This is a genomic window from Pelagibacterium mangrovi, assembly GCF_036662815.1.
GTDB classification, from domain to species: Bacteria; Pseudomonadota; Alphaproteobacteria; order Rhizobiales; family Devosiaceae; genus Pelagibacterium; species Pelagibacterium mangrovi.
This window is the reverse complement of sequence record NZ_JBAFXA010000002.1, coordinates 56,343-168,253: the sequence shown is the minus strand read 5'-3', so window position 1 is coordinate 168,253 and position 111,911 is coordinate 56,343. Positions and strand designations below refer to the sequence as shown.

The following is a 111,911-nucleotide window of genomic DNA, read 5'->3' as shown; positions in this document are numbered from 1 at the left end:
GCGCAGGGCCGCTCGACCTTCATGGTCGAAATGGTCGAAACCGCCGCCATCCTCAACCGCGCCACGAAATCTTCCCTCGTCATCCTCGACGAAATCGGCCGGGGCACCGCCACCTTCGACGGGCTCTCGATCGCCTGGGCGTGCGTGGAAACCCTGCACGAAACCACCTTCTGCCGCGCGATCTTCGCCACCCATTATCACGAGCTGACGGCTCTTTCGGCGGCGCTCCCGCGCATTTCCAACCACACGATGAGCGTGCGCGAATACAAGGGTGACGTGGTGTTCCTGCACGAGGTCGTTCCCGGCGCCGCCGACCGGTCCTACGGCATCCAGGTCGCCAAGCTCGCGGGGTTGCCGGTCCCGGTCATCGCCCGTGCCCGCCAGGTGCTCGATCAACTCGAGGCGAGGGGACAGTCCAACCCCGCCTCGGCCCTTGCGGACCTGCCGCTCTTTGCCCATATGCCATCCCCTGTCGAACGCGACGCGCCTCAACCTCGTGCTAACCCGGTGCTCGATATGATCGAGACCGTGCGCCCCGACGATCTTTCCCCGCGCGACGCGCTCGAATGGATTTATGAACTCAAGAAGGCTGCCCATGCCGACGGCGACCGTTGAACCGATTTCGCGCAGGAAGGCCGGCGTCCCCGACGCCGATGCGCTGATCGCTGCGGCGCGCCTGCAGATGGGCGATGCCGCCCCCGACAGCCAGGAGGCCCGGGCCGCGCTCCTTTCGGCCCTGCGCCTGGCGCTCAAGACCGCCCGCGCCGCTGCCGAGGCCGAATTGATCGCCACCCACAAGGGTACCCGCTGCGCGGCGACACTCGCTGCCGTCGAGGACGAGGTGATCAAGGCCGCCCACCTCTGGGCCACCCGCCACGTCTATCCGCGCGAAAACCCCTCGGGCGCCGAATCCCTCGCCATCGCGGCGGTGGGCGGCTATGGACGCGGCACGCTGGCGCCGGGCTCCGATATCGATCTGCTGTTCATCCTTCCCTATAAGCAAACCCCCTGGGGCGAGAGCGTCACCGAATACGTGCTCTATATGCTCTGGGATCTGGGCCAGAAGGTCGGCCACGCCGTCCGTTCGGTGGACGATTCGATCCGCATGGCCCGCTCGGACATGACAGTGAGGACCGCGACGCTGGAAAGCCGCTTCCTCGTCGGCGACGAGAAGCTTTTCGCCCGGATGCGTGAAAAATTCGAAACCGAGATCGTCGCCAACACCGGCCCCGAATTCATCGCCGCCAAAATGGCCGAGCGCGACGCCCGCCACGATGCCCAGGGCAACACCCGCTACGTGGTCGAGCCCAACGTCAAGGATGGCAAGGGCGGGCTGCGCGATCTCAACACCCTTTACTGGATCGGCAAATATTTCTACCGCGTCCGAACCCCGGCCGAATTGATCGACAAGGGCGTGTTCTCCAAAACCGAATACCGCGCCTTCCAGCGCGCCGAGGACTTTTTATGGGCCGTGCGCTGCAATCTCCATTTCCTCGTCGGCCGCGCCGATGATCGGCTGACCTTCGAGGTGCAGCAGGAAATGGCCGAGCGGCTGGGCTATTCGGGCCGCGCTGGCATGCTGGGGGTCGAGCGCTTCATGAAGCGCTATTTTCTCGTCGCCAAGGATGTGGGCGATCTCACCCGCATCTTCTGCACCTCATTGGAATTCGCCCACGCCAAGAAGGTCGACACCTTCGGGCGCGTGCTCTCGACGTTCCGCAAACCGCGCCGCGCCATAAGGGGCGAGCCCGATTTCGTCCTCGAACACGGTAGGATCACCGTTTCGGCCGAGGACGTCTTTCAAAAAGATCCCGTCAACATCATCAAGATCTTCTGGCTGGCGGGTCGCGAGGGGGTGATGTTCCACCCCGATGCGCTCAAGCTTCTGACGCGCTCCATGCGGCTGATCGACGGCAAATTGCGCTCCAATGAACGCGCCAACGCCTATTTTCTCGATATCCTGACCAATCCGAACTCGGTAGAGCGCGTCCTGCGCTGGATGAACGAGGCGGGGGTGTTGGGCAAGTTCGTGCCCGAATTCGGCAAGATCGTCGCCTTGATGCAGTTCAACATGTACCACCATTATACGGTGGACGAGCATCTGATCCGCGCTGTGGGGGTCATGGCCGACATCGCCAATGGCGGCATGGAGAGCGAATTGCCGCTCACCCACGAACTGCTGCCCCATCTCCAGGATGTGCGCCTGCTCTATGTGGCGCTGTTCCTCCACGATATCGCCAAGGGTCGACCCCAGGACCATTCGGAGGCCGGGGAAACCATAGCGCGCAAATTCTGCCCGCGCCTGGGGCTCTCGGCGGCTGAAACCGATACGGTGGCCTGGCTTGTGCGCCACCATCTGCTGATGAGCGAGATTTCCCAGGCCCGCGATATCCAGGACCCCGACACGGCCCGTCAGTTCGCCGCCGTGGTCCAGAGCCCGCAGCGGCTGGCGCTGTTGATGATCTTGACGGTCTGCGACATCTGCGCCGTCGGTCCCGGCGTCTGGACGGGCTGGAAGGGTTCGCTCCTGCGCGCACTCTATTACGCCACCGAGCCGCTGCTCTCGGGCGGCCACTCCCAGGTTTCCCAGCGCGACCGGGTTCACGAGGCGCAGGACGCGCTGCGCGCCGGCCTTCCCGATTGGCCGCCGGCCCGGCTCGACGCCTATGTCGAACGCCATTTCACCAATTACTGGCTGCGCGCCGAGCCCGATCTCCAGCTTGCCCACGCCCGGATGATCGATGCCGCCGAAGCCCGAGGCGCCGCCTTTGCCGGCTCCACCTCGATCAAGAGCTTCGAGGGAATCACCGAGGTCACCTTTTATACTCCAGACCACCCCCGGCTCCTGTCGCTGATCGCGGGGGCCTGCACCATGGCCGACGCCTCGATCATCGGCGCGCAGATATTCAACACCCGCGACGGCCACGCGCTCGACACCTTCCGCCTGCGCCGCGCCTTCACCTCCGACGAGGACGAAAGGATCAGGGCCTCGCGCATCACCGACACGGTCAAGGCGCTTCTGGAGGGCCGCAAATACCTCCCCGCCGATCTCGGGGTGGATTCGCGCTACAACCGCCGCCTGCGGCCCTTCTCGGTCCCCACCGAGATTTACATCTCCAACGCACTCTCGACCAAGTTCACGGTGATCGAGATTTCCGGGCTCGACCGCACCGGCCTGCTGTTCCACCTGACGCGGGCGCTCTCGGATCTGAACCTCACCATCGGGTCGGCCCATATCGGCACCTATGGCGAAAAGGCGGTCGACGTTTTCTACGTCACCGATCTGATGGGCGGAAAGATCACCTCCAAGGTCCGGCAAAAACGCATCCACGACGCCCTCTCCGCCGTCTTCGCCCCCGCCCGCCGCGAAAAGGCCTCGGCGTGAGCGGTCATCGCATCCGGATGTGTCCGCCGCAACTTCAGCGCACCCCTCATCCGCATTGGTTGGAGCAGGCGCAGCATGCTCCGTGTTTGAGTTTTAGCTGCCCTTCTCCCCTTGAGGGAGAAGGTGGGCTTTCGCCGCAGGCGAAAGGTCGGATGAGGGGTGCGCCGAGCCTGCCGCATACACCCTCGCCAGCGCTCGAGAACCGCCACCCATGAGCCTCTTCCGCAACACCCTCTCGGTCGGCGGGCTCACGCTCATCTCCCGCGTCTTCGGCTTCATCCGCGATGCGCTGATTGCCGCCGTGCTCGGCATCGGTCCCGCCGCCGACGCCTTTCAGGCCGCCTTCCGCTTCCCCAATCTCTTCAGGCGGCTGTTTGCCGAAGGTGCCTTCAACACCGCCTTCGTTCCCATGTTTTCCGGCGCGCTGGAAACCCAGGGCCCCGACGAAGCCAAAAAGCTCGCCGGCCGCATCATGAGCTGGCTGGTAGCGGCCATCGTCATCGTCACCATCCTGGCCGAAATCTTCATGGACCCCATCATGGCCGTTTTCGTGCCGGGTTTCGTGGACGATCCGGAAAAATTCGCGCTCACTGTCTTTCTCTCGCGCATCATGTTCCCCTATCTCGCCTGCATGAGCCTGATGGCGGCCTATGGCGCGATCCTCAATTCGCTGGGCAAATTCTTCGCCGCCGCCTTCGCCCCGGTGCTGCTCAACATCGTCAACATCGCCGTTCTCGTCCCGCTGGCGGTCCTTGCCATCGAAAATCCCGCCGATATCGCTTTCTGGCTGGGCATCGCCGCCATGGCGGGCGGTGTCGCGCAACTGGCGCTGGTCTGGTGGGCCATCCAGCGCGCCGGCTTCGCGCCTTCAATTTCCTGGCCGCGCTACAACAGGGACGTGAAAAAATTCTGGCTTCTGGCCCTCCCGGCCATCGCGGCCGGCGGCATCATCCAGATCAACGTCTTTGTGGGCACCGTCATCGCGTCGCAAGCCGATCAGGCCATCGCCATCATCGCCAATGCCGACAGGCTCTACCAGCTCCCGCTCGGCATCATCGGCATCGCCATCGGCACGGTGCTCTTGCCCGAGCTCTCCCGGCATCTGTCCTCGGGGCGTGAAACTGAGGCACGGGCCAGCCAGAGCCAGGCGCTGCTCCTTTCGATGACCCTCACCCTCCCCGCCGCCGCTGCGCTGATCGCCATCGGCGTGCCCATCGTGCGCGTCCTGTTCGAGCGTGGCGCGTTCGATGCCGCCGCCACCATCGCGGTTTCCGAAGCCCTGGCGGGATTTGCCGTGGGCCTGCCCGCCTTCGTCCTGGTCCGCGTGCTCCAGCCGGGGTTTTTCTCCCGCCAGGACACACGGACGCCGACTATCCTCGCGGGGCTTTCCATGGTGGTCAATGTGGCGGTCTCGCTGGCGCTGTTCCCCACCCTGCAGCATATCGGTATCGCGCTCGCCACTTCGGTTTCCGCCTGGGTCAATGTCATCCTGCTCGCCATTCTCCTTGCCCGGCGCGGCCATTTCCGCCTGAGCGCGAGCGAAACCAGTCGGCTCACCGGCATCTTCGCCGCCGCTATCGTCATGGGTGTCATCCTCTGGCTGGCGTCGGTCTGGGCCCAGCCGGTCTTTGCCCCGGGCGCCTTCTTCCTTTTCCAGTTTTTGGCGCTCGCCGCCTTTGTCGGCCTGGGCGCCGCGCTCTATTTCGCCACCCTCCATTTCACCGGCATCCAGCGGCTGGACGTGATCCTGGTCCGCTTGCGGCGGCGCCGTTGAGCGGCTAAAGGCTTCTACTCCCTCCTTTTAGCCTTCCGGGACGATGAACATGCCTGCCAACAATCGCGTCTTTTCCGGCATTCAGCCTTCGGGCGATCTGCACCTGGGCAATTATCTCGGCGCCATCCGCCGTTTCGTGCCCCTCCAGCAGACCCATGAATGCCTCTATTGCGTCGTCGATATGCACGCGATCACCGTCTGGCAGGAACCCAATGAGCTGCGCCGCGCCACGCGCGAAGTCGCCGCCGCCTTCATCGCCGCGGGCATCGACCCACGCGCCCATATCGTCTTCAACCAGTCCCAGGTGGTCCAGCATGCCGAGTTGGCCTGGATCTTCAACTGCATCGCGCGCATCGGCTGGATGAACCGCATGACCCAGTTCAAGGACAAGACGGCGGGGAAAAACTCCGAGAACGTCTCGCTGGGCCTGCTCGCCTATCCGTCCCTGATGGCCGCCGATATCCTGCTCTACAAGGCCGGATCGGTTCCGGTCGGCGACGACCAGAAACAGCATCTCGAACTCACCCGCGACATCGCGCAAAAGTTCAACAATGATTACGCCGCCTCGATAGCGGAGAACGGTTTCGATCCCGAATTCTTCCCCATCACCGAGCCGCTGATCGCCGGCCCCGCCACCCGCATCATGAGCCTGCGCGACGGCACCAAGAAGATGAGCAAGTCCGATCCTTCCGACCAGTCGCGCATCTCGCTGCTCGACGATGCGGACGCCATCGCCAAAAAGATCAAAAAGGCCACCACCGATCCCGAGCCGCTCCCCTCCGATGTCGAAGGGCTCAAGGGCCGCGCAGAGGCCGACAATCTCGTGGGCATCTACGCCGCGCTCTCGGACGAGACCAAAGCTGAAGTTATCGCCGAATTCGCCGGCGCTGGCTGGGGCCGGTTCAAGCCGGCGCTCGCCGATCTCGCGGTTTCGGTCCTCGCGCCCATCTCGACCGAGATGCGGCGCCTGCTCGACGACCCCCAGACCATCGACGCCTATCTGCGCGATGGCGCAGAGCGGGCCGGCGTTCTGGCCGAAACGACAATGAAAGAGGTCCGCGCCATCGTGGGCTTCATCAGCTAAGGGACCTGCCACTTGCGCATCAAATGCGCAAATGGCAGCATGCACCGCTTTGAAAAAGCCCATGGACGCTGCGATTGACTGATATCGAAGACACTCGGGACGAGGAATACAAACGCAAATTCCTCGTCGTCGTCGACGAGAGCCCCGAATGCGCCAAGGCGGTGACTTTCGCCGCCCTGCGCGTCCGCCGCACCGGGGGCGTGGTGGTTTTGCTTTCGGTGATCGAATCGGACAATTTCCAGCACTGGCTCGGCGTCGAGGAAGTGATGCGCGCCGAAGCCTATGAGGCGACCCAAGCCCTCCAGGCCCGCCACGCCGCCTCGATCGCCGCCTATGGGTCGATCAAGGTGGAAAGGGTGATCCGCGAGGGCAAGAAGACCGACGCTGTCGAAGCCCAGATCGCCGAAGACCCCGATGTCGCCATTCTGGTGCTCGCCGCCGCCGACTCCTCGGAAGGCCCCGGCCCCCTCGTCGCCTCCATCGCGGCGCGCGGTGCCAACGCCTTTCGCGTGCCCGTCACCGTGGTCCCGGGAACGATTTCGGACGCCGATCTGGCCGCGCTGTGTTGAGATTTCGCGCAATGGTGAACCCAAACCCCGTTTAGCCGCGTGACTTGCTTGCATATTCTCCTTGCAAAACCCGTTTATGCGCCTATTTTAGAACCAACTTGGAATGGTTCTAAAAAGCCCTGAGAGGCACATCATGTTCATTCAGACCGAAGCGACCCCCAATCCGGCGACGCTTAAATTTCTCCCCGGCCGCGAGGTCCTGCCCGGTGAACCGCGCGATTTCCGCGACGCCGAAGCCGCCCGCATTTCTCCTCTGGCCGCGGCTCTTTTCTCGCTCGATGGCGTTTCCGGTGTGTTCCTGGGGTCCGATTTCGTTTCGGTCACCAAGGACGAAGCCATTGATTGGGCTCACATAAAGCCCGCGATTCTGGGCGCCGTCATGGAGCATTTCATGGCCGGAAAGCCCGTCCTCGCCGAAGGCGCCGCAACCTCGGCCAACGATGACAGCGACGAATTTTTCGACGACGAAGACACCGAGACTGTCGAAGTGATCAAGGAACTCCTCGCCACCCGCGTCCGCCCGGCCGTCGCCATGGATGGCGGCGACATTACCTTCAAGGGCTACAAGGAAGGCACTGTATTCCTCCACATGCAGGGCGCCTGCTCGGGCTGCCCCTCGTCCACAGCGACGCTCAAATCGGGCATCGAAAACCTCCTGCGCCACTTCGTTCCCGGCGTCGAGCAGGTGCAGCAAATCTAGAACTATTCAGTTAGGCCTCACGCCTTCTTGCGCCAGTGTCCCGGGAAACCGCGACACTGGCATTCGCATATTTGGAGGCGTAGGATCGCCTGCCGCACATTTGCCGCGACCCGGCGAGATAACGCGGCGATCGGCCGGATTTCGGCCGCAGGAGTTCGAACATGGGTACGTTTTCCCTCGCGCACTGGCTGGTCGTTCTGGTCGTGGTGCTCGTCGTCTTCGGCCCAGGCCGCCTTTCGGGCATGATGGGCGATCTGGGCAAGGGCATCAAAAGTTTCCGTCAGGGCATGGCCGAGGACGTAAAATCCGATCCGGGCACCCTCGACGACAAGCCGTCGGACAAAGCCTGATCGGCTTGCGGCGATCGGGCTTTGGGCCTAAAGCCTCGTCCCATGACAATGCCCACGACCCTTGCCATCGATACTGCCCGCGGGCGCCTGCAACTGGCGCTGATCTTCGCGGATGGCGCTGCCGATAGCGAAATCCGCGACATCGCCAAGGGCCATGCCGAAATCATCTTCCCGGCCATCGACGAGCTGATGACGCGTCATGGCCTCGCCTATGGCGACATCGAACGCATCGGGGTTTCCACGGGTCCGGGGTCGTTCACCGGGTTGCGGATCGGGCTTTCCGCCGCGCGGGGGTTGGGCGTGGCGCTCGATATTCCTGTTCTGGGCATCCCCTCGCTTCTCGCCCTCTCGCTTTCGCGGCCCGGCCCGAGCGAGCTCATCGTCGACGCCCGGCGCGACGAGGCCTATCGCCAGACATTTTCGGCCCCCGGCCATCCCGAGGGCGCTCCGGAACTCGTCGACCTCACCCAGAGCCTCCAAGTGGCGGCGCGCACCAATGCCGACGATCCGATGATCGACATCGTGCTAATGGCCCGCTTCGCCGCCATGGCCGATCCTAAAAAATTTCCCCCCGATCCCACCTATATCCGGGCCGCCGACGCCAAGCCGCAGACGAAAGCCCAGGTGGCGCGCCGATGAATCTCTGGCTCGCCCCGTCCGGCCTCCATATCGCCCGTGGCGAGGTCCGAGACGCGCCCGCGCTGGCCAGATTACACGCCGCCGGCTTTTATCGCGGCTGGCCGACCACTGATTTCGAGGCCTATCTCGCCGATCCCAAAATAACGCCTGCCTATGTGGCCAGCGACGCCCGGCGAGCCATTTCCGGGTTCGCCATGCTGCGTCTGGCCGAAGATGAAAGCGAACTCCTCACCATCGCCGTCGACCCCAAAAGCCGTGGCCGGGGGCTGGGCCGCGCCCTGCTTGGAGCGGCCTTTTCCGATCTAACCATGAGTCCGGTCAAAACCATGTTTCTCGAGGTCGATGAAACCAACGCGGCGGCCATCGCGCTCTATCGCGGTTTCGGCTTTACCGAGATCGGCAAGCGCAAGGCCTATTACCCCAAGCCCGACGGCTCGGCGGCCACCGCCCTTGTCATGCGCGCTCCGATCGGCTAACCCCGAGCCAATAGCAAAACAGATGCGCGAAGGTGCGCCATGGGGATCCAGCCCGACAGCGAAGCGACGCTTGAAGAACAATGCGTGGCGCGCAACATGCGCATGACCGAGCAGCGCCGGGTGATCGCCCGCGTGCTGGAAGCGGCCTCCGACCATCCCGACGTCGAGGAACTCTATCGCCGCGCCGCCGCGATCGATCCGCGCATTTCGCTCTCAACCGTCTATCGCACCGTCAATCTTTTCGAGGAAGCCGGGCTGGTCACCAAGCACGATTTCAAGGATGGGCGCGCGCGTTTCGAGCAGATCCCCGACGAGCATCACGACCATCTTATCGATATCCGCTCGGGCAAGGTCATCGAGTTCCGCAACGAGGAGATCGAGGCCATCCAGGAGGTGATCGCCAAAAAGCTCGGCTACAAGCTGGTCGATCACCGGCTCGAGCTTTATGCCGTGCCGCTGGAGGACAAATCGTCCTGAGCCCTTTATGGTCCTTCGCCTGCTGTTTCTCGCGCTCGTCGTCCTGCCTTTCACGCTCGTCGGGCTGCCGTTCCAGCTTGTGATCCTCTGGGCAAGGCTGCCCGGCTGGCGTCTATTGCCGCAAACCTTCTTCAAGCTCTTGGCCATCGGGCTTGGTCTGCGCGTAAAGGTCGAGGGGGAACCTGTTCGCGACGGGCCGGTTCTGCTGGTGTCCAACCATATCGGCTGGCTCGATATCGTGGCGGTGGCGTCGAAATTTCCGGTCAGCTTCGTCGCCAAATCCGAAATCGCCCGCTGGCCGCTGGTCGGCTTCATGGCCGGGCTGCAAAGAACCATCTTCGTTGACCGCAGGCGCCGCACCGATGCGGGGCGCACGGCCCGCGAAATGAGCGGACGGATCGCCGAGGGCATCCCAGTGCTGCTGTTTGCCGAGGGCACGTCCGATATCGGCACCCATGTCCTGCCCTTTCGGTCGGCGCTTTTGGGCGCCGCGAGCGCGGCCATGGTGGAGGAAAACGATAAGGGGGTGATGATCCAGCCGCTCGCCATCGCCTATACGGCGATTTCGGGCCTGCCCCTGTCACGCAACGAGCGCTGGCAAATCGCCTGGATCGGCGACATGGAGGTGGGCGACAATCTCGGCGCCATCCTCTCCTCCGGCCCCAAGAACGTTACAATCGCGTTGGGCACCCCGCTTGCCGCCAATGGCGACCGCAAGGGGATCGCAAAGGCGGCGGAAAACGAGGTGCGCCGCATGCTCAACGCGCTCAACCGTCGTCAGCCTTTGCCAAAGGCACAAGAATTGGGTAAACCCCGCCCATGAGCGAAAACCAGTCCCTCCCAAATGCCAGGAAGGTCTTCATCAAGACCTATGGCTGCCAGATGAACGTTTACGACAGCGATCGGATGACCGACGCCCTGGCGCCGCACGGCTATACGCCGACCCAGGATATGGGCGAGGCCGATCTGGTGCTTTTGAACACCTGCCATATCCGCGAAAAGGCGGCAGAAAAGGTCTATTCGGAACTGGGCCGCATCCGCGATTTCCGCGACGAGCGCGCTCCCGGCGCCAAAAAGATGCTGATCGGGGTGGCCGGCTGCGTGGCGCAGGCCGAGGGCGAAGAGATCATGGCGCGCTCGCCTGCCGTCGATCTGGTCTTCGGCCCGCAATCCTATCACCGCCTGCCCGAACTTCTGGCCAGGGCGCAGACCGAGCGGGTTGTCGATACCGATTTCCCCGAGGAAGACAAATTCGCCCATCTGCCGGCTCCCAAACGCGAAGTGACTATTTCGCGTGGGCTCACGGCGTTCCTGACCGTGCAGGAAGGATGCGACAAATTCTGTTCCTTCTGCGTCGTTCCCTATACGCGCGGCGCCGAGGTCTCGCGCCCCGTGGCACAGGTCCTGAGCGAGGCGCGGGCGCTGGCCGATGCCGGCGTCAGGGAAATCACCCTGCTGGGCCAGAACGTCAACGCCTATCACGGGTTGGACGGCAATGGCCGCGCCGTGAGCCTTGGCGCGCTCTGCCATATGCTGGCCGAGATCGAGGGGATCGAGCGTATCCGCTACACTACCAGCCACCCCCGCGACATGGATGACGAGCTGATCGCCGCCCATCGCGATCTCGATAAGCTCATGCCCTATCTGCACCTGCCGGTGCAGTCGGGGTCCGATACCATACTGAAAGCCATGAACCGCCGGCATACGGCGCAGGAATATCTCGAGATCATCGATCGCATCCGTGCCGCGCGGCCCGATATGGCCCTCTCGGGCGATTTCATCGTTGGTTTTCCCGGCGAGACCGACGCCGATTTCGCGGCAACTGTCGAGATCGTGAAAAAAGTCGGCTACGCCTCGGCATTTTCGTTCAAATATTCCACTCGCCCCGGCACGCCGGGGGCGGAAATGGGCAATCAGATCGAAGAGCACGTCAAGGCCGAGCGTCTGGAAATCCTCCAGGCCGAGATCACCAGCCAGTCCCGGGCCTTCAATGCCGGCTGCGTGGGGCTGACCATGCCGGTGCTGATCGAAAAGCCGGGCCGCAATCCCGGTCAGGTCGCGGGCCGCTCACCCTATCTCCAGGCCGTCCATATCGCCGCCGATCAGAGCCTGATCGGCAAGATCCTGCCGGTCGAAATCATCGGACAGGCAAAAAATTCGCTCGAAGGCAGAATTGTCACAGCGAACGCTATGGCGGTCTGATACGTTGACTCGGGTAAGAATCGCAGTGCTGCCCTGGAGCCATCGCGTTTGACACGGAATTTGCGGTCGCAACCCGACCAATCCGCCGCCGCCCATCTCGAACTGGCGTTCGAGGACAATCGGCTTGTTTCCCAACTCTACGGCGAATTTGACCAGAATCTGGCGCTGATCGAACAGCGCCTGGGGGTCGAAGCCAATTCGCGCGGCAATCACGTGATGCTGCGCGGTGGCGCCAACGCGATCGATCAGGCGCGCCGCGCGCTGGAATCGCTTTATGACATGCTCGAAGAGGGCAAGCATGTGGGGGTCGGCGACGTCGACGGCGTCATTCGCATGGTCCAGTCCGAGGACAACCAGCTCTCGCTGCCCACGCTGGAGAAAAAGGGCAAGGTGCGCATGGCCCAGATCGCCACGCGCAAGGCGACCATCGTGGCCCGCAACCCGGCTCAGGACGGCTATATCCGCGCCATGGACCGGTTCGAGATGGTGTTCGGGGTCGGCCCGGCCGGCACCGGCAAGACCTATCTGGCCGTCGCCCACGCCGCGACGCTTCTCGAACGGGGCGAGATTTCCCGCATTATTCTTTCCCGGCCTGCTGTCGAGGCCGGCGAACGGCTGGGCTTTCTGCCCGGCGACCTCAAGGAAAAGGTCGATCCCTATCTGCGCCCGCTCTATGACGCGCTTTACGATATGATGCAGGCCGAAGTGGTCGAACGCTGCCTTGCCGCCGGCACCATCGAGGTGGCCCCGCTCGCCTTCATGCGCGGGCGCACGCTCTCGAACGCCGCGGTGATCCTCGATGAGGCCCAAAACACCACCTCCATGCAGATGAAGATGTTTCTGACTCGTCTGGGCGAAAATTCGAAAATGATCGTCACGGGCGATCCCACCCAGGTCGACCTGCCGCGTGGGGAAAAATCGGGGCTGGTCGAGGCACTGCACCTGCTGTCGGACGTCGAGGGCATCCACATCACGCGTTTTTCCGACAAGGACGTGGTGCGCCACGAGCTGGTCGCCCGCATCGTTCGCGCCTATGAGGGCGCGACGGGCAAGGATCCTTCGGCCGCTGGAAAGCTCGACGTTTGAGCCCCCAGCTTACCGTCGATATCGCCGTCGAGAACGGGGATTGGCCCGAGGGGCTGGAGCCCTTGGCCCAGCGTGTTCTCACCGCCGCGCTGGCCAATTCCGGCTATCAAGTGGATGGGCCCTGCGAAATCTCGGTGCTTTTGACCGATGATGCGGCCCAGCAGGCGCTCAACAGCCAGTGGCGCGGCAAGGACAAGCCCACCAACGTTCTCTCGTTTCCCGCGCTCGATCCGGACGATCCGCTGGAGGGTCTTCTGGGTGACATATCCCTGGCCTATGAAACGATTTTGCGGGAAGCTCAAGAGCTTGAAAAGCCCTTCGAGCATCATTTCGCCCACCTGCTGGTCCATGGAATGCTTCACGTTTTGGGCTATGATCATCTTTCCGAAGACGAGGCTCTTGCCATGGAGGCAAGAGAAACCGATATTATGGGGCTGTTGGGATATCCCGACCCCTATGATGGTCAAATCCTCATCGAGGATTGACCCGGAGCTAAAGCTCCATTTGCGCAACGAGATACGGAGTGCCGACGGTTGGCCTTGAACGGATTTGGCCACCGCACCCCAGATGACTGACATCGATCAATCTAGCGCCGCGGCGCGCCGGCCGCATCGCCCTCGTGGCGACAACACTTCACCTTCGAGCGAAAAGAAATCTTCCTTCTGGGAGAAGATCCTTGCCTTCATGCCGATTCGCTCGGCATCGCTGCGCAGCGATCTCAAGGAGGCGCTCGAAGCGCCCCAGCAGGAAGACGAGGTGTTCTCGGCGTCCGAAAGGACGATCCTGCAGAACGTTCTCAATCTGGGCGACATGCGCGTCGAGGACGTCATGGTGCCCCGCTCCGATATCGAGGCCGTGGAGGTCGACGTCAATGTCGGCTCGGTCATCGAACGCTTCCGCCAGGGCGGTCATTCGCGCATGCCCGTCTATGAGGACAGCCTCGACAATGTCGTGGGCATGATTCACATCAAGGACGTGCTCGAAAAAGTCACCGAGGAGGCCAGACCCGCCGCCAATGGCGCTGCCAACGGCAATGGGTCCTCAAGCCCGGTGCGGTTCGTCACCCCTGCCCTCAAGCAAAAGATCGGCAGGGTCGATCTGGTACGCAAGGTGCTGTTCGTGCCCCCCTCCATGCCGGTCATCGATCTTCTGACCTCCATGCAGGCCACCCATATCCACATGGCCGTGGTGATCGATGAATACGGCGGAACCGATGGTCTGGCCACTATCGAAGACCTGCTCGAAGCCGTCGTCGGCGATATCGAGGACGAGCACGACGAGGAAGAGGATCAGATGATCCGGGCGCTCAATGACGACGTCTTCGTCGTCGATGCCCGCACCGAACTCGACGATCTGGTCGAGGTGGTCGGCACCGATTTCGACCCGGGCCATTACGGCGACGAGGTGGATACTGTCGGGGGATTGATCTTTGCGCTGGCCGGGCGGGTTCCCGCTCGCGGCGAGATCGTTTCGAAGCTCAAGGGTTTCGATTTCGAGATCACCCGGTCGGACGGACGTCGGGTCAGGCAGGTCCGCGTCAGCCGCAAGCGCCGCAAGCAGCCCCTGCTCATCACCGGCCCTGGCCCCGACATCCTGCCCGGGACGCCCGAGCCCACCAACAATCATCAGGCGGCCGAATAGGCCGCCTTTTTCTTTGGTTTCGAAATTTCGCTGCGGGGGAAGGCCCTAGCGCGGCGCGCGCTTGGCAAGAATCCGCTGCAGCGTGCGCCGGTGCATGTTGAGCCGCCGAGCGGTTTCCGACACGTTCCGGTCGCACAATTCATAGACCCGCTGGATATGCTCCCAGCGCACCCGGTCGGCCGACATGGGGTTGTCGGGGGGCTCGGGCTTGGTCTCCTCATTGGCGAGCAGCGCCTTGACGATATCGTCGGCATCGGCGGGCTTGGCGAGATAGTCGACGGCGCCCAATTTGACGGCGGTTACGGCGGTGGCGATGTTGCCATATCCGGTCAGAACCACCGCCCGCGCGTCGACGCGGCTTTCATGGAGGGCCTTGACCACTTCAAGCCCATTGCCGTCCTCGAGCCGCAGATCGACCACGGCGAACGCCGGGGGATGGGCCTTGACCGCCGCGAGCCCGCCCGCCACCGTATCGGCGATGGTGACGGCAAATCCGCGTTTTTCCATGGCGCGTTCGAGACGCGTCAGGAACGGCTTGTCATCGTCGACAAGTAGCAGCGTGCGCTCGGTTTCGGGAAGGTCTGAAATGTCGGTCATGGCCTTTGATCCTCTCGCCCTTCGGTTATGACCAATTGTGTCGGTTTCGTCAAAGCAAACGGTATCAATTGCTTAAGACCCGATCGCTCAATTGTTCTGGATGTTTCGCGCCAGCGTATCGCGGGGCCAGCTGATCTCCACACAGGCATGCCCATTGGCCCTGGCGTTGAAAAAACGCAGCGTTGCCCCGGTTCGCTCGAGCAACGTCTTGGCGATGAATACGCCAAGCCCCAATCCGCCCCCGCCATCGGGATGGCGCGGGTCGTCGCGGTCGCGCGTCCGTGTGGTGAGATAGGGTTCCCCCAGCCGGCTTAAAAGGTCGGGCGGAAAGCCCGGCCCGTCATCCATGATGGCGATCATCATCCGCCGCCCGTCCCATATGGCCCGGATGGTGACTTCCACCTTGGAAAACTGCACGGCGTTTTCGATCAGATTGCCCAGGCCGTAGAGCAGCGCCACATTGCGGGCGATCACCGGCTCGTCCTCATGGGCGAGCGATTGGGCCAGCGTTATCGTCTTGCCTTCCATGGCGGCCGGCGCCTCATGCACCTTGGCGAGCTCGGCAACGATATCGGAAAGGGTGGCGGTATCGAAAATGTCCGAGCCCGAAGGCCGCAGATTGCGCAATTTGCCCAGGATCGCCCGGCACCGCGCCACCTGGTCGATGATCAGGTCGAGGTCCTCGGCCAGTTCACCCTCCCCGTGGTCGCGGCGGATTTCCTTGGCCGCCAGCGCGATGGTGGCGAGCGGCGTCCCCAACTCATGGGCCGTCGCCGCGGCCAGCCCGTCGAGCGCCGAGAGCTGTTGTTGGCGCGACAGCGCCAGTTCGGTGAGGGTGAGGGCATCGACGAGCTGGCGCGCTTCATGCGCCACCTTGCTTGTATAGCCGGCAACGAACGCCACAGCGCACAGGATCGCCACCCAGACGCCGGTGAGATAGATGCGCGGCGGCTGGAAGGTGCTTCCCGGCTCCCAAGGGAGCGGCAGGTGAAACAGCGCCAAAAGGCTGGCGATCCCCCCGACCAGCAATCCCAGCCAGATGGTTTCGCGCGACGCCAGCGTCGAGGCGGAAACCGATACGGGGGCTAAAAGCAGAATGGCGAAGGGATTGCCCAGCCCGCCGGTGAGATAGAGCAGGCCCCCCAATTGCAGGCTGTCATAGGCCAGTTGCAGGAAGGCGAGCCGGGTCGAGGGCCGGTGGCCCGGCCCATAGCCGATGAGCAGGCCGGCATTGAGCAGCACCGAGAGCCCGATCAGCACCAGGCACGCCCCCAGCGGCAGCTCATAGCCCATGCCGTAGCGCACGAAGACCACCGAGATGAGCTGGCCCGAAATGGCCAGCCAGCGCAGCAGAACGAGCGTTTCGAGCCGCATGGGATTGGCGCTGCGCACCGCCGGCGCGGTGGTCTCTAGGGTGTCGGTCATGGTTGTTTTGCCGTCGTTTGCGGGGGTCTATGGGAACTCTATAGCAGATTTCAAGACTTAAAAATTTTTGCACGCGGCCTTGATGCGCCGGGCTGGAACCCCAGATTCCAATACGTTCGAGACTGGAGAGACCGCAACATGAACACCGCAATTATCAAACCTGCTTGGTCGCCCCTGACCATCGCCTTGATGGTCTTGGGCTTCATCATCTTCTGGCCTCTTGGCATGGCCGTCCTCGCCTACATCCTCTGGGGCGAATATTTCGGCGGCAGCCGTGAAAAGGCCGAAAGCTGGGTCGCAAACCAGAAGCAAAGCTTCAAATCGCGCGGCTGTGGCCATGGCCATGGTCATCGCGGCTATCGCTCGGCAACCGGCAACGCCGCGTTCGACGAGTATCGCGACGAACAGCTCAAGCGCCTCGAGGAAGAACGCCGCAAGCTCGATGAAGATCGTGCGGCCTTCGAGGAATATCTCGCCAACCTTCACAAGGCCCGCGACCGGGAAGAGTTCGACCGCTTCATGCGCGATCGCAATGCGCCCCGCAACGACGAGGGCGGCGAAGGCGGCGAACGCCAGGGCTACTGAGCCTCCTGCCGTCGGCTTTGGCCGGCGGCAAGCCAAAAGTTCCCTTCGGCTGCGGGATTGTTCCCCTCCCTTGATCCCGTAGTCGTGCCTTGGGTTTCCTCCGCCCAAGGCACACTTTTTTGAGCCCGATCGGGAAAGTAGCGGCCGGCGGCCTTCCGCCGTGCCGCTTCTTTTTTTCCCGCGTCCCGCCATAATGGCCGTGTTGCCGAATCGCCCATGAAAGATCAGTCATCGATGGTGCTCAAGGGTCTTCTGGGCCGCTCCATTCCCCCAACTACCCAGATCATGATCGATGCCGATCCGGTGACGGTCACGGTCAGGGTCAATGCACGCGCCAAGGCCTATCGGCTGTCGGTGGGCCGGCGGGGCGAACCGGTGCTCACCGTGCCGCGCGCCGGCCGCTGGGGCGAGGCGCAGGCCTTCCTCGAGCGCAACAGCGGCTGGCTGGCCAATCGGCTTGCAAAGCTCGCAACGCCCCACGCCATTGTCCCGGGCGGCACCATTCCATTGCGCGGCGTCCCCCACATCCTGGTCAGCCTTCCGTCCTCGCGCGGGCTGGTGCGGGTAGTGGAAGGGACCGATGGGCCCGAACTTCACGTTCCGGGCGGCCAGGACCATATGCGCCGGCGTCTTCTCGATTGGCTCAAGGCCGAGGCGCGCCGCGATCTGCAATCGTCCTGCGCCCGGCACGCCGCGACGCTGGGCGTTGGAGTGGCAGGCATAACCATGCGGGATCAATCGACGCGCTGGGGATCGTGCTCCTCGGCGCGCACCCTCAATTTCAACTGGCGGCTGGTCCTCGCGCCCGATTTCGTCCTCGATTATGTGGCGGCCCATGAAGTGGCCCATATCATTGAGATGAACCACAGCCCGGCCTTCTGGCGCACGGTGGTCCGCACCCTGCCCGATTACGGACGGGGCCAGGCCTGGCTCAAGGCCCATGGGGCCGGCTTGATGGCGATATGAAAAAAGCCCGGAGCGATGCTCCGGGCTTTTCTTTTCCATCCTAGCCGAAAAGGCCGTTGAGCAGCGTGCCTATGCCGTCGTCGGGCTGGACCGGCACTGGTTGGGGCGCCGGCTGCACCTGTTGCTGCTGCTGCACTTCGAAGGGGATTTGTCCCGGCTGCTGCTGGACGGGCTGGCCGGCGGGCCCCTGGATCTGGTCGATGGTCACCGGCTGCCCCGTCGCGGGCACGCCCGGCTGCATGGGCACGGCTACGCGATCCTGCAGCCGCACATAGGTGCCCGGCAAATCGGCGACCTGCAGGCCTTCATGGGCCTTGGTCATGATATCGCGCCAGATCTGGGCCGGCACCTGGCCGCCGAACACGCGGGTGGGCGCATCGTCGTCATTGCCCAGCCACACCCCGCCCACAAGGCTTGAGGTATAGCCTACGAACAGCGCGTCGCGGTTGCGCTGCGAGGTGCCCGTCTTGCCGGCCATCGGCCAGTTGCCGAGCTGCGCGCCGCGCCCCGTGCCGGCCTGAACGCCGGTCTGGAGCATGTCGTTCATCATGCCCACCTGCTCGTCGGTCAGGATGCGTCCCGGCCCCGAGGGCGATTCCTCGTAGAGGATTTCGCCATCCATGGTGGTGATGCGCGTGATGACGTTGGGAATGACCCCATAGCCGCCGTTGGCGAAGGGCACATAGCCATTGGTGAGCTCGAGCAGCGAGACTTCCTGGGTCCCCAGCGCAATGGCCGGCACCGCCTGGAAATTAGACGAAAAGCCCATCCGATAAGCGGTTTCGACAACGTTTTCCGGCCCGATATCGATCGCCAGGCGCGCCGCGACTGTATTGATCGAATAGGCCAGGGCATCGCGCAGGAGGACCGGGCCGACATAATTGCCGCTCGAATTCTCGGGCCGCCAGCCATTGTAATCCAAGGGCTCGTCGACCATCAGCGTATCGGGCGTATAGCCCTGCTGGAGGGCCGCCAGATAGACGAAGGGCTTGAAGGCCGACCCCGGCTGGCGGCGCGCGGTCACCGCGCGGTTATAGGTCGACTGGCTGTAATCGACGCCGCCCACCAGGGCCCGCACCCGGCCCTCCGTATCCATGGCGACGAACGCGGCCTGCGAGAAACTCAGATCCGACCCGCGCTCGGCCACCGCTTCCTTGATCACGAATTCGGCGTGCTTTTGCAGCTCCCAATCGAGCGTGGTCGAAACGATCACGTCCTCGTTCACTTCGCCCAGATAATCGTTCATGAGCGATTCGACCCAGTCGGCCACGTAATATTCGGTGCCCGCGACGCGCTGCGTCGTGATCTGGGCGTCCATGTTGGCGGCTGCCGCGCTCGCCTGCTCCTGGGTGATGAAGCCGGAACGCACCATATTGGCCAGCGCCAGTTGCTGGCGCTGCCTGGCCCGGTCGGGATGGGTCTTGGGATTGTAATAGCTGGGCGCGGGCAGGATGCCGGCCAGCATCGCGGCCTGACCGAGCGAGAGATTGCGCGCCGAAATGCCGAAATAGGTCTGGGCCGCCGCCTCGATCCCCGTGGCGCCCGAACCGAAATGGACGCGGTTGAGATAGAGCTCGAGGATCTGGTCCTTGGAATAATTCTGTTCCAGCCACACGGCCAGCAGCGCTTCCTGCACCTTGCGGCCCAGGGTCTGGTCGGGCGTGAGGAACAGGTTCTTGGCCACCTGCTGGGTGATGGTCGAGGCGCCGCGTGTCAACTCGCCGGCCCGCACCGATTCCACGGCCACCGAGGCAAGCCCGATCGGGTCGACGCCGAAATGGTTGTAGAATCGGCGGTCTTCGCTGGCGATCACCGCCTGGCCCACATAGGCGGGCAGTTCGCTGATCGTCACCGCCTCGCCCCCGGTCTGCCCGCGATTGGTGAGCAATTGGCCATTGGAGGCGAGTACGCGGATGTTGGGCGGGCGCTGGGGAACTTCCCAGGTCGCCGACGAGCCCAGATCCCGTCCGTAATAGACGACGATCCCGGCCACAGCGACACCGCCGAGCAGCAGCATGGTGAAGCAGAAATAGGCAAGCCCGACGATGAACTTCATGCCACCCGAGCGCTTCTTTTTCACCTTTTTCGATTTCGGCCGGCGCGGTTCGGACCCCCGTGGCGGCTTTGCCGCGCCCGAGGCGGACGCGCGCTGCGTCCTGGCCTTGCGTTGCGAACCCGTATCGACGCGATCGTCGGGTGAAAGGCGAAGATCCATCAGGCAGTCACTTTCGGCCATCGGAGAAAAGCTGTGAGACGGACGGAATACGCTCCGATCCGTCTCGGCCCAAACGCTATCGCGGCCAAATGTGGCCGGTTTATGTGGGTTTTCCCACTCTTGCCGGCGGTTGTGGCCGCGCTACAACACCTATTTTGCCCGTTGCGGGCAATGCGATCAATCGTCAGCGCAAGGGCTGCACCCCCTCAGATATCGAGGTTGGAGACCGCCAATGCGTTTTCCTGAATAAATTCGCGGCGCGGTTCGACCAGATCACCCATCAACTGGGTGAAGATCGAATCCGCGTCGTCGGATTCCTTGATCTGAACCTGCAAGAGCGTGCGCGCATTGGGGTCCATGGTGGTTTCCCAAAGCTGCTCGGCGTTCATTTCACCCAGCCCCTTGTAGCGTTGCATGGAAACGCCCTTGCCGCCCGCTGCCATCACCATGGCAAACAGCGAGCGCGGACCGTAAACCTCATGGTTCTGGTCCTTGCGCGTCAGGGTCGGCACGCCGCCATAGATCTCGTCGAGCTTGCCGGCAAGGTTGCGCAGCTTGCGCGCATCGGCCGAACCGAGCAGGGCCGCGTCCAGCGTATGGGTTTCGGCAACGCCGCGCACCACGCGCGAGAAGACGTAGCCGCCTTCCCCATCCAGACGCCCGTCCCAGGTGCGTTCGGTTTCGTCGGACATTCGGTTGAGCCGATTGGCGACCCGGTCGGCCAGCGCCTGGGCCGCGTCGGAGTTTTCCATGGCCTGCGGATCGAGCGCGCCGACCACCGCCGCCTGCTCGATCATCTGCCGGTTGTACCGAGAATTCTGGTTGTCGATCAAATGGTTGAGATCGCGCGCCTGCTCGAGGATGCCCAGAAGGTCCGCTCCCGCATGGGCCGATCCGGCCCGGGTCGTGAGCACGGCTTCGTCCACGCCGCCGGCGAGCAAATAATCCTCGCGGGCCCGCTCGTCCTTGAGATATTGCTCGGAACGTCCGCGCGTCACCTTATAGAGCGGTGGCTGGGCGATATAGATATGCCCGCGCTCGATCAGCTCGGGCGTCTGGCGATAAAAGAAGGTCAGCAGCAGGGTGCGGATATGGGCGCCGTCGACGTCGGCGTCCGTCATGATGATGATCTTGTGGTAGCGCAGCTTGTCGGGGTTGAACTCCTCGCGCCCGATGCCGGTGCCCAGCGCCGTGATCAGCGTCCCCACCTGATCGGACGAAATCATCCGGTCGAAGCGGGCGCGCTCGACGTTGAGGATCTTGCCGCGCAGCGGCAGCACCGCCTGGGTGGCGCGATCGCGCCCCTGCTTGGCCGAACCACCGGCCGAGTCACCCTCGACGATGAAGATTTCCGCCTTGGCCGGGTCGCGTTCCTGGCAGTCGGCGAGCTTGCCGGGGAGCGACGAGATTTCCAGCGCCGATTTGCGCCGGGTCAGTTCGCGCGCCTTGCGGGCCGCTTCGCGCGCCGCGGCGGCTTCGGCCACCTTGGTGACGATCTGCTTGGCTTCGCTCGGATGCTCCTCGAACCACTGGCTGAGCTTGTCGTTGACGACGCTCTCGACCGCCGGACGGACTTCGGACGAGACCAGCTTGTCCTTGGTCTGGGAGGAGAATTTGGGGTCCGGAACCTTGACCGAGAGCACGCAGGTCAGCCCCTCGCGGGTGTCGTCGCCGGTTAGTGCCACCTTCTCGCGCTTCAAGATACCCGACTGGTCGGCATAGGAGGTCACCTGCCGGGTCAGCGCGCCGCGCAGGCCCGCAAGGTGCGTGCCGCCATCGCGCTGGGGAATGTTGTTGGTAAAGCACAGCACGTTTTCGTGATAGCTGTCGTTCCACCACAGCGCCACTTCGACGGTGATGTCGTCCTTTTCCGCCGAGAGCGAAATGGGGGCTTCGAGCAGCGCCGGCTTGTTCTTGTCGAGATAGCGCACGAAGGCCTCGATCCCGCCCTCATACATCAGGTCGGTCTCGACGGGCTCGGGATGGCGGTTGTCGCGCAGGATGATGTGCACGCCCGAGTTGAGGAAGGCCAGCTCGCGCAACCGATGTTCGAGCGTCTTGTAGTCGAACTCGATCATTGTGAAGGTTTCTGTCGAGGGCATGAAGGTGATCTCGGTGCCCGAGCGGCCTTCATAGACACCGGGCTGCTTGTCCTCGGTGTAGGCGCCCACTTCCTTGAGCGGGGCATCGGCCACGCCATGGGTGAAGCTCATCTCGAAGAGGCCGCCGGCGCGCCTTATGCGCATCCGGAGCCATTCGGAAAGCGCGTTGACCACCGAAACGCCCACGCCGTGCAGACCGCCGGAAACCTTGTAGGAATTCTGGTCGAACTTGCCGCCCGCATGGAGCTGGGTCATGATCACTTCGGCCGCCGAAATCCCCTCTTCCTTGTGGATTGCGGTGGGAATTCCGCGCCCATTGTCGTTGACCGTCACCGATCCGTCGGCGTTGAGCGTCACGGTCACGAGGTCGGCGTGGCCCGCCAGCGCCTCGTCGATGGCGTTGTCGACGACTTCATAGACCATGTGGTGCAGGCCCGTGCCGTCGTCGGTGTCCCCGATATACATGCCCGGGCGCTTCCTGACCGCATCGAGGCCCTTGAGGACCTTGATCGAATCCGCGCCATAGTCTGCGTCGTTGGGGATCGGGGGCGTATCGCTCATGAAGACAGAATCAGCCTTGTTGGGAGGTGTAATTGTTCTACCTGATTGGGGACTTATCCCCAAGCAATTTGCCGGATTTTCGGCCAGATTGACGTCGTTGTCGTCCGTTTTCAGCCCGCCGGGCGCACGCCGCCCGCCGCAACGGTGAAATACTGCGCCCGCGCACCCAGATCGGCAAACAGCACCGGGTCGGTTCCGGTCATCCAGCATTGGGTGCCCAGACGTTCCAGCGCGTCGAACAGCGCCCGCCGTCGCAACGGATCGAGATGGGCGGCGATTTCGTCGAGAAGGAGAATGGGGGTGATCCCCGTCATCTGCGAAACCAGCCTTGCGTGAACTAAAATGAGCCCGATCAACAGCGCCTTCTGCTCGCCCGTCGAGCACAGCCCGGCGGGCATGGTCTTGGGCGCATGGGTCACTTCAAGATCGATGCGGTGAGGTCCAGATGTAGTGCGTCCCGCCGCCCGATCAAGGCCCCGGCTCTCGCGCCACAGCCCGGCCAGCGCTGCTTCCAGCCCGCTCGCGGTCGGCGGCATCTCGCCCTCGAAAAACGGCGTGATGGCCAAAAGCGCCTCGGGGAATCCGGTGTCGGCCACGCTCTTGGCCATCAGCGCTTGCAGATGGGCCAGCGAATCGGCGCGAGCGAAATGGATGGCGGTGGCCAGTTCGGCCATCTGCGCTTCTATCGCCGACAGCCAGGCCGGATCGCCATTGTCTTCCAAAAGCCTGTTGCGCTGGCGCATGATCTTTTCGAAATCGCTGACCGCCCCCGAATGGCCGGGGTGAAGCGCCGTCACCAGCCGGTCGAGAAACCGCCGCCGCTCGCTCGCCGGGCCGGTGAACAGCCCGTCCATCGAGGGCGTGAGCCATAAAACCCGCAAATGCTCGCTCATCTCCTCGACCGAGCGCGCGTTGGCGCCATTGATCCGCACCCGCCGCGCCGAAGCGTCCGGGCTCGCCCCTGTGCCGATATCGACGGGCCCGAATTTGGTTTCTATGCTCGCGGCAACGGCCCATAGCCCGTCCCCGCCCACAATCCCCAGCGTGTCGAACCCGGCCCTTCGCAACCCGCGCCCCGGCGCCAGAAGCGATATCGCTTCGATCAGATTGGTCTTGCCCGCTCCGTTCTCGCCCGTCAGCACCACATGCCGCGGATCGAGATCGAGCGCCGCCGAGGCGTAGTTGCGGAAGCCGGTGAGCCTGAGGCGGGAAATGGAGCGGTTGGGTGGGGTCATTTGAACTCAATGGGCTCGATCGTTGTGCGGGCGCTGCGCACCCCTCATCCGACCTTTCGCTTTTCAAGCGAAAGCCCACCTTCTCCCTCAAGGGGAGAAGGGTAGCCCCTTGCAGCGGTGCGGTTAAATCGAAGCGCCCGCAAAGAGAGCCCCCCTCTCCCCTTGAGGGAGAGGGGATGGGGGTGAGGGGTGAGCCGAGCTTGCCAAAATCGCCCAGGCCGATCGATGTCACACCCGCATCGGCATCAGAACGAAAAGGGCTTTGGTCTCGCCCTCTTCCTTGACCAGGGTCGGCGAGCCGGCGTCGTTGAACAGGAACGTCGCGTTCTCGCTGCGGATCTGCGAGATGATTTCGAGCAGATAGCGCGCGTTGAACCCGATCTCGAACCCGTCGATATCGAAATCCACCGCCAGTTCCTCATTGGCCGTGCCGTGATCGGGATTGGTCACCGAAAGCTCGAGCTGGCCGGGCGTGAGCGAGAGCTTGACCGCCTTGCCGCCGCGCTCCGACGCAATCGTTGAAACGCGATCGACGGCGCGCGCCAGCGAATCGCGATCGACCAGCAGCGCCTTGTCGTTGTTCTTGGGTGTCACGCGCTCGTAATCGGGGAAGCTCCCCTCGATGAGTTTGGAGAGCAGCACCACCCCGCCCAGGGTAAAACGAATCTTGGTGTCGGAAAGCTCGACCCCCACCGTCTCGTCCACCCCGTCGAGAAGCTTGAGCACCTCGGCCACCGTCTTGCGCGGGATGATGATCCCCGGCATGCCGGCCGAGCCCTGCGGCGCTTCGGCCTCGACCCGGGCCAGCCGGTGTCCGTCGGTCGCGACCGCCCGCATCACCACGCCATCGGGGCCATCGACGGTGTGAACGAAAATGCCGTTGAGATAATAACGCGTCTCTTCGTTGGAGATCGCGAACTGGGTGCGCTCGATCAGGTCCTTGAGCGTCTCGACGGCAATCGAGAAGGTGTGCGTGAAGGCTCCCGATTTCAGATCGGGAAAGCCGTCGGGATTGAGACAGGCCAGATGAAAGCGCGACCGGCCCGAGCTGATCAGCATCTGGTCGTTGCCATCGGTTTCCAGCACCACGTCGGCGCCGTCGGAAAGCTTGCGCACGATTTCATAGAGCGTATGGGCCGGCACCGTCGTCGTCCCGGGCGTTCCGGTCATCGCCGGCACCGTTTCGGTCACCTCGATATCGAGGTCCGTGGCGCGCAGGTCGAGCCCGTCGCCGGTGGCGCTCATGAGCACGTTGGCCAGAATGGGATAGGTGTTGCGCCGCTCGACCACGCGGTGCACGTGCCCCAGCGATTTCAGAAGATGGTTGCGCTCGAGCGTGACCTTCATCGCGTGTTTTTCATCCCTGATCTTTATTGTCTGGTTCGTCCGGCCCAGAACGGGCCATCGGCGGCCAAAAGCCGGGGGGAGACCCTGCATCGGCGGGCGAAAAAAGGCAAGGCCCCAGCCTGTCGCAGCGCGCCGATTCTAGAGCGTCCTGAACATCACATAACTCTCGACATAGCCCTCAACCGGGTGGCGGAAGGCCCCCGGCAGCACCCCTACGATATCGAAACCGAGCGCTTTCCAGAGGGCGACGGCGCCGATGTTGGTGGAAACCACGTGATTGAACTGCATGGCCCGGAACCCGCGCTCCCTGGCGCGCGCCAGCGAATGGGTGCACATGGCTCGCGCCACGCCCTTCCCGCGCGAGGCGGGCGCGGTCATATAGCCGCAATTGGCCACATGCGCCCCGCCGCCCTGCTGGTTGGCCATCAGGTAATAAGTGCCCAGAACCATGCCGTCTTCCTGGGCGACGAACACCTCGTGCGCGGGATCGAACCAATAGGCCAGAACCCCAGCCTCATCGAGATCGCGGGCGATGGCATAGGTTTCCCCCGCCGCCAGAACCGGCGCGACGATGGCGAGGATTTGCGCTTTATCGGCGTCGGTGGCAGGACGGATCTGGAGGGTCATTGTCGTCTTCGATCAGAGAAAGCGACGGCGCCGGACCAATATCCCGCGCCGTCCGGCCTTCACTCTTCCAGCATCCGGCGGAGCAGTTCGATTTCCTGGGTGAGTTCCCCGTCCTGGGCCATTAATTGTTCCACCTTGCGCACCGAATGGAGCACTGTGGTGTGGTCGCGTCCACCGAACCGGCGGCCGATCTCGGGCAGCGAGCGGGAGGTCAGTGCCTTGGCCAGATACATGGCGATCTGGCGCGGCCGCACCACGTCGCGCGAGCGGCGCGAGCTCAAAAGCTCGTTACGCGGCACTTTGTAGTGGCGGGCGACGATCTTCAAAATATCCTCGATCCGCACCCGAGGGGTTTCCCGCGAGCGGATGAGGTCCTGGAGGGTCTTTTCGGCCAGCGCCACGGTGATCGGCTCGCCGGTCAACTGATTGGCGGCCACCAGCCGGTTGACGGCGCCGTCGAGGTCGCGGCCATGGGACACGATCGAGCGGGCGATGAAATCGATGACGGGGGCGGGAAAGGCAAGGCCCGAGAACCGGCCCGCCGCCTGATCGGCGCGCTTCTGAACGATGGCGCGGCGCAATTCAGGATCGAAGGGGGCGATCGGGATCACCAGCCCGCCCGAAAGGCGCGAACGCACCCGGTCGTCGAGCATTTCCAGGTCGCGCGGCGGGGCATCGCCGGCCACCACCACCTGCTTGGTGCCCGAGATCAGCGTCGAAAGCGTGTGGCCGAATTCGGTGGCCGATTTGCCCTGCAAGAACTGCATGTCGTCGATGAGCAGCAGGTCGATGCGCCGCAGCCATTCCTTGAAGGCCAGCGCCGACTGGTGCTTCACCGCCGTGATGAAGTGGTACATGAAATGGTCGGCGGTGAGATAGACGATGTTGCGCGAGGTGTCCGATGCCCCCGCCGCCCAGGCGATGGCGTTGAGCAGGTGCGTCTTGCCCAGCCCCACCGAGGAATGGATATAGACCGGGTTGAAGGTCACCACATTGTTGGCGGCGGCTGACGCCACCTGCTTGGCGACGCCCAGCGCCATCTCGTTGGCGCTGCCTGTAACGAAGGTGTCGAAGGTGAGCTTTCTGTCGAGCGCCGAGCCCGACAGCGCGTCACCGCGCACGGCGGTCGGCTGGTTGACGACCAGCGCCGGCACCGGGCGGGTTTCGATCGCGGGCGCGGCGGTTTCCGCCTCGACCACCGGATCGTTGGAGCTCACCAGCCGCGGGCGGGCTTGGCCGTTGATGCGGACCGTCAGATGCAGCCGGCCGATGGAATCATTTTCGGCAGCGAAGGCCTCGAGCAGCTTTTCGGTATAATTGGATTGAATCCACGAGCACAGGAACCGCGTGGGCACCGACAAATGGGCGAGGTCGCCGACGACCTCTTCGAGTTCGAGCCGGGCGAACCAGGACGTGAACACGTCCTCGCCCACTGCCGCGCGCAACCGGGCGCGCACGCGCAGCCATACCTGCTCGGCATCCATAACCATAGCTTTCCCTCCGTCAGCCCTGTCTCCTTTGTCGTGCGGGTCGGCGCCCGCTTGTGGTCCGGTCTTCCCCCTGGTTCCGCGATCCGCAGCCGCGATCGAATCCATTATGTCAGCCTCTTTGTTTCGACGTGCCGTCTACCCCGACGGCCACCCCTGTTCCCCGTTTCATCCCGTTGACCGGGACAATAAGTTACTCCGCCGCACAAGTATTACCCTGTGCAGTACCTATTGTTTACGAATTGAAATTGGCGCCGAAGCGCCAGAGGAAAAGACGGTACGCCGTCCTTGTCAGTCTACAGGTGAGCCAGGAAATGCGAAAAACAGGTCATTTCGCCGTTGCGGCCAAAAAGGCGCAGAAAATGATCTGAATTATGCATTCTTACCCCCGGGTTTGCCCGTATGAGATTGGCTTTGGACTTGTCCAGCGCCGCCCTCTTTCTGATCCAACCCGGCCATTTTAGACAGCCAATTTTTTGCGCACAACCGCCCTTTTCGTCAAATTTGCGCTTGACTCTTCCTTGGCGGGGGAAGGGGGTTCGAGGGGACCCGAAGGCGGGAAATTAAGGGTATGGGACTCTTGAGAGAATCCGGTTGGGTCCGCTTTGCGTCCTACCGGATTATTTTTTCCTCCACCTGTCGACCCACGATCCAAGTGACGAAAGCGTGACGGAAATGTCACGCAAATTTCTCTTCGCTCAAAAATTGAAAAGGGCCCCGCAGAGGGGCCCTTGGAAACTTGTTCTCCACCCGTCAAGACGGATGGAATATAGCGGGCTATCAGGCGCCCAGAGCCTTCACCCGCTTGGCGAGACGCGAGACCTTGCGGTCGGCCATGTTCTTGTGGAACACGCCCTTGCCGGCGGCGCGCTGGAGTTCGGACTCGGCGATCTTGAGCGCGGCGGACGCGTCGTCCTTGCTGCCCGAAGCGATAGCCTCTTCAACCTTGCGCAGATAGGTGCGCACGCGCGAACGGCGCGCGGTGTTGATGGCGGTCTTGGTTTCGATCTTGCGGGTGGCCTTCTTGGCCGAAGGTGTATTTGCCATTTGAACTTTCCTCGTGGCGATCTGGAGCGGTGTCGGAAAAAGCGGCTTGCACTTTTTCGGTTCGACGGTGCGACCAATTCAAAGTTTGCCTTGCGTGCTCAATTCCGCCCGAGGGCGGCGAGCACAACCGGAAGGGGCAGCCCTCGGGCCGCCCGGTGAAGGCCGCTCTATAGTGAGGGCCGAAGAGAGAGTCAAACCCTTAATGCTGGCAGGCCGGGCACAGGAACGTCGAGCGGCCGGCCTGGACGATCCGGACGATCGTTCCCCCGCATCCCGGCCGCCCGCAAGGCTCGCCCTCGCGGCCATAGACGGCAAAGTTGTGCTGGAAATAGCCGGGCTTGCCGTCGGCATTGGCGAAGTCGCGCAGGGTCGACCCGCCGGCAATGATCGCCGCCTCGAGAACCTGCCGGATCGCGACAACGAGCCGGTCGATCTCTTCGCCCGTCAGCGAACCTGCCGCCCGGCGTGGATCGATCCCGCTGGCATGGAGCGCCTCGCACACATAGATATTGCCCAGCCCCGCGATCACCCGCTGGTCGAGCAGCACGGTCTTGATCGGCCCCTTCTTGGCCCTAAGCTTGTCCACCAGATAAAGCGCGTCGAGCGAATTGCCCAAGGGCTCGGGCCCCAGCGGATCGGTATAGGGATTGGGCGCGCCGGGCGCGAAAAGATCCATGAAGCCGAACCGGCGCGGGTCCGAATAAGAGAGCGTTACGGGACCGCGCGCGGGGTGGGCGAGCAGCGCTTCGAAATGCACATGTTTCCCGCTCGCATCCCCCGGGTTGATCCGGCTCGGCTCTTCGATTGGACTATCGCCCACCAGAAACGCCCCCGTCATTCCCAGATGGGACAGCCAGACCGAACCATCGGAAAGCGTGGCGATCAGATATTTGGCGCGCCGGCCCAAATGCGCAATCGTACGCCCCTCCAGCCCTGCGGCAAAACCCTGGGGAAAGGGAAAGCGCAGATTGGGACGGTTGAGCGTTATCCGTTCGACCCGCGCTCCTTCGACAAAGGGCGCAAGCCCCCGCCTGACGGTCTCGACTTCGGGAAGTTCGGGCATGGGACGGGTCCGGGGTGCTGGGGCCTAAAGGCTTGCGTTATGGTCTGGCCAAGCCCATAACCGCATCGGCTGGCCTTAAACAAGAGAGGCGTTGATGACACAAACCGCGCAAGAGACCCATTTCGGCACCCGCACGGTGCCGCTGGGCGAAAAGCAGGGGCTTGTCGATGACGTCTTTCACAAGGTCGCTGCGCGCTACGATTTGATGAACGATCTGATGAGCGGCGGCATTCACCGGCTCTGGAAGGATCGGATGGTCGCCCGCCTCGCCCCGCCCCGCCAGGGTGCGCGCCAATACCGCGTCCTCGACATGGCCGGCGGCACGGGCGATATCGCCATGCGCATCCTCGATGCCAGCCATGGCTTTGCCCATGTGACGGTCTCCGACATCAATGCCGATATGCTCGCCGTCGGCGCCCAGCGCGCCGAAACCTGGCGCTATCGCGCCAATGTCGATTTCGTGCAGGCCAATGCCGAGGAACTGCCCTTCGAGGACAAGAGCTTCGATGCCTATACCATCGCCTTCGGCATCCGCAACGTGCCGCGCATCGAAAAGGCGTTGTCCGAAGCGCACCGGGTTCTCAAGCGCGGCGGCCGGATTCTCGTGCTCGAATTTTCCAGGGTCGACGTGCCGGTCCTCGACAAGGTCTATGACCTTTTTTCCGATCATGTGATCCCGCCCATGGGAAAGATGGTCACCGGCGACGCCGAGCCCTATCAATATCTCGTGGATTCCATCCGTAATTTTCCCGCTCCGGATATTTTCTCTTCCATGCTGGAAACGGCGGGGTTCAAGCGCGTGACCCACACCCCGCTTTCGGGCAATATCGCGGCTCTGCACGGGGGCTGGAAGCTCTGATCATGGGTTTGGGGACCTATTTGAGGCTCGCCCGGGCCGGCTTCGTTCTGGCCCGAGAGGGAGCGTTTTCCCTCGCCGAGGGCCAGCCCATCCCGCCTTCGGCCAAAATGATGGTGGGGCTGGCACGCCTCATCGAAAAGCGCGACGTGCGCCGCACGGGCCGCGTCACGCGCCTCGCCAATGCCCTCACCCGGCTCGGCCCCGTCTATGTCAAGCTCGGCCAGGTTCTGGCCACCCGCCGCGATATCGTCGGCTTCGAGGTCGCCGACGATCTGTCGGCCCTCCAGGATGCATTGCCCCCTTTCGACGAAAAGCTGGTTCCCGGCCTTCTGGCCGATGCGCTGGGCGATAATGCCGAAGCGCTCAAGGAGATTTCCCCCTCCCTTGCCGCCGCCTCCATCGCCCAGGTGCACAAGGCGCGCCTTGCAACCCCGGCCGGCGAGCGAACGGTTGCCGTCAAGCTCTTGCGCCCCGGCATCCGCGAGCGCTTCGCGCGCGACCTCGACGGGCTTTACGCTCTGGCCGGCGTCGCCGAGCGCTTCATGCCTTCGACAAGGCGCTTCAACGGGCGTCAGGTCGTCGATGCCCTGGCCCGCTCGGCGGCGCTGGAAATGGATCTGCGCATGGAAGCGGCCGCCATTTCCGAGCTTGCAGAAAACCTGACGGACGACGGCGATTTCGCCGTGCCGGAAGTCTTCTGGGAACAGACCGGCCGCTCGGTCCTCACCACGAGCTGGGTCGAAGCCATCCCCGTGCGCGACCTCGATCGGATCGACGCCGCCGGCCTCGACAGGAGAAAGCTCGCCGCCTCCCTGATCCAGAGCTTTTTGCGTCAGGCCATCCGCGACGGCTTTTTTCACGCCGACATGCATCCGGGCAATCTCTTTGCCGACTCTAGGACCGGCGGCATCATCGCCGTCGATTTCGGCATCATGGGGCGGATCGGCAAAAAGGAGCAGCGGTTCCTGGCCGAAATCCTCCACGGCTTCATCACCCGCGATTACCGGCGCGTGGCCGAACTGCACATCGATATCGGCTATGTCCCCGATTCCCACACTATAGACGATTTCGCCCAGGCCATCCGCGCCATCGGAGAGCCGTTGGTGGGACGCAACGCCGAGGAGATTTCCATGGCCCGCGTCCTGGCTCAGCTGATCGAGGTGACCGAGCTTTTCGATATGAGCGCCCGGCCCGAGCTGGTGCTGCTGCAAAAGAACATGGTGCTGGTCGAAGGCACGGCGCGCCTGCTCGATCCCGGTTTCAACATGTGGACAGCCGCCGAGCCTGTAGTGTCCACTTGGGTGCGGCGGGCCCTGGGCCCGCAGGGCCGGCTCGATATCGCCCGCGAAGCGCTCGACGAGGCCGTCGATCTGGCCCGCCGCCTCCCCGATATCGGCCGCCGCGCCGAACGGGTCCTTGCCCGGCTCGAAGCCGACCAGCAGCGCCGGGAAAAAAAGGACCCGTTGATCGAGACGCTGAAATGGGGGACGCTTGCGGCGGTGGCCCTCGCCATCATTGCGCTGGTCGTCCACCTTGGAGCGCTGTTGTGACCCTTGCCGGCAAGCATATCCTCGTGATCGTTTCGGGCGGCATCGCCGCCTACAAGGCCATCACGCTCATCCGCCTGATTCAGAAGGTCGGCGGCACCGTGCAGGCCATCCTCACCGAAGGCGCCAAGCAGTTCGTCTCGCCCCTGACGATTTCGACCCTTACCGGCCGTCCGGCCCTGTCCGAGCTTTTCGATCTCACCCGCGAAACCGAGATCGGCCATATCGAACTCTCCCGCTCCGCCGATCTGATCGTCGTCGCCCCCGCCACGGCCCATATCCTCGCCCGCATGGCAAACGGACTGGCCGACGATCTGGCCACCACCTGCCTTCTGGCCACCATCACCCCGGTTCTTGCCGCCCCGGCCATGAATGTGCGCATGTGGGAAGCGGCGGCAACCCGGCGCAACATCGAGACCTTGCGCCATGACGGGGTTGCTTTCGTCGGCCCCGACGAGGGCGACATGGCCTGCGGCGAATTCGGGGCGGGCCGCATGGCCGAGCCCGAGGACATCCTCGATGCGATAAACGCCCATTTCGCGCGCGCGGGCGGCCCGCTTCCCCTCGAGGGCAAGACGGTCATCGTCACCTCCGGCCCCACGCGCGAGCCCATCGATCCGGTGCGCTACATCTCCAACGCCTCGTCCGGCCGCCAGGGCACGGCCATCGCCGAAGCACTCGCGGCGCGCGGCGCCATCGTCAAATTCATCACCGGCCCGGCCGAATTCGCCCGGCCCAAGGGCTGCGAGATCATTCCCGTCGAAACCGCGCTGGAAATGGAAGCCGCCGTCACCGCCGCGCTCCCCGCCGATGCGGCGATCTTTACCGCCGCCGTCGCCGATTGGCGCGTCGTGGAACCGTCCGGCCTCAAGCTCAAGAAGGATGCGGCGGGCACGCCGCCCGATATCGATTTCGTCGCCAATCCCGATATCCTTTCGTCGGTCTCCCATCTCCCCGCCGGCCAGCGGCCCGCGCTGGTCGTGGGCTTTGCCGCCGAAACGGGAAATCTGGTCACCCATGCCCGCAACAAACTGGCCCGCAAGGGCTGCAACTGGCTTCTCGCCAATGACGTGAGCCCGGGCACGGGCGTTTTCGGGGGCACCGACACACGCATCCTCTTTCTCGATGGCGCGGAAAGCGAGGATTGGGGCGCGCTGGCCAAGACGGCGGTCGCCGAAAGGCTTGCCGACCGGATCGTCTCCCATTTCGCTCCGGCTTCCTGATCCCCACGGCTTGCAAAACCGATCAGTTTGCGGCCAGAGTGCGCCACCAATCGAGGGATAAAGCGACATGAACATTTCGACCCTGACCCGCGCGGCCGGCGCCGGCGGCCTCACCCTGATGCTGGCGGCCTGCATGGATGTTTCCATGTCGGTGGACGTTACCAGCCAGACCGAGGCCGAAGCCACCATGGTCACCACCATGGAACGCGACATGTATGAGCTGATGATGGCCCAGGCCACCGAGCAGGACGAGGAGTTCTGCGCCGAGGGAGAGCTTGTCGAAACCGCCGACGCCGTCGAATGCACCATCGTCCAGTCGGGCCCCTTTGCCGAACTCAGCGCCCTGGGCGAAGAGGGCGAGGAGCCGGTGATCGAGGCGATCGGCAATGGCCAGGTCCGCGTGGCCTTCCCGACCGCCGATCTCACCGAATCGCTGTCCGAAGAGATCGATCCGGCCCAGGACGCCCAGATGCGGGCCATGATGGCCTCGATCTTCGAGGGCCACACCCTCAATCTTTTGGTGTTCGGCGGCACGATCGTCGACACCAATATGGAAACCGCCGCCGATGGCCAGTCCGCCACCTATGAGCTGTCCTTCACCGAACTCTTCTCGTCAGATCTCGACCTCCCGGCCGAGATCTACGCTGTGGTCCAGAAATAGCGTTGCGATGACTATCCAACTCAAATGGCTCCCGCATGGGCGGGGGCTGGCCCTTCCCGCGCGTCAGAGCGCGGGGGCCGCGGGGGCCGATCTTGCCGCCGCTCTCGCCGAAGGCGAGGTGCTGACCCTTGCCTCCGGCGAGTCGGCAATGGTCCCCTGCGGTTTCGCGCTGGCCATTCCAGAGGGGTTCGAGGCGCAGGTCAGGCCCCGCTCTGGCCTTGCCGCCAAATTCGGCGTTACAGTGCTCAACGCGCCCGGAACGGTCGACGCCGATTATCGCGGCGAGGTCAAAGCCATCCTGATCAACCATGGCAAGGCCCCGTTCGAGATCCGACGCGGCGACAGGATCGCCCAGATGGTGATCGCCGCCGTTCCCGATCTGGCGCTCGAAGAGGTTGAAGAACTCGAGGAGACCGATCGTGGCACTGGTGGATTTGGTTCGACGGGCATCGGCTAGCCTTCTTATGCTGGGCGCTTGCGTTGCGCCGGCCCTCGCCGGCGACAGCGCCCAGTTCGACGCGATCGGATATTCCCAGGACGGGCGCTATTTCGCCTTCGAGCAGTTCGGTATCCAGGACGGCTCGGGTTTCCCCTATTCGGAAATTTTCCTGATCGATCTTGATACCGATGATTTCGTCGGCGGTTCGCCGTTCCGCGCCCGCATCGATACCGAAATGGCCGAACTGGTCGACGCGCGATCCGAAGCGGTCGAGCTGGCCGGCGCCGCGCTGGCCGAACACGACATCACTCGCCCGGCCCTGCCCATCGCCTTGCGCGGCGACGGGGCGCTCAAGGATGAAGGGCTTTCGATGTCCTACGGCATCCCCAGCTACGGCCTGGCCCAGACCGAAGGCGAATACAGGCTCGCCATCGATATCTTCAAGGCGCCCTCGACCCAGGATTGCGACCTCTTCGAAGGCGACCCCATGGGGTTTGCCCTCAGGCGCGAAACCGATGGGACCACCCAGGAGCTTCACCGCGACACCCGCGTCCCCGCCTCGCGCAATTGCGTGGTGACCTACAAATTCTACGGTGTCTTCAATCCCTTCAACGCCTTCGATAACGCTGCGACCGTCGCCGTGCTCTCTGTCTGGTCGCACGGCTTCGAAGGTCCCGACCGGCGCTTTATCGCCCTCCCGGTGGGGACGCGCTGAGAGTGGCGCTAACCTCCGCCCAATCGGCCCGTTACGCCCGGCATATCGTTTTGAAGGACATGGGCGGCGTCGGTCAGCAAAAGCTCGCCGCCGCGCATGTGGCGGTCGTCGGCGCCGGCGGACTGGGCGCGCCGGTCATCGCCTATCTGGCGGGAGCGGGCATCGGGACGCTCACCATTATCGACCCCGATACGGTTTCCCTGTCCAATCTCGCCCGGCAGGTGATCTATACCGACGCCGATCTGGACCATTCCAAAGCCGTGGCCGCCGCCCGTTTCGGCGCCGCGCTCAATCCCGAAATCACCGTCGATCCGGTGGTTGCCCGCCTCGACGCGGACAACGCCGAATCCTTTCTCTCAAACGCCGATCTGGTGATCGAGGGTACCGATTTCTTTGCCACCAAGCGCCTCGTTGCCGCCGTCTGCGGAAAGCGGGAAATCCCGCTGGTTACCGGCGCGCTCGGCCCCTTCGACGGCTCGGTCACGACTCTCGCCCCCTTCCTAGATCGCGAGGACGGCACGCCATGGCCGGCGTTCGACGCGCTCTATCCCGTCGACCCCACCCCCGAGGACAGCCCGCCCTGCGAGCTTGTCGGCGTCCTCAACGTGCTCCCGGGGATCATCGGCACCATGATGGCCAACGAAGCCATCAAATGGCTCGCCGGCTTCGGCGAGCCCCTGCTGGGAAAACTGCTGCTCTACTCCGCCCGCACCGGCGAAAGCCGCATTATGCGGTATCGGTAGAACACCTCGTCTCCACACCAATCACACTGTCATTCCGGGACTTGTTCCCGGAATCCAGCAGCGGCCTATCGCCAAGCACCGGGTTCGCCGAAGCGCCCCCGGAATGACAGGTGGAGATTCAGGATACGCTTGAGCTACCCTCAAACATCCGGATGTTGGAACACCAGCGTGGCGTTGGTGCCGCCGAACCCAAAACTGTTTGACAGCACGACACCCAGATCAACATCGTCGCGCCGCTGGCGCAGGATCGGCATGTCCTCGAATTCGGGATCGAGATTTTCGATATTGGCGCTCTCGCAGATGAAGCGGTTGCGCATCATCAGGATCGAGTAGATCGATTCCTGCACGCCCGTCGCGCCGAGCGAATGGCCGGTCAGCGATTTGGTGGCCGAAATGGGCGGGCACTTGCCCTCATTGCCGAAAACTTCGCGCAACGCCTCGATTTCCTTGCGGTCCCCTACCGGGGTCGATGTGGCGTGCGGGTTGATGTAATCGACAGGCGCGTTGACGGTTTCGAGCGCCATCCGCATGCAGCGCACGGCGCCTTCGCCCGAAGGGGCCACCATGTCGTAGCCGTCCGAGGTCGCGCCATAGCCCACGACTTCCGCAAGTATCGTCGCGCCGCGCGCCTTGGCGTGCTCGAGCTCTTCGAGCACCAGCACCCCCGCGCCCCCGGCGATCACGAACCCGTCGCGGTCCCGGTCATAGGCCCGCGAGGCCTTTTCCGGCGTATCGTTGAAGTCCGAGCTCATCGCGCCCATGGCGTCGAAAAGGTTCGACATCGACCAGTCGAGATCCTCGTGCCCGCCGGCAAAGACGATATCCTGCTTGCCCATCTGGATCTGCTCATACGCATTGCCGATGCAATGCTTCGAGGTCGCGCAGGCCGAGGAGATCGAATAGTTGAGCCCGTGGATTTCAAAAGCTGTGGCCAGCGTCGCCGACGCCGTCGAACTCATCGCCTTGGGCACGGCGAGCGGCCCGATGCGCTTGGGGCTCTTTTTTTCGCGCGTGATATCGGCCGCTTCCACCACGGCGCGGGTCGAGGGACCGCCCGAACCCATGATGATGCCGGTGCGCGGATTGCCGCGATAGTCGGCGTCCTCAAGCCCGGCCTGTTCGATCGCCTGCTGCATGGCGATATAGTTCCAGGCCGCGCCCTTGCCCATGAAGCGAGTGGTGCGCCGGTCGAGCACTTCGAACGGGTCGAGCGTGGGCTCGCCATGCACCTGGCAGCGAAAGCCCAGGTCCACATAATCCTGAGCCCGGACGATGCCGGGGCGTGCGGCCCTGAGACTGTCGAGCACTTCGTCGAGATTGTTCCCGATCGAAGAGACGATCCCCATGCCGGTGACGACAACGCGCTTCATTTATGCCTCTTGCTTGGTCTGTTCAGCGATCATTGCAACCAATTAAGTTACAGTACGCCCATGTCCGTAAAAAGGCCGACCCGCAAATCCTTGGCCTCGTAAATTGTCCTGCCGTCGGCCTTCACATAGCCGTCGGCGATCCCCAGCGTCAGTTTCGAGCGCATGACGCGCTTGATATCGATTCCGTATTCGACCTGTTTGACGTCATTGGTCACCTGTCCGGTGAACTTGATCTCGCCCCCCAGCGCCCGCCCGCGCCCGGGCGATCCGCCCCAGCCCAGAAAGAAGCCGGTCATCTGCCAGAGCGCGTCGAGCCCCAGGCATCCGGGCATCACCGGATCGCCATGGAAGTGGCACGCAAAGAACCACAGGTCCGGGTCGACGTCGAGCTCGGCCCGCACCTGTCCCTTGGAAAACGCTCCGCCGTCGTCGTCGATGCGGGTGATGCGGTCGAACATGAGCATCGGCGGGAGCGGCAATTGCGCGTTCCCCGGTCCGAATAGCTCACCGCGCCCACAGGCCAGCAACTGGTCATAATCGTAAAAATGGGCGCGTTCTGCCATGGACTCCCCGCAAACTTGAGAGAAATCTGTGTAGAGGGCAACCGATGGGGGGGTCAATAGACCTTTTGCCCACGTTTGCGGCATTGGGCAGTTGTGATTGCATTGAGTGTCATAGAGCGCGCACTAAGCCATCTGTGCCTTTTTCTGGCGCCGCCTGATCACCGAGGAGGCGATTCCCATCCCCTCGCGATATTTCGCGACGGTGCGCCGCGCCACGTCGATCCCCTGTTCGCGCTTGAGGATATCGGCGATGGTGTCATCCGAAAGAATGGCTCCGGGCGCCTCCGCTTCGATCAATTGCCGGATCCGGTGCCGCACGGCCTCGGCCGAATGGTCCTCGCCGCCCGAGGCCGAATTCAGCGCGGTGGTGAAGAAATACTTCATCTCGAACAGCCCGCGCGGGGTGGCGATATATTTGTTGGCGGTGACGCGGGATACCGTCGATTCGTGCATCTCGATTTCGCTCGCCACCGTCTTGAGCGTCATCGGCCGCAAATGGGCGACGCCATGATTGAGAAACCCGTCCTGCTGCTTGACGATCTCGGTCGCCACCTTGAGTATGGTCTGCGCCCGCTGGTCCAGGCTCTTGGTCAGCCAGTTCGCCGTCGAAAGGCAATCGACGAGAAAACGCTTTTCCTCGGCGTCCCGGGTCTTGCCGGTCACCGTGGCATAATAGGTGCGGTTGACCAGCACGCGCGGCAGGACGTCGGCATTGAGCTCGATCTGCCAGCCCCCGTCATTGCCGCGCCGCACATAGACATCGGGCACCACCGCCTGCACGGGCGCGGTGTCGAAGGCCCGGCCCGGTCGCGGATCCAGCGCCCGCAGCTCGGCGATCATGTCGGCGATATCCTCGCGGTCCGCCCCGATCGCCTTGCCCAGCGCCGCAAGATCATGGCTGGCGAGCAGGTCGAGATTGGCGAGCAGGCCCGCCATCATCGGATCGAGCCGATTCCTGTCCCCGAGCTGGAGGGAAAGGCACTCGGCCAGCGACCGCGCGAAAACCCCGATCGGCTCGCACCCCTGCACTTTCCCCAGCACGTCTTCCACAAGGTCCGGCGAAGCCCCGAGCTGGGCGGCGATCTGGTCGATCTCGGTCGCCAGATACCCACGCTCGTCGAGATTGTCGATAAGGCTGCGCGCGATCAGCCGCTCGGCGGGGTCCTTGAGGATCAGATTGACCTGTTCGCCCAGATGTTCGGCCAGCGAAACCTGCGCCGATACATATTGGTCGAGGTCCGGCGCCTCGCTCGCGCTAAGGCCCTTTCCCTCCGGCCAGGAACTGGCCTGGGACAATGAATCCTGCCCCGATTGCTCGGGAAAGACGTTGGAGACGTCGGTATCGAGACTGTCGGCAATGGTCCGGGCGCTGCCCAGATGGTCGGAATGATCGACGACATCGCGATAGGGGTCGATTTCCTCGGGCCGCTCGCGTTCCAGAGGGGTGTCGCCATCGGCGCCGTCCTCGCGCTCGAGCAGCGGATTGCGCATCAGCTCGGCGTCGACGAAGGCCGAGAGTTCAAGGTGGCTGAGCTGCAAGAGCCGGATCGACGCCATCAATTGCGGCGTCAGCGTCAGGGTCTGGCTTTGCCTTATATCCAGCCGCGGCGTCAGCGCCATCGCTCTGCGGGCTCCCAAATCAATCCGCCCGGACCCTAGCGGCATTCGCCGAGGCGAACAAGCGCCCATACAATTTCCGTGCCAGTTGGGTCGAGGCGACGCCTTGCCCACCCCCACCTGTCACCCCGGGATTTATTCCCCGGAGTCCAGTCAGCGCAAGCTAAGGGTTTCCCCTTAAAGCGAAAACGTCTCGCCCAGATAGACCCGCCGCGCGTCGGGATCGGCCATGATGGTTTCCGGCCGCCCCTGGATCATCACCTTGCCCCCATGGATCAGATACGCCCGATCGACCAGCGAAAACGTCTCGCGCACCTGGTGGTCGGTGATCAGCACCCCGATGCCGCGCTGGGTCAATTGCCGCACCAGCGCCTGAATGTCGGCCACAGCGATGGGGTCGACGCCGGCGAAGGGTTCGTCGAGCAGCATGAATTTGGGTTCCGCCGCCAGCGCCCGGGCAATCTCCACCCGCCGCCGCTCGCCGCCCGAAAGCGCCAGCGCGTCGGCATCGCGCAGATGGGAGACGGAAAATTCCTCGAGCAGCTCGTCGAGCCGCGCATTGCGCTCCCTGCGGTCCTTGATGTGCCCTTCGAGCACCGCCAGCACATTGTCCTTGACCGAAAGCCCGCGAAAGATCGAGGCCTCCTGGGGCAGATAGCCGATCCCCAGCCGCCCGCGCTGATAGAGCGGCAATTGGGTGATCGGCAGCCCGTCGAGGAGTACTTCCCCCGCATCGGGCCGCACCAGCCCCATGATCATTGTAAAGACCGTGGTCTTGCCCGCCCCATTGGGGCCGAGCAGTCCAACCGCCTCGCCGCGCCGCACGGCGAGCGAAACGTCGCGCACCACGGCGCGCTTCTTGAAGCTCTTGGCAAGACCGTGGGCGACGAGCCAGCCGGTCTGATCGATCGCCGACATCAGCCCTCCGGGGTGAAGGTCGAGGTTACCCGTCCGCCCTCGCCTTCGCCCGAGGACGAGAACGAGGAGGTGCCCGCCCGCGTGTCGATCACCAGTCGGTCGGCATTTACCGTTCCGCTTTCGTTGACGACGACCACCGAGCCGGTGAAGGTGAGGATGCGTTGCGCGAAATCGTAAAACGCCTGATCGGCATCGACGGTCTGGTCGTCGAAATTCATCACCACGCCGCCGGTGGCCGTGAAGTTTTCGAGGTCCGAGGGCCCGCCCTCCCCATAAACGGCCAGAAGCTCGGGGGCGGCCAGCTCCATCGTCCCCTGGACGATCACCACATTGCCCGAAAATAGTGCAGTGCTTTCGTTCTCGTTGATCTGCAGATCGTCGGCGGTGACGTTCACCTCTTCCCCCGCCTCGTCGGCCAGCCCGCCGAACCCGGCCGGGTCGGTCTGGGTGGTCTGGGCGAATGCCGGGGCGGCCAGAAGGGCCAGAAGCGTCAGAAAAAGGCCAGGGCGAACCATGTTCAACTCTCCGGAGCAAAGGGGTCGCGGCTCTCCCCGGCGTCGGCCTGGGGAACCATGTCGAGATCGACGCCCGAAAACCGCCAGCGCGCCGCCTCCATTTGATAAACCATAGTGTCGGCGTCCAGTTGCGCCCCGGATTCGAAGGTGAAGCGCACCGGCCCCTCGCTGGTGATCATTTGGGCGGGCCAATCGACATCCACCCCGGCCAGCGTACCGCGCGCGCCTGTCGAATCGGTGACGAAGACGTCTTCGTTGGAACGCAGATATTCGGTACTCATCGTCCACTCGGCCGATGAAAACAGAACCTGGGCCGAATAATCGCCCTCGTCGGCGATGTCGACAACAAGCTCGTAAAGATCGATGGTGTCGAGATTGCCCACCGGCGTCTCGGCCCGCGCCGCTTCCATCGTATAGTTCGAGCCTGTCGCCGTGCGCCCCTCGAAGCGCGGGCCGTCGACCACCAGCGTGTCGTTTTCGAGCCGCAGGCCCTCGATGGGAATGATGTCGTTCATCATCGAGACGGCAAGCTGGGCCACGGGCACCGACAGAACGAGAACGCCCAGGACAGGCACGGCCCAGCGCAGCACGGCGATCCGCCGGTTGTGCCGGGCGAACCGGTTGTAGGTCTCGAGGCGTATGGCGGCCGTGGGCGCGTTCATCGGGCGCTCGTCAGCTGTGGGCGAAGATGTCGGTCTCGGCCCAGCCGGCCAGATCGAGCCGCGCGCGCATGGGCAAAAATTCAAAGCACGCCCGCGCCATCTCGTTGCGCCCCTCCCGGCTCAGCATTCGGTCCAGATGGCGGCGCAGATCGTGAAGGTAGAGCACGTCGGAGGCTGCATAATCGAGCTGGGCCTGGGTCAGCGTCTCGGCGCCCCAGTCCGAGCTTTGCTGCTGCTTGCTCATGTCGACGTTCAAAAGCTCGCGCGCCAGATCCTTGAGCCCGTGCCGGTCGGTATAGGTCCGCACAAGTTTAGAAGCGATCTTGGTGCAATAGACCGGGCTGGGCATCACCCCGAAGGCGGCATTGAGCGCGGCGATGTCGAAACGGGCGAAATGGAACAGCTTGGTGACCGATTGGTCGCCCAGGAGCGCGGTGAGATTGGGTGCCTCGGTCTGGCCGGGCAGAATCTGGACGATATCGGCGGTGCCGTCGCCGGGTGAAAGCTGGACGACGCACAACCGGTCGCGCGCCGGGTTGAGGCCCATCGTCTCGGTATCGATGGCGACCTGACGCCCCGTATAGCGGGAAAGGTCGGGCAGATCGCCCTTGTGCAGTCTGACGCTCATGGCGGCTTTAAAACTCCGGGGAGGATTTCGCGAGCATCCTAGATGCCACACCCCGGAGCGTTTTGCCTAGAGCTTGGGGCAAGATTGCGGTCGGCCTATTGATCCGCGTCCGCCGCCTCGGCGATCGGCCCGATGAACGCGTCCCAGCCCCAGCGCAGCGAGAGCGGCGAAATCGCTCCCCCTACCGCCATGGTCACCGCTTCGTCATCGATAACCGCCACCCGGCCCTCCTGGACCTGCGGTGCGCTCGCGATATAGGGCAGGGCGAAAAATTCCTCTGCGTCCTCCGGCGAGTCGAGAAACGCCACGAGGATGTCGGCATCGAGATCGGCGAAATTCTCATGGCTGACGAAATAGGTATAGCCATTGGCATCGGCCGCCTCGCGCGCCACCGAAACAAGGCCGGCATCGGTGAGCAGCAGCGAGCGCGGATCGGCGCTGGTGCGCACCGAGACCGTTCCGTCGTCGCGGTTGACGAAATTGAGCACCGTCTTGCCGGCGATCTGCGGATGATTTTCGGCGGTCGAGGCGATCATCGCTTCGGTTTCGGCAATCAGGGCCTCGGCCTCGGTCTGCAGACCCAGCGCCTGCCCGATCACCGCGACCGTCTCCTGCCAAGTGCCGCGCCAGGCTTCGGATTTGAACGGGATCACGTCGGCAAACTGGCTGAGCGCTGTATATTCCGCCTCGGTCATCCCCGAATAGGGCGCAAGGATCACGTCGGGATCGAGCGCCAGCATGGCTTCGAGCGAAACCTCCCCCGCCGCCTCGCCCAGAATGGGCGGCAGTTCGGCGCCAAGCTCTTCGAGCGCTTCACGGGTCCAGGGCGAAACCCCTTCGGCGTCCCCGCCATAGCTGACCTTGGGCAGGCCCACCGGCACCACGTCCAGGTCGAGCACAACATCATGGGCCACCCATCCCCAGGTCAGCACCCGCTGCGGCTGGGCTTCGATGGTGGTCTGCCCATAGGCGTGGTCGATGGTGAGCGGAAAGTCCTGGGCCAGGGCCGTGGCCCCGGAGGTGACAACCAGACAGGTGGCCAAAAGGCCGGAGCGCAGATCGATCATGACAAACCCGAAAATCCTTGAAACGGCATCGCGCTTTTAATGAACATGATCTTGCCTGTCACCTTTAAACTGACAGGAGAAAGCCGGCGAAAACCCATGGGAAATCGCGGCCGAACATGACTGTTGGGAAGAAAATCGACATCGATCCGAAAGGATTGGTGCCCAGAAGAAGACTCGAACTTCCACTCCCTTTCGGGAACTAGCACCTGAAGCTAGCGCGTCTACCAATTCCGCCATCTGGGCAACGGGCCGACGCTTTAGAGCGCGCCGGAGTCTTTGTCAATGCACTCCCTTTGCAGTTCCGTCACAAAGCGCCGCCTATCCCCCTGATCAGAAATCGGCGCCGTTGAAATGATGGATCGCGCCACGCTCGTATTGCGGGTTTTCAAGGCAGTGGACGTTGATGACATGGAGCCCATTGCCCTCCCTGTCGCGGCCCGATGCAAAGGGCTGAATGCCACATTGGGTGCAGAACTGGTGCGCGATGACATGCGAATTGAATTTATAAGTCTTGAGCGCCTCGTTCCCGCTCACAAGGGTGAAATCGCTGTCGGGCACCGAATGCATCACCGCGTTGAGCCGCCGGCACCGCGAGCAATTGCACTGGAAAGGGGCTTCGAGCCGCGTCCGGGCCGTAAAACGCACGGCCCCGCACTGGCAGCTTCCCTCATAGACGGGGGTATCCCCTTCCACATACGCCATCATCAGCCTCCTTCCTAATTCCAGAACAAACAAAGAACATATGGCGATGCGAGTCAAGCAGATATTTCGCGTTCTCCGCCGTCCGCCGCAAAGCGATTGAAAGCCTGCGCGCGGGCGGCTAGAACCAAGCCAGTCTTTTGCACCGGGGCATTGATGATGGTCGAACAGTCACGAAAACTCGTCACGATCTTTGGCGGCTCGGGGTTCATCGGCACCCAGGTCACCCAGGCTTTGGCGCGGCGCGGCTACGCGGTTCGGGTGGCGGTGCGCCGGCCCGACCTTGCCGGCCATGTGCGTATGTTCGGCTTTCCCGGCCAGATCCAGCCCATCCAGGCCAATCTGCGCTATCCCGATTCGGTGGCCGCCGCCGTGCGCGGCGCCGATATCGTCATCAATCTGGTCGGCATCCTGTTTGAAAAAGGCGCCCAACGCTTTGCCGCCGTCCAGACCAAGGGGGCGAAAACTGTCGCCGAACTTTCCCGCGCCGCGGGCGTCCAAACGCTGATCCATATGTCCGCACTCGGTGCGGCGCTGGATTCGCCCTCTGCCTATCAGCGCGCCAAGGCGCGGGGCGAGGCCGAAGTCTTCAAGGCCTTTCCCCAGGCCATCGTCATCCGCCCCTCGCTGGTCTTCGGCCAGGACGACGGGTTCTTCAATCTTTTCGGCTTTCTCGCCCGTAGCTTTCCGGTGATGCCCCTGATCGGCCGCGACACGTCCCTCCAGCCGGTCTATGTGGGCGACGTGGCCGAGGCCATCGCCCGCGCCGTCGATGGGGCGGTCAAAACCGGCAAGGTCTATGAGCTGGGCGGGCCTGAGATCATCACCATGGAAGAGGTGATCGAGCGCGTGCTCGAAGAAACCCGCCGCCGGCGCCTGGTCGTGCCCCTCCCCACGGCAATCGCCAAGCCGCTGGCCGGGCTGATGTCGCTGCTGCCCAAGCCGCTTCTGACCCCCGATCAGGTCGTTCAGCTCGGCATCGACAATCTGGTGTCCGATGAAGCGCAGCGCCAGAAGCGCACGCTCGAGGCCTTCGGTATCGCCCCCACAACCCTCGATGCGGTGCTGCCCAGCTATATGTGGCGCTTCCGCCGCAATGGCGAGTTCGACCGTCACGTCAGCCCGCTGGCTGGGCGCTAAGGCCAATCGCCTCGCTGGCTGTGGATATGGGCATGGCGGCTGCCTAAAACTGAGGCTGTCATTCCGGGATTTATTCCCGGAATCCAGTGCCGCGCCAGCCAAGGCCACCTCAATGCCGACTCAGCCTAACGTTAACCGGTCGTTGACCCAACAGGGCAAATTGCAGGTAACGTGGCGGCAAAAGGCACAAAAAGACCTTGATTGATGGCCATTTTGCGCCGTCAGTTATAGGTTATTGTTGCCGGGCTGAAGCGTTCCGGTGCCCAAGCTCCAATTCACGATCGGTCCATGCCCCAGCTTCTTCACCACAAGCTCGATCCCGCCTCCCGGCTCATCCGCCTGATGTTTGCCGAATATGGCGTCGAGGTCGATCTTGTCGACGTCGCGCCCTGGCGGCGCGATCCCGATTTCCTCGAGATCAATCCCGCCGCCTCGGTGCCCGTCATGCTCGACGAGCCGTTTCCCCCCGTGGTCGGGGTTCTGGCCGGCATCGCCCATATCGAGGCCAATTTCGGCCCCGAACAGCATATCGAGGCCCTGCTTCCCGAAAACGGCACCGAAAAGGTTGAGGTCTGGCGCCTGCTCGAATGGGTGCTGCTCAAACTCGGCCCCGAGGTCACCGCCTATCTTTTGGAAGAAAAGCTCATCAAGCGCGATCTGCGCTCGGGCGCGCCCGAGCCTTCGGTGATCCGGATCGCCAAGGCCAATCTCACCGAGCATCTTGCCTATTTCTCCTGGGTGCTGGCCACCCGCCGCTGGCTGGCCGGCGATACGCTGACCCTTGCCGATTTCGCCCTCGCGTCCCATATTTCGGTTCTCGACTATATGGGCGATATCGCCTGGGAAAAGGCCGGCGAAATCAAGGACTGGTATGCTCGCATCAAGTCCCGCCCCGCCTTCCGGCCGCTTCTGGCCGACAGGATCGTGGGCATGCCGGCCTCGTCAACTTACGCGGATCTCGATTTTTGAGCGCTGTGCGCCAACCGATCATTGCCGAACTGCGCGCCCGCGCCCATGAGCTGGGCTTTTCCGGCCTCGGGGTCGCGCACCCCGATTCGCGCCCCGACCTGTCCCAAAAGCTGCGCACCGCGCTCGACAATGGCTGGCACGCGGGTATGGACTGGATGGAGGAAACCGGCGAGCGGCGCAAATCCCCCGCGTCACTGTGGGCCGATGTGAAATCGGTCATCATGGTCGGCGTCAATTACGCCCCCGCCGAAAACCCGCTCTCGCGCCTTGCCGATCCGGCCCTCGCCAATGTTTCGGCCTACGCCCAGGGGCGCGATTATCACGACGTGGTCAAGGGGCGATTGAAAGAACTCGCCGGTCTCCTCGCCCGCCGCACCGGCGCCGAGGTCAAAGTCTTCGTCGATACAGCCCCGGTCATGGAAAAGCCCCTCGCCGAGGCCGCAGGCCTGGGCTGGCAAGGCAAGCATTCGGTGCTGGTCTCGCGCGAGGCGGGTTCCTGGCTGTTCCTGGGGGCGATTTTCACCTCCGCCGAACTGCCCGCCGATCCGCCCCATCCCGAAAGCTGCGGCTCGTGCACGCGCTGCCTCGATATTTGCCCCACCGACGCCTTCCCCGCCCCTTTCCGGCTCGATGCGCGCAAATGCCTCGCCTATTATTCGGTCGAGCACAAAGGCCAGATTCCCCTCGCCTTCCGCGCCCCCATGGGCAACCGGGTCTTTGGCTGCGACGATTGCCTCGCTGTCTGCCCGTGGAACAAATTCGCTCGCCAGACCCATGACGACAAGCTCGCCGCCCGCGAGGCGATCCGCACAGCGAGGCTTTCAGACATGCTGGCCTTCGACGACGCTGCTTTCCGCGCCTTTTTCGCCCAGACCCCGGTCAAGCGCCTGGGGTCGGCGCGGTTCCTGCGCAATTGCCTCGTCGCCGCCGGCAATTCGGGCGACACCGCCCATCTGCCGGCCATAGACCGGCTTCTGTCGCACCCCAGCCCGCTGGTGCGCGGCATGGCCGTCTGGGCGCTGCGCCGGCTCGACGCCGAACGCGCCGATCGCCTGCGCGCCCCCCATCTCGCCAACGAAGCCGACCCGGAGGTCAAGGCCGAATGGATCAACTGAACCTTTTCGTCTTCGGCGCCGGCTATTCGGCGCGCGCCGCCATCGATGCCCTGCGTCGCGAGGGCGGGGTCGAGATCTCGGCCACCACCAGAACCCTGCAAAAGGCGCAGGACCTGACCGGCTCGGGCATCGTTCCCCATCTTTTCGAGGGCACCGAGCCCTCCGAAACGGTTTCCGCCGCGCTGGCCCACGCAACCCATCTGCTCATCTCCATTGCCCCTAGCCCCGATGGCGACCCGGTGCTGCTCCATCACGGCGCCGATATCGCCGCCGCCCCCCGCCTGCGCTGGATCGGCTATTATTCGACCATCGGGGTCTATGGCGATGCCGATGGCGCCTGGATCGACGAGGGGGCCGCCACCGAACCGCTGTCGGCCCGCAACCGCTACCGGCTCGACGCCGAGGCCGGGTGGCGCGATCTCGCCGACGGGCGCAACATCCCCCTCGCCATCCTGCGCCTCGCCGGCATCTACGGCCCGGGCCGGTCGCCTTTCGACAAGCTCCGCAACGGCACCGCCCGCCGCATCAACAAACCCGGCCAGGTCTTCAACCGCATCCACGTCGCCGATATCGGGGCGATCACAGCTGCCGCTGCCCGCGCCGAACTCCCGGGTATTTTCAACCTCGCCGACGACGAGCCCGCCCCGCCCCAGGACGTCATCGCCCAGGCCGCCGAACTGATCGGCATGGCCCCGCCCCCCGAAATCGCCTTCGAGGACGCCGACCTCTCCCCCATGGCCAAAACCTTCTACGCCGGCAACCGCCGCGTCTCGAACGCCAAGATCAAATCGGCTTTGGACTATAGCTTCCTCTATCCCACCTACCGCGAAGGCCACGCCGCCATCCTGGCCGAGAAAAACAGCTAGCCACGGTTTTTCCCGCAGGCGCTGCGCACCCCTCACCCCGGCCCTCTCCCTCAAGGGGAGAGGGGGGCTCCCCTTGAGGGAGAAAGTGGCCGCGAAGCGGTCGGATGAGGGGCGCCGAGCCGGCCGCGTGCACCCTCCTGGCAATTCATCCCAATGCCCCCCAGCACGCCTTCCCGATTGACGAACCGCCCCGCACGCCCTATCTCGCTGCAATGGTCAAAAAGGCATCAACATCGGCACCCTCCCAGCGCATGCTCCGCGTTGGCGAACGCGTGCGTCACGAGATTTCCGCGCTGCTCGCGCGCGGCGAGATCATCGATCCGCTGCTCGAAACCGTCACCATCACGGTCCCCGAAGTGCGTATGACGCCCGATCTCAAGCTCGCCAATGTCTATGTCATGCCGCTCGGCGGCGAAAACGCCGAACATGTGGTTTCCGCGCTCAACGCCCACGCCAAATTCATCCGTGGCCGCATAACCCCGGCGCTCGATCTCAAATACGCGCCCCAATTCAGGTTCTTCATCGACCAGACCTTCGACGAATACGGCCGGATCGACGCGCTGCTGCGCTCCGATCGCGTGCAGCGCGATCTCGGCCCCCGCGACGACGACGAAGAAGACGATTCTTAAACACCGAGGACTGCCGTCTTGAGCGAAGCTCCCAAAAAGCGCGCCAAGCGCGATCTTTCCGGCTGGCTTGTGTTTTCCAAGCCCTACGACATGAGCTCCACCGAGGCGGTGGGCAAGCTGCGCTGGCTCTATGCGGCCAAAAAGGCCGGCCATGCCGGCACCCTCGATCCCCTGGCCACCGGCATCCTGCCCATCGCCTTCGGGGAAGCCACAAAAACGGTTCCCGCCGTCCAGGACGGCACCAAGGTCTATCATTTCGATATCGCCTGGGGTTCAGCCACCACCACAGACGACATCGAGGGCGAGGTGATCGCCACCTCTGATCTGCGTCCCACCGGCGAGGAGCTCGAAGCGCTACTGCCGCGCTTTACCGGGCTCATCACCCAGATCCCGCCGGCCTTTTCGGCCATCAAGATCGGCGGCGAGCGCGCCTATGATCTGGCCCGCGCCGGCGAAAAACCCGTGATGCCGCCGCGCGAGGTGGAAATCGACGCGCTCGACATCCTCTCGCACGGCCCCGAGCGCTCGCGGCTCTCGGTCACCTGCTCGAAAGGCACCTATGTGCGCGCGCTGGCCCGCGACATCGCCGAGGCGCTGGGCACCAAAGGCCATGTCGGCGCACTGCACCGCGCCCAGGTCGGCAGCTTCACCGATGCCGACGCGGTCATGCTCGACACCATCGAGGCGGCCGACGAGGCCGGGCGCGACGTCCTGCTGCTGCCCGTCGCCGCAGGGCTCTCCGATCTGCCCGAAGTGCGCCTCGATGCCCGTCAGGCGGCCACCATCCGGCTGGGCAACCCGGTTCTCCTCACCGGCCGCGACGCCCCCGTCACGCTCGACGAGGCCTGGGCGAGCCTCAAGGGCGAGGCGGTGGCCCTGGGCTATGTCGAGGGCGGTCAGTTCAAGCCGCGCCGGGTGATCCTGGGCTGACCGGCCCGGCGCTGCCAGGGTTGTGACAACCTAGCCCTTTACCCTTCCGGGCCGATTGGCTAAAGGTTTGAGTGTCCACGAGGATCGTGCGCTCGACCATGTCTCAATCCGCCCTGGAAAACGACGGTGAACAGGCCGAGCCCGCGGCAAGGGCGGCGTCTTTCCGCGCCCCGCGCTCGGTTCCCATCATTTTCTATCTCGCCTTCCTCGTCGCCGTCGTCGTGCTACCCGCCATAGCGTTCACGACGGTGCTTCTGGCCCGCCACAACGTCGCACAGGAAGAAACCGTCGAAACCTTCACCGTCGCCACCACCCGTTCGGTCCTCCAGGCGGTCGAGCGCGAAATCTCGGGCATGATCACCACCCAGCGGGTGCTGATGAGCATCGAGGCGCTTGGCGATGGCGATCTGGCCCAGTTCCACGATCATGCGCGCACCGCCCTTTCGGGCACCGGGTCCTATTTCATCCTTGCCGATGAAAATTTCGACCAATTGCTCAACACCCGCGTCCCGTACGGCACCGAGCTGGGCCGCGTTTCCGAACTCGAATCCGTCCGCCGGGCGCTCCAGACCCCCGACGCGGTGGTCTCCAACGTCTTTTTCGGCCGGACCTCGCAGGCCTATGTGTTCAATGTCGTCCGCCAGCGGCCCGGCATCACCCCGCCCCAGCTCGCCATCCTCACCCAGGACGCCGCTTCCCTTGCCAACGCGCTGCTGACGCGCGAGCTGCCGCTGGGCTGGCACGTGGCCCTGGTGGATTCCAACAATACAGTCCTCGCCGCCCCCCAGCAGGAGGAGACGCAGGTGGGCGACACTTTTTTCATTCCCCTGCGCGAGAGTCCCGGCACGACGATGCGCTGGCGCGACCAGATCATCGCGGGCGAGGAATATCGCACGATCACCCAGCATTCGATCCTGACGGGTTGGTACGTTGTGGCCTGGGCCCCGACTTCGGTCGTCACCGCCCCCCTGCGCACCACGCTCCTGTGGCTGCTGCTCGGCGCCGTGGTCATCGTGGGGCTGGCGGCGGCCATGGCCTGGATCATCGCCCGCCAGATCGCCACTTCGGTGCGCGGGCTGGCGCGGCAGGCCCGCGCCATGGGGGCGGGCGAGGAGGTGGTGCCCATCGCCTATCCGGTGCACGAGCTGGCCGTGGTGTCGGGCGCGCTGGCCGATGCGGGCGCCCGGCGCCGCCAGGCCGAAACCGAGGCGCGCTTCCTCATGCGCGAGGTGGCGCATCGCTCCAAGAACCAGTTGACCGTCATTTCGGCCATGGCCAAGCAGACGGCGCGCGGCGCCGACAACGTGGAAAAATTCGTCGAAAATTTCCAGAACCGGCTCTACGGCCTGGCGCGCTCCACCGATCTGCTGCTGGCCCATGGCACCCAGGGCATCGGCCTGCGCGATCTGTTCGGCACCCAGATCGACCCCTTCTGCCCCGAGGACCCCTCGCGGGTGACCAAGACCGGCATCAACGTCTATCTCAACGTCCAGGCGGCCCAGGTGCTGGGCATGGCGGCGCATGAGCTGGCCACCAACGCCGCCAAATACGGCGCGTTCTCGCGCGAGGGCGGCCAGCTCACCATCAACTGGAACCGGGCCGGCGGGGGCCGGCTGCATCTGGTCTGGCGCGAAACCGTCCCCGATTTCGAACCCCCCTCCGATCGCAAGGGGTTCGGCTCGGTCGTCCTCGAAACCATGGTGGCCGGCGCGCTCAAGGCCGATGTGGAACGGATCGTCCATCCCGACGGCATCGAATGGGTGTTCTCGATCCCCCTCGACCAGATCGACCCCGACCGCGATTCCCCCCTCGCCGACGAACTCGACCCCGACGATTGAGCCCAACAAAAACCTTCTCTTTTGCCCCCCAATACCCTATATGACCGCCATCGGAGCGCTTCCGCTCCGCTCGAAAACGGCCATTCCTGGACGGCATCCCGGTTCTGGCGTCATTCAAACTCCTTGTTTTTGAAAGGATTTCACGATGTCGATCACTGCTGAGCGCAAAGCTGAACTCATTGCGGAATACGCGACCAAATCCGGCGATACCGGTTCTCCGGAAGTCCAGGTCGCCATCCTCACCGAGCGCATCAACAATCTGACCGATCACTTCAAGTCCCACGGCAAGGACAATCACTCCCGCCGTGGCCTTCTGAAGATGGTCGCTACCCGCCGTTCGCTTCTCGACTATGTCAAGCGCGGCGACGAAGCGCGGTACCAGAGCCTGATCGAACGGCTCGGCATCCGCCGCTAGGTTGAACTTGGTGCGGGGCCGGCAAGCGATGCCGGCCCCGCATCGTATGGCACAAGGCAATGGGGTCTTTTGCCAGAACTGCCGGAAGCGCCCTTACACAAGGGGGGCATGGCAGGATCGCCGGAGGCTTTGGTGGTCTCGGAGCGCTCTCAGAAGTGAAGCGGATCAGAGATCGATCCAGTGAATCGATCTCCCGCCGAACGGGTACCGGTTTTCCGGTTCGAGAGCGCGACCACTAAAATTAGCAAAGCCTCTCGCCGTCTTGTCCATGTTCCGGAAAACTTGAAGGGCCGCCTTCTGGCGCCAATTGCGGGAAAATCCCTCTGGCTGCGCCTGCCGCGCCCGGGCCTTCCCGCAACAAGAAGGAACGTCTTATGACAATCAATTTCGACCACCATAAAGTCGAACTCGACTGGGGCGGACAGCCCCTGACGCTGGAAACCGGCAAGGTCGCCCGCCAGGCCGACGGCGCCGTCGTCGCCACGCTGGGCGAAACCGTGGTACTGGCCACCGTCGTTTCCGCCAAGGAGCCCAAGGCCGGCATCGATTTCTTCCCGCTGACCGTCAACTACCAGGAAAAGTATTTTGCCGCCGGCAAGATCCCCGGTGGCTATTTCAAGCGTGAAGGCCGTCCCACCGAAGCCGAAACCCTCACCTCGCGCCTGATCGACCGTCCGATCCGCCCGCTGTTTCCGGCCGGCTACAAGAACGAGACCCAGGTCATCATCACCACCCTCCAGCACGACATGGAAAACCAGCCCGACGTGCTCGCCATGGTCGCCGCTTCCGCCGCGCTGACCATTTCGGGCGTGCCCTTCATGGGCCCGATCGGCGCGGCCCGCGTCGGTTACGTCGACGGTGAATACGTGCTCAACCTGCCCATCGACCGGCGCGACGATTCCAAGCTCGATCTGGTCATGGCCGGCACCGCCGACGCGGTGCTGATGGTGGAATCCGAAGCCCAGGAACTTTCCGAGGAAGTGATGCTGGGCGCCGTGATGTTCGGTCACGAACAGAGCCAGAAGGTCATCGACGCGATCATCAAGCTCGCCGAGCTGGCCGCCAAGGAACCGCGCGATTTCGAACCCGAGGACCAGTCGGCCCTCGAAACCGAAATGCTCTCGGTCATCGAGACCGAACTGCGCGACGCCTATAAGAACACCGACAAGCAGACCCGCTACGCCGCTGTCGATGCCGCCAAGGCCAAGGTCAAGGCGCATTTCATCCCCGAAGAGGGCGAAGCCCGCTTCACCCCCGAGCAGGTCGGCTCGGTCTTCAAATCGCTTCAGGCCAAGGTGGTTCGCTGGAACATCCTCGACACCAAGACCCGCATCGACGGCCGCGACCTCGAAACGGTTCGTCCCATCGTCTCCGAAGTCGGCGTCCTGCCGCGCACCCACGGTTCGGCGCTGTTTACGCGCGGCGAAACTCAGGCGCTGGTCGTCGCCACGCTCGGCACCGCCGATGACGAGCAGTTCATCGATTCGCTCGAAGGCACCACCAAGCAGAACTTCCTGCTGCACTACAACTTCCCGCCCTATTCGGTCGGTGAAGCTGGCCGCATGGGTTCGCCCGGACGCCGCGAAATCGGCCACGGCAAGCTCGCCTGGCGCGCCATCAACCCCGTGCGCCCCACCGCCGAGGAATTCCCCTATACCCTGCGCGTGGTTTCCGAGATCACCGAATCCAACGGTTCGTCCTCCATGGCCACCGTTTGCGGCACCTCGCTGGCGCTGATGGATGCGGGCGTCCCCATGAAGAAGGCCGTCGCCGGCATCGCCATGGGCCTGATCCTGGAGGGCGAAAAGTTCGCCGTGCTCTCCGACATCCTGGGTGACGAAGATCACCTTGGCGACATGGACTTCAAGGTGGCCGGCACGCGCGATGGCGTCACCAGCCTGCAGATGGACATCAAGATCGCCGGCATCACCGAGGAGATCATGAAGATCGCCCTCGGCCAGGCCAAGGACGGGCGCAACCACATCCTGGGCGAAATGGCCAAGGCCATCGACACGGCCCGTGCGGAAGTGGGCGAGTTCGCCCCGCGCATCGAAACCATCAAGATCCCGACCGACAAGATCCGCGAAGTGATCGGCACCGGCGGCAAGGTGATCCGCGAGATCGTCGAAAAGACCGGCGCCAAGATCAACATCGAAGACGACGGCACGGTCAAGGTTTCGTCCTCGGACGGCAAGCAGATCGATGCGGCCATCAAGTGGATCAAGTCGATCACCGACGAGCCCGAAGTGGGCGAGATCTACCAGGGCACCGTGGTCAAGACCGCCGATTTCGGCGCGTTCGTGAACTTCTTCGGCTCCCGCGATGGCCTCGTGCACATCTCCCAGCTCGCCGACCAGCGCGTGGGCAAGACCACCGACGTCGTCAAGGAAGGCGACAAGGTCTGGGTCAAGCTCCTGGGCTTCGACGAGCGCGGCAAGGTTCGCCTGTCGATGAAGGTCGTCGATCAGGAGACCGGCAAGGAACGCGTCAACGAAGAAGAAGACGCCGAGTAACCGGTTCTCTCATCGCCAATTTTTCCAGCCCGGCGCCCCGAAAGGAGCGCCGGGTTTTTCTTGGTCCTCGCGCTAGCGTGCGATCAGGAAAAGTTGCAGACTTTTCCGGTTCGATCGCTCGCCAAATAAAAAGTTGGAGTGCGATGCCGGTTCAAAGAAGCGGAATCACACTCCAGAATTATTTTCGTGCTTTTTGTCGGGTCTGGGGGAACGCCCACGTCCTATGGACGTCAATTCAACCGGCAAGGGAGAAGAAAAATGCGTTTCATGGTTATGATCAAGGCTTCCGCCGACAGCGAAGCCGATGTCGATCCCGAAGAAGGCCTGCTCCTCAAGATGGGGCATTACAATGAGGAACTGGTCAAGGCCGGCATCATGCGCGACGGCGCGGGCCTGATGTCGAGCGCCAAGGGCGCCAGGGTGCAGGTGAAAGACGGCAAGCTGCTCGTCACAGACGGCCCCTTCGCCGAAATCAAGGAAGTGATCGCCGGCTTCTGGATCTGGGAGTGCTCCTCGCTCCAGGAGGCCATCGACTGGGTCGCCAAATGCCCCATCGCCCACGGCCAGGACCGCTTCGAAATCCGCCAGATGCACGAGCTCGAGGATTTCGGCACCGAGGGGGAAGGCTACGACCAGCACAAGAAGGTCGAAGCCCAGCTTGCAGCGCAAAAATCGGGGGCGTGATCCATGCCCCAGGTCACCTCCGCCGACGGCACCGCCATCGGCTATGAAACCCATGGTTCGGGCCCCGTGGTGATCTTCGTCGCCGGCGCCATCCAATACCGCGCCGTCGACGAGGATTCGCCCCGCATCGCCGCGCTGCTCGCCGACCGCTTCACCGTGGTCCTCTACGACCGCCGTGGGCGCGGGGAAAGCGGCAACACCGAGCCCTACGCCGTCACGCGGGAAATCGAGGATATCGAAGCCCTGATCGACGCGCTGGGCGGCACCGCCATGCTCTACGCCATGAGTTCGGGCGCGGTCCTCGCCATCGACGCCGCGGCCGCGCTGCCCCAAAAAATCACCCGCCTTGTCTGCTACGAGCCGCCCATCAACGCCGCGCAATCACGCGACGAGGCTCTGGCCGATCTCGCCGAAATGGAGCGCTTCAAGGCGGCCGGCGACGGCGGGAGCGCACTCACCGCCTTCATGCGCTATACCGGCGCATCCGAGGATGACGTAAACGGCTTCAAATCATCCCCTGCATGGCCGCCCTTCGCCGCCGCGGGCACCACCATCGCCCATGATTACCGCGTGCTGGCCGAAGCCACCAAGGGCGACATGACGGCCCGCTGGCGCGGCGTCGCCCAGCCGGTTCTGGTCGTCAATGGCGATGCAAGCTTCCCCTTCATGGCCGCCGCCGCCGACAGCGCGGCTGACGCGCTTCCCAACGGGCAACGCAAAACCCTCGCCGGCCAGCGCCACGACCCCGCAGTGGAGGCGATCGCCCCGGTCATCGCCCAATTCTGTGCGTGAAAGGACCCAGACGATGAAAAACACCTATACCGGCTCCTGCCATTGCGGCGCGGTCGCGTTCACAGCGCCCCTCGATCTTTCCGAGGGCATAAGAAAGTGCAACTGCACCTATTGCTTCAAGACCGGCTATCGCAAGGCCTTCGCCTATGGCGATGCTGTCGAGATTACCAAGGGCGGCGACACTATCGGCCACTACGCCGCCGAGCCGTCCTCATGGCCGCCGGGCCATATCGACCACGTCTTCTGCACAAGCTGCGGCACGCAGCTTTTTTCCCGCGGCTTCCTCGAATTTGCGCCTTTCAACGGCTGGTTCCACGCCGTCAACGTCTCGACCCTCGATGCGACTCCGGACGATCTGGGTGCCGCCCCCATCATCTACGAGGACGGACTCCACGACAAACAGGACCAGCCTCCGCAATTGACGAGCTATCTCTGAGGCCCCGTCTTTCCCCTCGTCGTCCTCGTCCTCGGGCTTGACCCGAGGACCCACACTGCCTCTCCACGCAGCTCAGCACAAGTGCATCCCCCAGCCACGCAATAATCCTACAGCGCCACCAGCCTCGCGATCGCCCGCTCGATCCGCCGCGCCCGCTCTTCCTGCGTCCCGGCCCCTTCCACCTCCAGCACATACCTGCGCCTCGACCCGGCGGAGAGCGCTCCAAACCGCGCCTTCGCCTGAGGATGCGCCCCCAGCGCCGCCGCGAAATCCTGCGGCAAAACCGGTTCGGATTCAAACTCGGCCATCTGTCCTCCTCCTCCTCTCCTCAGATCGGCGACCGCCCGTCGGGAAACACCCGGTGCGGCGGGGTGTGCCCGTCGAGAAAGGTGCGGATGTTGACGATCACAGTCTCGCCCATCTCGATACGCCCTTCCAGCGTCGCCGAACCCATATGCGGGGTGAGGATCACCCGGTTGGCGCGCGCCAGTTCCACCAGCTTGGGGTTGGCGCCCCGCTTGTGCTCGAAAACGTCTAGCGCCGCGCCCGAAAGATGTCCGCTGGTCACCAGATCGGCCAGCGCATCCTCGTCGACAAGCTCGGGCCGCGAAATGTTGACGACGAACGCCCCCTCGCGCATCCGCCCCAGCCGGTCGGCCGAAAGAATGTTGACGGTGTCCCGGGTGTGGGGCGTGTGCAGCGAGACGATATCGACGTTTTCGACCATCTCGTCGATATCTTCCCACCATGTCGCCCCCAGCGCCTCCTCGATCTGGGCCGGTTTGCGGGTGCGCCCGCAATAGTGGATCGAAAGCCCGAACACCCGCGCCCGGCGCGCCACGGCCGTGCCGATTCGCCCCAGCCCCACGATGCCCAGCGCCTTGCCACCCAGACGGCGCCCCAGCATCCAGGTGGGCGACCAGCCCGGCCAGGTGCCGTCCTTCAAAAGCACATGCGCCCCCTCGGCCAGCCGGCGCGGCACCGAGAGCATCAGCGCCATGGCCATGTCGGCGGTATCCTCGGTCAAAACGGACGGGGTGTTGGTCACCGTGATCCCCGCCATATGCGCCGCTTCGATATTGATGTTGTCGAACCCATTGCCGAACTGGGCGATGAGTTTGACCGATTGGGGGAGCCGGGCGATGAGGTCTGAATCGATTCGGTCGGTGATCGAGGAAACCAGAACGTCGGCACCCTCGAGCGCCGCCAGCAGCGTGTCCGCATCGAGCTGGACGTCGCTCTGGTTGAAAATCACGTCGAACAGCGCCGCCATGCGGGCCTCCACGGCCTCCGGCAGGCGCCTGGAAACGACGATTTTCGCCCGATCCCGGGTCACACCTTCACCATCTTTGCGCCCTACCCCGGCCGTCGCATTCTTTTGCCGGGGCGGCTCGCGTCCCCGGATCTTTCAGCGACCATTAAGGTCGCAGCGCTACTGTTAGGGAAAAAGCGCCGTGCTGCAAAGTCTCCCGCGTGGACCTCGGCGCTTCGGTATCGTTTCGATGAGTTTTCCCGTGCGTCTTCTCGCAGCTTTTTGCGCCATTGTTCTGCTTTTCATCGGTCCGGGCTTTGTTGCGCCCAGCCAGGCCCAGACCGCCCAGGTCGGTCGCTCCAGCGGCCTGCCGGTGCCGCGTTTCGTTTCGGTGCGCAACGCCCCGGTTAATGTCCGCGTCGGGCCGGGCACCCAATATCAGGTGGCCTTCACCTTCCTGCGCCCCGGGATTCCCGTCGAAATCACCGCCGAATTCGACACCTGGCGCCGCATCCGCGATGTGGAGGGCGACGAAGGCTGGGTGCATCAGAACCTTGTGGTGGGCGACAGGACCGCCCTTGTCGCGCCCTGGCAGGCCGAAGGCCCGATCGCGCTGCGCGTCGGCGCCCACCCCGAGGCCGCCGTCCGCGCCTGGCTGGCGCCCAACATGCTGGTTTCGGTGCGTTCGTGCGATGCCACCGCCTGCGAAATCCGCCTCAACCACACCGATGCCGATGGCCGCGCGGCCACCTATCAGGGGTTCGTCGCCCAGGACACGCTCTGGGGCGTCTATGGAGGCGAAATTTTCGATTGATCGCGTCGGGTGCCACCGTGTCATCCCGGACTTGATCCGGGACCCAGTAACCGCAGCGTTTTGAGACTTAGCACTACCGTTGCGCAGCGCCGACCAAGCCCGTCGGGAGCAGGAATCCCTCTAGCTGACCTTCTTGACCCGAACGATAACGTCCACATGGGTCACGGCCATGCCCTCGGGCGCTTCGGGAATGCCCGCGATGCGGATCGAATCGGTGGGGATGTCCTCGATCCGCTGCTCGTCCTCGACGAAGAAATGGTGGTGGTCGGTGGTGTCGGTGTCGAAATAGCTCCGCGACGCATCGACCGAGATTTCGCGCAGCAGCCCGGCCTGCCGGAACTGGTGGAGCGAATTGTAGATGGTGGCCAGGGAGACCGAAACGCCCGCCGTCTCGGCTTCCGAATGGAGCTGCTCGGCGTTGACGTGCCGGTGCGGGCCGGAAAACAGCAATTCGGCCAGCGCCAGGCGCTGGCGCGTGGGCCGCAGCCCGGCCATGCGCAGAACGGCCATGAGGCACGGGCCGCGTGAGGGATGTGCCTCGGCCCGGATTTGTGCAGTCATCGGCTTGATTTTCGCCTGTTTGTTTAAGTTCTTGGCGGGGACTATAGCGGTCCGGGGCATTGGAAACAAGCAGCGCCCCGGACACGCAGATTTCAACGATTGCCGAGGAACGTGTGGCCCCTCCCGGCAATTATCCACCGGGCCCGACGAAAACCTCTCTGGCGATTGCCAACCATCTGCCAAGGGAGCTAGACTCGAATTTGCCCGGCAGCGTTGGGCCATGTCCCGCCGGGCATCCGCAACCAGACCAGGAGGCCATAATGAGCTTGCGCGTATCTGGCAAAAACATGGACGTCGGCGATGCCCTCAGGGGCACGGCCACCGAACGTCTCGATGCCGTTGTCGGCAAATATTTCGATGGAGGATATGACGGTCATCTCACCCTCGAACCCGAGGGAATCGGCTTTCGCGCCGATTGCATGATCCATCTCGATACCGGCATCATGCTTCAGGCCACAGCTTCGGCCAATGATGCGACGGCGGCCTATGAGGACATGGCCACCCATATCGAGAAGCGGTTGCGGCGCTACAAGCGCAAGCTCAAGAATCACCGCCGGCTGGTCAACGGCAGTGCCGAGGGCGGCTATGCCGCCTATGTGCTGGCGGCGCCCGACGACGATACCGAACTCGACGACGATTTCGCCCCGCCGGTCATCGCCGAAACCACCCAGAATCTGAGGACCATGAGCGTCGGCGAGGCGGTGATGGAGCTCGATCTGGCTCAATCTGACGTAATTGTGTTCCGCCATGCTGGACACGGCGGCATGAATGTGGTTTACCGCCGCACCGACGGGAACATCGGATGGATTGATCCGGCCCTGTCAGGCACATGACGCGCAATGAAGCGTTTCCGGGCGGAAATGACAGTTATTTTCGCCCGAACGCGACAAACAATGAAATCGCCCCCAGACCGGTGTAAAGGACATTTGGTATTGGCGCGGGCGCAGCATGGATTGCACAGCCGTCATCGACGCGAAAACAACTCCAAAGGTTTGCTATAATGGAACTTGCTGACATTCTGTCGCAGGACTCTATCATCGCCTGCGCTAAGGTCGCGAGCAAACGCCAGCTCCTTCAGCTCCTGGCCGATCGGGCCTCCGAACGCACCGGCATCGATGCCCAGGTGATCTTCGATACGCTGCAGAATCGCGAGCAGCTCGGCTCGACCGGCCTGGGCAATGGCATTGCCATTCCCCACGGCAAGATCAAGGGTTTGCCCGGGGTCACGGCCCTGTTCGTCCGCCTCGCCCAGCCCATCGATTTCGACGCGGTGGACGACCAGCCGGTCGATCTCGTGGTGATGCTCCTGGCCCCTGAGGGTTCGGGCGCCGATCATTTGAAGGCCCTGAGCCGCGTCGCGCGCCTCCTGCGCGCCGACGGCGTGGTGGACAAGCTGCGCAGCGTCAAGGATATCGACAAACTCCGCGATATCCTCACCACCCCCCTCGAAGCCAACCACGCCGCATGATTTTAAAAAAGGTGTATTTCTACAAGCGTTTGTCGCCATGCCGCGTTCGAAATTCGCGCGTCAAACTCCCCCTCTTCCCCTTGTCATTGTCGGGCTTGACCCGACAATCCGCAACGCTGCCAGTGGTGCGCGAGGGGGCAATACACGTCTTCTGAACTTCAGCGAAGCCTTGCGGGTCCCCGGGTCAAGCCCGAGGACGACGAGGAAGGGGATGGAATGTAGCCCGAGGCCCCATCCCGGACGAGCCGAAGGCGAGGACCCCGCGCGACGTTTCGCGCGCCCCGTCGGAGGGCCAGTCAACGTCATAGGGCGGTTTTAGCCCGTCATGACGTTCACGGTGCGGCCCGTGAGACAAAACCGGACAAGCGTAGCGAGGACCCCGGCGAACGTTTTCGCCGCCCCGTCGGAGGCGCAGCGCAGGGCATAGCGCGGTTTTAGCGCGTCATGCCCTGCGCGGTGCGCGCCGTGAGGCAAAACTAATGCAAAGTCGCCAGCCGCACTTCGTGGCCTTCGATCCAGTCCTGGATCGCCTCGGCGGAATCGGCGATCAGCACCGGGGCGCCGTCGGCGCTCATCAAAAGCTCGAGCCTCTGGTCGGCGGGGGCCATGGCCGCCTGGGGGATGAATTCGACCAGATCGCCGGCATCCATCTGTTTCCAGAAAACGATGTCGCCCGCGCCGAGCGCGGCGAACTGGGCCGCCGTGAGTGCGCGCAGGGGTTCGGCCGAGACGCCCAGATGGGCGTCGGTGAACGCTGTTTTTTCAATCGGCTTATTCATAACGCATACCTCTCTACTCGACCGACCTGATGTCGATACGGCGGGTCACTGGCTGGGTGACGGGCCGGTACACGGTGATAACGAGGAGACCGTCTTTCAGTTCGGCACCTTCGATCCTCATGCCGTCGGCAAGCAGGAAGGTGCGCTGAAACTGCCTGGCGGCTATGCCGCGATGCAAATATTGGCGCGCACCGTCTTCGGTCTGCCGGCCCCGCACGATAAGCTGATTATCCTCCCCAATCACTTCCAGATCGTTACGAGCGAACCCGGCGACGGCAATGGCGATTCTGTAGGTCTCGTCCCCGTCCTCGGCGGTCGCCCGCTCGATATTGTAGGGAGGATAGCCTTCGGAAGCGCGAGCCAGTCGGTCGAAACGTTCCTCGAACGCGTCAAAGCCCAGAAGAAAGGGGGCGGAAAACAGCGATACCCGTGTCATCGGTCGTTCATGTCCTTGATACCCAAGCAACATATTGCGGCATCGGCCCTTTCATAGGCGCCTCTTGCCGATTGCCTATGATATGGGTCTCACACCGTGCCGTTCAAGGGAAAGCGCAATGGGTCGGAAGGCCGTATCGATCGTCATGCCGGCGTTTAACGCCCAGGCGACCATCGCCCGCGCCATCGCCTCGGCGCTGGCCCAGACCTGGCCTCACTTCGAAGTGATCGTGGTTTCCGACGACGGGGTCGATTACGAGGCGGTTCTGGGGCGCGCCGGCATCGCCGATCCGCGCATCCGGCACTTCCAGTCGGGTCATATCGGGGGCGGTTCGCCCCCGGCCCGCAATGCGGGGCTGGAGGCGGCGCGTTACGACATCGCCGCCATCCTCGATGCCGACGACGCGTTCAAGCCCGAAAAGCTTGCCATCATGGTCCCGCTCGCCGCCCGCCACGGGCTCGCCTCCTGCGCCCTCGAAATCACCCTCCCCGCGGGCACCCATCTGCGCCATGTGGGCCGCACCCCCGATGGCTTATTGGCCCCCGGCGCCTATAAATTCACCAATTTCTCCATGGATTCGATGCTGGTGCACGACCGCCGCCGCGCCGATCCGCGCTACGATCCGTCATTGCCCTGCATGACCGATCTCGATTTTCTCCTCAAACTCTTCGCCACCATCCCGGCCTGCTATCATTTGGGCACCCCGCTCCACGATTACGTCAAGCTCCCCGTCTCGGTCTCCAACGGCCCCGGCGTCACCGAGCGGATGGTTGCGACCAAAACCCTGCTCCGCCGCCGCCTTGCGGATGGCCATTACCCCCTCGCCGATCCATCCGGCGTCGCCGGCATGGATCGCTTCCTCGCCATCTCGCTCCTTGCCGAGCAAAGCTTTTCGCCCCGCTCCGGCGCCAATCCACCCGATCTTTTCGAGGATCACCTCGAGCCCCGTCTGGCGGGCGGCTGAAGGTTCCCGCTCCTTCTTTGCAACCCCAAGCCCATGCAAAGCATTGAAGTTTCGCCCGTTTGGGCACACACTCACAATTGTTGACACATGCTGTTGGGGTTAAAACTATGGAAGACGCAGGTATCGGCTGGATCGCGGCCATCATTATCGGCGGTCTCGCCGGCTGGATCGCTTCGGCGATCATGAAGACGGACACCGGTATTTTTCTCAACATTATCCTCGGTGTTATCGGCGCGGCCATCGCCAGCTTCCTGTTCGGGCTGGTCGGCGTTTCGTTCGGCGGCTGGCTGGGCTATCTGATCGCCGGCCTTGTCGGCGCGTGCATCCTGATCGCGATCGTAAGGGCGGTCAGGCGCTGACTGTATTGATTCGGGCAGGCGCACCCCGCGCCTGCCTCGCATTTCCCCTGATGGGAATTTCCGCTAGCGACCGGTAAACCAGCCGCTGGCACCTTGCTGCCCACACTCTCCCCGATTCCACGGGAAAAGAGGCTTTGGGCATGTTCCGATCCCTGCGGCGGGCGATATCGAACACTGCGGCAAGCTCCGCCGTGGAATTCGCCCTCCTCGCCCCGGTCTTCCTGCTGCTGGTCTTCGGGGCCCTGGCCTATGGCATCTATTTCGGCGCCGCCCATTCGGTCCAGCAGCTTGCCGCCGATGCCGCCCGCGCCGCGGTGGCCGGGCTCAATGGCGATGAGCGCGCGGCGCTCGCCACCGCCTTTATCGCCGACAATGGCGGCGCCTACGTCCTTCTCGACCCCGCCCGGCTCACCCTCGCCGCCGCCCCCAGCCCGGCCGATCCCGACCAGTTCCTGGTGAGTGTGGCCTATGACGCCTCCGCCCTCCCCATCTGGAACCTTTATCCCCCGCTCCCCCTCCCCGATCAGCGGATCGCCTTTTCCTCCACCATCCGCAATGGCGGGGTCTGAACGCCCATCGCCGCCAGCGTCTCGCGCACCGCAATATCGATCGGCGTGCGCGGCTCCTGCCCGATCAGCGCCACCAGCCGTTCATTGTCCAACCGCACGGGATGCCGCCATACCGACGCGATATCGGCAGCTTCGCGCGGAAAGCCGCCCAACGGGCTCAAAAGCCCCATCACCCACCAGGGGAAAGCCCGCACGGGCAGCTTGCGTCCCACCACCCGCTCGATCGCTTCGATCATCCCCCGCCCATCGGCATCGTAAAACCCGTCGAACTGTACCCGCTCGAAGGGCCTGAGGTGTTCGGATCGCTCCAGCAACAGCGCAAAGGTCTCGGCCAGATCGGGCAGATACGCCCAGCTATGCCCGGCCCCCCGCGCCACATTGACGATTCGGTTCACCGGCCTGCCGGGCGTCACCATGGCCTGTGCGAACCAGCTCGAGCGCGCGCCGGGGCCGAAAAAATCGCCGGCCCGCAGGATAAGGCTGGGCACCTCCGGCGCCGCCCGCTCCAGCCGTGCTTCCAGCTCCGCCCGGATCTTGCCCTTGTGGCTTTTCGGCCGTTGCGGACTGTCCTCGGAAAGCACCGGCGTCCGCGCCGGATCGAAATTATAGATCGTCCCCGGCAGCACGATCCGCGCCCCCACCGCTCGCGCGGCGGCGATGGTGTTGTCGATCATCGGCAGCACCACCCTGTCCCAGTTCCTGTAGCCGGGAGGGTTGACTGCATGGACGATCACCGAAACCCCCTCCGCCGCTGCAAGCACATCGTCCCCCACCATCGCGTCGCCGGCGATCCACGCAATCGCTTTCAGTCCAGCCTTGCGCGCCGCATCGATGTCGCGCGCCAATCCGCGCACCGTCCATCCCCTGCCCAGCAGCGCCCGGGCGATCGCGCCGCCCACCCCGCCCGTCGCGCCCAGAATCAATGCCGTTTTCTGCCTGTCCATCGTCCATCTCCTTGACGTGATGGCCAAAAGATGGGCGTCGGAGCTTCAAAAGAAAATTGCAAAAACTTTTCGCCCGGATCATAAGTTTTTTATGAAGCCGCCGGTAACCTGGGACGATCAGCGCATCTTTCTCGCCATTCTCGAAGAGGGAAGCCTCTCGGGCGCCGCCCGAAGACTGGGCCTGTCGCACCCCACCATCCGCGCCCGCCTCGAAGCGCTCGAAGCCGCCCTGGGCACGGTGCTGTTCACCCGCTCGGGCGCCGGGCTCGTCCCCACCGAGGCGGCCGAAACCCTGCGCGAGCCGGCCCACGCCATGGCGCTGGCGTCCGATGTGTTCATCCGCCGCGCCGCCGCCCCGCAGGGCGAAATCGCCGGCATCGTGCGGCTGAGCGTTTCCGAATTCATGGGCATCGAAATCATCCCCGCAATGCTCGCCGATTTGCGCCTCGCCCATCCCGGCATCCGGATCGAACTTTCGCTGTCCAATCTCCCCGCCGATCTCCTCGGCCAGGAGGTCGATCTGGCGGTCCGGACCGTCGCGCCCAAACAGGGCGCGCTGCTGGCCCGCAAGGTCGCCACCATTCCCCTGGGCTTTTTCGCCGCCCCCGCCTATCTCGCCCGGCGCGGCACCCCCACAACGCCCGACGATCTTTTGGCCCACGACCTCATCGGCCCCGATCGCGACCGTGCCGATCTGGCCGTGGCCCAACAGCTTGGCCCGGCCTTTTCACCCGCCCGCTTCGTTCTGCGCACCGACAGCCACCCCGCCGCCCTTGCCGCCGCCCGCGCCGGTGTCGGCATCGCCCTGGCCCAGATCCCCCTCGCCCAGGCCGATCCGCGCCTCACCCACGTCCTCCCCGATTTCGCGCCCCTGGCCCTCCCCACCTGGATCGTCACTCACGAAAACCTCGCCTCCATCCCCCGCGTCCGCGCCGTCTTCGACGCGCTGGCCGCCGCCTTCATGGCAATGGGCCGGGGCTGACTGCGCGGTTCTACCCATGCGCCCGTAAACCGCCCCACACATCGCGCCGCCCCATGATCGCCCCTGCAAGACAGGGGGCAATGACATGGGTGGCGTCTTCTCGCGGTTTTTCGCCGATGCCCGCGCCAATGTGGCCACGCTTTTCGCCGCCGTCTCGCCCATCCTCATCGGTGTCGCCGCCTTCGCCGTCGATGAAGCCTCCCTCCACCTCGAAAAGCGGCGCCTCCAGGCCGCCGCCGATCTCGCCGCCATCCACGCCGCCGGCGATCCCGCCAACGCCGCCGCGCGGGTCGCACTGGCCCTTGCCGATGCCGGTTATGATCCCCTGCCCCCGACGATCCTCGTCCAGACCGGCCATTACAGCGCCGATCCGGGCCTTGCCCCCACTGCCCGCTTCGCCCCCGATAGCGGCCCGACCAATGCGGCCCGCGTCACCCTGCGCCATCCCGGCCGCATCCATTTCGCTGCGATCTTCGGGCTCGATGCGCCCGATATCGGGGTCATGGCCACCGCCAGCGCCACCCCCATGGCCGCATGGTCCATCGGCTCGCGGCTGGCCAGCCTCGATGCGGGCCTGCTCAACGCCATTCTGGGCAGCCTGCTGGGCGGGGAAATCTCCCTCTCGCTGATGGACTACAACAAGATCGTCGGCCTCGATGTCGGTCTGCTCGATTTCCTCGACGCGCTGGCTCTCGAACTGGGCGTCACCGCCGGCACCTATTCCGATCTGCTCGACGCACAGGTGGGCCTGGGCGATATCGGCGTCGCGCTGGCCTCGGCCGCCGGCAACAACGCGGTGCTGCTCGGCCTCGCCGGCCTCATCGACGATTCGATAAAGATCGATATGGCGCGCCTGATCGTCGCCGAGGGCCTCGCCAATCTCGCCATCGGCACCTCGGCCGCGGTCGAAGCCAGCGTCGACGCCCTGGGCCTTCTCACCGCCGCCGCGCTGGTCGCCGATGGCGAACGCCATATCAAGCTCGATCTGGGCCTTTCGATCCCCGGCTTGACCGGCATCGATGTCGATCTGGTGGTGGGCGAACCGCCCCAGGGCGGCTGGTTCACCTTGTCGGAAGAGGACGCTTACCTACGCACCGCGCAAACCCGGTTGCGGCTCGATATTTCGCTTCTCAAGACCGATGCGGGCCTGGGCCTCCTCACCGTCCAGCTTCCCATCTATGCGGAACTGGCGCCCGCCGAAGCCCGGCTCGCCGCCCTCTCCTGCCCGCCCGGCCGCCCCGATCTGGGCCGGGCCACCATCGCCGCTCGCCCCGGCGTCCTGCGTTTGGCCGTTGGCCACACCGCCCCCTCGGCCTTCCTCGACACCAGACGCCCCCTGGCGGTGCAAAAAACCACGATTCTCTCGCTGCTGGGCGGTCTGGTGCGCGTCACCGCCTTTGCCGATGTCGCCATGGCACAGGTCCATCCCGTCCCGCTTTCATTTACCGCCGCCGATGTTGCGGCGGGAACTGTCCGCACCGCGAGCACCACAACCCCGCTCACCGGCCTCACAGGTTCGCTGCTCACCAGTCTCGATCTGGAGCTCGAAATCATCGGCATCAATCTTTTGGGCGGGCTGCTCTCGGGCCTGCTCGATACCGTCGCCGCCCTCATCGCCCCGGCGATCGGCGCCCTCGATCAGGTGCTCGTCGCAATCCTCGAAATCCTGGGCATCGGCATCGGCGAGGTCGATGTCGCCGTCCACGGCTTTGATTGCCGCAACGCCGCGCTGGTGCAGTAAAATCCCCTCACTTGCCCTTGCCATTGGGATAAAGCGTCTCGCCCCTTGCCAGCATGGCAACGAATTTCTCGATATTGCGCACCCGCGTCTCTTCCCTTTTGGCGTTGGTGATCCTGAACATCAGCGCATAGAGATTGGCCCTGTTGAGCGTCCTGTAGGTCGCCAGCGCCTCGGGATCGCGCTCGACCGCCGCCACGAAATCCTCGGGCATCGTAAATTCGGCCCCCGAGGCATAGGCCGCCGCCCAGCGTCCGTCGCTCTTTGCCGCCTCGACCTGCGCCAACCCCGGCTCGCGCATCAGCCCCTCTTCGATCAGCGTTTCGGCATGGCGGGTATTGATCCGGCTCCAGATCGATTTCTTCCGCCGTGGCGTGAACCGCAGCAGGAACGAGGCGTCGTCGTGCTTTTTCTTGATCCCGTCGATCCACCCCCAGCACAACCCGGCCCGCACCGCCTCCTCATAGGAAATCGTCTCGACGCCTGAGCCTTTCTTGTAGAACCGCACCCAAACCTCATCCCACTCCGCCCCATGCTGGGCCAGCCATTGGTAAAAGGCCTCGAAATCGGCAAACGGGCGGATTTTTTCGGGATCGGGAACAACGGGCGGCATGGCAAACTCCTCGAAATAAGGGTCACCCTACGCGCGGCGACACGTCGCGCAAGCACCATGAAGCCGAACGGGTCAGCTTGGACGAGCGCAGCGAGGACCCCGGCCGACGTTTCGGCCGCGCCGTCGCAGGCGCAACGAAGGGCATAGGCACCGTCATGTCCGGAGTGGTACGCGCCGTGAGACAAAGAAAACAAATGGTGGAGCCAAGCGGGATCGAACCGCTGACCTCCTGCATGCCATGCAGGCGCTCTCCCAGCTGAGCTATGGCCCCATCGAAAGGCGCCGCGCTTGGCGGCCCTGGGTGGTTCGCTAAGGGTTCCCTCGTGCGAACGGCCGGAACCTAGTGAGAAGTGTTTTGGGAAGCAAGAGCAAATATCGCCTTGCCTCGCAAATTTTTCACACCCCCCACAAAACCCGCGCCATAACGGCACCGATCCCCCAACCCAGCCTGTTATTCCGGGATTTATTCCCGGAATCCAGAGCAGCACGAGCCAAGGCCGCCTTGATGTCGATTCAGCCTAACGCGTCATGCCGCGAGCGGTGCGGCCCGTGAGACAGAAAAACTACCGCTCGTCTTCGTCCACTTCGACGTCGAAATCGATCTCGTCATCCTCGTCGTCGGTCTCAAGGAACGTATCGTCGTCGTCCCCGCCGAGTTCTTCGTCCACTTCGACGTCCTCGACATCGGCGAGATCGTCATCGCCATTGTCGTCGTCGCTGTCGTCTTCGGCATCGTCGAGCGAGATGACCTCGGCGCCCGCTTCCTGGGCGGCGGTGTCCACATCGGCCTCTTCGACCTCGTCCTCGTCCTCTTCCTCGGCCTTGCGGGTTTTGGCGCCGAACTTGACGGCGGCCTTTTCCTGCGCGGCTTCGAAAAAGCTCAGGGGATAGGATTTCCCCGTATAGGGCGAGACCACGGGGTCCTTGCCCAAATCGTAGAATTTCTTGCCCGTCACCGGGCAGGTCCGCTTGGTACCGCGTTCGTCACTGGCCAAGGCAATTCCCCATTTTATCTGTGCTGTAGGGTTGATTTCTGGTGCGCCCGCCAAAACCTGCGGGCGCGACACGCGTAATCTCTTTGCGCGGGGCGCCTCCGATCGGGAGGGGCTGCCGCTTTGGATCGACCGGTTAGCGTGAAATTTTTGGCGATGTCAAACCCTAAATGCGCTCTTTGACGCGCTAAGGTCCGTGCGCCCGGCTCCGGCGTTGGCAGCGCTTGCCGATCATGCTAAGCCCGGCCTCGTTTCCGCCAGTCCAGTTCCGGGTCCTTCCGCCATGTCCCATGCCCTTGCTCCACGTCCGCGCGCCAGCCACCATAAAGGTGCGCTTTCGGGAACCATCAAGGTGCCCGGCGACAAGTCGATTTCCCACAGGGCCATGATGTTCGGCGCCATGGCGCTGGGCCGCACCACCGTCACGGGCCTGCTCGAAGGCGACGACGTTTTGGCCACCGGCCGCGCCATGCAGGCGCTGGGCGCGAAAATCGAAAAAACCGGCGATACATGGCAGATCGACGGGCTGGGCGTGGGCGGTTTCCTCGCTCCCTCCCACGATCTCGATTTCGGCAATGCCGGCACCGGCGTCCGGCTGACCATGGGGCTGGTGGGCGCCTATCCCTTCACCACCCGCTTTACAGGCGACGCCTCCCTCACCGCCCGCCCCATGAAGCGCGTGCTCGATCCCCTGCGCGCCATCGGCGTCGAAGTTGTCGAGCATCACGACAACCGCCTCCCCATCGCGCTGCGCGGCGCCACCGATCCGGTTCCGGTCAATTATCGCGTGCCCATGGCCTCGGCCCAGGTCAAATCCTGCGTGCTGCTGGCCGGCCTCGTCATTCCCGGCACCACGACTGTGGTCGAACCGATCATGACCCGCGACCACACCGAAAAGATGCTCGAAGGCTTCGGCGCAGACATCTCGATCGAAACGGACGCCGATGGCGTCAGGACCATCCGCGTCCAGGGCCTGCCAGACCTCAAGGGCCAGGAACTGATCGTCCCCGGCGATCCCTCCTCGGCAGGCTTCCCGCTGGTGGCAGCGCTCATCGTGCCCGGTTCGGAGGTCGTTATCGAAAACGTCCTCATGAACCCCACCCGCACGGGGCTGATCGATACGCTGATCGAAATGGGCGGCGATATTTCCATCGAAAACCGCCGCGTCTCGGGCGGCGAGGACATCGCCGATTTGCGCGTGAAACACTCGGATTTGAAGGGCGTCACCGTCCCCGCCGACCGCGCCCCCTCGATGATCGACGAGTACCCCGTCCTCGCGGTGGCCGCCGCCTTTGCGCAAGGGCGCACCGAAATGCCCGGCCTCGAGGAATTGCGGGTGAAAGAATCCGACCGCCTCGCCGCCGTGGCGCGCGGGCTCGAAGCCAATGGCGTTGTCTGCGAGGAAGGCCATGATTTCCTCATCGTCGAAGGCAAGGGCGCCGTCCCCGGCGGCGGCACCGTCAAAACCCATCTCGATCACCGCATCGCCATGAGCTTTCTCGTCATGGGCTTTGCCTCCGAAAAGCCGGTCCACGTCGATGACGACCGGATGATCATGACGAGCTTTCCCAGTTTCGAGGCCGATTTTGCGCGCCTGGGCGCTGGCTTCTCGCCCGCCGAGGATGCCGCATGATCATCGCCGTCGATGGTCCGGCCGCCTCGGGCAAGGGCACCATCGCCGCCGCCCTGGGCCGGCATTTCAACCTCCCCCATCTCGATACCGGCCTGCTCTACCGCGCCGTCGGGCTGGCGGTTAAGGCCCATATCGATGCCCCCGATATCGAGGGCCGCGCCACCCGCGCCGCCGAACTGCTCGACATGACGGGGGTGGACCCCGAATTCCTGCTCGGCGCGCAAGTGGGTATCCTGGCCTCCCGCATCGCTGTCTTTCCCGGCGTGCGCAAGGCGCTGTTCGCCTTCCAGCGCGATTTCGCGACGCAAGCCCGTGGCGCCGTCCTCGATGGCCGCGATATCGGCACGGTGATCGCGCCCGAAGCCGATGCCAAGCTCTTCATCGTCGCCGATCCGCATGTGCGGGCCGACCGCCGCGCCCGCCAGCTCGAAGCCCGCGGCCAGGCGGTGGATCGCGGCCAGCTCCTCGCCGATATCGAATCGCGCGACGCCCGCGACGCCGCCGCCCCCCATGGTGGCTTCCGCCCGGCCGACGATGCGGTCTTGCTCGATACCACCAATTTGGATATAGAAGCCGCCATTACGGCAGCCATCGCAGAAGTCGATGCGGCCATCGCCCGCAAATCCGCCCCTTGAAATCGAGGGCAGCGAAATCCAAATTTGCAGGGGTTGGGCCGAGAACGCTTTTGCCGGTGTCGGGACCAATCGCAGATATTTCGGCGGCACGCTTTACCTTGGGGATTGTTCCCGAAGGTAGGGGAGCCCCATTACCCTTCTCCCCTTGAGGGAGAAGGTGGGCCGGCGCAGCCGGGTCGGATGAGGGGTGCGCTGAGCTGCCCCGTGTGTCATCGCTTCGGTTTCACCCCCTGCCCAACCCTATACATCATCAACACCAACCCCCCAGATTCCGGCCCAAAACCGGAATGGAGTTTTAATGGCTAACCAGACTGCATCCGCAGAAGATTTCGAACATCTCCTTATGGAGAGCTTCCAGGACATCGATCCCGTCGAGGGCACCGTTGTCAAAGGCACCGTCGTTGCCATCGAGAAAGATCTCGCCATCATCGACGTGGGACTGAAGACCGAAGGCCGCGTGCCTTTGAAGGAATTCGGCGCCGCCGGCCGTGACGGCACCATCGATGTGGGCTCGGAAGTCGAAGTCTATGTCGACCGCGTCGAGAACGCGATGGGCGAGGCTGTCCTCTCCCGCGAGAAGGCCCGCCGCGAAGAGAGCTGGGTCCGCCTCGAAGCCCTCTACGAAAAGAACGAGAAGGTCGAAGGCCAGATCTTCAACCAGGTCAAGGGCGGTTTCACCGTCGATCTCGACGGCGCCGTGGCCTTCCTGCCGCGCTCGCAGGTCGATATCCGCCCCATCCGCGACATCGCTCCGCTGATGAACGTGCCCCAGCCCTTCCAGATTTTGAAGATGGACAAGCGCCGCGGCAATATCGTCGTCTCGCGCCGCGCCATTCTCGAAGAATCGCGCGCCGAACAGCGTTCGGAAATCGTCCAGCAGCTCGAAGAGGGCCAGGTGGTCGAAGGCGTCGTCAAGAACATCACCGATTACGGTGCGTTCGTTGATCTGGGCGGCATCGACGGGCTGCTGCACGTCACCGACATCGCTTGGCGCCGCGTCAACCACCCCAATGAAGTGCTTTCGATCGGCGAGACCATCAAGGTCCAGATCATCCGGGTCAACCAGGAAAGCCACCGCATTTCGTTGGGCATGAAGCAGCTCCAGGCCGATCCGTGGGAAGGCATTGCGGCGAAATACCCGGTCAACGCCAAGTTCACCGGCCGCGTCACCAACATCACCGATTACGGTGCGTTCGTGGAGCTCGAGCCCGGCATCGAAGGCCTGATCCACGTCTCGGAAATGAGCTGGACCAAAAAGAACGTCCATCCGGGCAAGATCGTCTCGACCTCCCAGGAAGTCGAAGTGGTCGTCCTCGAGGTCGATCCCGAAAAGCGCCGCATCTCGCTCGGCCTCAAGCAGACCCTCGCCAATCCGTGGGAAAGCTTTGCCGACCGGTTCCCTGTGGGCTCCGAGATCGAAGGCGAAGTCAAGAACAAGACCGAATTCGGCCTGTTCATTGGCCTCGACGGCGATGTGGACGGCATGGTCCACCTCTCCGATCTCGACTGGAACCGTCCGGGCGAAGAAGCGCTTGAGGACTACAACCGTGGCGATATCGTCAAGGCCAAGGTTCTCGACGTCGATATCGAAAAGGAACGCATTTCCCTCGGTATCAAGCAGCTCGGCACCGACAGCTTCGAAGCTGCCGCTTCGGGCTCCGACGGCCTGCGCAAGGGTGCGATCGTCACCTCCGAAGTCACCGCCATCACCGATGGTGGCATCGAGGTTCGCGTCGCCGACACCGATCTGACGGCCTTCATCCGCCGTTCGGATCTGAGCCGTGACCGCGAAGACCAGCGCCCCGAGCGTTTCGCCGTCGGCGAAAAGGTCGATGCCCGCATCACCCAGTTCGACAAGAAGACCCGCCGCATCGGCCTCTCGATCAAGGCGCTCGAAATCGCCGAAGAAAAGGAAGCCGTGGCTCAGTACGGTTCGTCCGACTCCGGCGCCTCGCTCGGCGATATTCTTGGTGCAGCCCTCAAGGGCCAGGACAAGAAGTAGCAACGTAGTTGCTTTGACTTTATGGGGCTCGCGCGCAAGCGCGGGCCCTTTTTCTTTGCGTTGGTGATCTGCCGCGGATCAGGCCTTGGGGTAATGGCTTTCGTAAGCCCAGTTCTCCGGCGCGGCTTCGTGCAGCTCCCAATAGGCATCCGCGATCTCGCGCGCGGCGTCCGACCCCGGCGTCACCGACGCATTGACCGTCAGAACTCCAAGATGCACGTTCTGCGCCTTGAGCGGCTCGAACAGCGCTTGCGTCGCGTTGCGCAGCCCCGATTTGACGGCCCCCAGCGTCAGGGCCACCGGATAGGGCGTATCGGCGATCCCGCCGCCCGTTAGAAGGATCGTGCCGCCGCCCTTTGCGGCCATGCCCGGCAACGCCGCCTGAATGGCCCGCAGCGCGCTCGACAGGCCCACCTGAATGTCCTCGTCGATGCTTTGCGGCGTTATCTGATCGATAGTCGGGCCGAACCGCAGCACGGCCGCATTGTAGAGCAGCACGTCGAGCGTGCCGGCATACTCGCCCACCAGCGCGCTAACCGCTTCCCCATCGGCCGCATCCACCGCCCGCGTCTCGACGACGGCACCCTCGGCCTGCAGTTCATCGAGCCCCGCGCCCAGCTTTTCGGGCTGACGAGAGGCCAGCACGATATCGAACCCCTCCCGGGCAAACCGGCTTGCGGTTTCCAGCCCGATCCCCGGCCCGGCCCCAACAACCAGAAGTGTCTTACCCATACGCTACCCTTTCGCGGCAGTTCGAATTCGAAACCCCAATGTGTAACAGCCGCTTCGAACGCGAGGCAACCGACCTCCCCCACCGCTGTCACCCGGGGTTTATCCCGGGGCCAGATACGCTCGCCGTTCTCGGCTCCTTCTCCAACACATGCCGAGTGCCCCCTTCAGCTGCGCCACGCCGCCGCACTTCACGTCTTGGGGGAAAGAACCGATACCAAAGCCCATACCAGTGGGTGTTCGAGGCAGCGCTGGGTGTTTGAGGCTCCGAGCCTTGCTCTCCCCAGCCTGTCATTCCCGGAATCCAAGCTCAGCGTCTCCCCACCCGCCGCGCGGAGAGATCAAGCTCCCTACGCCGAAACCCTCTCCGCCCCGACCCCCTCATTGTCCGCCGCCGGCACCGGCAGCCTCACCGGCAACCGCAGCGCCGCCACCAGGCTCCGATATTCCTGCCGCGCATTGATATGCGACATCGACGGCGTGCTCCCCAACAGCTCCGCCTCCAGCGGATCGAACACCGTCATTCCCAGCGTGAACAGCGAGCGGAAGATCACCCGCTCGGCAATCCCCTCGGCCACCCGGCATCCTAGCCGGTCGGCGACCTTTTCGATGGTCCTTTGCACCTGGTCGGCGTTGCGCGAGCCCAGATTGGAGATGCGGTTGCGCACCAGCACCCAGTCGATGCCAACCCCGGTCCGCGCCAGCCGGTCGGCCCGCGCCTTCTGGACGTTGCGCGAATAGGGACTGGTCTGGATCGGCTCCCCGCTCTGGTCGTCGATGCGGGCCAGAACGTCCAGATCGATCATCGAATCGTTGAGCGGGGTCACCAGCGTATCGGCCATCGCGTGCGCCGCCCGCGCCAGATTGCAGTCGAAGCCCGGCGTGTCGATGACGATGAAATCGACGTTTCCGCGCAACCCCGCCAGCGAGCGGTCGAAAACATCGCGCTCGGCCAATTGGTTTTCGCTGATCGAATCGCCCCAGGCCGTGGGAATGTAAAGGTGCTTGGGCACGGGGATTTCGCGCTCGGCGCTCTTGGCCGTCGCCCGCCGGTTGCGCACATAGCGCGTCAGCGTCTGCTGCCGGCTGTCGACGTCCACGGTGCCGACGCGATAGCCCTGATGCAGCAGATAGACGGCGAGATGGAGCGCCGTCGTCGACTTGCCCGATCCCCCCTTTTCGTTGCCCACTGCAATGACGTGCGCGCCAGTCTGCGACATGCCGGTTTCCCTTTGATCAGGTCTGGATATTCCAGCCCATCAGGTGCCAACATGGTTAACAGGGCCTTAATGAAGGCGCCCGGCGCTCACCCGGAGGGATGTTTTCAACAAGGCCGTCATTGGCCCGCCGCCGCCTTGAACACCGCCTCCTGCGCGCCATAGGCCCGCTTGAACGCCGGCCGCGCCTCGCCGCGCGCCACATAGGCGGCAAGGTTGGGATAACCCTCGATCACCCCCATGCCGTAGGATCGGCGCAGCACCATCACCATCATCAGATCGCCGGCGGAGAACCCGCCATCGAGCCATTCGTTATCGCCCAGCCGCGCCGCCAGATCGTCCAGCCGGACGCGGATGCGGTCCTCGAGCAGCGGCAGGCGTTCGGCGTACCAGCTCCGATCGCGCTCCAGAAAGGGCACCTGCTCGCGCTCGACGATCGGCGGCTCGATGGTGGTCACCGCGCAGAACATCCAGGCGATGGCCCGCGCCCTTCCGTTCGCATCCTCGGGCAACAGGCCCCCATGGCGCTCGGCGATATGCAGGACGATGGCGCCCGATTCGAACAGCACCAGATCGCCCTCCTCATAGGTCGGAATCTGCCCGAAGGGCTGAAGGGCCCGATGCGGCTTCTCTTTGAGCGCCTGAAACGAAACCAGGCGCACCTCATAGGGCTGGCCCACCTCTTCGAGGGCCCAGCGCACGCGCATGTCGCGCGCCTGCCCCTTGCCGCCATCGGGCGAGCGTTCGAACGCGGTTATGGTTGGGGTCATGACCTCTATCTCCTTTTACCTCCGAAGGACGAATGGCCGCCCCCATTCCCGACATAATGCCCCCGCATTTTCCCGGGCCAAACCATTGCCCCGGACCCGGCCCGGCACCATAAGATCGCCCGGTCCTGACCTCCAACCCTCTCCGATCCAAAATGCACGCCTGGCGCCCTCTCCTTCCCACCGACATCCCCGCCGTCTCCGCGATCGCCGCAAATGTCCACCCGGGCTTCCCGGAGGACGACGCGATCTTTGCCGATCGCCAGGCCATCGCTCCCCGATTCTGCTTCCTTTTCGAGGTCGATGGCACCCCCGCCGGCTATGTTCTCGCCCACCCGTTTCAACGCGGCGTCATCCCGGCCCTCAACACCCTCCTCAATACCACCCCCCCAGCCCCCGATACGCTCTATGTTCACGACCTCGCCCTCCTCCCCGCCGCGCGCGGAACGGGAGCAGGCAGCGCGATCGTCGAACGGCTAGCGACCCTCGCCCAGCCCCTGGGCACCATGAGCCTGGTCGCCGTCAACGGCTCGGTCCCGTTCTGGTCGCGGCACGGCTTTGTTGCCTCCGCCGATCCGGCGCTGGCCAAAAAACTTGCCACATACGCGCCCGATGCCGCCTATATGGTTCGCACAATGGTGGCATTCAGCCCCGCGCTAGGGTAGCGTTCACCGCCCAATAAGCCCGATCTGGACCCGTATATGCCGCTTGTGGACGATAATCCCGTCGAAACGATTCCCGTCACCCGCTCGCTCCGGCGTTCGCGCGGCCGCTGGCGCATTTTCGCCTTCCTGGCGCTCGCCGCCGCGGTGTTTTTCGCCCTCGCTCGGTATCTTCCGCTTTTCGAGCAGCCCGGCCAAGCCATTGCACGCGTTACCATTTCGGGGACCATCGCCACCGATCCCGACCGGGCCGCCCTCCTCTCGCGCCTTGCCGAGGACGACACGATTTCCGCCGTCGTCGTTGCCATCAACAGCCCCGGCGGCACCACGGCGGGCGGCGAGGAGCTTTACGATTCCCTGCGCGAAATTGCCGAGCAAAAACCGCTGGTTAGCACCATAGGCGAGCTCGGCGCCTCGGCCGCCTATATGGGCGCCATAGCGTCCGATCATATCCTGGCGCGCAACCTCTCGATCGTGGGGTCGATCGGGGTTTATTATCAGCATGTCGATGCCGGAAAGCTCTTCGATACCATAGGGATAGACCTCGACAAGGTGGCCTCCGGACCCCTCAAGTCAGAGCCCGATTTCGACGAACCCATCACGCCCCAGATCCGTGTCGCGCTCGAAGATCTCGTCGATTCCTCGTTTCAATATTTCATCGATCTCGTCGCCGAACGCCGGGGGATGAATGGCCAGCAGATTCAAGCGGTTGTCGATGGCCGCATCCTCTCGGGCACGATGGCGCTCGAAGCTGGTCTGATCGACGCCACGGGTGGCGAACGCGAGGCAATTCAATGGCTTGCCGCCGAACAGGGTGTCGATCCCGACCTGCCGGTCGTCGACGTCTGGCCGCTCCAAACCGGGCCGAACTGGCTCGACTTCATCCTCTCGCGGGCTTTTGGTGATTTAGGAAACGGCTTGCCGCTTGACGGGCTTGTTTCCCTTTGGCACCCTCATGGCCCGTAAAAACGTCAAGGCCAAAAGCCATTTAGCCTGATTGCGCCGGGGGGCGTGCGACGAGAATGATCAAATCCGAACTCATCGAAAAGCTCGCGGCAGAAAACCCGCACCTTTTCCATCGTGATATCGAAAATATCGTCAACGCCATCCTCGACGAGATCGGCGATGCCTTGGCCCGTGGCGATCGGGTGGAACTGCGCGGTTTCGGGGCCTTTTCGGTCAAGAACCGCCCGGCGCGCGTGGGCCGCAATCCACGCACCGGCGAACAGGTCGACGTGGGCGAGAAATACGTCCCCCAGTTCAAGGCCGGCAAGGAAATCCGCGAGCGGCTGAACGGGGATTGACCCCATTTCTGCCTTTCGCAACAGGAACTTAACACCCTATGCGTAAACGCATCGTCGGCTGGCTCGTGCTCGTTCCCCTGTGCCTTCTGGTGCTGATCTTCGCGCTCGCCAACCGGCACATGGTCGCCGTCAATTTCAACCCGCTGGTCGCCGTCGATCAGGCCGCGCCCGGCTTCGGCGTGCCGCTGTTCCTTGTCATCTACGCCGTGCTCTTTGCCGGCATTTCGCTTGGGGGTCTCGCCGTGTGGCTGACCCAGGCGGGGCACCGGCGCGAAGAAAAGCGCCTGCGCCGCGAGAACGAGAGGCTCAAGACCGATCTCGATCACGCCCGCCGCGCCCCGGCCCGCGCCGACGATCCCGCTCTTCTCGCAGCCGACGAATTGGCGTGATGACAACGCCGCTCATCAAGATTTGTGGGGTCAAAACCCCGGACATCCTCGATCATGTCATCGCCCAGGGTGCCGGCATGGTCGGGTTCGTCCATTTCGCCAAAAGCCCGCGCCATCTGGGTTTCGAGGAGATCGCCAGGCTCGTGAAACAGGCCGGCGACAGGCTCGAAACGGTGATCCTCCTCGTCGATCCCGATAACGATACCGTGGCTGCGGCGACCGCCACCGGCGTGCAATGGCTCCAGCTCCACGGCAGCGAAAACAAGATGCGCACCGCCGATATCCGGGAGCGTTCGGGGCTCAAGATCATCAAGGCCCTTCCGGTCGGCGATGAAAAGGACGTCCGGTTCGCGCCCACGTTCCGCACGGTTTCCGATCGCCTGATCCTCGACGCCAAGCCCCCCAAGGACGCCACCCGCCCCGGCGGTCTGGGCAAGGCGTTCGACTGGAGCCTGCTCGAAGCCCTTGACCCGTCGCTGCCCTTCATGCTTTCGGGTGGCCTTGATATCGACAACGTGTCGCAAGCGGTCAGAACGGTCCGCCCCTTCGGGCTCGACGTCTCCTCGGGGGTCGAGCGCGAAAAGGGCGTCAAGGATGCCGGGCTGATCACCGCTTTCATTTCCCGCGCGCGGGAAGCGGCAGCAGACGGGAAACAATCATGAGCCAGCAGAGCGCCAACTCCCTGCGTCAAGGGCCGGACGAAAACGGCAAGTTCGGCATCTATGGCGGACGCTTCGTCGCCGAAACGCTGATGCCGCTCATCCTCGATCTGGAAAAGGCCTACCGCGCCGCCCAGGCCGATCCCCAGTTTCTCGCCGAAATGGACGATCTGCGCACGCATTTCGCCGGCCGCCCCTCCCCGCTCTATTTCGCCGAGCGCATGACGGCCGAGCTCGGCGGCGCCAAGGTCTATTTCAAGCGCGAAGACCTCAATCACACCGGCAGCCACAAGCTCAACAACTGCCTGGGCCAGATTCTTCTGGCCAAGCGCATGGGCAAGACGCGCATCATCGCCGAGACGGGCGCCGGCCAGCATGGCGTGGCCGCCGCCACGGTCTGCGCGCGCTTCGGCCTGCCCTGCACCGTTTTCATGGGCGCCACCGACGTCGAACGGCAGATGCCCAACGTGCTGCGCATGAAAATGCTCGGCGCCGAGGTCCGCCCGGTCACCGCCGGCGCCGGCACGCTCAAGGACGCCATGAACGAGGCGCTGCGCGATTGGGTGACCAATGTAGAGACGACCTATTATTTGATCGGCACCGCCGCCGGCCCTCACCCCTATCCCGAGATGGTGCGCGACTTCCAGAAGGTGATCGGCGAGGAAATCCGCACCCAGATCATGGAAGCCGAAGGCCGCCTGCCCGATGCGCTCGTCGCCTGTATCGGCGGCGGATCGAACGCCATCGGCACATTTTATGATTTCCTCGACGAAACCGGCGTAAAGATTTTCGGCGCCGAAGCCGGAGGCCACGGGCTCGATGTCGAAAACGGCCACGCCGCCTCGATGACCGGTGGACGCCCCGGCGTGCTGCACGGCAACCGGACCTATCTGCTCCAGGATGCCGATGGGCAGATTCTGGAAGGACACTCGATCTCCGCCGGCCTTGACTATCCCGGCGTCGGGCCCGAACACGCCTTCCTGCGTGACAGCGGTCGGGTCGATTACGTGCCGGTGACCGACAAGGAAGCGCTGGACGCCTTCATGGCCTGCACCAAGTTCGAGGGTATCATCCCCGCCCTTGAAAGCGCCCACGGTCTCGCCCACGTCATGAAGCTCGCTCCTACCATGGGCAAGGACGAGATCATCGTTCTTTGCCTTTCGGGACGCGGCGACAAGGACGTGGAGTCGGTGGGGCGCCAATTGGGTATGGCGCTTTAACGTCCCGTTTACCCTTCCGGGCACAAGCCCCCCGTTTTCCGCATGGCTGGAATACCCGGCCAGCGCTTGTTTCCGAGTGTGTGTGGGACCATTTTGATCTCAAGCGATCAAGCACTGACGTAGGAGATTTGGACCATGGCACGCAATAACAACGCATTTGACGCAATTTCGGGCTTTTTCGGCGATATCGGCCGCGCCCGCCGCGCCTCGAACCTTTACTCGGATCTGTCGAACCTCTCGGACGAGGCGCTTCGCGCTCGCGGCCTCAGCCGCGCCGACATCGCCCGCCACGCATTCGACACCGCTTTCAGCTCCAAGTAAGTCCGAACAGCGCATATGAGAAAAAGGCGCCCGCTCCTGCAGGCGCCTTTTTTGTTGCCGGTGTTGACTTGATCCCCGATCCTGTCCTTTATCGCCGCACCTTCACTCCATCCTGTTTCCGGAGACCTCATGGGCGGCTCGCGCATCGACAAGCGGTTTGAAAAGACTCGGGCAGAGAACCGGCCGGCCTTCGTTTCGTTCGTCATGGCCGGCGACCCCGATCCCCAGACCGCCGATGCGATCCTGGCCGGGCTTCCCGCCGCCGGAGCCGATATCATCGAGCTGGGCATGCCCTTTTCCGACCCCATGGCCGATGGCGTCGCCATCCAGCTCGCCGGCCGGCGGGCTCTCGAAGCGGGCATGACGCTCGAAAAGACCCTTGCGGCGGTGTCTCGGTTCCGGGAACGCGACGACGAGACCCCGATCGTCCTCATGGGCTATTACAATCCCATCTACATCTACGGCGTCGCAGATTTTGTGGCAGCCGCCGTAAAGGCCGGCGTCGACGGGCTGATCGTCGTCGACCTGCCCGCCGAAGAGGACGATGAACTCTGCCTGCCGGCCCTCAAGGCCGGGCTCAACTTCATCCGCCTCACCACCCCGACCACCAACGACCAACGCCTGGGCCGCGTGCTCGCCAATGCGTCGGGCTTTGTCTATTACGTCTCGATGACCGGGATCACCGGCGCCGAAATCAAGAACCGCACTGCCGTGGGCGAAGCTGTGAACCGCATCAAATCGGTGACCGATCTTCCCGTCGCCGTCGGGTTCGGCATCAAGACCGCCGAGGATGCCGCGCTGATCGGCAAGGATGCCGATGGCGTCGTCGTGGGTTCGGCGCTGGTTTCGACGGTCGAAAAATCGCTCGGCGAACGCCTTGACCAACAGGCAACCGCCGAGGCTGTTCACAATCTGGTTCGCACGCTCTCCCAGGGTGCACGCGCCGCCAGAAGCTGATAGTATTGCCACAATTGCTTCCTACATAACCGGCAACGCCAATGCGCGTTAGCTGATGCGCAAACCCAGAAATCACCAGGCTCAAGAAGCACGCAATGAACTGGATCGATAACGTCGTCCGCCCCAAGATTCGCTCCTTCCTCAATCGCCGCGAGGTCGAGGACAATCTGTGGGTCAAATGCCCCGAGAGCGGGGAAATGGTGTTCCACCGCGATCTGGAAGCCAATCAATGGGTGGTGCCCAATTCGGGCTACCACATGAAGATCAAGGCGGCCGACCGCCTCGCCAATTTCTTCGACGAGGGCAAGTACACCAAGCTGGCCCTGCCCTCGGTGCCGCTCGATCCGCTCAAGTTTCGCGATACCAAGCGCTATACCGACCGGCTCAAGGAATATCGCACCAAGACCGGCTATGAGGATTCCGTGATCGTCGCTCAGGGCGATCTTTACGGCACCAAGGTTACGGTCGGCGTGCAGGATTTCGATTTCATGGGCGGCTCGCTCGGCATGGCGGCCGGTTCGGCCATCATCACCGGGCTGGAAGCCGCGCTCAACGACCGCACCGCCTTTGTGATGTTCGTCGCCTCGGGCGGTGCGCGCATGCAGGAAGGCATCCTCTCGCTCATGCAGATGCCGCGCACCACCGTTGCCGTGCAGCGCCTGCGCGAAGCGGGGCTGCCCTACATCGTGGTTCTGACCAACCCCACCACCGGCGGGGTGACCGCCTCCTACGCCATGCTGGGCGACGTGCATCTGGCCGAGCCGGGCGCGGTAATCGGCTTTGCCGGCGCGCGCGTCATCGAGCAGACCATCCGCGAAAAGCTGCCCAAGGGCTTCCAGCGCTCGGAATATCTCTATGACCACGGCATGGTCGACATGGTCGTCCACCGGCACAATCTGCGTCCCACCATCGGCTCGCTGATCGGGTTGTTGAGCAAGGCTCCGGTCAACGAAGCCATTCCGGCGGCGCGCCAGGCCGCGGCGGCGACCGAAGCCGCCGTGGTGACCATGCGCGATGTCGCGGTGGCGGCCGAGGGCGATGGGGACGACGATCTGCTCGCCAATACGCCCGTTGCCGGGCACGCCGAATAGTTTCTGACGCGAAGATAGGGCAGCCGTGTCCCGCACCGATGCGATCCTGAAGCGGCTGCTGACGCTCCACCCCAAGCTCATCGATCTCGAGCTGGGGCGAACCGAGCGCATGCTCGAAGCGCTGGGCCGACCCCAGGACCGGCTGCCGCCGGTGATCCATGTGGCGGGCACCAATGGCAAGGGATCGACCATCGCCCATCTGCGCGCCATGCTCGAGGCGCAGGGCAAGCGAGTGCATGTTTACACCTCGCCCCATCTCGTGGCGTTCCGCGAGCGGATAAGACTGGCGGGCGAACTTGTGTCCTCGCGCGCCCTCAACGCGGCGCTCGAGGAATGCGAAGCGGCCAATGGCGGCAAGCCCATCACCTTTTTCGAAATCACTACGGCCGCCGCCTTCCTACTGTTTTCGCGCGTCAAGGCCGATGTGCTGCTGCTCGAAGTGGGGCTGGGTGGCCGGGTCGACTCCACCAATGTGATCGAAAAGCCGCTGGGAACGGTCATCACGCCCATCTCGATGGATCACACCCAGTTCCTGGGCGAAACGCTGGCCGAAATCGCTTCGGCCAAGGCGGGGATTATCAAGCGCGGCGTGCCGCTGGTGGTGGCTCGCCAACCCGGCGAGGCGCTGGCCGTCATCGAGGACGAGGCAAGGAACAAGGGCGTTTCACCCTTTGTCGCCGGCACCGATTTCGACGGCTTCGCCCAGCGCGGCAAGCTTGTCTATCAGGATGAGGACGGGCTTCTGGACCTTCCCCTGCCCGCCCTGGCGGGCGCGCATCAGATCGACAACGCCGCCCTCGCCATAGCTGCGCTGCGCCATTTCGGCCTTGCCGAGGACGACAACGCCATCGCCGACGGGCTGCGGTCGGTCGTCTGGCCGGCACGGCTCATGCCGCTGCGCGGGGCGCTCTCGACCTATATCGTCGATGGGCAGGAGCTTTGGCTGGATGGGGGGCACAATGCGGCCGGGGCGGACGTGCTGGCCCAGGCGCTTCGGGATATGAACCGCGCCCGTCCGGCGCCGCTCGTCCTGGTCTGCGGCATGATGGCGTCCAAGGATGCCGCCAATTTCTTCGCGCCCTTCGTGGGCATGGCCGAGCATGTGTTCACCGTCCCCATTCCGGGGGAAACCGGCGCCCTGCCCGCGCGCGCGCTGGCCGGCTTTCCCAAGGCCAAGGGGATAGAGACGACCATTTGCCGCTCGGTGCCCGCCGCGCTGCAGCGGGCGGCGCATTTTCCCGATGCCCGCATCGTCATCTGCGGCTCGCTCTATCTGGCCGGAGCCGTGCTGAGGCAAAACAAAACGCCCCCGAGTTGAACTCCGGAGGCGTCTTGGCTCTCGCGTCAAACGAAAGGAGCGCGAGGATTGAGCTCAGGCGGCGTGGCCTTCGAGCCATTTGACGAGACCGGCCTTGGGCGTGCCCGCGCCGATCTTCATGTCGGCGGCTTCGCCACCCTTGAACAGGATCATTGTCGGGATCGAGCGCACGCCATACTGGGCGGCGGTTCCCGGATTCTCATCGACGTTGAGCTTGACGATCTTCACCTTGCCCGCCATCTCGCCCGAGATTTCCTCGAGGATCGGGGCAATCGCCCGGCAGGGACCGCACCATTCCGCCCAGAAATCGACGAGCACGGGTTCCTGGGAACCCAGCACCTCGGTGGCGAAATTGGCGTCTGTAACGTGTCCGGTCATATCGATACCTTCTTGACGATCGAGCGGCCACCCACGGCCACTCTGCTTTCATTCATTGCATAATAGCTAGGCAGAGTCGGGGGCCAGTTCAACCCTCCTGGATCTGCGGCGGCGCTCACAGCGCCGTGACGTCGGCGACCGCTGCATCGAGCGCGCCGTCTTCGATCTTCATCAGCAGCGATGTCTGCGTCCAGAGAATCGCAGCATCCACAACGGCTTGCGGGAAGAGCCTGCGCGCAGCAAGCCTGTAGAGCCCGAGCTGGCGCAGATAGTTAGGCGAGACCGCTTCCGATGTGGGCGGCACGGCGGCGTCCGATTTGTAATCGACGATCAGCACATGAGCCGGCGTGTAAATCAGCCTGTCGATCCGGCCTTCGAGCCGTCCAGGCATGCCATTGTGGCTGACGGTAAGGGAGAAAGGCACCTCGGCCCGGCTCTCGGTGCCAAAGATCGCCGCCAATCCTGGATCGGACAGAATGGCCAGCGCGCGCTCGGCAACCGGGATCACCAGATCGGGATCGTCGGGCAGGAGCGTCAGCGCCGCGCTCACCGCCACGTCGGCGCGGCGGCTGTGAGGTACGTCGCTCAAATGCTGGAGCAGGGCGTGCAGCGCGATGCCGCGCATCCGCGCACCCCGGGCATCAAGCAGCATTTCGGCGGCCGGTTCAAGCGCTTGATATGACGCTCCGTCATATCGAGAGGGCGTCAGCACGGGCCGGGCGGGTTTCCGGCGCGGCGGCGCGAGCGTCAAAGGCTGGTTTGACGTACGTGCCTCTATGCTTGGAGCGGCGATATCCCGGTCCGGCGATGGCTCGGCGGGAAACAACAGGACCTCGCCCCGATGATCGGTTATGGCCTGGCTATCGGCGGCAAGGGCCGCGGAAATCGCGCCATGCCAGGTCTCTTCCGCCTTGGTGCGCAGGTCCAGCGTCCCCGCCACATGCAGCCCTTCCTCGGCTCGGGTCATGGCGACATAGAGGTTGCGCCAATATTCGGCGAGACTGCGGGCCTCGATTTCGGCGCGCAGCGGCAGCGAAGCCCCGCAATGATTGTCCTTGCTCGAACAATAGAGGAGGAACGGGACGGCGTCATGGACGCCGAAATAGACGCTGTCGGAGACGGCGCGCGGCTTGCTGGCCGCATCGGCGAGAATGACCACGGGCGCTTCCAGCCCCTTGGCGCCGTGCACGGTCATCACCCGCACGCCCGCCGCCTTGGCGACGAGATCGCGCTTGATGACGATATCGGACGCGCGCATGGCGGCAAGGAAACCGGTGAGCGAGGGCTGGTCGGAGCTTTCGTGCTCCAGCGCCAGATCGAGAAATTCCGCGATCACCTCGTCCACTTCCTCGCCGAGCCGCACGTGGAACTGCCTCAGTCCGCCCTGCGCATAGAGGATATGGGCGAAAAACTCGTAAGGACGGTCGAAATCGAGCCTCTGGCGCAGGCCTGTCAGCCGCTCGTGGGCGGCGTGCGCGGCGTCGAGCGGGCTTTGGGCAAGGCGATCGAACAGCGTTTCCCCCTTGCGTCCATGGGCGAGGGTGAAGAGTTGTTCTTCGCTGATGTCAAAAAGCGGCGAGCGCAGTACCGCTGCCAGCGTCAGGTCGTCGGCCGGGGTGAGCAGGATTTCGGCGAGACCGAGAAGGTCGTCGATGGCGATATGGGCGGAAACCGGCAGCCGGTCGGCGCCCGGGCTCGCGATGTTGCGATGCTTCAAAGCCCTTACGATTTCCGAAAAAATCCCGCTCCGTTTCTGGACGAGGATCAGGATGTCCTCGGGGCGCATGGCGCGCGAGCCGGGGCCGACGGGAACGCGGTTTTCGATCCAGCCGGCAATGGTGTCGGCGATGCGGTTGGCGAGTTGGCGGGGCGCGCTCGCCATGTTTTCCATGGGCGCGGTCGGCCATTCCTCGGGGACGGGTGGTGTCTGGGGATTTTCGACCACCGGCCAGATCTCGATCCGCCCACCCTTGCGCTGGCGCGCCGCCTCGTGTTCGATCGACCCCGGTTCGGCGAGCAATGCCGTGGCGATATCGGGGCGGTTGAAGACCTTGTCGACCCCCTCGAGAATTTCCCCCAGCGTACGGAAACTGGTGCGCAGGGTTTCCCCATGCCATTGGCGGTCGGCGTTCCCGGCCCGCCGTTCGAGCTCGTTTCCCTTTTCGAGGAACAAGCGGGGTTCGGCCCCCTGGAACGAATAGATCGACTGCTTGGGGTCGCCCACTGCAAAGATCGTCTTGGGACGCGAGGCGGCACCCTCGCCGCTGAAATAATCGTCGACCAGCGCCCCGATCACCGCCCATTGCTCGGGATTGGTGTCCTGGCTTTCATCGACGAGAATATGGTCGATCCCCGCATCGAGCTTATAGCGCACCCAGGCGCCCAGCCCCTTGTCGCCCAAAAGCGCGGCGGTGCGCGCCACCAGATCGTCGAAATCCATCAGCGAACGCGCGCGCTTTTGCGCTTCATAGCGCGCGATGATTGCCGCCAGGGTCTTGGTCAGCGCCGCGCTGTTGTCGGCGATGGCGATGGCCTTGCCCTTGTCGTTGAGGGCTTCGAGCCGTTCGGCTTCACGGGCCAGCCGGTCAGCAAGACCGGGATCTTGTTTCTTGATCGCCGTCTTGGGAAAATTGGCCCGGACCTTGCCCTTGTCGGTGAGATAAGCGCCAAGGATCTGGTCGGGATCGGGGGCGTGCGGATCGATCCGAGCAAGCTTGTCCTCAAAGCGCGTCTTTTCCGCCTCCGGCGGGCAGATCCGGAAAATCTCCGGCCAATCCGCAGCGGGCACCAGCGTTTCGGAGACAATCTGGCGGCGCAAATTTGCCACGCTCTCATCCGGTGCCAATCCCAGCCGGGTGCGCATGGCGGCGATGGCGCTCTCGGGAGCGGCGAGGATCGGACCGAGTTTGCGGGCATTGGCGAGGCACTGGGCAATCGCGGTTTCGATCTGGCTGTCGCTGAGCGCATCGAACAGGGCGCGCACGGCGTCACCGGTCGGGCCGGGCTCTTTCAGCTCTTCGGCCAGCACGCTCTCGCGGGCCTCGCGCAGCAACCGGGCGGCCACGGCTTCCTCGATCACCGTGAAATTGACCGGCACGCCCGCCTCGCGTGGAAAGCGTTGCAATACCGCCTCGCAGAAGGCGTGGATGGTGTTGATCTTGAGCCCGCCCGGCGTATCGAGGGCATGGGCGAAAAGGCTGCGCGCCCGCACGCTTTCAGCTGGAGACGGCCTGCGGCCAAGCAGCTCAAGCAGTTCGGATTCCAGCTTTTCGTCGGTTTGCCGCGTCCATCCCGCGAGGATCGCGGTCACGCGATGGCGCATCTCGGCGGCGGCGGCCTTGGTGTAGGTGAGGCAAAGAATGGCCTCGGGCTGCGCGCCGTCGAGCAGCAGCCGCAGCACGCGGCGCGACAGCACATAGGTCTTGCCCGAACCGGCATTGGCCGAAACCCAGGCATTGGCGCGCGGTTCGGCCACCCGCGCCTGCTTGAGCGTGGTGTCGCCGGGAACCGAAAGTTCTTCCTTGATCCCCGCCGTCATTCGCCCTCGTCGCCGCTTTCGACCACGGCCCATTCGTCAAGCCGCGCCAGATGATCGTAATCGCCCCTGAAGCGCTGGTTGGGTCTGGGCATGACGCGCGCCACCATGGGCAATTGGTCGCTCAAAAGCAGCGCCTGAATATGCCGCTGGAAAAGCCCGAAAGTCGTATCGATCGCCTCCGACAGGCTCATGCCCTCAGGGGTTGCGTAACGGGTCTGCTCGAGCGCCTTGGGCCCATGGGAAAGCTTGACATAGCTCATGGCCTCGGTCGGCAAGTCCAGCCGCTTTCCGAACGCGCCTCGTGCCGCCATCCAGGCTTCGAGCGGAAGCTGGGGGGCGAAGAACTGCTTCATGTCCTTGGGCTGCGGTGCTTGGCCCGTCTTGAAGTCGATGATTTCGAGCGTGCCCGAAACAGTCCTGTCGATCCGGTCGGCGCGCCCAGACAGGATGAAAGGCGGCGTCGTGATCGGTAGGCTTATTTCGCCCCTGATTTCGGCGACGCGCTCGGAAATATGGGTGCGCTCGCGCTCGAAGGCCAGAAATTCCCGCGCAATGGTTGCGAACCGGGCCAGCCAGATATCGCGCCGCGCCGGAATGGCATCGAGCCGGCCATAGCGCTCGCGGGCCAGCGCCATCAGCGTTTCGAAAGCCGATGGGCTGGCGGGGTCGTGGCCGGCCGCGATGAAATCGCCGACGATATCGTGAATCAGCGTCCCGCGTTCCGCGTGATCGGGATCGGCGCCCAGCGCTTCGATCCGGCGCAGCCCCAGCACGTGGCGGGCATAGAGATCGTAGGGCGAACGCAGCAGGATTTCGGCCTCGGTGATCGAAAGTCTGCGCGGACGCGCCGATGCGGGCGGGCGCGGAGCGGGCCGGATCGCGGGCCGGGGAGGGGCGCCCGTCATATCGAGGCGGCGCGCCTTTTCCATCCATACGTGCCCGCGCGCTTCGATGGCTTGCGCGATATCGGTGCCGACAAAGGCCTCAAGCCTCTGGATCAGCCGCGACGGGGTGGCCGGAGAGGTGCCCGACCGCTCGGGCAGGGTGAACACCACCTCAGGCCCACCCGCCGCCATGAGGAAATCGTGGGCGGCAAGCCCGTGCAGCTTTTCGGGAGGCTCCAGACCGACGGCCAGCCGCATGCCCCGGCTCATCCACGGCCCTGGATCGGCAATCTCGGGCCAGACGGATTCGATCAGGCCCGACAGGATCACCCGGTCGGCCTGCATGAGCCGGGCTTCGAGCCTGCCAAAGATCATGACGTCCTCGGCATCGGGCCGGCGCGGACGCACGCTTTGGCCGGCAAGAAGGCCCTCCAGCGCGAAGGCCAGGCCTTGGGGTGCAAGTTTCGGCCCGCGCGTGCCTTGCCGGACCGCGAGCTCGAACCAGCGGGCCAATTCGTCCTCGCCTTCCAGCGTGGTGGCAGGCTCGTCCGGCGCCGCTGCTCTCAAACGGCCTATGGCGGTTTCGAGGGCCTTGGCAGCTGCAGCGACCGAAAGACTGTCGCTCTCGAACAGCGATTGGATAGGAGCGAGCGCGTTTTCGAGCGCGTCGATGATGGCCAGAACCGCTTCCGCCTTATTCGCATCGAGCCGATGGGCGGGCCGTCCCGATCCGGCGAAATTTTCGGCAACGGCCTGGCGCAATCCCGCATAGAGGGGAAGGGGGCGTTGGCCGCGAAATACGCCTAGATCCAGCCATTGGCTCGCCATGGCGATCCGGGCGCGTCCCAGCCCAAGCGATACGTGCCGGTTGCGCAGCAGGGCCATGATATCGACGGCGGCCAAACCATTGGCAACCACCGATACCGCCTGCCGCACGAGGCGGCCGGCCCGCGACAGCAGCAAGGGCGTTCCGGCGGCGTCGTCCAATTGGACGTCGAACCGCGCCAGTTCCGAACAGATGCGACGGGCCAGCGTCTGGTCGGGCGAAACGATCGCGACGCTTTTGCCCCCATCGAGCGCGTCGTGAACGCAGATCGCGATGGCCCGGGCCTCCTCTTCGGGCGTGCGGGCCCGGATCAGCGCCATTCCGGCCACTGCCGCGTCCATGGCGGGGCCGAGATCGGCCGCGACCTGCTGCCAGTGCGCCGTGGCGTCGGGCAGGCTCAGCGCGGCGTTGAGGATCGCCGTGCGGGCCGAAGGGATCGACGCGAGTTCGATCACCGTCGAAGCGGGGGTACCCAGACGTTTGAGGAGGCGCGCCAGCCCATATTGCGGGTGGCCGTGGGGATTGTGGCCGGGATCGTCGAGCATGGCGAGCGTTTCGGCTCCCATGTGGGTATCGAGCCCGGCAAGGACCACCGCGCCATTGTCCAATCGGGCGATCGCGGCGATGAGGTCGGCCGTCGCGGGGATCGAGCCGGTGGACCCGGCAACGATCACCGGGCGCTCTCCATGGATCGTCGACAGCGAGCCCGCCTTGCGCTCCAGAAGGACATTGGTCCGCTCGGCCGCCTCCATCTCGCCTTCGGCGGCAAGGATCGACGGCCAGGCCTCCAGCACGAACCGCACGAAATCGAGGTGGTCCTGCCATTGGGCCGGCAATTGATCGCTCTCGATCGCCATCAGCGAGTGCGGATCGAGCCGCGCGATCGCGAAATCGTCGATCAGCGTTCCCAGCGAATCGGCAAGGGCAAAGATTTCCGCCCCGTTGGGCGGGCCGGAAAATCCGCCCGGTCCGGGGGCCGAAAACGGGGCGTCGCTTCGGGCGGCCAGCCAGCGCTCGATGAGCTCGGCCAACAGCAGCCGGCGCTTGAACCGGTTGATGGGCGCGGGCAGATCGAGGGGTTCATAGGGGGGCAGGAACGGCTCCTGGGCGGGGTCTTCGCCACCCAGCGGCCGGATATCGGGTAGGAGCATCGGATGGGCGGAGAGCCGATCGGCCAGAACCCGCGACAGCGTCGTCGCCGCGCGCCGTGTCGGCAGATAGATCGTCATGTCCGAAAGCCAGAACGCGCCATGGCGTGGCCAATCGGGCGCTATGCGCCCGTCGATCAGCGCTTGGGCAAGCGTATCGAGAAACGGCGCGTGCGGTGCGATGGTAAAGATATTGCCGTAGCGCGCCATCAGACCTCCGCGCCGATATCCTGCTCGGTGCGCGCCAGCGCCTGCGGGTCGCCGACGTGGAACCATGGCGTTTCGATCATGACACCCTTGAGACGACCCGCCTCGCGGGCCGTTTCGAAATGGCGGTAGAGGCTGAAGGGGATTTCGGGTCCGGTGGCCGCAAGGGCGCGTGAAATCAGCGCCGCGCCGGCATAGACCACCGGGCGGCCTTCCGATTTCGAGAGCGTACCGTCAGCGCCGATCAGATAGTCAGCGCCCTTGCGCAAACCCGAGGCGTGATCGGGCGCGACGCAAAGCAGCACGACATCGGCGCCGCCCTGGCCATAGGCCTCCACCATCCGCTGCAACGGCTGATCCCGGCCCGGCAGCCAGAATGTATCGGTATTGAGCGTCAGAACGGGGTCGGACCCGAGCAGGGGCAACGCCTTTCGGAGGCCCCCGCCGGTATCGAGGAGCCTTGCGGTCTCGTCGCTGAGGGAAAAGCCGATATCGGCAAGGCCGGATTTCAATCGCTCGATATGGGCGGCGATCATTTCCGCCTTGTGGTGGACATTGACGGCAAAGGCTTTGCAGCCTTCCGCCAGAGCGGCGTCAATGGCGTGGTCGATCAGCGGCTTACCCGCCACTTCGATCAATGCCTTGGGTTCTTCAAAGGTCAGCGGCCGCATGCGGGTGCCCAGTCCGGCGGCGAGCAGCATCACGTCGGGCATGGGTGGAAGAGGTGCGGCTGAAGAATCGGTCATGACCTATTGTGGGCCTTCGTATCGCCATGGCGCAAGCGCCGTGGCCAGATCGCCGGCGTCGCGTCCCGACGCTTCGATGGAGACCAGCCGCCCCTCGCCATCCGGCCCCATGTTGAGGCTTATCCGCAGTCCGGCCCGGTTGAAAAGCATGGGCGCCCGCTGCGGCCATTCGACGAGCACGATGGCGGCTTCATCATCCAGAAGGCCCAGCTCGTCGATCTCGGATTCATCGGAGAGCCGATAGAGGTCGGCATGGATGATGCCGGGATAGGGCTGGACGATGGCAAAGGAAGGGGAGGGGACCTCGAGATCGGGATCGCTGAGCCTGACCCGGATGATCGCGCGGGCCAGCGCGGTCTTGCCGGCCCCCAGATCGCCTTCGAGCGTCACGATATCGCCGGCTATAAGATGGTTTGCAACGATCGCCCCGATGGCGTCGGTCGCCGTCTCGTCGGGGGCCAGGACGACCGACACGGGCCTATTCGCCCGCGTTGAGCGCCAGCGCCGCATTGGCCGGCAGGATGACGGTAACCCGCGTGCCGCGCGGCGCGCGCCCTTCGATCAGCACCGAGCCTCCGTGAAGGTTGACGAAGGTCTTGACGATGGCAAGACCCAGCCCGGCGCCCCGCTGGCGCCCTTCCACCGATTGTCCCTCGAAACGCTGGAACATCGCGTTGCGCATGTCTTCGGGGATTCCCACGCCGTCATCCTCGACGGCAAAGGCGATCCTTTCGGGCCCGCGCGCCGAAACCCTGAGGCGCACTTGCGAGCCCGGATCGGAGAAACGGGCGGCGTTGGAGAGCAGGTTATAGAGCACCTGGACGATGCGCGTGCCGTCGGCGACGAAAATGGGCAGGTCGTTTTCGATTTCGACCCGCAGGTCGACCTTCTCCTCGCCCCCGGTAAATGTCGCGTCGAGCCCGGCGCGCGCCTTTTCGATGAGCGCGGAGACATCCAGAACTTCGGGATTGAGTTGGGCAATGCCCGCATCGACGGTGGCGAGATCGAGAATATTGTCGATCAGCAGCCCCAGATTGGCGCTGGAGGCGCGGATGTAATCGGTATAGGCGCGCTGCTTGTCGCTCAACGGCCCCACTTCGCCTGACGCCAGAAGGTCGGCAAAGCCGATGATGTTGGTCAATGGCGAGCGCAGTTCGTAGGAAACGTTCTGCACGAAAGTGTCTTTCAGCCGGTCGGCCGCGATCAGCGCCTCGTTGCGCTCCTTGAGTACTCGTTCGTAATTGGCGCTTTCCGAAACATCCATGAAAGTCATCATGGTCTGCCCATCGGGCAGGCGGACGACGGCATAGTCGAGCAGCCGGCCGTCGACGCGGGTGATGCGGCCCTTGGTGTCGGTGCGGGTGGGATTGAGATCGACGATGCGCTGCTTGAGATCGGACCAGATACGCCGTCCGTCCTCGGGGAAAGCCTCTCCGCACGCCTGGGCGATGTCATCGATATGGGGATGCTTGCCCAGCGCGTTCATGGGCAGCTTCCAGAGCAGTGACAGGCGGGGGTTATGGAGCTTGAGCCGCCCATTGGTCCCGAATACCGCGACGCCCTCGCTGAGCGCGTTGAGCGTCTCGCTCTGGACGTGGATCAAGGCGTTATGGCGGGTTTCGAGCGCCAGGCGCTCGGTCATGTCCTCAAAGACGTAGATTACCCCGCCGGTGCCCGTCGCGGGGGCTGCGATCACATTGGCGCAGCGCCCATCCGGCAGATACCACGGGGTCTCGCGCGGCGCGGTCAGCGCATAGCTCATCAGATGCCGGGTGCGCCACTCGCGATAGTCGGTTTCGGCCGGCAGCATGCCTTGCGTGCGCAAGCGATCGAGGATCGCCTTTTCGTCGGGCGCGGTGTTGAGCCAGGCGGTGTCGAGCCCCCAGAACCGGGCATAGGCCGTGTTGTAATGGGTAAGCTGCCGGCGCTTGTCGAACACCGCAATGGGCGTTGCAAGGGCATCGATGACTGTTGTGAGATGCCCCAGATCGGGTTCGCTCTTTTCGGTCTCGGCCGGCTTGGGGCGCGACATGGGCAGATAGCAATAGCCGGCACTGCCGCCCGAGAGCGGAAACAGCACAAGTTCGAGCCCGCCGGCGATCTCGTGCGGTTCGTTGAGTGCGATGGTGTCGGCGGCGTCTTCGAGGGCCTTGAGGTGCCGCTCGCGGGTGCCCGCATCGAAGATGTCGGGCGCCGTGCCGCGCTCGCCCTTGAGTCCCAGCGTGCGGGTGAAATGGAGATAGGCCGCATTGGTGTAGATCAAAAGCCCGTCCCGGTCGCGGAGCCAGGCCGGGATGGTGAGATTGGCGAGGATGGCCTGGGCCTCGGCCGGCGAAGGCAGTCGCGTCAGTTCCGAACCCTTGAGCGGCGGCTCGACCGTAAGCCCGGATGGGCGCAACCGGACGACGGCCGCGCCGCCCACCAGCCGGCCCGTGGCGCGGATGATGCGTCCGTCGCGCGCCGTGACGGAGGTTTCAAACATCCGGCCTTCGATGCGCAGATCGGTGAGGCGGGCGGCAAGGTCACGCGCTGCCTCGTCTTCGAGCCATGAGCGGAATTCGAGCACCGAATGGGTCCGCGTCTCGCCGGGGAGGAGCGTGGATACCGGCCCGATGACCGAAGGCTCGATCCCCGTGTCGCGCCAGATGACGGTCACTTCGGGCATGGCGGCCAGAAGACTCTCGAACTCGTCGAGCGCCACCCGCATCGCGCCCAGCCTTTCGGCCGCTTCGCTTTGCGCGGCGTCCGCTTCCCGTCGCCATTTGAGCGCCAACAGCGCCGCGACCACCCCGAAGCCGGCGGCGCCCAGCACCATGGCATAGGGCGCGGCGCCCGAAAGCGCGCTGGCGGCAAGCGGCGCCGAAAGGGCGGGGGAGGCAGCCAAAAGAGCGCTCGTCGCGGCGCAAACGGACACGAATCCCGTAAGTTTCCGGAATCGAGCCGGCTGCATGCCTGATGCCCCCTTTTTGAAAGATGTAACCTTGACCGCCCTTGGTGAGCCGGGAAGGGCCCCCGAATCAGTTAACCATACAAGCGCGGCGAATCACGAAAAAGAGTCAAACTGCCGGTCGGTGAAAAACTTAGGGCTTGCACCGGTTTTTGCACATCGTGCGGTCCTGATTTGTTCCCAAAACGGCACAAAAAGGGGCGCCCAAGCGCCCCTTTCGTTAACCTTTGTGGCAGCCATACCGATCAATAGCGGTAATGATCGGCCTTGAACGGGCCTTGCGCGGCCACCCCGATATAGTCGGCCTGTTCCTGGCTAAGCGTGGTCAGCTTGGCGCCGAGCTTTTCCAGATGCAGGCTCGCGACCTTTTCGTCCAGATGCTTGGGCAGCACGTAGACCTTGTTTTCGTACTGCTCACCCTTGGTCCAGAGCTCGATCTGGGCCAGCGTCTGGTTGGAGAAGGACGCGCTCATGACGAACGAGGGATGCCCCGTCGCGTTGCCCAGATTGACCAGCCGGCCCTCGGACAACAGGATCATCTTTTTGTTGTCGGGAAATTCGACGATATCGACCTGCGGCTTGACGTTGGTCCATTTCAGGTTCCGCAGCGCGGCCACCTGAATCTCATTGTCGAAATGGCCGATGTTGCAGACGATGGCCATGTTCTTTGTCCGACGCATGTGGTCGATGGTCAGGACGTCCTTGTTGCCGGTGGCGGTGACCACGATATCGGCGCGTTCGATGGCGTCGTCCAACGTCACGACCTCATAACCGTCCATGGCGGCCTGCAGCGCGCAGATCGGATCGATTTCAGTGACCAGCACGCGGGCGCCCGCGCCGCGCAGGGATTCGGCAGAGCCCTTGCCCACGTCGCCATAACCGCAAACGATCGCCACCTTGCCGGCCATCATGACGTCGGTGCCGCGCCGGATGGCGTCGACAAGGCTCTCGCGGCAGCCATATTTATTGTCGAATTTGGACTTGGTGACGCTGTCGTTGACGTTGATGGCGGGGAAGGGCAGTTCGCCCCGTTCCTGAAGCTGATAGAGGCGCATGACGCCGGTCGTGGTTTCCTCGGAAACCCCTTTGATCGCGGCGCGGCATTTGGAATAAAAGCCCGGCTCGCGCTCGAGACGGCGCTTGATGGTGGCGTAAAGCGCTTCCTCTTCCTCGTTCTTGGGATTGGCGAGAACGGAGGGGTCGGTCTCGGCCCTGGACCCGATCAGGACCAGCATGGTGGCATCGCCGCCATCGTCGAGGATCATATTGGCCACTTCGCCATTACCCCAATCGAGGATGCGGTCGGCAAAATCCCAATATTCTTCAAGCGTCTCGCCCTTGTGGGCGAACACCGGGATGCCCGCCTCGGCGATGGCCGCGGCGGCGTGATCCTGGGTGGAAAAGATGTTGCACGAAGCCCAGCGCACCTCTGCGCCCAGCGCCACCAGCGTTTCGATCAGGACAGCGGTCTGGATGGTCATGTGCAGCGAGCCGGCGATGCGCGCGCCCTTCAAGGGCTGGGCGGCGGCGTTTTCGGCCCGGATGGCCATCAGGCCCGGCATTTCGATCTCGGCCATCTCGATTTCCTTGCGTCCATAGGGGGCAAGCGAGATGTCCTTGACGGCATAATTGGCGGGTGCGGTGCTCATGGGCCCGGTCTCCAGGTTTGTTTAGCCTTGTGAGACCGGTTTATACGCGAGAGGACCGCAATCGGGCAACCGGGATATAAAGAAAGTTTTATATCCCGTGCGGCGCGCCTTACATGCGCGGCTCGATCCGGCTGATCCGCACCTTGGTGCGCCGGCGACGAAAGGGCGCGACAGCCAGGCCCGTCGCCAGCCAGAAGGCGACGAAGCCTCCCGCAAGCCCGACCAGGGCGTGGCCCAGCCCTTCGATGGTCAACGGCAGGGCAGGGCGGAAGTCTTCGAGCGCCGCAGCGCCCACATCGGTGTCGAAATAGCGCGCAAGCTCGAACAGCCGCTCGGTGGGTGGGGCGCCCCGCAGCTCGGCCAATTGCTCGGAAAGCCGGGCATGGCGATCAACGATCGCCTGCATGGACGTGCCGCGTTCGGCAAGAAAAGCATCCGCGCTGGCGCTATAGCGTTCGAGCCCCTCCTGACGCGTCAGCCCGAACTCGGCCGCGTCGGCGTCGAATTGGCCGATGATCGCGCTCAGCTCGTCCACAGCGCCGGCCAATCGCTGGGAATATTGCTGGGTGTATTCGGGGGCCTGGGAAAGCGTCATTCCGCCCAGAAGGGCTCCTAGGAGGCAGATCAGGCGCCTGAGCATGGATCGCTTTCCTCTCGCCCTGCCCGGTCGATCAGGCCAGATCCCCGCCCGCGCCCTGGTCTTCGTCGAATCCGCTGTTGACGAGTTCGGTGATCGCTTCGATGGCCTCGCGCGCCTGCGTGCCGGTGGCCTGGACGAGAATTGTCGAGCCCGGCCCGGCGGCGAGCATCATCAGGCCCATGATCGAGGTGCCGCCCACGGTGATCCCGTCGCGGGTCACGCTGACCTGGGCGTCGAAATGGTCGGCGGTGCGCACGAAGCGCGCCGAGGCGCGCGCATGCAGGCCGCGTCGGTTGCAGATTGTCAGCCTCTGGCACACGGCCCGGCCCGGTTCGGTTACGGTTGCAGTCATTTTCCGAGAACGTCGTTGGCCACGTTAATGTATTTACGCCCGGCCTCGGCTGCAAGACGCACAGCTTCGCGCATCTCCATATCCGGGCGCATGCGGGCCAGCTTGACCAGCATGGGCAGGTTCAGGCCCGCGATCACCTCGATATCGCGATCCTGCATCACCGAAATGGCGAGATTGGAGGGCGTGCCACCGAACATGTCGGTGAGGATCACGACCCCATCACCCGAATCCACGGCCTCGACGGCGGCGATGATGTCGTTGCGCCGGCCTTCCATGTCGTCGTCGGGCCCGATCGAAACGGCCGCAATCGCTTCCTGGGGCCCCACAACATGTTCGAGTGCGGAACAGAACTCTTCGGCAAGCCTGCCATGGGTCACAAGGACCAAACCCATCATCGTCCGGAAACCTTTTCTGATGACGTGCCGCAACCGGGCTGAAGTCTTTCCCGGCTGGCCACCGCTTTCAAGTCCTTTTCGGGCGGTTTCCAGCGAAACCGCACAATCGGCGCAAGGCCCGATACCTATCCAATATTGCTGCCCAGCGCCCTTAACGCCGCGTGAACGAGGAAGCGCTGGTGCAGCCCATCGATGCGTCCGCGCCGGGGCACGGGGCAGCGCGGCACCCAGATTCCGTGGATTTTCGTGGTGAGCGCCGATTCTTCGAGCAGGCGCTCTTCTTCCTCGACAAGGTCGACGACCAGATGCACATGGGCGTGCTTGGTATAGGGAAGGGTGATGATGCCGCGCCCGCGCAATTCGATCATGCCCTCGATGGTCGGCGGGGGTTCCATGACCAGTCCGTCTTCGTCGGTCGAAAGCAGCACCCGATCGTCCGAGATCAGCAGCGCGGTATCGCCCCTCAGGCGCGCCTGTTCGAGCAGATCGAGCGCCAGAAGCGATTTTCCTGCCCCCGAAACCCCGGTCAGCAGGACGCCGTGATGGCCGATGAGGATGCCCGTGCCGTGCGTATTGTGCTTTTGGGCCGTCAAGTTTTCGCTCGCGGTAGCGTCAAGGTGAACACCGCCCCAGTTGCATCGGTTCGGTTGCCCGCGTCAAGCGTGCCCTGGTGCGCCTGGGCGATCTGCCGCGAGATCGAAAGGCCCAGTCCCGAATGGTCGCCGAAGCTCTCGCCCTCGGGGCGGTCGGTGTAAAACCGCTGGAACACCTTTTCGATATCTCCCTCCAGTCCCGGTCCCTCGTCTTTGACGGTGGCGACGATATGCTCGGCTGTCGCCGTGATCGTGACCGTGACCGTGCCGCCAGCCGGCGAAAACGAAACGGCGTTGTCGATGAGATTGGTAAACACCTGCGCCAGCCGCGTGTCGTGCCCCTTGACCAGCGGTGCGTAGCGGCCCTTGTTGGCGACCAGCCTGACAGTGACGTCTCGCCCGGCGGCCAGATCGGTCTGGATGGAAACGATGGCCGTCGCCAATTCGGCGATGTCGATGGTTTCGGTGTTCTCGCGCGCCAGCTCGGCATCGATCCGGCTGGCGTTGGAGATATCGGAAATCAAACGGTCGAGCCGGCGCACATCATGCTGGATGATGTCGATGAGCCGCTTGCGGTCGGCGGCCTTGCGCGCCAGCGGAAGCGTTTCGACCGCACTTCTGAGCGAGGTGAGCGGGTTCTTGAGTTCGTGCGCCACGTCGGCTGCGAACCGCTCGATCGCCTCGATGCGGTTGTAGAGCGCGTTCGTCATGGCCCGCAACGAACCCGAAAGATGCCCGATCTCGTCGGACCGGTCGGTGTAATCGGGGATTTCGGCGCGCGCCTTCATCGAGGTCTGCACCCGCTCGGCCGCCGCCGACAGCCGGCGCATCGGCCCGGCAATCGTCCCCGCCATCAGCGCCGAGAGCGTGCCGGTGACCAGCGCCGAAACCAGGGCCAGCCGCAGGATCTGCCAGCGCTCCTGGGTCACGATGGCGTCGATCTCGCCGGGGCTCGTCGAGAGCAGCAGCGCCCCCACCACCGAGCGCTGGCGTTGCACGGGGACGGCGACCGAAACGACGAGTTGGCCGCGCCCGTCCACCCGCACGATATCGGCGGGCGAACCATCAAGGGCGGAAGCGACCTCGGGATAGCGCAGGCCTTCATTGGCCGGGTAGTCCTGATAGAGCGGATAATCTCCACCCCTCAGCAGACGGGCAAACCAGTTCCACATCGTAAAGAAGAAGGGGCGCGAATCGGGCGCCGGCTCCGTCTGGGTCGAGCGCAGGATATCCCCGCTCGCGTAGATATTGTTGCTGTCGAGGATCATCAGCCCGCCCCGATCGTAGATGCGGGCTCGGGTTCGGGTCGGCGTCACCAGATTGCGCAGCAGCGGCGCGACGCGTTCGGGGTTGATGGGGAATTCGAGCGTTGGGTCGAACAGCGCATAGGGCGAGCCGTATTCGCCCATATAGAGTTCGAGCAACCGGTCGGGATTGACGGTTATCGAGTCCGAATTGGCGGTCGCCGACGCCGCGATCGCCGCCGAAATGATCTCGCCCTGGACGCGCAGCGCGGAAACGCGCACGTCGATCAGTCCCGACTGGAAGGTGTTGAGATACATGATCCCGGCCACCAGCGCGGCAAGCGCCACGAGATTGAGGATGACGATCCGCCGGGCGAGCGAGGAAAAGAAGGTGAAGTTGATCACTCGCCCGATGCCGCGGAAAAAAGCGAACACCGGTCGCATGAGCGGCCTGCGGGCCGCCTGGCGTTCCCGGGCGGCTTTTGCCTTTTCTTCCCCCTTGGAGGGGGGCGTGTGACCGGTGATCGTCTCGCCTGCGTCCACGAATTAAAGCACTTTCAGCAAAAAGATCATCGCTGCGCCGCGTCCCCGGCGCGCGATAGGGGAAGTGCGTATATTACTGCTCCTTGAAGCGGTATCCAACGCCATAGAGCGTTTCGATCATGTCGAAGCTGTCATCGACGCTCTTGAATTTCTTGCGCAGCCTTTTGATGTGGCTGTCGATTGTCCGGTCGTCCACATAAACCTGATCGTCATAGGCGGCGTCCATGAGCGCGTTGCGGCTCTTGACCACGCCCGGGCGCTGGGCCAGCGCCAGAAGGATCAGGAATTCGGTGACGGTGAGCGTCACTCGTTGGCCCTTCCAGGTGCAGGTATGACGTTCCTGGTCCATGACCAGCGCGCCGCGTTCGAGCGAAGTCTTGGGCGCGCCGTCCTCGCCATTGACGGTCGCCGAGCCGGTTTCCTTGGGCGCGGCGGCACGGCGGAGCACGGCCTTGACCCGCTCGACCAGCAGGCGCTGGGAGAACGGCTTGGTGATGAAATCGTCGGCGCCCATCTTGAGGCCGAACAGTTCGTCGATCTCCTCATCTTTGGAGGTGAGGAAGATCACCGGGACGTCCGACTTCTGGCGCAGCCGGCGCAGCAATTCCATTCCATCCATGCGCGGCATCTTGATGTCGAGAATGGCGAGGTCCGGCCTTTCCGAGGTGAGCCCATCCAGTCCCGAAGCGCCATCGGTATAGGTGGCCACTTGATAGCCTTCGGCTTCCAGCGTCATCGAGACCGATGTGAGAATGTTGCGGTCGTCATCGACAAGAGCGATCTTGGGCATGGATTTCCCTTTATTTGTTGCGGGTTCCCCGAGAGGTATGATTGGGGGAACCCGGTTTCAACGTCGCTTGAATGAACGCGTTTTCCGCTTTTGCCGTTCATAATACGCGCAAATTATGGCAAGGCCAATCGCTCCCTCTCCCTTGCGGGGCCCTCCCATCGCTAGACGAACGTCTTAAGACCCATTGCCAGATGGCCGCTTTCCAGGCGCCGGTCCTATGGTGGCGCTCAATATCATAGGATTTATGAGTGCCGACAATGTCCGCCATTACGTGTCAGAGCCTAGCCAAAACCGTCGCCGACAAAGCCGCGTCGATCCGGTTCAACGACGCCGCCCCCGTGCTCGTCGAAACCGCCATCGCGCGCGGTGAAGGCAAGTTGAGCGCCGATGGAGCCTTCGTCGCCGATACCGGCAAGTTCACCGGCCGCTCGCCCGCCGACAAGTTCATCGTGCGCGACGCGCTGACCGACAAGCTCGTCTGGTGGGACAACACCGCAGCGCTCGAGCCCGAAAAATTCGATATCCTCCTGGCCGATTTCACGGCCTCCCTTGAGGGCGGCGAACTCTTCGGTCAGCAGCTTTTGGCCGGTGCCGATGTGAAACATCAGCTCAATGTCGAGGTGCTGACCCCATCGGCCTGGCACGCCCTGTTCATCCGCAATCTCCTGATCCGTCCGGCCCGCGCCGGGCTGGATGGCTTTGCGCCCGACGTGACGATCCTGCACAACCCGGCCTTCAAGGCCGACCCGAGCCGGCACGGCACGCGCAGCGATACGGTGATCGCGCTCGATTTGAGCCGCAATATCGTCCTGATCGGCGGCACCGCCTATGCGGGCGAGATCAAGAAATCGGTCTTCTCGCTCTTCAATTTCCACGCCCCTTCCAATGGCGTGCTGCCCATGCACTGCTCGGCCAACACCGGCAAGCAGGGCGACACGGCCCTGTTCTTCGGCCTTTCGGGCACCGGAAAGACCACGCTCTCGACCGATCCCGAGCGCATCCTGATCGGCGATGACGAGCATGGCTGGTCCGATGATGGCGTCTTCAACCTCGAGGGCGGGTGCTACGCCAAGACCATCAATCTCTCCGCCAGGGCCGAGCCTGAAATCTATGGCGCGACCAGGAAATTCGGCACCGTGCTCGAAAACGTGGTTCTGGACGAATTGAGCCGCGAGCCCGATTTCAACGATGGCTCGAAGACCGAGAATACGCGCGCGGCCTACCCCCTCTACGTGCTCGACAATGTTTCGCGCACCGGTACGGGCCCCACGCCCACCAATGTGGTGCTTTTGACGGCCGACGCCTTTGGCGTTCTCCCGCCCATTGCGCGGCTGACGCCCGAACAGGCGATCTATCACTTCCTGTCGGGTTATACCGCCAAGGTGGCCGGAACCGAGCGCGGCGTCACCGAGCCGCAGGCGACCTTCTCGGCCTGTTTCGGCGCGCCGTTCATGAGCCTGCACCCCACGGTCTATGGCCGCATGCTCAAGAAGCGTATTCGGGAAAGCCTTGCTGAATGCTGGCTGATCAACACCGGCTGGACCGGTGGCGCCTATGGCGTTGGCAAGCGCATTTCGATCAAGGATACCCGTCGCCTGCTCAACGCGGCCCTTTCGGGTGAATTGATCAACGTGCCGGCCCGCATCGATCCTGTCTTCGGCTTTTCGATTCCGCTGGCGGTCGAGGGTGTGGAGCCAAAACTGCTCACGCCGCGTGACACCTGGGCGGACAAGGACGCCTATGACCGGCAGTCGGCAAAGCTGGTCGGCCTGTTCGAAGCCAATTTCGAAAAGTTCGCCGCCGCCGATGCCCAGATCGCCGAAGCCGGCCCAAGGCTGGCGGTCGCGGCCGAATAACCCGTTTCAAAAGCTCACAATGAGGGAGCCCGCGCCGGACACATCCGGTGCGGGTTTTCTTTTGAAACGTGGCTGATCAATAAAAGACGTGGTTGCCGATGGCGGCGACTTCGGCATAGGCCGACGCCCATGAGGGCGAAACATTGGTGGTGTGGAAGTGCATCGCGGTGGTCAGCCCATCCTCATGGCGCTCGCCGTCGAGGAACTGGCGATAGGCCACCTGGGCGATGACGTTCGATTTCACCCAGCTTTCCCGGTCGATGATATTGCCACGCCCGCCCTCATCGGACCGCCCGTCGCAGGCAAACGAGAACTGGCACCGGTTGGCCAGATGCGCGTTCTGGAACACGACGCTGCAGACGCTATCGGGATAGGCGCGGTTTTCCACGCGGTTGAGGATCACCGAAGCCACGGCCCATTGGCCGCTTTCGGGCTCGCCGCGCGCTTCGTGATAGACGGCCTGGGCGAGGCAATGAACTTCGTTCGCCGCCAGATCCTTGCGCTCCTGGGTGGTCAGAAAATCGTCGGCCGAGACGTAGTCGCTGAGCAGATCGGCGGTCAGTATCACATCGTCCTGCGCGTGGACGGGAAGAATGCCGGCAAGACCGAAGATGGCCCCTATAATGATGCTGCCAATGGCGTGCGTGCCCCGCGCCATGCCGTCCCCTATCGTGTTCGGCGTCTCACAGTGACGCCGTTATCTCGTTAGCCCGACCCTATAGCCACGTTCGCGCATTAACGCGACGTTAAGCTTAATCAATGGTTAACGTAGCCGCTTTCGCGCTCGTTGAGAAGAGCCCTAGTGGGGATGTCTCAACGAGCAATGCGCGCAAAAGATAGGATTTTAGACAAATCCGCCGGACGAACGGCAGCTAGAGCACGACGATGCCGGCGTGCTTGGCCTTGTCCTCGGGCTCGACATGGATGGTGATCAGCGCCTCGGTGGTGATCGAGCGCAGGGCGGCTTCGATCCGGTCGCAGATGGCGTGCGCGTCCTCCACGCTCATCGCACCGGGTACCACGAGATGAAAATCGATGAAGGTTACCTTGCCGGCCTGCCGTGCGCGCAAATCATGCGCCTCGATCGCCCCTTCGGCATTGGCCTGGATGGTAGTGCGCACCTCGTCCAGCCGTTCGCTGGGCAGGGCCACGTCCATCAGCCCGCCCACGCTGCGCGCCAGAAGCCGCGAGCCCGACCAGAGGATATTGAGCCCCACCAGCGCCGCGAGCAGGGGGTCAAGCAGCGGCTGGCCGGTCGCGACCACCAGCAGCAGTCCCACCACCACGCCGATCGAGGAAATGACGTCGGTCCGAAGATGATGCCCATCGGCCTCGAGTGCCGGCGATTGCAGCTTGCGGCCCTGCCGGATCAAAACCAGGCACCACGCCCCGTTGATCACCGAGGCCAGAAGCGAGATGGCGATGCCCTCGAAAGGGGCGGCAAGCGGCTGGGGGGCGCTAAAGCCCTGCCAGGCCTGATGGAAGATCAAAAGCGCCGCGACGACGATGAACACCCCTTCGATCACCGCCGAAAAATATTCGGCCTTGTGATAGCCATAAGGCATTGTCGCATCGGCGGGGCGCGCGGCGAGTCGCACGGCAATCAGCGCGGCGATTGCGGTGGCGAGATTGACCACGGATTCGAGCGCGTCCGACAGCAGCGCCACCGATCCGGTCACATTGGCGGCCCAGAGCTTGAGCGCAAGAACCCCGATGGCAACGACAATGCTGCCAAGAGCGAGTTTGAGAATTTGTGACATGGAGGCTCCGGGGCAGTGCTATCTGCCCCCTAGCGCACTCCGTACTTTTTGTCTATCCGCTTGATTTTACATGCAAATGCGTTTGCGAGCCATTTGCAGAACGCGGTGCCGAAACCAGATGTTCATGCGCATGGGCCAGGCTTTCGAGCACGGCGACGCAAAGCGCAGCGATATCGTCGCTGGGGTGGATGAGGTCGGGCACCATGACGGTGCGCATACCCGCCGCATGCGCCGCCCTCACGCCGGAAACCGAATCCTCGAACGCCACGCAATGGACCGGATCGACCCTGAGACGCCCGGCGGCGGTGAGGTAGGGCTCGGGATGGGGTTTGGGATTGGTCACGTCGTCGCGGGTGACGATCGTATCGAAAAAGTCGATCACCCCGGCCGACTTGAGGTGGGACAGCGCGTGGTGCGAGCGTGACGAGGTCGCGACAGCCAGCGGCACGTCGAGTTCGCGCAGCGCCGTAACCAGCTCCACCGCGCCGGACTTGACCGGCACCGCATCGGCCATGCGCAGATACATCGACGAGCGGCATTTCTCGTCGAAGATCTCATAGGGGAAGGTGGCCCCGAACGCCTCGGCCAGCAGCGCCGCCGTCGCTTCATGGGACGAACCGACCATGCGTCCATGCACCAGGTCGGTCATGGCAAAGCCCAGTTCGGTGCAAACCTCATAGACGATGGCCTTGAACACCGCTTCGGTATCGAGCAGCGTTCCGTCCATGTCGAAGATGACGGCGTCGAAGGGTTGGGCGAGAGGGGACATTTGCGGCTTTCGGATTCGAGGAGGCGGCTGCCCGATTGAAACCGGGCCGGTCGAGAAAGCACTTGCAATTACCATGCGGCGCGGGCGGGGGAAAGGGCGGCAGATTGTCTCCGCCCGATCCCGCTTATTTGTCGTCGCCGTCCGAATCTGGTCCTTCGTCCACATCGGGCAGATGGGCCTGAGGTGGGATGGTGTTGGCTTTTGCTTTCGAACGCCGGCGGCGCGGCTTGGCGGATGGGGGGACTTCGAGCCCCTCCTCGGTTTGCCTCACCGGCGTCGGCGCGGTGCCCTGGCCCTGGGTCGTTTCGTCGGCGGCCTGGCCCAGCACGCGGAGCGGCGGCGCCTTGCCTGTCTTGTCTTCGCCGAAATAGAGCGTCTGGTGCGGATAGGGGATTTCGATACCCCTCTCGTCGAACACCCGCTTGATGATGCCGTTATAGGCGCGCTTGATGCCCCATTGCTGCCCCGGCAGGGTCTTGATGCGACCGCGGAACACCACTTCGCTCGCCGCAAAGGCGTTGACGCCCATCCATTCGAAATCGCCGATCACAGCGTTCTTGAACTGCTCGTCGGCGCGCAGTTCCTCGAAGGCGTCGAGCATGGCCTGTTTCACATAGGCGGTATCCTCGCGGTAGGAAACGCCCATATCGACCAGCGCATAGGAAAAGCCGCGCATGAAATTGGTGACGGTATCGACCGAGGAAAAGGGAATGATGTGATAGGAGCCTTCGACGTCCCGCAAAGAGACCGAGCGGATCGTCAGGCGCTCCACCGACCCCGAAATGCCCCCGACCGCGACCACATCCCCCACATCGATGGCACCCTCGAGCTGGATGAAAATGCCGGTGATGATGTCCTGCACCAGCTTTTGCGCCCCAAAGCCGATGGCAAGCCCGATAACACCGGCCGAGGCGATAAGTGGGGCGATGTTGATCCCCACTTCCGAGAGCACGAACATGAGCGTTATGACGATGATGGCGATGGTCAGCGCATTGCGCATCAAGGCGAAAAGCGTGCGCTTGCGCGCCGTGCTTCTCGGGGCGAGCTCGGGATTGATCTGGTTGTCGACCCAGGCGTTCAGCGCCACCCAGCAGAGCAGGGCCAGCCCCAGAATCATCGCGATGGTGACGGCCGAACCGGCGATCCGCGCGCCGAATTCGCTTTCGAGAAATTCGACGAAGTTGAAAAAGCCCAGCCCATGCAGGCACACCATGGCGACTACGGCGATCACGATGAACCGGACCACTTTGAGAACCACGGGCACCACGGCGTTGAGCTGGCGCTGCAATTCGGGCGAACGGCGGCGCATCGGCTCAGGCAGTGTGATGCCATTGCCCAGGATGCGCTTGATGATGTTGAGGATGATGAAGCCCACAAGAACCGCGATGCCGATCTGGGCGTTCGACCACAGATAGGCCTGGAACTGGCTGTTGGAGCGGGTGAGCGCCACAATGGCGAGGATGCCGATATAGACCAGCGCGAAAACGTGCCAATAGTGAATGGGCAGGCTCAGCCCGCGCCGGGTTTCACGGTTGGGTGCCAGTTCCATCAGCTTTTGCCGCACCGGTTCCCTGGCCGCCAGAACGGCAAAAACGGCGGCAACCAGCGTTATGAGCACCATGACCACCGATATGGCGCGCCCAGCCGCGAACGATATCGCGGCGGTCACCAGGGGCAGCAACAGCATCTGGCCATAGACGAAAAGGCTGACCAGCAGCCGTGACCAGCCCATGACGGCGCGCGCGCCCGCGTCGCTGATATGGACGAGGCGCTGTTCGGCCTGATTGGGCGAAACCACCGTCCTGAGCACGGCCAGCACGATCTCGATCATCAGGAAGGCGTTGAGATAAAGCGAGTGTTCGAGGCTGATCTGGCCCGGAACCCCCAAAATGCTCACGGCGGCGGCATAGCCCAGTGCGTAGGGAATGAGCGCAGCCACGATATCGAGAGCAAGTTCGAGGATGAGCGCCACCGGCTTTGCGATCCAGCCACCGCGCCGGAACAACTGCCTGAACCGCGCGCGTGGGCCGGCCGCCAACCTGCGTAGCACGATGAAACCGCCATAGGTGACGACGACCAGCAGCGCAATATGGCCCACAGCGCCACCCAAGGCGTCGAATTCCCCGATATCGAGCCCCGCAAAAATGCGGGGCGCATTGGCCAATTGCCGCCAGAGCTGGCTGAGCGAGGCTGCGACGCTTTCCACCGTCCCACGGGTGAAATCGGAGATCTGGCTGCCCAGCGAACGCAATTCCTCCGAGGGGCTTTGCTCCTCGGGCGCCGCGGCCTCTTCTTCCCCGGTGGCAATATTGGCTTCGAGTTCGGCGATCAGCGCGTCGCGGGCGGCATCGTCGCGCAACACCTCGATCAATTGGCCGAGCGCCTGCTGGGGGTCGAGGGCGCTTTCCGCGTTGGCCGGTTCGGCAGGAGCCTGCGCGCCTGCGGGCCATGCCGCAAGCGATAGCCAGAGGGCTGTGACAATCAGAAGGCGAAGCGAGCGGGCGGCAATCGGCAAGGGTATCGGCCTGTCGAAATTGGGAAGCGGAAAATATCGTTCGGCATGAAACTACAAGCGTTTGGCACGATGATGAACCCCCGACATCGGAACGTACCATTTTTCCTTGACGCTCATCGGCAGGGGAATTCCGGGCTGTGTCGATGGGGTCGGCGTGCTAGTCTTGGGGCCGAATCCAAGGGAGAGCGAGAATGGCGGGCGGAAAAATCCATATCGGTGTGGGCGGCTGGACGTTCGAGCCCTGGCGCGGCACCTATTATCCCGAAAAGCTCACGCAAAAGCGCGAGCTCGAATATATGGGTTCGACCATGACCGGGGTGGAGGTCAACGGCACTTTCTATGGTAGCCAGAAGCCCGAGAGTTTCCGCAAATGGCACGACGAAGTGCCGGCCGATTTCATGTTCACCCTCAAGGGCACGCGCTATGCGACCAATAAGCGGGTGCTCGCGGAAGCCGGAGAATCGGTCAACCGCTTTACATCGAGCGGCATCACCGAGCTCAAGGGCAAGCTCGGCCCGATCAATTGGCAGCTGGCCTCGACCAAGAAATTCGACCCAGACGATTTTGCGGCTTTCCTCAAGCTTCTGCCCGAAAGCCAGGACGGAAAGAAGCTGCGCCACGCTGTCGAGGCGCGGCACGAGAGCTTCGCCAATGCCGATGCGGTTGCCTTGGCCCGCGAGAATGGGGTGGCGCTGATCACGGGGGCCGATGCCGAATATCAGGTGATCGCCGATCCCACCGCCGATTTCGTTTATCTGCGCCTGCAGGGGACGAGCGAGGACAATGAAAAGGGCTATTCGGACAAGGACCTCGATCGTTGGGCCGAGCGGATCGCGACCTACGCCAGGGGTGGCGTGCCCGACGATTTGCCGAGCCGAGGCCCGGCACCCAAGGAAACGCCGCGCGAGGTCTTCGCCTTCGTGATCTCCGGCTTCAAGGAGCGCAATCCGCTGGCGGCCATTGCCTTGATCGAACGGGTGAAAAAGCTCTCTTCCTAAGCGACCTTGGTCATCGCTCGATCCTGAGCGTAAACCTTGCCGAAGCGATTGGAAAGGAAGGTATCGAGCGCGATTTCTTCCTGCGCGACGAACCCTTTTTGCGGTAACTGTCCGGCGGCCAGCATGTCGAGCACGGCGGAAATCCCCGAGGCGGTGGTGATCTGGATGGCCGAACGCTCGCGATTGCCCACATAGCCTGAAAGAATCGTACGGGCGAACCGCTCATAGGCCGGCTTGCCGGCCCTTGTGCCGGTCACCTCGACCAGGATCACCACCATGTCCTGTTTGGTGGTGGAAAGCGCGTGCCGGAAAATATCGAGCGCCAGATCGCGGCGGTCTTTCAGGTTCAGATCGTTGAGCAGCAGCTTCATGATCCGCGCATGGCCGGGATAGCGGATGGTGCGGTAGTTGAGGTTTTTCACCTTTCCGGCAAGCGCTTGCGGGGTCGAGCCCAGCCCGCCCGAGGTGTTGAAGGCTTCGTAGCGCACGCCGTCGAGCTCGAATTCCTCGATGTCTTCAAGGGGGGCGATCTCGGTCAATTGCCCATCGACTATGGCTTCGCAGGGTTCGCAATATTCGTTGATCACCCCTTCGGGCGACCAGGTCAGCGCGTAATTGAGGACATTGGTGGGAAATTGCGGCAGGGCGCCGACTTTCATCTTGACGTCTTCGAGCGTGTCGAACCGCTTGGCAAGGCTCATGGCGGCGATGGCGATAAAGCCCGGCGCGAGGCCGCATTGGGGAATGAAGGCAGTATCGGCCTTGGCGGCTATCTCCTTGACGCGGCGCGTGGATTTCACGTCCTCAGTGAGATCGAGATAATGAACCCCTGCGGTGGCGGCGGCCTGCGCGATCCGGGTGGTCAGGGAATAGGGCGCGGCTGAAAGAACGGCGAATTTGCCTTCGAGGACGGCTTCAAGCGCTCCGGGTACAGCGACCTCGCAGCGGACGGTCCCGATTTCGGGGCCGATATCGAGCGCGGCAAGCGCATCGGCGGATCGGTCGACGACGGTGACGGCATAACCGCCGCTTTGGCTCAACATATCCGCAATTGTCGCGCCGATCCGGCCGGCTCCAACGACGACGATCTCCTTCATACCATCCTCCTCCTCGCGCGGGAACGAATCCCAAGGTCCATCGGAAAAGGGTGTCACGCGGCTGCGTTGATTTGCAGTCAGCGTTGAGGCATAATCGCGAACGAAAAAGCGCAAACTGACGAAAATTTACGCCACAATGACGAAAGTTAACGCCGACCGCATGCTTTTGGCGCTGCTGCGCGAGAACGCCCGCATGCCCGTGGCCGAACTGGCGCGGCGGCTGGGCGTTTCACGCTCCACAGCGCAAAGCCGCCTCGAAAAGCTCGAACGCAACGGCACCATTGCAGGTTACGCGCTCAAGCTGTCGGGGGGATATCTTTCCAACCAGATCAGCGCGCATCTGATGGCCACGGTATCACCCAAACTGGTGGGGCAAGTGGTCAAGGCCCTCGAAGCGATGATCGAAGTGCGCACCGTGCACTCGGTTTCCGGCAGTTACGACATGATCGTCGTGGTGGAAGCGCCGTCGGTGGCCGAACTCGATGCTGTGATCGACAGGATCGGTGCGCTCGAAGGGGTCGAGCGCACCATGAGTTCGATCATCCTCTCGACACGGGTCGAGCGCTAGATGTCTTCGAACTCGGCGACGGTTTCAGCCGCGATTTCCTGCAGAAACGCGGCGGTTTCAGCATCGAGCCGACCGTAATAATCATAGCTGAGGCCGACCGGGGAAACGCCGTAAAGCGTCGCAAGCGCGGTGGCCGCGGCAAGGTAGGACCCGGCCAGATTGGGGTGGCTGTGGTCGAACTCGACATGCAGTTCGAGATCGGGCCGCTCCTCGTATGCCTTGGCGAAGGCGAGGCCCACCGGGATGACCGTCGCGTCGATCTCGGCGGCGACTTCGGTATAAAGGCTGGCCAGATTATCGGTCATCTCGTCACTGTGGTTGCGATGTCCCTCGCCATAGGCGTGGGTCATGTAGAGCACGGTCTGCGCGCCGTGTTCGGTGATCGCCTCATTGGCCGCCAGAACCGCGTCGCGAAAGGCCGCGCGGCGGTTGTCCGAATTGCCGGCGGCGCTGTGCCCGGCAAGGACCACCGCGTCGAACGGCTCGTCATAGCCGATGGCGCCGGGTGTCAGGTAGTGCTCGAAAGGGTGATGGGAGAGCGAACCGCCGGAAATGGTGATCGAGCGATAGGCCAAAAGATCGTCGTCGTCCCGCCCCTCGGCTTCCGCGAGCATGCGGTTGAGGTGGTTGTGAAGGCTGTCATTGTAGTAGAAATAGCTGTTGCCCACAAAGAGGATCTGCCGTGGCGTATCGGGTGTCGCCTCCTGGGCGAGGGCGGAAACCGGGACGAGCAGGAGCATGGCTCCGGCCAGCGAGCACGCAAGTTTAATCATTGATTTTCCTCCAAATTCCTCCGCCCCTGCGCGGGAACGCAAGGGATGGAATTTGCTAGCGCGGGCCTTTGCGGGCTGACAACCCCAAGCGGGGCGCATCCATGCGTTTGATGGCTTGGCGTTCCCTGCAATGGGTGGGATCGGTGACATTTGTCCCCCGAACATGTCTCCCATCCTACCCATCGTCGACGATGGGCGGGGCTTACTTTCTGATTTCGTAAAGCCGGAACCGCCCGCCATCTTCCGGTGCGAAGGCCATGACGAAATGGTTTTCGCCGATCTTGTTGATTTCCGCGACGGCATCGAATTCGCGTTGTTCGGGCGTGATTTCGCCGGAGGTCATCGTCGAATAGAGCCGCGGAGCCTCATAGCCGTAATAGAGGGCGCCGACGAAAAACACTGTCATATCATCGCGTTGGGCCAGCATGCCGCGATGGCGCTGGCTGCCCGAATTCTTGTCGAAGACCAGCGATTGGGCTTCCGGATAGATGCGGGCGGGGAAATATTGATAGACGAAAGCCCCCAGTTCCGTGGCTTGCAGGGATCGCATACGCCATTCGCCTTCGAGTTCTGAGATGTCGAAGGTGATGGGTTCGGCGTCGATCAGGGTCTGGAAATCGGTAAGGGAATCAAGGGTTTCCGGATCGTTTGAGGTCTCGGCCAATCCGTCGAGACGGAGTTGGAGCGCCTCGCGCCAGCCCTCCGCGAGCGTCTGGTCCTCGGGGTGGAGCTGGGTGAGCAAGTGCTTGGCGTAATTGGGAGATTCCTGTCCCAAAGCCGGGAAAGCCAGGGACAGGAAGAGGGCGAGGAGGGCTCCGGTGACGGCACGCATGGCGGCTCCATATTGTCTATATACGGGTCGAGATCGGAGATTGTGGCGGTGTTATGCGACCCTATTCAGGCGTTACCGACACCATTGTGCATTTTTCGTCCCGTCTGGGCGTCGAAGCAGTGCAGGGCCGTGTGCGGAACATGGAGCTTGAGCGCGTCTCCGGTCTCGCCGCGATGGATGCCGGCGCTGCGCAGCACCAGTTCCTTGTCGAGCCCCTGGCCGTGGACATAGAGCAGGCTTTCCGAACCGACAAGTTCGACAGCGTCGAGGGTGGCGTCGATCGCGAGATGGGGTT

Annotated in this window: 111 protein-coding genes and 2 tRNA genes (2 of these 113 cut by a window edge); 60 read left to right on the top strand and 53 right to left on the bottom strand. The window is 63.7% G+C overall.

From position 1 onward, the window contains the following. From mutS to V4T21_RS03500, 15 genes are all read left to right on the top strand, one after another. Positions 1-615 carry the final stretch of a DNA mismatch repair protein MutS gene (gene mutS, locus V4T21_RS03570; protein ID WP_332713183.1) on the top strand. It extends 2,091 nt beyond the left edge of the window, so 615 of the gene's 2,706 nt are visible here — the last part of the coding sequence; its start codon lies off the left edge, out of view; it ends in the stop codon at positions 613-615. Further along, positions 596-3,385, top strand: a complete 2,790-nt coding sequence (locus V4T21_RS03565; RefSeq protein ID WP_332713180.1) for a [protein-PII] uridylyltransferase — start codon at positions 596-598, stop codon at positions 3,383-3,385. Before mutS ends, V4T21_RS03565 begins: the two co-directional genes overlap by 20 nt. A 211-nt stretch (positions 3,386-3,596) precedes the next feature. Beyond that, positions 3,597-5,159, top strand: coding sequence for a murein biosynthesis integral membrane protein MurJ (gene murJ / locus V4T21_RS03560; protein WP_332713176.1), 1,563 nt, complete (start codon positions 3,597-3,599; stop codon positions 5,157-5,159). 49 nt (positions 5,160-5,208) lie between these two features. Further along, complete coding sequence (gene trpS, locus V4T21_RS03555; protein WP_332713173.1) at positions 5,209-6,243, top strand: tryptophan--tRNA ligase; 1,035 nt, start codon at positions 5,209-5,211, stop codon at positions 6,241-6,243. 74 nt (positions 6,244-6,317) lie between these two features. Continuing rightward, positions 6,318-6,812, top strand: a complete 495-nt coding sequence (locus V4T21_RS03550) for a universal stress protein (RefSeq protein ID WP_332713169.1) — start codon at positions 6,318-6,320, stop codon at positions 6,810-6,812. Between the two features lie 133 nt (positions 6,813-6,945). Continuing rightward, the gene (locus V4T21_RS03545; protein ID WP_332713167.1) at positions 6,946-7,512 is read left to right on the top strand and encodes a NifU family protein; all 567 of its coding nucleotides are present in this window, start codon (positions 6,946-6,948) and stop codon (positions 7,510-7,512) included. Between the two features lie 161 nt (positions 7,513-7,673). Further along, positions 7,674-7,862: a twin-arginine translocase TatA/TatE family subunit gene (gene tatA, locus V4T21_RS03540; protein ID WP_332713164.1), complete on the top strand. Its 189-nt coding sequence runs from the start codon at positions 7,674-7,676 to the stop codon at positions 7,860-7,862. Between the two features lie 42 nt (positions 7,863-7,904). Further along, positions 7,905-8,501 carry a tRNA (adenosine(37)-N6)-threonylcarbamoyltransferase complex dimerization subunit type 1 TsaB gene (gene tsaB, locus V4T21_RS03535; protein ID WP_332713160.1) on the top strand — a complete coding sequence of 199 codons (597 nt, stop codon included), beginning with the start codon at positions 7,905-7,907 and terminating at the stop codon, positions 8,499-8,501. After that, positions 8,498-8,977 carry a ribosomal protein S18-alanine N-acetyltransferase gene (gene rimI, locus V4T21_RS03530; protein WP_332713157.1) on the top strand — a complete coding sequence of 160 codons (480 nt, stop codon included), beginning with the start codon at positions 8,498-8,500 and terminating at the stop codon, positions 8,975-8,977. Before tsaB ends, rimI begins: the two co-directional genes overlap by 4 nt. Before the next feature lie 39 nt (positions 8,978-9,016). Further along, on the top strand, positions 9,017-9,454 hold the full coding sequence (locus V4T21_RS03525; protein ID WP_332713154.1) for a Fur family transcriptional regulator: 438 nt from the start codon (positions 9,017-9,019) through the stop codon (positions 9,452-9,454). Positions 9,455-9,461: 7 nt separating this feature from the next. Beyond that, entirely contained in the window at positions 9,462-10,277 is an 816-nt protein-coding gene (locus V4T21_RS03520; RefSeq protein ID WP_332713151.1) for a lysophospholipid acyltransferase family protein, read from the top strand. Continuing rightward, complete coding sequence (gene miaB, locus V4T21_RS03515; protein WP_332713148.1) at positions 10,274-11,656, top strand: tRNA (N6-isopentenyl adenosine(37)-C2)-methylthiotransferase MiaB; 1,383 nt, start codon at positions 10,274-10,276, stop codon at positions 11,654-11,656. The genes V4T21_RS03520 and miaB overlap by 4 nt, the downstream gene beginning before the upstream one ends. A gap of 48 nt (positions 11,657-11,704) precedes the next feature. After that, the gene (locus V4T21_RS03510) at positions 11,705-12,742 is read left to right on the top strand and encodes a PhoH family protein (protein WP_332713146.1); all 1,038 of its coding nucleotides are present in this window, start codon (positions 11,705-11,707) and stop codon (positions 12,740-12,742) included. Next, positions 12,739-13,227 carry an rRNA maturation RNase YbeY gene (ybeY, locus tag V4T21_RS03505; RefSeq protein ID WP_332713144.1) on the top strand — a complete coding sequence of 163 codons (489 nt, stop codon included), beginning with the start codon at positions 12,739-12,741 and terminating at the stop codon, positions 13,225-13,227. Before V4T21_RS03510 ends, ybeY begins: the two co-directional genes overlap by 4 nt. Before the next feature lie 199 nt (positions 13,228-13,426). Further along, positions 13,427-14,383, top strand: a complete 957-nt coding sequence (locus V4T21_RS03500; RefSeq protein ID WP_332713141.1) for a hemolysin family protein — start codon at positions 13,427-13,429, stop codon at positions 14,381-14,383. 45 nt (positions 14,384-14,428) lie between these two features. Here the strand turns inward: V4T21_RS03500 and V4T21_RS03495 are convergent, their stop codons facing one another. Both V4T21_RS03495 and V4T21_RS03490 read right to left on the bottom strand, forming a co-directional pair. Further along, on the bottom strand, positions 14,429-14,980 hold the full coding sequence (locus V4T21_RS03495) for an ActR/PrrA/RegA family redox response regulator transcription factor (RefSeq protein ID WP_332713138.1): 552 nt from the start codon (positions 14,978-14,980) through the stop codon (positions 14,429-14,431). 87 nt (positions 14,981-15,067) lie between these two features. Beyond that, positions 15,068-16,405, bottom strand: coding sequence for an ActS/PrrB/RegB family redox-sensitive histidine kinase (locus tag V4T21_RS03490; protein WP_332713135.1), 1,338 nt, complete (start codon positions 16,403-16,405; stop codon positions 15,068-15,070). 138 nt (positions 16,406-16,543) lie between these two features. Here V4T21_RS03490 and V4T21_RS03485 point away from each other — a divergent pair, with 138 nt between their 5' ends. Together V4T21_RS03485 and V4T21_RS03480 are read left to right on the top strand one after the other, a co-directional pair. After that, the gene (locus tag V4T21_RS03485; RefSeq protein ID WP_332713132.1) at positions 16,544-16,990 is read left to right on the top strand and encodes a DUF2852 domain-containing protein; all 447 of its coding nucleotides are present in this window, start codon (positions 16,544-16,546) and stop codon (positions 16,988-16,990) included. 216 nt (positions 16,991-17,206) lie between these two features. Then, positions 17,207-17,956, top strand: a complete 750-nt coding sequence (locus tag V4T21_RS03480) for a M48 family metallopeptidase (RefSeq protein WP_332713130.1) — start codon at positions 17,207-17,209, stop codon at positions 17,954-17,956. Between the two features lie 40 nt (positions 17,957-17,996). Here the strand turns inward: V4T21_RS03480 and V4T21_RS03475 are convergent, their stop codons facing one another. From V4T21_RS03475 to mutM, 8 genes are all read right to left on the bottom strand, one after another. Next, entirely contained in the window at positions 17,997-20,171 is a 2,175-nt protein-coding gene (locus V4T21_RS03475; protein ID WP_332713127.1) for a transglycosylase domain-containing protein, read from the bottom strand. A gap of 206 nt (positions 20,172-20,377) precedes the next feature. Further along, a complete protein-coding gene (gene gyrB / locus V4T21_RS03470) occupies positions 20,378-22,834 on the bottom strand; it encodes a DNA topoisomerase (ATP-hydrolyzing) subunit B (protein ID WP_332713124.1) in 2,457 nt (818 codons plus the stop codon). A 110-nt stretch (positions 22,835-22,944) separates the two neighbouring features. Further along, on the bottom strand, positions 22,945-24,069 hold the full coding sequence (gene recF, locus V4T21_RS03465) for a DNA replication/repair protein RecF (RefSeq protein WP_332713122.1): 1,125 nt from the start codon (positions 24,067-24,069) through the stop codon (positions 22,945-22,947). A gap of 228 nt (positions 24,070-24,297) precedes the next feature. Then, entirely contained in the window at positions 24,298-25,416 is a 1,119-nt protein-coding gene (gene dnaN, locus V4T21_RS03460; RefSeq protein WP_332713119.1) for a DNA polymerase III subunit beta, read from the bottom strand. 138 nt (positions 25,417-25,554) lie between these two features. Further along, a complete protein-coding gene (locus V4T21_RS03455) occupies positions 25,555-26,043 on the bottom strand; it encodes a GNAT family N-acetyltransferase (protein ID WP_332713116.1) in 489 nt (162 codons plus the stop codon). Positions 26,044-26,102: 59 nt separating this feature from the next. Then, positions 26,103-27,533: a chromosomal replication initiator protein DnaA gene (gene dnaA, locus V4T21_RS03450; RefSeq protein WP_332713113.1), complete on the bottom strand. Its 1,431-nt coding sequence runs from the start codon at positions 27,531-27,533 to the stop codon at positions 26,103-26,105. A gap of 777 nt (positions 27,534-28,310) precedes the next feature. Further along, the gene (gene rpsT / locus V4T21_RS03445; RefSeq protein WP_332713110.1) at positions 28,311-28,577 is read right to left on the bottom strand and encodes a 30S ribosomal protein S20; all 267 of its coding nucleotides are present in this window, start codon (positions 28,575-28,577) and stop codon (positions 28,311-28,313) included. A 199-nt stretch (positions 28,578-28,776) separates the two neighbouring features. Then, positions 28,777-29,640: a bifunctional DNA-formamidopyrimidine glycosylase/DNA-(apurinic or apyrimidinic site) lyase gene (gene mutM / locus V4T21_RS03440; protein WP_332713107.1), complete on the bottom strand. Its 864-nt coding sequence runs from the start codon at positions 29,638-29,640 to the stop codon at positions 28,777-28,779. 94 nt (positions 29,641-29,734) lie between these two features. Here mutM and ubiE point away from each other — a divergent pair, with 94 nt between their 5' ends. The 7 genes from ubiE to V4T21_RS03405 all read left to right on the top strand — a co-directional run bounded on the left by ubiE (position 29,735) and on the right by V4T21_RS03405 (position 35,827). Then, on the top strand, positions 29,735-30,499 hold the full coding sequence (gene ubiE / locus V4T21_RS03435; RefSeq protein WP_332713105.1) for a bifunctional demethylmenaquinone methyltransferase/2-methoxy-6-polyprenyl-1,4-benzoquinol methylase UbiE: 765 nt from the start codon (positions 29,735-29,737) through the stop codon (positions 30,497-30,499). A gap of 2 nt (positions 30,500-30,501) precedes the next feature. After that, a complete protein-coding gene (ubiB, locus tag V4T21_RS03430) occupies positions 30,502-32,049 on the top strand; it encodes a 2-polyprenylphenol 6-hydroxylase (protein WP_332713102.1) in 1,548 nt (515 codons plus the stop codon). Next, positions 32,046-33,269, top strand: coding sequence for a bifunctional phosphopantothenoylcysteine decarboxylase/phosphopantothenate--cysteine ligase CoaBC (gene coaBC, locus V4T21_RS03425; protein ID WP_332713099.1), 1,224 nt, complete (start codon positions 32,046-32,048; stop codon positions 33,267-33,269). The genes ubiB and coaBC overlap by 4 nt, the downstream gene beginning before the upstream one ends. A gap of 67 nt (positions 33,270-33,336) precedes the next feature. Continuing rightward, entirely contained in the window at positions 33,337-33,930 is a 594-nt protein-coding gene (locus V4T21_RS03420; protein ID WP_332713096.1) for a hypothetical protein, read from the top strand. A gap of 7 nt (positions 33,931-33,937) precedes the next feature. Further along, positions 33,938-34,387 (top strand): dUTP diphosphatase, encoded by a 450-nt coding sequence (gene dut / locus V4T21_RS03415; protein ID WP_332713094.1) that lies wholly within the window; start codon positions 33,938-33,940, stop codon positions 34,385-34,387. Next, positions 34,350-35,084 (top strand): DUF2259 domain-containing protein, encoded by a 735-nt coding sequence (locus V4T21_RS03410; RefSeq protein WP_332713091.1) that lies wholly within the window; start codon positions 34,350-34,352, stop codon positions 35,082-35,084. Before dut ends, V4T21_RS03410 begins: the two co-directional genes overlap by 38 nt. A gap of 2 nt (positions 35,085-35,086) precedes the next feature. Then, positions 35,087-35,827: a HesA/MoeB/ThiF family protein gene (locus V4T21_RS03405; protein ID WP_332713088.1), complete on the top strand. Its 741-nt coding sequence runs from the start codon at positions 35,087-35,089 to the stop codon at positions 35,825-35,827. 140 nt (positions 35,828-35,967) lie between these two features. On the opposite strand, the gene fabB is transcribed toward V4T21_RS03405, so the two are convergent. The 10 genes from fabB to V4T21_RS03355 all read right to left on the bottom strand — a co-directional run bounded on the left by fabB (position 35,968) and on the right by V4T21_RS03355 (position 43,872). After that, positions 35,968-37,197 (bottom strand): beta-ketoacyl-ACP synthase I, encoded by a 1,230-nt coding sequence (fabB, locus tag V4T21_RS03400; protein ID WP_332713085.1) that lies wholly within the window; start codon positions 37,195-37,197, stop codon positions 35,968-35,970. Positions 37,198-37,244: 47 nt separating this feature from the next. Then, positions 37,245-37,760, bottom strand: a complete 516-nt coding sequence (gene fabA, locus V4T21_RS03395) for a 3-hydroxyacyl-[acyl-carrier-protein] dehydratase FabA (protein WP_332713083.1) — start codon at positions 37,758-37,760, stop codon at positions 37,245-37,247. A 123-nt stretch (positions 37,761-37,883) separates the two neighbouring features. After that, positions 37,884-39,380, bottom strand: a complete 1,497-nt coding sequence (gene rpoN / locus V4T21_RS03390) for an RNA polymerase factor sigma-54 (RefSeq protein WP_332713079.1) — start codon at positions 39,378-39,380, stop codon at positions 37,884-37,886. 174 nt (positions 39,381-39,554) lie between these two features. Further along, positions 39,555-40,295, bottom strand: a complete 741-nt coding sequence (gene lptB / locus V4T21_RS03385) for an LPS export ABC transporter ATP-binding protein (protein ID WP_332713076.1) — start codon at positions 40,293-40,295, stop codon at positions 39,555-39,557. Next, on the bottom strand, positions 40,295-40,810 hold the full coding sequence (locus tag V4T21_RS03380) for an LptA/OstA family protein (protein ID WP_332713073.1): 516 nt from the start codon (positions 40,808-40,810) through the stop codon (positions 40,295-40,297). The genes lptB and V4T21_RS03380 overlap by 1 nt, the downstream gene beginning before the upstream one ends. 2 nt (positions 40,811-40,812) lie before the next feature. Continuing rightward, positions 40,813-41,472: a hypothetical protein gene (locus V4T21_RS03375; RefSeq protein WP_332713070.1), complete on the bottom strand. Its 660-nt coding sequence runs from the start codon at positions 41,470-41,472 to the stop codon at positions 40,813-40,815. 10 nt (positions 41,473-41,482) lie between these two features. Then, complete coding sequence (locus tag V4T21_RS03370) at positions 41,483-42,100, bottom strand: ribonuclease D (protein ID WP_332713067.1); 618 nt, start codon at positions 42,098-42,100, stop codon at positions 41,483-41,485. A gap of 95 nt (positions 42,101-42,195) precedes the next feature. Next, the gene (locus tag V4T21_RS03365; protein WP_332713064.1) at positions 42,196-43,167 is read right to left on the bottom strand and encodes an ABC transporter substrate-binding protein; all 972 of its coding nucleotides are present in this window, start codon (positions 43,165-43,167) and stop codon (positions 42,196-42,198) included. A gap of 156 nt (positions 43,168-43,323) precedes the next feature. Continuing rightward, positions 43,324-43,410: transfer RNA gene (locus V4T21_RS03360), tRNA-Leu, on the bottom strand. An 87-nt stretch (positions 43,411-43,497) separates the two neighbouring features. Beyond that, positions 43,498-43,872 carry a GFA family protein gene (locus tag V4T21_RS03355; RefSeq protein WP_332713061.1) on the bottom strand — a complete coding sequence of 125 codons (375 nt, stop codon included), beginning with the start codon at positions 43,870-43,872 and terminating at the stop codon, positions 43,498-43,500. A 153-nt stretch (positions 43,873-44,025) separates the two neighbouring features. On the opposite strand from V4T21_RS03355, the gene V4T21_RS03350 reads away from it, so the two are divergent. The 12 genes from V4T21_RS03350 (at position 44,026) to V4T21_RS03295 (ending at position 56,193) form a co-directional block, all read left to right on the top strand. Further along, the gene (locus tag V4T21_RS03350) at positions 44,026-45,006 is read left to right on the top strand and encodes a complex I NDUFA9 subunit family protein (RefSeq protein ID WP_440589629.1); all 981 of its coding nucleotides are present in this window, start codon (positions 44,026-44,028) and stop codon (positions 45,004-45,006) included. A 288-nt stretch (positions 45,007-45,294) separates the two neighbouring features. Next, positions 45,295-45,975: a glutathione S-transferase family protein gene (locus tag V4T21_RS03345; protein ID WP_332713056.1), complete on the top strand. Its 681-nt coding sequence runs from the start codon at positions 45,295-45,297 to the stop codon at positions 45,973-45,975. Then, positions 45,972-47,090 carry a tRNA epoxyqueuosine(34) reductase QueG gene (gene queG, locus V4T21_RS03340; protein WP_440589617.1) on the top strand — a complete coding sequence of 373 codons (1,119 nt, stop codon included), beginning with the start codon at positions 45,972-45,974 and terminating at the stop codon, positions 47,088-47,090. Before V4T21_RS03345 ends, queG begins: the two co-directional genes overlap by 4 nt. Further along, a complete protein-coding gene (locus V4T21_RS03335) occupies positions 47,078-47,956 on the top strand; it encodes an SDR family oxidoreductase (RefSeq protein WP_332713053.1) in 879 nt (292 codons plus the stop codon). The genes queG and V4T21_RS03335 overlap by 13 nt, the downstream gene beginning before the upstream one ends. A gap of 212 nt (positions 47,957-48,168) precedes the next feature. Continuing rightward, positions 48,169-48,585, top strand: coding sequence for a 30S ribosome-binding factor RbfA (gene rbfA, locus V4T21_RS03330; protein ID WP_332713995.1), 417 nt, complete (start codon positions 48,169-48,171; stop codon positions 48,583-48,585). 18 nt (positions 48,586-48,603) lie between these two features. Beyond that, positions 48,604-49,515, top strand: a complete 912-nt coding sequence (truB, locus tag V4T21_RS03325; RefSeq protein WP_332713050.1) for a tRNA pseudouridine(55) synthase TruB — start codon at positions 48,604-48,606, stop codon at positions 49,513-49,515. Between the two features lie 98 nt (positions 49,516-49,613). Beyond that, complete coding sequence (locus V4T21_RS03320) at positions 49,614-51,353, top strand: sensor histidine kinase (RefSeq protein ID WP_332713048.1); 1,740 nt, start codon at positions 49,614-49,616, stop codon at positions 51,351-51,353. Between the two features lie 145 nt (positions 51,354-51,498). Then, positions 51,499-51,768 (top strand): 30S ribosomal protein S15, encoded by a 270-nt coding sequence (rpsO, locus tag V4T21_RS03315; protein WP_332713045.1) that lies wholly within the window; start codon positions 51,499-51,501, stop codon positions 51,766-51,768. 374 nt (positions 51,769-52,142) lie between these two features. Continuing rightward, positions 52,143-54,281 (top strand): polyribonucleotide nucleotidyltransferase, encoded by a 2,139-nt coding sequence (gene pnp, locus V4T21_RS03310; protein ID WP_332713042.1) that lies wholly within the window; start codon positions 52,143-52,145, stop codon positions 54,279-54,281. A 258-nt stretch (positions 54,282-54,539) separates the two neighbouring features. Then, positions 54,540-54,965: a YciI family protein gene (locus tag V4T21_RS03305; RefSeq protein WP_332713039.1), complete on the top strand. Its 426-nt coding sequence runs from the start codon at positions 54,540-54,542 to the stop codon at positions 54,963-54,965. A 3-nt stretch (positions 54,966-54,968) separates the two neighbouring features. Beyond that, positions 54,969-55,757: an alpha/beta fold hydrolase gene (locus V4T21_RS03300; RefSeq protein ID WP_332713036.1), complete on the top strand. Its 789-nt coding sequence runs from the start codon at positions 54,969-54,971 to the stop codon at positions 55,755-55,757. Positions 55,758-55,770: 13 nt separating this feature from the next. Continuing rightward, complete coding sequence (locus V4T21_RS03295) at positions 55,771-56,193, top strand: GFA family protein (RefSeq protein WP_332713033.1); 423 nt, start codon at positions 55,771-55,773, stop codon at positions 56,191-56,193. Between the two features lie 107 nt (positions 56,194-56,300). Here V4T21_RS03295 and V4T21_RS03290 read toward each other — a convergent pair whose 3' ends face one another. Then, entirely contained in the window at positions 56,301-56,501 is a 201-nt protein-coding gene (locus tag V4T21_RS03290; RefSeq protein ID WP_332713030.1) for a YdeI/OmpD-associated family protein, read from the bottom strand. Between the two features lie 20 nt (positions 56,502-56,521). Then, on the bottom strand, positions 56,522-57,529 hold the full coding sequence (locus V4T21_RS03285; protein ID WP_332713027.1) for a 2-hydroxyacid dehydrogenase: 1,008 nt from the start codon (positions 57,527-57,529) through the stop codon (positions 56,522-56,524). A 178-nt stretch (positions 57,530-57,707) separates the two neighbouring features. Between V4T21_RS03285 and V4T21_RS03280 the strand changes: the two genes are divergently transcribed. Continuing rightward, positions 57,708-58,259 (top strand): SH3 domain-containing protein, encoded by a 552-nt coding sequence (locus tag V4T21_RS03280; RefSeq protein WP_332713025.1) that lies wholly within the window; start codon positions 57,708-57,710, stop codon positions 58,257-58,259. 120 nt (positions 58,260-58,379) lie between these two features. On the opposite strand, the gene irrA is transcribed toward V4T21_RS03280, so the two are convergent. Beyond that, complete coding sequence (gene irrA / locus V4T21_RS03275) at positions 58,380-58,820, bottom strand: iron response transcriptional regulator IrrA (RefSeq protein ID WP_332713022.1); 441 nt, start codon at positions 58,818-58,820, stop codon at positions 58,380-58,382. 260 nt (positions 58,821-59,080) lie between these two features. Here irrA and hpf point away from each other — a divergent pair, with 260 nt between their 5' ends. Then, complete coding sequence (gene hpf / locus V4T21_RS03270; RefSeq protein WP_332713019.1) at positions 59,081-59,653, top strand: ribosome hibernation-promoting factor, HPF/YfiA family; 573 nt, start codon at positions 59,081-59,083, stop codon at positions 59,651-59,653. A 167-nt stretch (positions 59,654-59,820) separates the two neighbouring features. Next, the gene (locus tag V4T21_RS03265; RefSeq protein WP_332713016.1) at positions 59,821-60,288 is read left to right on the top strand and encodes a PTS sugar transporter subunit IIA; all 468 of its coding nucleotides are present in this window, start codon (positions 59,821-59,823) and stop codon (positions 60,286-60,288) included. Positions 60,289-60,764: 476 nt separating this feature from the next. Here V4T21_RS03265 and V4T21_RS03260 read toward each other — a convergent pair whose 3' ends face one another. Together V4T21_RS03260 and V4T21_RS03255 are read right to left on the bottom strand one after the other, a co-directional pair. Continuing rightward, positions 60,765-61,067 (bottom strand): DUF1150 family protein, encoded by a 303-nt coding sequence (locus V4T21_RS03260; RefSeq protein WP_332713013.1) that lies wholly within the window; start codon positions 61,065-61,067, stop codon positions 60,765-60,767. Between the two features lie 13 nt (positions 61,068-61,080). Beyond that, positions 61,081-61,503 carry an Hsp20 family protein gene (locus V4T21_RS03255; RefSeq protein WP_332713010.1) on the bottom strand — a complete coding sequence of 141 codons (423 nt, stop codon included), beginning with the start codon at positions 61,501-61,503 and terminating at the stop codon, positions 61,081-61,083. Between the two features lie 118 nt (positions 61,504-61,621). Between V4T21_RS03255 and V4T21_RS03250 the strand changes: the two genes are divergently transcribed. The 3 genes from V4T21_RS03250 (at position 61,622) to V4T21_RS03240 (ending at position 63,395) form a co-directional block, all read left to right on the top strand. Then, positions 61,622-62,467, top strand: a complete 846-nt coding sequence (locus V4T21_RS03250) for a glycosyltransferase family 2 protein (protein WP_332713007.1) — start codon at positions 61,622-61,624, stop codon at positions 62,465-62,467. A 107-nt stretch (positions 62,468-62,574) separates the two neighbouring features. Then, positions 62,575-62,826, top strand: a complete 252-nt coding sequence (locus tag V4T21_RS03245; protein WP_332713005.1) for a GlsB/YeaQ/YmgE family stress response membrane protein — start codon at positions 62,575-62,577, stop codon at positions 62,824-62,826. A 140-nt stretch (positions 62,827-62,966) separates the two neighbouring features. Beyond that, positions 62,967-63,395, top strand: a complete 429-nt coding sequence (locus V4T21_RS03240; protein WP_332713002.1) for a TadE/TadG family type IV pilus assembly protein — start codon at positions 62,967-62,969, stop codon at positions 63,393-63,395. Here V4T21_RS03240 and V4T21_RS03235 read toward each other — a convergent pair. After that, complete coding sequence (locus tag V4T21_RS03235; RefSeq protein WP_332712999.1) at positions 63,350-64,339, bottom strand: NAD-dependent epimerase/dehydratase family protein; 990 nt, start codon at positions 64,337-64,339, stop codon at positions 63,350-63,352. The genes V4T21_RS03240 and V4T21_RS03235 overlap by 46 nt on opposite strands. Before the next feature lie 91 nt (positions 64,340-64,430). On the opposite strand from V4T21_RS03235, the gene V4T21_RS03230 reads away from it, so the two are divergent. Both V4T21_RS03230 and V4T21_RS03225 read left to right on the top strand, forming a co-directional pair. Next, entirely contained in the window at positions 64,431-65,321 is an 891-nt protein-coding gene (locus V4T21_RS03230; RefSeq protein WP_332712996.1) for a LysR family transcriptional regulator, read from the top strand. Between the two features lie 85 nt (positions 65,322-65,406). Next, positions 65,407-67,062 (top strand): TadG family pilus assembly protein, encoded by a 1,656-nt coding sequence (locus tag V4T21_RS03225; protein WP_332712993.1) that lies wholly within the window; start codon positions 65,407-65,409, stop codon positions 67,060-67,062. 7 nt (positions 67,063-67,069) lie between these two features. Here V4T21_RS03225 and V4T21_RS03220 read toward each other — a convergent pair whose 3' ends face one another. From V4T21_RS03220 to V4T21_RS03210, 3 genes are all read right to left on the bottom strand, one after another. Continuing rightward, positions 67,070-67,672, bottom strand: coding sequence for a YdeI/OmpD-associated family protein (locus tag V4T21_RS03220; protein ID WP_332712990.1), 603 nt, complete (start codon positions 67,670-67,672; stop codon positions 67,070-67,072). Positions 67,673-67,867: 195 nt separating this feature from the next. Then, positions 67,868-67,943, bottom strand: a tRNA-Ala gene (locus V4T21_RS03215). 292 nt (positions 67,944-68,235) lie between these two features. Next, positions 68,236-68,667 carry a TIGR02300 family protein gene (locus tag V4T21_RS03210; RefSeq protein ID WP_332712987.1) on the bottom strand — a complete coding sequence of 144 codons (432 nt, stop codon included), beginning with the start codon at positions 68,665-68,667 and terminating at the stop codon, positions 68,236-68,238. A gap of 280 nt (positions 68,668-68,947) precedes the next feature. Here V4T21_RS03210 and aroA point away from each other — a divergent pair, with 280 nt between their 5' ends. The 3 genes from aroA (at position 68,948) to rpsA (ending at position 72,934) form a co-directional block, all read left to right on the top strand. Further along, the gene (aroA, locus tag V4T21_RS03205; protein WP_332712984.1) at positions 68,948-70,297 is read left to right on the top strand and encodes a 3-phosphoshikimate 1-carboxyvinyltransferase; all 1,350 of its coding nucleotides are present in this window, start codon (positions 68,948-68,950) and stop codon (positions 70,295-70,297) included. Continuing rightward, entirely contained in the window at positions 70,294-70,932 is a 639-nt protein-coding gene (cmk, locus tag V4T21_RS03200) for a (d)CMP kinase (RefSeq protein ID WP_332712981.1), read from the top strand. Before aroA ends, cmk begins: the two co-directional genes overlap by 4 nt. Positions 70,933-71,230: 298 nt before the next feature. Next, complete coding sequence (gene rpsA, locus V4T21_RS03195) at positions 71,231-72,934, top strand: 30S ribosomal protein S1 (RefSeq protein ID WP_332712978.1); 1,704 nt, start codon at positions 71,231-71,233, stop codon at positions 72,932-72,934. 78 nt (positions 72,935-73,012) lie between these two features. Here rpsA and V4T21_RS03190 read toward each other — a convergent pair whose 3' ends face one another. The 3 genes from V4T21_RS03190 to V4T21_RS03180 all read right to left on the bottom strand — a co-directional run bounded on the left by V4T21_RS03190 (position 73,013) and on the right by V4T21_RS03180 (position 75,650). Next, positions 73,013-73,666: an SDR family NAD(P)-dependent oxidoreductase gene (locus V4T21_RS03190; protein ID WP_332712976.1), complete on the bottom strand. Its 654-nt coding sequence runs from the start codon at positions 73,664-73,666 to the stop codon at positions 73,013-73,015. 347 nt (positions 73,667-74,013) lie between these two features. Further along, positions 74,014-74,883, bottom strand: coding sequence for a division plane positioning ATPase MipZ (locus tag V4T21_RS03185; RefSeq protein WP_332712973.1), 870 nt, complete (start codon positions 74,881-74,883; stop codon positions 74,014-74,016). A gap of 116 nt (positions 74,884-74,999) precedes the next feature. Continuing rightward, positions 75,000-75,650 carry a glutathione S-transferase family protein gene (locus V4T21_RS03180; protein ID WP_332712970.1) on the bottom strand — a complete coding sequence of 217 codons (651 nt, stop codon included), beginning with the start codon at positions 75,648-75,650 and terminating at the stop codon, positions 75,000-75,002. A 152-nt stretch (positions 75,651-75,802) separates the two neighbouring features. Here V4T21_RS03180 and V4T21_RS03175 point away from each other — a divergent pair, with 152 nt between their 5' ends. From V4T21_RS03175 to V4T21_RS03130, 10 genes are all read left to right on the top strand, one after another. After that, entirely contained in the window at positions 75,803-76,312 is a 510-nt protein-coding gene (locus tag V4T21_RS03175) for a GNAT family N-acetyltransferase (protein WP_332712967.1), read from the top strand. Positions 76,313-76,348: 36 nt separating this feature from the next. After that, a complete protein-coding gene (gene sppA, locus V4T21_RS03170) occupies positions 76,349-77,275 on the top strand; it encodes a signal peptide peptidase SppA (RefSeq protein WP_332712964.1) in 927 nt (308 codons plus the stop codon). Between the two features lie 56 nt (positions 77,276-77,331). Continuing rightward, complete coding sequence (locus tag V4T21_RS03165; RefSeq protein ID WP_332712961.1) at positions 77,332-77,613, top strand: integration host factor subunit beta; 282 nt, start codon at positions 77,332-77,334, stop codon at positions 77,611-77,613. 38 nt (positions 77,614-77,651) lie between these two features. Further along, entirely contained in the window at positions 77,652-78,002 is a 351-nt protein-coding gene (locus V4T21_RS03160; RefSeq protein WP_332712958.1) for a lipopolysaccharide assembly protein LapA domain-containing protein, read from the top strand. Beyond that, complete coding sequence (locus tag V4T21_RS03155; protein WP_332712955.1) at positions 78,002-78,664, top strand: phosphoribosylanthranilate isomerase; 663 nt, start codon at positions 78,002-78,004, stop codon at positions 78,662-78,664. Before V4T21_RS03160 ends, V4T21_RS03155 begins: the two co-directional genes overlap by 1 nt. Next, positions 78,661-79,881: a tryptophan synthase subunit beta gene (gene trpB, locus V4T21_RS03150; protein ID WP_332712953.1), complete on the top strand. Its 1,221-nt coding sequence runs from the start codon at positions 78,661-78,663 to the stop codon at positions 79,879-79,881. The genes V4T21_RS03155 and trpB overlap by 4 nt, the downstream gene beginning before the upstream one ends. A 135-nt stretch (positions 79,882-80,016) precedes the next feature. Continuing rightward, positions 80,017-80,202 (top strand): hypothetical protein, encoded by a 186-nt coding sequence (locus tag V4T21_RS03145; protein ID WP_332712950.1) that lies wholly within the window; start codon positions 80,017-80,019, stop codon positions 80,200-80,202. A 129-nt stretch (positions 80,203-80,331) separates the two neighbouring features. Further along, positions 80,332-81,159 (top strand): tryptophan synthase subunit alpha, encoded by an 828-nt coding sequence (trpA, locus tag V4T21_RS03140; RefSeq protein WP_332712948.1) that lies wholly within the window; start codon positions 80,332-80,334, stop codon positions 81,157-81,159. A 95-nt stretch (positions 81,160-81,254) separates the two neighbouring features. Next, entirely contained in the window at positions 81,255-82,250 is a 996-nt protein-coding gene (gene accD, locus V4T21_RS03135) for an acetyl-CoA carboxylase, carboxyltransferase subunit beta (protein WP_332712945.1), read from the top strand. A 25-nt stretch (positions 82,251-82,275) separates the two neighbouring features. Beyond that, positions 82,276-83,568 (top strand): bifunctional folylpolyglutamate synthase/dihydrofolate synthase, encoded by a 1,293-nt coding sequence (locus tag V4T21_RS03130; RefSeq protein WP_332712942.1) that lies wholly within the window; start codon positions 82,276-82,278, stop codon positions 83,566-83,568. Positions 83,569-83,622: 54 nt separating this feature from the next. On the opposite strand, the gene trxA is transcribed toward V4T21_RS03130, so the two are convergent. The 13 genes from trxA to V4T21_RS03065 all read right to left on the bottom strand — a co-directional run bounded on the left by trxA (position 83,623) and on the right by V4T21_RS03065 (position 100,448). After that, positions 83,623-83,946 (bottom strand): thioredoxin, encoded by a 324-nt coding sequence (trxA, locus tag V4T21_RS03125; RefSeq protein WP_332712939.1) that lies wholly within the window; start codon positions 83,944-83,946, stop codon positions 83,623-83,625. 115 nt (positions 83,947-84,061) lie between these two features. Beyond that, on the bottom strand, positions 84,062-87,484 hold the full coding sequence (gene addA / locus V4T21_RS03120; RefSeq protein WP_332712936.1) for a double-strand break repair helicase AddA: 3,423 nt from the start codon (positions 87,482-87,484) through the stop codon (positions 84,062-84,064). Continuing rightward, a complete protein-coding gene (gene addB, locus V4T21_RS03115; RefSeq protein WP_332712933.1) occupies positions 87,481-90,552 on the bottom strand; it encodes a double-strand break repair protein AddB in 3,072 nt (1,023 codons plus the stop codon). Before addB ends, addA begins: the two co-directional genes overlap by 4 nt. Then, complete coding sequence (locus V4T21_RS03110) at positions 90,552-91,295, bottom strand: nucleotidyltransferase family protein (protein WP_332712931.1); 744 nt, start codon at positions 91,293-91,295, stop codon at positions 90,552-90,554. The genes addB and V4T21_RS03110 overlap by 1 nt, the downstream gene beginning before the upstream one ends. A gap of 3 nt (positions 91,296-91,298) precedes the next feature. Further along, positions 91,299-91,769 carry a tRNA (adenosine(37)-N6)-threonylcarbamoyltransferase complex ATPase subunit type 1 TsaE gene (gene tsaE, locus V4T21_RS03105; protein WP_332712928.1) on the bottom strand — a complete coding sequence of 157 codons (471 nt, stop codon included), beginning with the start codon at positions 91,767-91,769 and terminating at the stop codon, positions 91,299-91,301. Positions 91,770-91,773: 4 nt separating this feature from the next. Next, the gene (locus V4T21_RS03100; protein WP_332712926.1) at positions 91,774-94,179 is read right to left on the bottom strand and encodes a sensor histidine kinase; all 2,406 of its coding nucleotides are present in this window, start codon (positions 94,177-94,179) and stop codon (positions 91,774-91,776) included. Between the two features lie 308 nt (positions 94,180-94,487). Beyond that, positions 94,488-95,891 carry an adenosylhomocysteinase gene (gene ahcY, locus V4T21_RS03095; protein WP_332712923.1) on the bottom strand — a complete coding sequence of 468 codons (1,404 nt, stop codon included), beginning with the start codon at positions 95,889-95,891 and terminating at the stop codon, positions 94,488-94,490. A gap of 109 nt (positions 95,892-96,000) precedes the next feature. After that, complete coding sequence (locus tag V4T21_RS03090) at positions 96,001-96,531, bottom strand: DUF2937 family protein (protein ID WP_332712921.1); 531 nt, start codon at positions 96,529-96,531, stop codon at positions 96,001-96,003. Positions 96,532-96,562: 31 nt separating this feature from the next. Next, positions 96,563-96,883, bottom strand: coding sequence for an HPr family phosphocarrier protein (locus V4T21_RS03085; RefSeq protein ID WP_332712918.1), 321 nt, complete (start codon positions 96,881-96,883; stop codon positions 96,563-96,565). After that, entirely contained in the window at positions 96,880-97,278 is a 399-nt protein-coding gene (locus V4T21_RS03080; protein ID WP_332712915.1) for a PTS sugar transporter subunit IIA, read from the bottom strand. The genes V4T21_RS03085 and V4T21_RS03080 overlap by 4 nt, the downstream gene beginning before the upstream one ends. Before the next feature lie 125 nt (positions 97,279-97,403). Continuing rightward, on the bottom strand, positions 97,404-97,871 hold the full coding sequence (locus tag V4T21_RS03075; protein WP_332712913.1) for an HPr kinase/phosphorylase: 468 nt from the start codon (positions 97,869-97,871) through the stop codon (positions 97,404-97,406). After that, complete coding sequence (locus V4T21_RS03070) at positions 97,868-99,559, bottom strand: sensor histidine kinase (RefSeq protein WP_332712911.1); 1,692 nt, start codon at positions 99,557-99,559, stop codon at positions 97,868-97,870. Before V4T21_RS03070 ends, V4T21_RS03075 begins: the two co-directional genes overlap by 4 nt. A 172-nt stretch (positions 99,560-99,731) precedes the next feature. Continuing rightward, the gene (locus V4T21_RS03065) at positions 99,732-100,448 is read right to left on the bottom strand and encodes a response regulator transcription factor (protein WP_332712909.1); all 717 of its coding nucleotides are present in this window, start codon (positions 100,446-100,448) and stop codon (positions 99,732-99,734) included. 257 nt (positions 100,449-100,705) lie between these two features. Here V4T21_RS03065 and V4T21_RS03060 point away from each other — a divergent pair, with 257 nt between their 5' ends. Continuing rightward, positions 100,706-102,304: a phosphoenolpyruvate carboxykinase gene (locus V4T21_RS03060; RefSeq protein ID WP_332712906.1), complete on the top strand. Its 1,599-nt coding sequence runs from the start codon at positions 100,706-100,708 to the stop codon at positions 102,302-102,304. 76 nt (positions 102,305-102,380) lie between these two features. Here V4T21_RS03060 and V4T21_RS03055 read toward each other — a convergent pair whose 3' ends face one another. The 4 genes from V4T21_RS03055 to V4T21_RS03040 all read right to left on the bottom strand — a co-directional run bounded on the left by V4T21_RS03055 (position 102,381) and on the right by V4T21_RS03040 (position 107,348). Beyond that, a complete protein-coding gene (locus tag V4T21_RS03055; RefSeq protein WP_332712895.1) occupies positions 102,381-102,962 on the bottom strand; it encodes a cell wall hydrolase in 582 nt (193 codons plus the stop codon). Between the two features lie 214 nt (positions 102,963-103,176). Then, positions 103,177-104,064: a cation diffusion facilitator family transporter gene (locus V4T21_RS03050; RefSeq protein WP_332712893.1), complete on the bottom strand. Its 888-nt coding sequence runs from the start codon at positions 104,062-104,064 to the stop codon at positions 103,177-103,179. Between the two features lie 52 nt (positions 104,065-104,116). Further along, the gene (locus V4T21_RS03045; RefSeq protein ID WP_332712890.1) at positions 104,117-104,833 is read right to left on the bottom strand and encodes an HAD family hydrolase; all 717 of its coding nucleotides are present in this window, start codon (positions 104,831-104,833) and stop codon (positions 104,117-104,119) included. Between the two features lie 124 nt (positions 104,834-104,957). Then, complete coding sequence (locus V4T21_RS03040; protein WP_332712887.1) at positions 104,958-107,348, bottom strand: mechanosensitive ion channel domain-containing protein; 2,391 nt, start codon at positions 107,346-107,348, stop codon at positions 104,958-104,960. 191 nt (positions 107,349-107,539) lie between these two features. On the opposite strand from V4T21_RS03040, the gene V4T21_RS03035 reads away from it, so the two are divergent. Next, entirely contained in the window at positions 107,540-108,346 is an 807-nt protein-coding gene (locus tag V4T21_RS03035; protein ID WP_332712884.1) for a DUF72 domain-containing protein, read from the top strand. On the opposite strand, the gene V4T21_RS03030 is transcribed toward V4T21_RS03035, so the two are convergent. Beyond that, on the bottom strand, positions 108,343-109,443 hold the full coding sequence (locus V4T21_RS03030; protein ID WP_332712881.1) for a saccharopine dehydrogenase family protein: 1,101 nt from the start codon (positions 109,441-109,443) through the stop codon (positions 108,343-108,345). The two genes, V4T21_RS03035 and V4T21_RS03030, sit on opposite strands and share 4 nt — an antisense overlap. A 136-nt stretch (positions 109,444-109,579) precedes the next feature. On the opposite strand from V4T21_RS03030, the gene V4T21_RS03025 reads away from it, so the two are divergent. Then, positions 109,580-110,011: an Lrp/AsnC family transcriptional regulator gene (locus V4T21_RS03025; protein ID WP_332712878.1), complete on the top strand. Its 432-nt coding sequence runs from the start codon at positions 109,580-109,582 to the stop codon at positions 110,009-110,011. Here V4T21_RS03025 and V4T21_RS03020 read toward each other — a convergent pair. From V4T21_RS03020 to V4T21_RS03010, 3 genes are all read right to left on the bottom strand, one after another. Further along, positions 110,008-110,784, bottom strand: a complete 777-nt coding sequence (locus tag V4T21_RS03020; RefSeq protein WP_332712876.1) for an SGNH/GDSL hydrolase family protein — start codon at positions 110,782-110,784, stop codon at positions 110,008-110,010. The genes V4T21_RS03025 and V4T21_RS03020 overlap by 4 nt on opposite strands. Before the next feature lie 202 nt (positions 110,785-110,986). Continuing rightward, entirely contained in the window at positions 110,987-111,616 is a 630-nt protein-coding gene (locus V4T21_RS03015; RefSeq protein WP_332712873.1) for a DUF4893 domain-containing protein, read from the bottom strand. A 65-nt stretch (positions 111,617-111,681) separates the two neighbouring features. Further along, a protein-coding gene (locus tag V4T21_RS03010) for a sn-glycerol-3-phosphate import ATP-binding protein UgpC (RefSeq protein ID WP_332712870.1) crosses the window boundary here: on the bottom strand, positions 111,682-111,911 show its 3' end. The gene runs 838 nt beyond the window's last position; 230 of the gene's 1,068 nt are visible here — the last part of the coding sequence; the start codon falls outside the window, past its right edge — the gene reads right to left on this strand; it ends in the stop codon at positions 111,682-111,684.

Excerpts from the sequence above, each read along its gene's own strand:
- V4T21_RS03565 (WP_332713180.1), top strand. The coding sequence starts at position 596 with ATGCCGACGGCGACCGTTGAACCGATTTCGCGCAGGAAGGCCGGCGTC.
- murJ (WP_332713176.1), top strand. The coding sequence starts at position 3,597 with ATGAGCCTCTTCCGCAACACCCTCTCGGTCGGCGGGCTCACGCTCATC.
- trpS (WP_332713173.1), top strand. The coding sequence starts at position 5,209 with ATGCCTGCCAACAATCGCGTCTTTTCCGGCATTCAGCCTTCGGGCGAT.
- V4T21_RS03545 (WP_332713167.1), top strand. The coding sequence starts at position 6,946 with ATGTTCATTCAGACCGAAGCGACCCCCAATCCGGCGACGCTTAAATTT.
- tatA (WP_332713164.1), top strand. The coding sequence starts at position 7,674 with ATGGGTACGTTTTCCCTCGCGCACTGGCTGGTCGTTCTGGTCGTGGTG.
- tsaB (WP_332713160.1), top strand. The coding sequence starts at position 7,905 with ATGACAATGCCCACGACCCTTGCCATCGATACTGCCCGCGGGCGCCTG.
- rimI (WP_332713157.1), top strand. The coding sequence starts at position 8,498 with ATGAATCTCTGGCTCGCCCCGTCCGGCCTCCATATCGCCCGTGGCGAG.
- V4T21_RS03525 (WP_332713154.1), top strand. The coding sequence starts at position 9,017 with ATGGGGATCCAGCCCGACAGCGAAGCGACGCTTGAAGAACAATGCGTG.
- V4T21_RS03520 (WP_332713151.1), top strand. The coding sequence starts at position 9,462 with ATGGTCCTTCGCCTGCTGTTTCTCGCGCTCGTCGTCCTGCCTTTCACG.
- miaB (WP_332713148.1), top strand. The coding sequence starts at position 10,274 with ATGAGCGAAAACCAGTCCCTCCCAAATGCCAGGAAGGTCTTCATCAAG.
- V4T21_RS03500 (WP_332713141.1), top strand. The coding sequence starts at position 13,427 with ATGCCGATTCGCTCGGCATCGCTGCGCAGCGATCTCAAGGAGGCGCTC.
- V4T21_RS03495 (WP_332713138.1), bottom strand. The coding sequence starts at position 14,980 with ATGACCGACATTTCAGACCTTCCCGAAACCGAGCGCACGCTGCTACTT.
- V4T21_RS03490 (WP_332713135.1), bottom strand. The coding sequence starts at position 16,405 with ATGACCGACACCCTAGAGACCACCGCGCCGGCGGTGCGCAGCGCCAAT.
- V4T21_RS03485 (WP_332713132.1), top strand. The coding sequence starts at position 16,544 with ATGAACACCGCAATTATCAAACCTGCTTGGTCGCCCCTGACCATCGCC.
- V4T21_RS03480 (WP_332713130.1), top strand. The coding sequence starts at position 17,207 with ATGAAAGATCAGTCATCGATGGTGCTCAAGGGTCTTCTGGGCCGCTCC.
- V4T21_RS03475 (WP_332713127.1), bottom strand. The coding sequence starts at position 20,171 with ATGGATCTTCGCCTTTCACCCGACGATCGCGTCGATACGGGTTCGCAA.
- gyrB (WP_332713124.1), bottom strand. The coding sequence starts at position 22,834 with ATGAGCGATACGCCCCCGATCCCCAACGACGCAGACTATGGCGCGGAT.
- recF (WP_332713122.1), bottom strand. The coding sequence starts at position 24,069 with ATGACCCCACCCAACCGCTCCATTTCCCGCCTCAGGCTCACCGGCTTC.
- dnaN (WP_332713119.1), bottom strand. The coding sequence starts at position 25,416 with ATGAAGGTCACGCTCGAGCGCAACCATCTTCTGAAATCGCTGGGGCAC.
- V4T21_RS03455 (WP_332713116.1), bottom strand. The coding sequence starts at position 26,043 with ATGACCCTCCAGATCCGTCCTGCCACCGACGCCGATAAAGCGCAAATC.
- dnaA (WP_332713113.1), bottom strand. The coding sequence starts at position 27,533 with ATGGTTATGGATGCCGAGCAGGTATGGCTGCGCGTGCGCGCCCGGTTG.
- rpsT (WP_332713110.1), bottom strand. The coding sequence starts at position 28,577 with ATGGCAAATACACCTTCGGCCAAGAAGGCCACCCGCAAGATCGAAACC.
- mutM (WP_332713107.1), bottom strand. The coding sequence starts at position 29,640 with ATGCCCGAACTTCCCGAAGTCGAGACCGTCAGGCGGGGGCTTGCGCCC.
- ubiE (WP_332713105.1), top strand. The coding sequence starts at position 29,735 with ATGACACAAACCGCGCAAGAGACCCATTTCGGCACCCGCACGGTGCCG.
- ubiB (WP_332713102.1), top strand. The coding sequence starts at position 30,502 with ATGGGTTTGGGGACCTATTTGAGGCTCGCCCGGGCCGGCTTCGTTCTG.
- V4T21_RS03420 (WP_332713096.1), top strand. The coding sequence starts at position 33,337 with ATGAACATTTCGACCCTGACCCGCGCGGCCGGCGCCGGCGGCCTCACC.
- dut (WP_332713094.1), top strand. The coding sequence starts at position 33,938 with ATGACTATCCAACTCAAATGGCTCCCGCATGGGCGGGGGCTGGCCCTT.
- fabB (WP_332713085.1), bottom strand. The coding sequence starts at position 37,197 with ATGAAGCGCGTTGTCGTCACCGGCATGGGGATCGTCTCTTCGATCGGG.
- fabA (WP_332713083.1), bottom strand. The coding sequence starts at position 37,760 with ATGGCAGAACGCGCCCATTTTTACGATTATGACCAGTTGCTGGCCTGT.
- rpoN (WP_332713079.1), bottom strand. The coding sequence starts at position 39,380 with ATGGCGCTGACGCCGCGGCTGGATATAAGGCAAAGCCAGACCCTGACG.
- lptB (WP_332713076.1), bottom strand. The coding sequence starts at position 40,295 with ATGTCGGCGATCGATCAGACCGGCTGGCTCGTCGCCCACGGTCTTGCC.
- V4T21_RS03380 (WP_332713073.1), bottom strand. The coding sequence starts at position 40,810 with ATGGTTCGCCCTGGCCTTTTTCTGACGCTTCTGGCCCTTCTGGCCGCC.
- V4T21_RS03375 (WP_332713070.1), bottom strand. The coding sequence starts at position 41,472 with ATGAACGCGCCCACGGCCGCCATACGCCTCGAGACCTACAACCGGTTC.
- V4T21_RS03370 (WP_332713067.1), bottom strand. The coding sequence starts at position 42,100 with ATGAGCGTCAGACTGCACAAGGGCGATCTGCCCGACCTTTCCCGCTAT.
- V4T21_RS03365 (WP_332713064.1), bottom strand. The coding sequence starts at position 43,167 with ATGATCGATCTGCGCTCCGGCCTTTTGGCCACCTGTCTGGTTGTCACC.
- V4T21_RS03355 (WP_332713061.1), bottom strand. The coding sequence starts at position 43,872 with ATGATGGCGTATGTGGAAGGGGATACCCCCGTCTATGAGGGAAGCTGC.
- V4T21_RS03350 (WP_440589629.1), top strand. The coding sequence starts at position 44,026 with ATGGTCGAACAGTCACGAAAACTCGTCACGATCTTTGGCGGCTCGGGG.
- V4T21_RS03345 (WP_332713056.1), top strand. The coding sequence starts at position 45,295 with ATGCCCCAGCTTCTTCACCACAAGCTCGATCCCGCCTCCCGGCTCATC.
- V4T21_RS03335 (WP_332713053.1), top strand. The coding sequence starts at position 47,078 with ATGGATCAACTGAACCTTTTCGTCTTCGGCGCCGGCTATTCGGCGCGC.
- rbfA (WP_332713995.1), top strand. The coding sequence starts at position 48,169 with ATGGTCAAAAAGGCATCAACATCGGCACCCTCCCAGCGCATGCTCCGC.
- V4T21_RS03320 (WP_332713048.1), top strand. The coding sequence starts at position 49,614 with ATGTCTCAATCCGCCCTGGAAAACGACGGTGAACAGGCCGAGCCCGCG.
- rpsO (WP_332713045.1), top strand. The coding sequence starts at position 51,499 with ATGTCGATCACTGCTGAGCGCAAAGCTGAACTCATTGCGGAATACGCG.
- pnp (WP_332713042.1), top strand. The coding sequence starts at position 52,143 with ATGACAATCAATTTCGACCACCATAAAGTCGAACTCGACTGGGGCGGA.
- V4T21_RS03305 (WP_332713039.1), top strand. The coding sequence starts at position 54,540 with ATGCGTTTCATGGTTATGATCAAGGCTTCCGCCGACAGCGAAGCCGAT.
- V4T21_RS03300 (WP_332713036.1), top strand. The coding sequence starts at position 54,969 with ATGCCCCAGGTCACCTCCGCCGACGGCACCGCCATCGGCTATGAAACC.
- V4T21_RS03295 (WP_332713033.1), top strand. The coding sequence starts at position 55,771 with ATGAAAAACACCTATACCGGCTCCTGCCATTGCGGCGCGGTCGCGTTC.
- V4T21_RS03290 (WP_332713030.1), bottom strand. The coding sequence starts at position 56,501 with ATGGCCGAGTTTGAATCCGAACCGGTTTTGCCGCAGGATTTCGCGGCG.
- irrA (WP_332713022.1), bottom strand. The coding sequence starts at position 58,820 with ATGACTGCACAAATCCGGGCCGAGGCACATCCCTCACGCGGCCCGTGC.
- hpf (WP_332713019.1), top strand. The coding sequence starts at position 59,081 with ATGAGCTTGCGCGTATCTGGCAAAAACATGGACGTCGGCGATGCCCTC.
- V4T21_RS03265 (WP_332713016.1), top strand. The coding sequence starts at position 59,821 with ATGGAACTTGCTGACATTCTGTCGCAGGACTCTATCATCGCCTGCGCT.
- V4T21_RS03260 (WP_332713013.1), bottom strand. The coding sequence starts at position 61,067 with ATGAATAAGCCGATTGAAAAAACAGCGTTCACCGACGCCCATCTGGGC.
- V4T21_RS03255 (WP_332713010.1), bottom strand. The coding sequence starts at position 61,503 with ATGACACGGGTATCGCTGTTTTCCGCCCCCTTTCTTCTGGGCTTTGAC.
- V4T21_RS03250 (WP_332713007.1), top strand. The coding sequence starts at position 61,622 with ATGGGTCGGAAGGCCGTATCGATCGTCATGCCGGCGTTTAACGCCCAG.
- V4T21_RS03245 (WP_332713005.1), top strand. The coding sequence starts at position 62,575 with ATGGAAGACGCAGGTATCGGCTGGATCGCGGCCATCATTATCGGCGGT.
- V4T21_RS03240 (WP_332713002.1), top strand. The coding sequence starts at position 62,967 with ATGTTCCGATCCCTGCGGCGGGCGATATCGAACACTGCGGCAAGCTCC.
- V4T21_RS03235 (WP_332712999.1), bottom strand. The coding sequence starts at position 64,339 with ATGGACAGGCAGAAAACGGCATTGATTCTGGGCGCGACGGGCGGGGTG.
- V4T21_RS03230 (WP_332712996.1), top strand. The coding sequence starts at position 64,431 with ATGAAGCCGCCGGTAACCTGGGACGATCAGCGCATCTTTCTCGCCATT.
- V4T21_RS03225 (WP_332712993.1), top strand. The coding sequence starts at position 65,407 with ATGGGTGGCGTCTTCTCGCGGTTTTTCGCCGATGCCCGCGCCAATGTG.
- V4T21_RS03220 (WP_332712990.1), bottom strand. The coding sequence starts at position 67,672 with ATGCCGCCCGTTGTTCCCGATCCCGAAAAAATCCGCCCGTTTGCCGAT.
- aroA (WP_332712984.1), top strand. The coding sequence starts at position 68,948 with ATGTCCCATGCCCTTGCTCCACGTCCGCGCGCCAGCCACCATAAAGGT.
- cmk (WP_332712981.1), top strand. The coding sequence starts at position 70,294 with ATGATCATCGCCGTCGATGGTCCGGCCGCCTCGGGCAAGGGCACCATC.
- rpsA (WP_332712978.1), top strand. The coding sequence starts at position 71,231 with ATGGCTAACCAGACTGCATCCGCAGAAGATTTCGAACATCTCCTTATG.
- V4T21_RS03190 (WP_332712976.1), bottom strand. The coding sequence starts at position 73,666 with ATGGGTAAGACACTTCTGGTTGTTGGGGCCGGGCCGGGGATCGGGCTG.
- V4T21_RS03185 (WP_332712973.1), bottom strand. The coding sequence starts at position 74,883 with ATGTCGCAGACTGGCGCGCACGTCATTGCAGTGGGCAACGAAAAGGGG.
- V4T21_RS03180 (WP_332712970.1), bottom strand. The coding sequence starts at position 75,650 with ATGACCCCAACCATAACCGCGTTCGAACGCTCGCCCGATGGCGGCAAG.
- V4T21_RS03175 (WP_332712967.1), top strand. The coding sequence starts at position 75,803 with ATGCACGCCTGGCGCCCTCTCCTTCCCACCGACATCCCCGCCGTCTCC.
- sppA (WP_332712964.1), top strand. The coding sequence starts at position 76,349 with ATGCCGCTTGTGGACGATAATCCCGTCGAAACGATTCCCGTCACCCGC.
- V4T21_RS03165 (WP_332712961.1), top strand. The coding sequence starts at position 77,332 with ATGATCAAATCCGAACTCATCGAAAAGCTCGCGGCAGAAAACCCGCAC.
- V4T21_RS03160 (WP_332712958.1), top strand. The coding sequence starts at position 77,652 with ATGCGTAAACGCATCGTCGGCTGGCTCGTGCTCGTTCCCCTGTGCCTT.
- V4T21_RS03155 (WP_332712955.1), top strand. The coding sequence starts at position 78,002 with ATGACAACGCCGCTCATCAAGATTTGTGGGGTCAAAACCCCGGACATC.
- trpB (WP_332712953.1), top strand. The coding sequence starts at position 78,661 with ATGAGCCAGCAGAGCGCCAACTCCCTGCGTCAAGGGCCGGACGAAAAC.
- V4T21_RS03145 (WP_332712950.1), top strand. The coding sequence starts at position 80,017 with ATGGCACGCAATAACAACGCATTTGACGCAATTTCGGGCTTTTTCGGC.
- trpA (WP_332712948.1), top strand. The coding sequence starts at position 80,332 with ATGGGCGGCTCGCGCATCGACAAGCGGTTTGAAAAGACTCGGGCAGAG.
- accD (WP_332712945.1), top strand. The coding sequence starts at position 81,255 with ATGAACTGGATCGATAACGTCGTCCGCCCCAAGATTCGCTCCTTCCTC.
- trxA (WP_332712939.1), bottom strand. The coding sequence starts at position 83,946 with ATGACCGGACACGTTACAGACGCCAATTTCGCCACCGAGGTGCTGGGT.
- addA (WP_332712936.1), bottom strand. The coding sequence starts at position 87,484 with ATGACGGCGGGGATCAAGGAAGAACTTTCGGTTCCCGGCGACACCACG.
- addB (WP_332712933.1), bottom strand. The coding sequence starts at position 90,552 with ATGGCGCGCTACGGCAATATCTTTACCATCGCACCGCACGCGCCGTTT.
- V4T21_RS03110 (WP_332712931.1), bottom strand. The coding sequence starts at position 91,295 with ATGACCGATTCTTCAGCCGCACCTCTTCCACCCATGCCCGACGTGATG.
- ahcY (WP_332712923.1), bottom strand. The coding sequence starts at position 95,891 with ATGAGCACCGCACCCGCCAATTATGCCGTCAAGGACATCTCGCTTGCC.
- V4T21_RS03090 (WP_332712921.1), bottom strand. The coding sequence starts at position 96,531 with ATGCTCAGGCGCCTGATCTGCCTCCTAGGAGCCCTTCTGGGCGGAATG.
- V4T21_RS03085 (WP_332712918.1), bottom strand. The coding sequence starts at position 96,883 with ATGACTGCAACCGTAACCGAACCGGGCCGGGCCGTGTGCCAGAGGCTG.
- V4T21_RS03080 (WP_332712915.1), bottom strand. The coding sequence starts at position 97,278 with ATGATGGGTTTGGTCCTTGTGACCCATGGCAGGCTTGCCGAAGAGTTC.
- V4T21_RS03070 (WP_332712911.1), bottom strand. The coding sequence starts at position 99,559 with ATGCGACCGGTGTTCGCTTTTTTCCGCGGCATCGGGCGAGTGATCAAC.
- V4T21_RS03065 (WP_332712909.1), bottom strand. The coding sequence starts at position 100,448 with ATGCCCAAGATCGCTCTTGTCGATGACGACCGCAACATTCTCACATCG.
- V4T21_RS03060 (WP_332712906.1), top strand. The coding sequence starts at position 100,706 with ATGTCCGCCATTACGTGTCAGAGCCTAGCCAAAACCGTCGCCGACAAA.
- V4T21_RS03055 (WP_332712895.1), bottom strand. The coding sequence starts at position 102,962 with ATGGCGCGGGGCACGCACGCCATTGGCAGCATCATTATAGGGGCCATC.
- V4T21_RS03050 (WP_332712893.1), bottom strand. The coding sequence starts at position 104,064 with ATGTCACAAATTCTCAAACTCGCTCTTGGCAGCATTGTCGTTGCCATC.
- V4T21_RS03045 (WP_332712890.1), bottom strand. The coding sequence starts at position 104,833 with ATGTCCCCTCTCGCCCAACCCTTCGACGCCGTCATCTTCGACATGGAC.
- V4T21_RS03035 (WP_332712884.1), top strand. The coding sequence starts at position 107,540 with ATGGCGGGCGGAAAAATCCATATCGGTGTGGGCGGCTGGACGTTCGAG.
- V4T21_RS03030 (WP_332712881.1), bottom strand. The coding sequence starts at position 109,443 with ATGAAGGAGATCGTCGTCGTTGGAGCCGGCCGGATCGGCGCGACAATT.
- V4T21_RS03025 (WP_332712878.1), top strand. The coding sequence starts at position 109,580 with ATGACGAAAGTTAACGCCGACCGCATGCTTTTGGCGCTGCTGCGCGAG.
- V4T21_RS03020 (WP_332712876.1), bottom strand. The coding sequence starts at position 110,784 with ATGATTAAACTTGCGTGCTCGCTGGCCGGAGCCATGCTCCTGCTCGTC.
- V4T21_RS03015 (WP_332712873.1), bottom strand. The coding sequence starts at position 111,616 with ATGCGTGCCGTCACCGGAGCCCTCCTCGCCCTCTTCCTGTCCCTGGCT.